This window comes from Acidovorax sp. KKS102, from assembly GCF_000302535.1.
In the GTDB taxonomy this organism is placed as follows: domain Bacteria; phylum Pseudomonadota; class Gammaproteobacteria; order Burkholderiales; family Burkholderiaceae_C; genus Acidovorax.
Genome location: NC_018708.1, coordinates 4,758,459 through 4,872,502, shown reverse-complemented (window position 1 = coordinate 4,872,502; position 114,044 = coordinate 4,758,459). Strand labels below are relative to the sequence as shown.

General features: G+C 65.5%; 98 protein-coding genes, 2 tRNA genes and 3 rRNA genes (1 of these 103 only partly in view). 60 read left to right on the top strand and 43 right to left on the bottom strand.

Annotated features, from left to right (window positions below):
• The 12 genes from C380_RS22380 to rrf all read left to right on the top strand — a co-directional run.
• Positions 1–1,213, top strand: partial view of a glutamate-5-semialdehyde dehydrogenase gene (locus C380_RS22380; RefSeq protein WP_015016117.1) — the 3' portion only. Its footprint begins 68 nt before the window's first position; 1,213 of the gene's 1,281 nt are visible here — the last part of the coding sequence; the start codon falls outside the window, past its left edge; its stop codon occupies positions 1,211–1,213.
• Between the two features lie 60 nt (positions 1,214–1,273).
• Complete coding sequence (gene trkA / locus C380_RS22375; protein ID WP_015016116.1) at positions 1,274–2,737, top strand: Trk system potassium transporter TrkA; 1,464 nt, start codon at positions 1,274–1,276, stop codon at positions 2,735–2,737.
• A 27-nt stretch (positions 2,738–2,764) separates the two neighbouring features.
• Positions 2,765–4,231 (top strand): TrkH family potassium uptake protein, encoded by a 1,467-nt coding sequence (locus tag C380_RS22370; RefSeq protein WP_015016115.1) that lies wholly within the window; start codon positions 2,765–2,767, stop codon positions 4,229–4,231.
• 96 nt (positions 4,232–4,327) lie between these two features.
• Positions 4,328–5,623 carry a glutamate--cysteine ligase gene (gene gshA / locus C380_RS22365; protein ID WP_015016114.1) on the top strand — a complete coding sequence of 432 codons (1,296 nt, stop codon included), beginning with the start codon at positions 4,328–4,330 and terminating at the stop codon, positions 5,621–5,623.
• 257 nt (positions 5,624–5,880) lie between these two features.
• On the top strand, positions 5,881–7,749 hold the full coding sequence (locus C380_RS22360) for a potassium transporter Kup (RefSeq protein ID WP_015016113.1): 1,869 nt from the start codon (positions 5,881–5,883) through the stop codon (positions 7,747–7,749).
• Positions 7,750–7,921: 172 nt separating this feature from the next.
• A complete protein-coding gene (locus C380_RS22355) occupies positions 7,922–9,109 on the top strand; it encodes a benzoate/H(+) symporter BenE family transporter (protein WP_015016112.1) in 1,188 nt (395 codons plus the stop codon).
• Positions 9,110–9,160: 51 nt separating this feature from the next.
• Positions 9,161–10,117 (top strand): glutathione synthase, encoded by a 957-nt coding sequence (gene gshB, locus C380_RS22350; protein WP_015016111.1) that lies wholly within the window; start codon positions 9,161–9,163, stop codon positions 10,115–10,117.
• A 552-nt stretch (positions 10,118–10,669) separates the two neighbouring features.
• A 16S ribosomal RNA gene (locus C380_RS22345) occupies positions 10,670–12,202 on the top strand.
• A gap of 91 nt (positions 12,203–12,293) precedes the next feature.
• A tRNA-Ile gene (locus C380_RS22340) sits at positions 12,294–12,370 on the top strand.
• A 33-nt stretch (positions 12,371–12,403) separates the two neighbouring features.
• Positions 12,404–12,479, top strand: a tRNA-Ala gene (locus C380_RS22335).
• Between the two features lie 379 nt (positions 12,480–12,858).
• Positions 12,859–15,737: ribosomal RNA gene (locus C380_RS22330) — 23S ribosomal RNA — on the top strand.
• Between the two features lie 154 nt (positions 15,738–15,891).
• Positions 15,892–16,004, top strand: a 5S ribosomal RNA gene (gene rrf, locus C380_RS22325).
• Together the 16S, 23S and 5S rRNA genes with 2 tRNA genes alongside form the textbook arrangement of a ribosomal RNA operon.
• 326 nt (positions 16,005–16,330) lie before the next feature.
• Here the strand turns inward: rrf and C380_RS22320 are convergent.
• The 5 genes from C380_RS22320 to C380_RS22305 form a co-directional block, all read right to left on the bottom strand.
• Complete coding sequence (locus C380_RS22320) at positions 16,331–17,098, bottom strand: class II glutamine amidotransferase (RefSeq protein WP_015016110.1); 768 nt, start codon at positions 17,096–17,098, stop codon at positions 16,331–16,333.
• Between the two features lie 91 nt (positions 17,099–17,189).
• The gene (locus C380_RS22315; RefSeq protein ID WP_015016109.1) at positions 17,190–18,647 is read right to left on the bottom strand and encodes a DHA2 family efflux MFS transporter permease subunit; all 1,458 of its coding nucleotides are present in this window, start codon (positions 18,645–18,647) and stop codon (positions 17,190–17,192) included.
• Between the two features lie 56 nt (positions 18,648–18,703).
• On the bottom strand, positions 18,704–18,895 hold the full coding sequence (locus C380_RS22310) for a 4-oxalocrotonate tautomerase (RefSeq protein WP_015016108.1): 192 nt from the start codon (positions 18,893–18,895) through the stop codon (positions 18,704–18,706).
• A gap of 43 nt (positions 18,896–18,938) precedes the next feature.
• Entirely contained in the window at positions 18,939–19,190 is a 252-nt protein-coding gene (locus C380_RS24730; RefSeq protein ID WP_015016107.1) for a cysteine-rich CWC family protein, read from the bottom strand.
• A 203-nt stretch (positions 19,191–19,393) separates the two neighbouring features.
• Positions 19,394–21,604 carry a malate synthase G gene (locus tag C380_RS22305; protein ID WP_015016106.1) on the bottom strand — a complete coding sequence of 737 codons (2,211 nt, stop codon included), beginning with the start codon at positions 21,602–21,604 and terminating at the stop codon, positions 19,394–19,396.
• 230 nt (positions 21,605–21,834) lie between these two features.
• Here C380_RS22305 and C380_RS22300 point away from each other — a divergent pair, with 230 nt between their 5' ends.
• The 3 genes from C380_RS22300 (at position 21,835) to C380_RS22290 (ending at position 25,519) form a co-directional block, all read left to right on the top strand.
• Complete coding sequence (locus C380_RS22300) at positions 21,835–23,760, top strand: acyl CoA:acetate/3-ketoacid CoA transferase (RefSeq protein ID WP_015016105.1); 1,926 nt, start codon at positions 21,835–21,837, stop codon at positions 23,758–23,760.
• Between the two features lie 152 nt (positions 23,761–23,912).
• Entirely contained in the window at positions 23,913–24,848 is a 936-nt protein-coding gene (locus tag C380_RS22295) for a LysR family transcriptional regulator (RefSeq protein ID WP_015016104.1), read from the top strand.
• 29 nt (positions 24,849–24,877) lie between these two features.
• Positions 24,878–25,519 carry a response regulator transcription factor gene (locus C380_RS22290; protein WP_015016103.1) on the top strand — a complete coding sequence of 214 codons (642 nt, stop codon included), beginning with the start codon at positions 24,878–24,880 and terminating at the stop codon, positions 25,517–25,519.
• Positions 25,520–25,573: 54 nt separating this feature from the next.
• Here C380_RS22290 and C380_RS22285 read toward each other — a convergent pair whose 3' ends face one another.
• Entirely contained in the window at positions 25,574–26,305 is a 732-nt protein-coding gene (locus C380_RS22285; RefSeq protein WP_015016102.1) for a hypothetical protein, read from the bottom strand.
• A gap of 168 nt (positions 26,306–26,473) precedes the next feature.
• Positions 26,474–29,143: a PAS-domain containing protein gene (locus tag C380_RS22280; RefSeq protein ID WP_015016101.1), complete on the bottom strand. Its 2,670-nt coding sequence runs from the start codon at positions 29,141–29,143 to the stop codon at positions 26,474–26,476.
• Between the two features lie 240 nt (positions 29,144–29,383).
• Here C380_RS22280 and C380_RS22275 point away from each other — a divergent pair, with 240 nt between their 5' ends.
• Positions 29,384–30,754, top strand: a complete 1,371-nt coding sequence (locus C380_RS22275; RefSeq protein WP_015016100.1) for a dicarboxylate/amino acid:cation symporter — start codon at positions 29,384–29,386, stop codon at positions 30,752–30,754.
• A gap of 172 nt (positions 30,755–30,926) precedes the next feature.
• Positions 30,927–31,373, top strand: a complete 447-nt coding sequence (locus C380_RS22270) for a DUF2214 family protein (protein ID WP_015016099.1) — start codon at positions 30,927–30,929, stop codon at positions 31,371–31,373.
• Between the two features lie 95 nt (positions 31,374–31,468).
• Here the strand turns inward: C380_RS22270 and C380_RS22265 are convergent, their stop codons facing one another.
• Positions 31,469–31,762, bottom strand: a complete 294-nt coding sequence (locus C380_RS22265; RefSeq protein WP_015016098.1) for a PsiF family protein — start codon at positions 31,760–31,762, stop codon at positions 31,469–31,471.
• Positions 31,763–31,843: 81 nt separating this feature from the next.
• Positions 31,844–32,371, bottom strand: a complete 528-nt coding sequence (locus C380_RS22260; RefSeq protein ID WP_015016097.1) for a hypothetical protein — start codon at positions 32,369–32,371, stop codon at positions 31,844–31,846.
• Positions 32,372–32,482: 111 nt separating this feature from the next.
• Between C380_RS22260 and argS the strand changes: the two genes are divergently transcribed.
• The 11 genes from argS (at position 32,483) to C380_RS22205 (ending at position 41,709) form a co-directional block, all read left to right on the top strand.
• Positions 32,483–34,192, top strand: coding sequence for an arginine--tRNA ligase (gene argS / locus C380_RS22255; RefSeq protein ID WP_015016096.1), 1,710 nt, complete (start codon positions 32,483–32,485; stop codon positions 34,190–34,192).
• Between the two features lie 15 nt (positions 34,193–34,207).
• The gene (locus C380_RS22250) at positions 34,208–34,864 is read left to right on the top strand and encodes an SPOR domain-containing protein (protein ID WP_015016095.1); all 657 of its coding nucleotides are present in this window, start codon (positions 34,208–34,210) and stop codon (positions 34,862–34,864) included.
• A gap of 92 nt (positions 34,865–34,956) precedes the next feature.
• On the top strand, positions 34,957–35,613 hold the full coding sequence (locus tag C380_RS22245; protein WP_015016094.1) for a thiol:disulfide interchange protein DsbA/DsbL: 657 nt from the start codon (positions 34,957–34,959) through the stop codon (positions 35,611–35,613).
• A gap of 107 nt (positions 35,614–35,720) precedes the next feature.
• Positions 35,721–36,380, top strand: a complete 660-nt coding sequence (lptA, locus tag C380_RS22240; RefSeq protein WP_015016093.1) for a lipopolysaccharide transport periplasmic protein LptA — start codon at positions 35,721–35,723, stop codon at positions 36,378–36,380.
• Between the two features lie 56 nt (positions 36,381–36,436).
• Entirely contained in the window at positions 36,437–37,198 is a 762-nt protein-coding gene (gene lptB, locus C380_RS22235) for an LPS export ABC transporter ATP-binding protein (RefSeq protein ID WP_085944708.1), read from the top strand.
• On the top strand, positions 37,198–38,796 hold the full coding sequence (locus tag C380_RS22230) for an RNA polymerase factor sigma-54 (RefSeq protein ID WP_015016091.1): 1,599 nt from the start codon (positions 37,198–37,200) through the stop codon (positions 38,794–38,796). Before lptB ends, C380_RS22230 begins: the two co-directional genes overlap by 1 nt.
• A gap of 81 nt (positions 38,797–38,877) precedes the next feature.
• Positions 38,878–39,336 (top strand): thioesterase family protein, encoded by a 459-nt coding sequence (locus C380_RS22225; RefSeq protein WP_015016090.1) that lies wholly within the window; start codon positions 38,878–38,880, stop codon positions 39,334–39,336.
• A 20-nt stretch (positions 39,337–39,356) separates the two neighbouring features.
• Positions 39,357–40,649, top strand: coding sequence for a class I SAM-dependent RNA methyltransferase (locus tag C380_RS22220; RefSeq protein WP_015016089.1), 1,293 nt, complete (start codon positions 39,357–39,359; stop codon positions 40,647–40,649).
• Complete coding sequence (locus C380_RS22215; protein ID WP_015016088.1) at positions 40,639–41,118, top strand: putative toxin-antitoxin system toxin component, PIN family; 480 nt, start codon at positions 40,639–40,641, stop codon at positions 41,116–41,118. The genes C380_RS22220 and C380_RS22215 overlap by 11 nt, the downstream gene beginning before the upstream one ends.
• Before the next feature lie 33 nt (positions 41,119–41,151).
• Positions 41,152–41,391, top strand: a complete 240-nt coding sequence (locus C380_RS22210) for a type II toxin-antitoxin system CcdA family antitoxin (RefSeq protein WP_015016087.1) — start codon at positions 41,152–41,154, stop codon at positions 41,389–41,391.
• Positions 41,392–41,394: 3 nt separating this feature from the next.
• The gene (locus tag C380_RS22205) at positions 41,395–41,709 is read left to right on the top strand and encodes a CcdB family protein (RefSeq protein ID WP_015016086.1); all 315 of its coding nucleotides are present in this window, start codon (positions 41,395–41,397) and stop codon (positions 41,707–41,709) included.
• Between the two features lie 15 nt (positions 41,710–41,724).
• On the opposite strand, the gene C380_RS22200 is transcribed toward C380_RS22205, so the two are convergent.
• Both C380_RS22200 and C380_RS22195 read right to left on the bottom strand, forming a co-directional pair.
• Positions 41,725–42,531, bottom strand: coding sequence for a hypothetical protein (locus C380_RS22200; protein WP_015016085.1), 807 nt, complete (start codon positions 42,529–42,531; stop codon positions 41,725–41,727).
• Positions 42,532–42,539: 8 nt separating this feature from the next.
• Entirely contained in the window at positions 42,540–44,282 is a 1,743-nt protein-coding gene (locus C380_RS22195) for an FMN-binding glutamate synthase family protein (protein WP_015016084.1), read from the bottom strand.
• A 216-nt stretch (positions 44,283–44,498) separates the two neighbouring features.
• Here C380_RS22195 and C380_RS22190 point away from each other — a divergent pair, with 216 nt between their 5' ends.
• Positions 44,499–45,353, top strand: coding sequence for a YecA family protein (locus tag C380_RS22190; protein WP_015016083.1), 855 nt, complete (start codon positions 44,499–44,501; stop codon positions 45,351–45,353).
• 726 nt (positions 45,354–46,079) lie between these two features.
• On the opposite strand, the gene C380_RS22180 is transcribed toward C380_RS22190, so the two are convergent.
• The 7 genes from C380_RS22180 to C380_RS22150 all read right to left on the bottom strand — a co-directional run bounded on the left by C380_RS22180 (position 46,080) and on the right by C380_RS22150 (position 51,910).
• Positions 46,080–46,568 (bottom strand): nuclear transport factor 2 family protein, encoded by a 489-nt coding sequence (locus C380_RS22180; protein ID WP_015016081.1) that lies wholly within the window; start codon positions 46,566–46,568, stop codon positions 46,080–46,082.
• Between the two features lie 48 nt (positions 46,569–46,616).
• A complete protein-coding gene (locus C380_RS22175) occupies positions 46,617–47,522 on the bottom strand; it encodes an alpha/beta fold hydrolase (protein ID WP_015016080.1) in 906 nt (301 codons plus the stop codon).
• Between the two features lie 92 nt (positions 47,523–47,614).
• Entirely contained in the window at positions 47,615–48,142 is a 528-nt protein-coding gene (locus tag C380_RS22170; protein WP_015016079.1) for a CinA family protein, read from the bottom strand.
• Positions 48,142–48,666 (bottom strand): phosphatidylglycerophosphatase A, encoded by a 525-nt coding sequence (locus tag C380_RS22165; RefSeq protein ID WP_015016078.1) that lies wholly within the window; start codon positions 48,664–48,666, stop codon positions 48,142–48,144. Before C380_RS22165 ends, C380_RS22170 begins: the two co-directional genes overlap by 1 nt.
• Before the next feature lie 18 nt (positions 48,667–48,684).
• Positions 48,685–49,164: a universal stress protein gene (locus tag C380_RS22160; protein ID WP_015016077.1), complete on the bottom strand. Its 480-nt coding sequence runs from the start codon at positions 49,162–49,164 to the stop codon at positions 48,685–48,687.
• Between the two features lie 110 nt (positions 49,165–49,274).
• A complete protein-coding gene (locus C380_RS22155) occupies positions 49,275–50,957 on the bottom strand; it encodes a DUF4139 domain-containing protein (protein WP_015016076.1) in 1,683 nt (560 codons plus the stop codon).
• Positions 50,958–51,025: 68 nt separating this feature from the next.
• Entirely contained in the window at positions 51,026–51,910 is an 885-nt protein-coding gene (locus tag C380_RS22150; protein WP_015016075.1) for a LysR family transcriptional regulator, read from the bottom strand.
• Positions 51,911–52,052: 142 nt separating this feature from the next.
• Here C380_RS22150 and C380_RS22145 point away from each other — a divergent pair, with 142 nt between their 5' ends.
• Together C380_RS22145 and C380_RS22140 are read left to right on the top strand one after the other, a co-directional pair.
• Complete coding sequence (locus tag C380_RS22145; protein WP_015016074.1) at positions 52,053–53,108, top strand: NAD-dependent epimerase/dehydratase family protein; 1,056 nt, start codon at positions 52,053–52,055, stop codon at positions 53,106–53,108.
• Positions 53,109–53,125: 17 nt separating this feature from the next.
• Complete coding sequence (locus C380_RS22140; protein ID WP_015016073.1) at positions 53,126–54,313, top strand: hypothetical protein; 1,188 nt, start codon at positions 53,126–53,128, stop codon at positions 54,311–54,313.
• Positions 54,314–54,392: 79 nt separating this feature from the next.
• On the opposite strand, the gene C380_RS25175 is transcribed toward C380_RS22140, so the two are convergent.
• Entirely contained in the window at positions 54,393–54,635 is a 243-nt protein-coding gene (locus tag C380_RS25175; protein ID WP_148280004.1) for a hypothetical protein, read from the bottom strand.
• Here C380_RS25175 and C380_RS22135 point away from each other — a divergent pair.
• The gene (locus C380_RS22135; protein WP_085944707.1) at positions 54,622–55,782 is read left to right on the top strand and encodes a ferric reductase-like transmembrane domain-containing protein; all 1,161 of its coding nucleotides are present in this window, start codon (positions 54,622–54,624) and stop codon (positions 55,780–55,782) included. The two genes, C380_RS25175 and C380_RS22135, sit on opposite strands and share 14 nt — an antisense overlap.
• A 23-nt stretch (positions 55,783–55,805) precedes the next feature.
• Here C380_RS22135 and C380_RS22130 read toward each other — a convergent pair whose 3' ends face one another.
• From C380_RS22130 to apaG, 7 genes are all read right to left on the bottom strand, one after another.
• Positions 55,806–56,357, bottom strand: coding sequence for an RNA polymerase sigma factor (locus tag C380_RS22130; protein ID WP_043565772.1), 552 nt, complete (start codon positions 56,355–56,357; stop codon positions 55,806–55,808).
• A gap of 10 nt (positions 56,358–56,367) precedes the next feature.
• Positions 56,368–56,571, bottom strand: coding sequence for a DUF2892 domain-containing protein (locus tag C380_RS22125; protein ID WP_015016070.1), 204 nt, complete (start codon positions 56,569–56,571; stop codon positions 56,368–56,370).
• A gap of 119 nt (positions 56,572–56,690) precedes the next feature.
• Complete coding sequence (gene thiL / locus C380_RS22120) at positions 56,691–57,665, bottom strand: thiamine-phosphate kinase (RefSeq protein ID WP_015016069.1); 975 nt, start codon at positions 57,663–57,665, stop codon at positions 56,691–56,693.
• Positions 57,666–57,721: 56 nt separating this feature from the next.
• Entirely contained in the window at positions 57,722–58,849 is a 1,128-nt protein-coding gene (locus C380_RS22115; RefSeq protein WP_015016068.1) for a YbdK family carboxylate-amine ligase, read from the bottom strand.
• Positions 58,839–60,101: a cation:proton antiporter gene (locus C380_RS22110; RefSeq protein WP_015016067.1), complete on the bottom strand. Its 1,263-nt coding sequence runs from the start codon at positions 60,099–60,101 to the stop codon at positions 58,839–58,841. Before C380_RS22110 ends, C380_RS22115 begins: the two co-directional genes overlap by 11 nt.
• Before the next feature lie 159 nt (positions 60,102–60,260).
• Positions 60,261–62,279 (bottom strand): site-specific recombinase, encoded by a 2,019-nt coding sequence (locus tag C380_RS22105; RefSeq protein ID WP_015016066.1) that lies wholly within the window; start codon positions 62,277–62,279, stop codon positions 60,261–60,263.
• An 88-nt stretch (positions 62,280–62,367) separates the two neighbouring features.
• Positions 62,368–62,775, bottom strand: coding sequence for a Co2+/Mg2+ efflux protein ApaG (gene apaG / locus C380_RS22100; protein WP_015016065.1), 408 nt, complete (start codon positions 62,773–62,775; stop codon positions 62,368–62,370).
• 89 nt (positions 62,776–62,864) lie between these two features.
• On the opposite strand from apaG, the gene rpe reads away from it, so the two are divergent.
• Entirely contained in the window at positions 62,865–63,545 is a 681-nt protein-coding gene (gene rpe / locus C380_RS22095; RefSeq protein WP_015016064.1) for a ribulose-phosphate 3-epimerase, read from the top strand.
• Between the two features lie 136 nt (positions 63,546–63,681).
• Here rpe and C380_RS22090 read toward each other — a convergent pair whose 3' ends face one another.
• The 3 genes from C380_RS22090 to C380_RS22080 all read right to left on the bottom strand — a co-directional run bounded on the left by C380_RS22090 (position 63,682) and on the right by C380_RS22080 (position 67,287).
• Positions 63,682–64,080: a hypothetical protein gene (locus C380_RS22090; RefSeq protein WP_015016063.1), complete on the bottom strand. Its 399-nt coding sequence runs from the start codon at positions 64,078–64,080 to the stop codon at positions 63,682–63,684.
• 128 nt (positions 64,081–64,208) lie between these two features.
• Positions 64,209–66,422: a HAMP domain-containing sensor histidine kinase gene (locus C380_RS22085; RefSeq protein ID WP_043565770.1), complete on the bottom strand. Its 2,214-nt coding sequence runs from the start codon at positions 66,420–66,422 to the stop codon at positions 64,209–64,211.
• Positions 66,423–66,588: 166 nt separating this feature from the next.
• A complete protein-coding gene (locus C380_RS22080) occupies positions 66,589–67,287 on the bottom strand; it encodes a response regulator transcription factor (RefSeq protein WP_015016061.1) in 699 nt (232 codons plus the stop codon).
• Positions 67,288–67,526: 239 nt separating this feature from the next.
• Between C380_RS22080 and C380_RS22075 the strand changes: the two genes are divergently transcribed.
• The 3 genes from C380_RS22075 to C380_RS22065 all read left to right on the top strand — a co-directional run bounded on the left by C380_RS22075 (position 67,527) and on the right by C380_RS22065 (position 71,185).
• Entirely contained in the window at positions 67,527–68,873 is a 1,347-nt protein-coding gene (locus C380_RS22075) for an SPFH domain-containing protein (protein ID WP_015016060.1), read from the top strand.
• A 2-nt stretch (positions 68,874–68,875) separates the two neighbouring features.
• Positions 68,876–70,396 carry a hypothetical protein gene (locus C380_RS22070; protein WP_015016059.1) on the top strand — a complete coding sequence of 507 codons (1,521 nt, stop codon included), beginning with the start codon at positions 68,876–68,878 and terminating at the stop codon, positions 70,394–70,396.
• 78 nt (positions 70,397–70,474) lie between these two features.
• Positions 70,475–71,185: a phosphoglycolate phosphatase gene (locus C380_RS22065; protein WP_015016058.1), complete on the top strand. Its 711-nt coding sequence runs from the start codon at positions 70,475–70,477 to the stop codon at positions 71,183–71,185.
• 32 nt (positions 71,186–71,217) lie between these two features.
• Here C380_RS22065 and C380_RS22060 read toward each other — a convergent pair whose 3' ends face one another.
• Positions 71,218–72,867 (bottom strand): methyl-accepting chemotaxis protein, encoded by a 1,650-nt coding sequence (locus C380_RS22060; protein WP_015016057.1) that lies wholly within the window; start codon positions 72,865–72,867, stop codon positions 71,218–71,220.
• Positions 72,868–73,146: 279 nt separating this feature from the next.
• Positions 73,147–73,746: a chalcone isomerase family protein gene (locus tag C380_RS22055; RefSeq protein ID WP_015016056.1), complete on the bottom strand. Its 600-nt coding sequence runs from the start codon at positions 73,744–73,746 to the stop codon at positions 73,147–73,149.
• 359 nt (positions 73,747–74,105) lie between these two features.
• Here C380_RS22055 and trpE point away from each other — a divergent pair, with 359 nt between their 5' ends.
• The 9 genes from trpE (at position 74,106) to C380_RS22015 (ending at position 80,310) form a co-directional block, all read left to right on the top strand.
• Positions 74,106–75,605, top strand: a complete 1,500-nt coding sequence (gene trpE, locus C380_RS22050) for an anthranilate synthase component I (RefSeq protein ID WP_015016055.1) — start codon at positions 74,106–74,108, stop codon at positions 75,603–75,605.
• Complete coding sequence (locus C380_RS22045) at positions 75,602–75,949, top strand: chorismate mutase (RefSeq protein WP_015016054.1); 348 nt, start codon at positions 75,602–75,604, stop codon at positions 75,947–75,949. Before trpE ends, C380_RS22045 begins: the two co-directional genes overlap by 4 nt.
• Positions 75,946–76,536 (top strand): aminodeoxychorismate/anthranilate synthase component II, encoded by a 591-nt coding sequence (locus C380_RS22040; protein WP_043565768.1) that lies wholly within the window; start codon positions 75,946–75,948, stop codon positions 76,534–76,536. Before C380_RS22045 ends, C380_RS22040 begins: the two co-directional genes overlap by 4 nt.
• Positions 76,533–77,204, top strand: a complete 672-nt coding sequence (locus tag C380_RS22035; RefSeq protein WP_015016052.1) for a LysE family translocator — start codon at positions 76,533–76,535, stop codon at positions 77,202–77,204. The genes C380_RS22040 and C380_RS22035 overlap by 4 nt, the downstream gene beginning before the upstream one ends.
• A 17-nt stretch (positions 77,205–77,221) precedes the next feature.
• Complete coding sequence (trpD, locus tag C380_RS22030; RefSeq protein WP_015016051.1) at positions 77,222–78,259, top strand: anthranilate phosphoribosyltransferase; 1,038 nt, start codon at positions 77,222–77,224, stop codon at positions 78,257–78,259.
• 20 nt (positions 78,260–78,279) lie between these two features.
• The gene (locus tag C380_RS25375) at positions 78,280–78,432 is read left to right on the top strand and encodes a hypothetical protein (RefSeq protein ID WP_015016050.1); all 153 of its coding nucleotides are present in this window, start codon (positions 78,280–78,282) and stop codon (positions 78,430–78,432) included.
• On the top strand, positions 78,422–79,225 hold the full coding sequence (gene trpC / locus C380_RS22025; RefSeq protein ID WP_015016049.1) for an indole-3-glycerol phosphate synthase TrpC: 804 nt from the start codon (positions 78,422–78,424) through the stop codon (positions 79,223–79,225). Before C380_RS25375 ends, trpC begins: the two co-directional genes overlap by 11 nt.
• 70 nt (positions 79,226–79,295) lie before the next feature.
• Positions 79,296–80,012, top strand: a complete 717-nt coding sequence (locus C380_RS22020; RefSeq protein ID WP_015016048.1) for a uracil-DNA glycosylase — start codon at positions 79,296–79,298, stop codon at positions 80,010–80,012.
• Positions 80,013–80,040: 28 nt separating this feature from the next.
• Positions 80,041–80,310, top strand: a complete 270-nt coding sequence (locus tag C380_RS22015; RefSeq protein WP_015016047.1) for a DUF3253 domain-containing protein — start codon at positions 80,041–80,043, stop codon at positions 80,308–80,310.
• A 13-nt stretch (positions 80,311–80,323) separates the two neighbouring features.
• On the opposite strand, the gene C380_RS22010 is transcribed toward C380_RS22015, so the two are convergent.
• Positions 80,324–81,235, bottom strand: a complete 912-nt coding sequence (locus C380_RS22010) for a LysR substrate-binding domain-containing protein (protein ID WP_015016046.1) — start codon at positions 81,233–81,235, stop codon at positions 80,324–80,326.
• A 152-nt stretch (positions 81,236–81,387) separates the two neighbouring features.
• Here C380_RS22010 and C380_RS22005 point away from each other — a divergent pair, with 152 nt between their 5' ends.
• A complete protein-coding gene (locus tag C380_RS22005; protein ID WP_015016045.1) occupies positions 81,388–82,371 on the top strand; it encodes a tripartite tricarboxylate transporter substrate binding protein in 984 nt (327 codons plus the stop codon).
• A 166-nt stretch (positions 82,372–82,537) separates the two neighbouring features.
• Positions 82,538–84,139 carry a gamma-glutamyltransferase family protein gene (locus C380_RS22000; RefSeq protein ID WP_015016044.1) on the top strand — a complete coding sequence of 534 codons (1,602 nt, stop codon included), beginning with the start codon at positions 82,538–82,540 and terminating at the stop codon, positions 84,137–84,139.
• 85 nt (positions 84,140–84,224) lie between these two features.
• Here C380_RS22000 and C380_RS21995 read toward each other — a convergent pair whose 3' ends face one another.
• From C380_RS21995 to C380_RS21980, 4 genes are all read right to left on the bottom strand, one after another.
• Positions 84,225–85,130, bottom strand: a complete 906-nt coding sequence (locus C380_RS21995; protein ID WP_015016043.1) for a DMT family transporter — start codon at positions 85,128–85,130, stop codon at positions 84,225–84,227.
• Positions 85,127–86,272 (bottom strand): tRNA preQ1(34) S-adenosylmethionine ribosyltransferase-isomerase QueA, encoded by a 1,146-nt coding sequence (gene queA / locus C380_RS21990; protein ID WP_015016042.1) that lies wholly within the window; start codon positions 86,270–86,272, stop codon positions 85,127–85,129. The genes C380_RS21995 and queA overlap by 4 nt, the downstream gene beginning before the upstream one ends.
• Positions 86,273–86,362: 90 nt before the next feature.
• Positions 86,363–87,328: a 1-phosphofructokinase family hexose kinase gene (locus C380_RS21985; RefSeq protein ID WP_015016041.1), complete on the bottom strand. Its 966-nt coding sequence runs from the start codon at positions 87,326–87,328 to the stop codon at positions 86,363–86,365.
• Between the two features lie 3 nt (positions 87,329–87,331).
• The gene (locus C380_RS21980) at positions 87,332–88,612 is read right to left on the bottom strand and encodes an HD-GYP domain-containing protein (RefSeq protein WP_015016040.1); all 1,281 of its coding nucleotides are present in this window, start codon (positions 88,610–88,612) and stop codon (positions 87,332–87,334) included.
• A gap of 111 nt (positions 88,613–88,723) precedes the next feature.
• Here C380_RS21980 and recG point away from each other — a divergent pair, with 111 nt between their 5' ends.
• The 5 genes from recG to C380_RS21955 all read left to right on the top strand — a co-directional run bounded on the left by recG (position 88,724) and on the right by C380_RS21955 (position 94,968).
• Complete coding sequence (recG, locus tag C380_RS21975) at positions 88,724–90,883, top strand: ATP-dependent DNA helicase RecG (protein WP_043565763.1); 2,160 nt, start codon at positions 88,724–88,726, stop codon at positions 90,881–90,883.
• A gap of 4 nt (positions 90,884–90,887) precedes the next feature.
• On the top strand, positions 90,888–91,853 hold the full coding sequence (locus C380_RS21970) for a LysR substrate-binding domain-containing protein (protein WP_015016038.1): 966 nt from the start codon (positions 90,888–90,890) through the stop codon (positions 91,851–91,853).
• Between the two features lie 149 nt (positions 91,854–92,002).
• Positions 92,003–93,739, top strand: a complete 1,737-nt coding sequence (locus C380_RS21965) for a dipeptidase (protein WP_015016037.1) — start codon at positions 92,003–92,005, stop codon at positions 93,737–93,739.
• A 158-nt stretch (positions 93,740–93,897) separates the two neighbouring features.
• Complete coding sequence (locus C380_RS21960) at positions 93,898–94,416, top strand: Dps family protein (protein ID WP_015016036.1); 519 nt, start codon at positions 93,898–93,900, stop codon at positions 94,414–94,416.
• Between the two features lie 183 nt (positions 94,417–94,599).
• Entirely contained in the window at positions 94,600–94,968 is a 369-nt protein-coding gene (locus tag C380_RS21955) for a response regulator (RefSeq protein WP_015016035.1), read from the top strand.
• 224 nt (positions 94,969–95,192) lie between these two features.
• On the opposite strand, the gene C380_RS21950 is transcribed toward C380_RS21955, so the two are convergent.
• From C380_RS21950 to C380_RS21935, 4 genes are read right to left on the bottom strand one after another with little or no spacing between them, the layout of a single operon-like run.
• On the bottom strand, positions 95,193–96,317 hold the full coding sequence (locus C380_RS21950) for a hybrid sensor histidine kinase/response regulator (protein ID WP_015016034.1): 1,125 nt from the start codon (positions 96,315–96,317) through the stop codon (positions 95,193–95,195).
• A 49-nt stretch (positions 96,318–96,366) separates the two neighbouring features.
• Positions 96,367–96,990: a chemotaxis protein CheB gene (locus C380_RS21945; protein ID WP_015016033.1), complete on the bottom strand. Its 624-nt coding sequence runs from the start codon at positions 96,988–96,990 to the stop codon at positions 96,367–96,369.
• Complete coding sequence (locus tag C380_RS21940; RefSeq protein WP_015016032.1) at positions 96,987–97,823, bottom strand: protein-glutamate O-methyltransferase CheR; 837 nt, start codon at positions 97,821–97,823, stop codon at positions 96,987–96,989. Before C380_RS21940 ends, C380_RS21945 begins: the two co-directional genes overlap by 4 nt.
• An 8-nt stretch (positions 97,824–97,831) precedes the next feature.
• Positions 97,832–101,275 carry a response regulator gene (locus C380_RS21935; RefSeq protein WP_043565757.1) on the bottom strand — a complete coding sequence of 1,148 codons (3,444 nt, stop codon included), beginning with the start codon at positions 101,273–101,275 and terminating at the stop codon, positions 97,832–97,834.
• 208 nt (positions 101,276–101,483) lie between these two features.
• Between C380_RS21935 and ubiA the strand changes: the two genes are divergently transcribed.
• Positions 101,484–102,377, top strand: coding sequence for a 4-hydroxybenzoate octaprenyltransferase (gene ubiA, locus C380_RS21930; protein WP_015016030.1), 894 nt, complete (start codon positions 101,484–101,486; stop codon positions 102,375–102,377).
• Positions 102,378–102,420: 43 nt separating this feature from the next.
• Here the strand turns inward: ubiA and proC are convergent, their stop codons facing one another.
• The 3 genes from proC to C380_RS21915 form a co-directional block, all read right to left on the bottom strand.
• Positions 102,421–103,266, bottom strand: coding sequence for a pyrroline-5-carboxylate reductase (gene proC / locus C380_RS21925; RefSeq protein ID WP_015016029.1), 846 nt, complete (start codon positions 103,264–103,266; stop codon positions 102,421–102,423).
• Positions 103,267–103,470: 204 nt separating this feature from the next.
• Entirely contained in the window at positions 103,471–104,964 is a 1,494-nt protein-coding gene (gene glpK, locus C380_RS21920; protein WP_015016028.1) for a glycerol kinase GlpK, read from the bottom strand.
• 20 nt (positions 104,965–104,984) lie between these two features.
• Positions 104,985–105,749: a DeoR/GlpR family DNA-binding transcription regulator gene (locus C380_RS21915; protein ID WP_015016027.1), complete on the bottom strand. Its 765-nt coding sequence runs from the start codon at positions 105,747–105,749 to the stop codon at positions 104,985–104,987.
• Between the two features lie 235 nt (positions 105,750–105,984).
• On the opposite strand from C380_RS21915, the gene C380_RS21910 reads away from it, so the two are divergent.
• The 7 genes from C380_RS21910 to C380_RS21880 all read left to right on the top strand — a co-directional run bounded on the left by C380_RS21910 (position 105,985) and on the right by C380_RS21880 (position 113,958).
• Positions 105,985–107,076, top strand: a complete 1,092-nt coding sequence (locus tag C380_RS21910) for an ABC transporter ATP-binding protein (RefSeq protein ID WP_015016026.1) — start codon at positions 105,985–105,987, stop codon at positions 107,074–107,076.
• Between the two features lies 1 nt (position 107,077).
• Positions 107,078–108,154 (top strand): ABC transporter ATP-binding protein, encoded by a 1,077-nt coding sequence (locus C380_RS21905; protein ID WP_015016025.1) that lies wholly within the window; start codon positions 107,078–107,080, stop codon positions 108,152–108,154.
• The gene (locus tag C380_RS21900; RefSeq protein ID WP_015016024.1) at positions 108,151–109,047 is read left to right on the top strand and encodes a carbohydrate ABC transporter permease; all 897 of its coding nucleotides are present in this window, start codon (positions 108,151–108,153) and stop codon (positions 109,045–109,047) included. The genes C380_RS21905 and C380_RS21900 overlap by 4 nt, the downstream gene beginning before the upstream one ends.
• Positions 109,040–109,852, top strand: a complete 813-nt coding sequence (locus C380_RS21895) for a carbohydrate ABC transporter permease (protein WP_015016023.1) — start codon at positions 109,040–109,042, stop codon at positions 109,850–109,852. Before C380_RS21900 ends, C380_RS21895 begins: the two co-directional genes overlap by 8 nt.
• 149 nt (positions 109,853–110,001) lie before the next feature.
• Positions 110,002–110,310, top strand: coding sequence for a DUF2160 domain-containing protein (locus C380_RS21890; RefSeq protein WP_015016022.1), 309 nt, complete (start codon positions 110,002–110,004; stop codon positions 110,308–110,310).
• Between the two features lie 135 nt (positions 110,311–110,445).
• Positions 110,446–112,179 (top strand): ABC transporter substrate-binding protein, encoded by a 1,734-nt coding sequence (locus C380_RS21885; protein ID WP_015016021.1) that lies wholly within the window; start codon positions 110,446–110,448, stop codon positions 112,177–112,179.
• 186 nt (positions 112,180–112,365) lie between these two features.
• The gene (locus tag C380_RS21880) at positions 112,366–113,958 is read left to right on the top strand and encodes a glycerol-3-phosphate dehydrogenase/oxidase (protein WP_015016020.1); all 1,593 of its coding nucleotides are present in this window, start codon (positions 112,366–112,368) and stop codon (positions 113,956–113,958) included.
• Positions 113,959–114,044: the final 86 nt, after the last annotated feature.

The following is a 114,044-nucleotide window of genomic DNA, read 5'->3' as shown; positions in this document are numbered from 1 at the left end:
GATGGCCAAAGCGCCGGCAGCTATCAAAAACAAAGCGCTCAAAGCGCTCGCCCGGTTGCTGCGCGAGAACGTGGCCCAGCTCCAGATCGACAATGCCAAAGACCTGGAGCGCGCCGTGGCCAATGGGCTGGCGGGCCCGATGGTGGACCGGCTCAAGCTCACCCCCAAGGTGCTGGAGACTTGCGCCGAGGGCTGCGAGCAGCTGGCCGCCATGCCCGACATCATTGGCGAGATCCTGGGCATGAAGCAGCAGCCCAGCGGCATTCGCGTGGGCCAGATGCGGGTGCCGATTGGCGTGTTCGGCATGATTTACGAGAGCCGTCCCAACGTCACCATCGAAGCCGCGTCGTTGTCGATCAAGAGCGGCAACGCCTGCATCTTGCGTGGCGGCTCCGAGGCGATTGATTCGAACAAGGCACTGGCCAAGCTGGTGCAGCAGGCGCTGGCCGAGGCCGGACTGCCGCAAGACGCGGTGCAACTGGTGCAGACCACCGACCGCGAGGCCGTGGGCCAGCTCATCACCATGCCGCAGTTTGTGGACGTGATCATCCCGCGCGGCGGCAAGGGCCTGATCGAACGCATCAGCCGCGATGCCAAGGTGCCGGTGATCAAACACCTGGACGGCAACTGTCACACCTATGTGGACGACCCCTGCGACATCGCCATGGCCGTCAAGGTGGCCGACAACGCCAAGACCAACAAGTACAGCCCCTGCAACGCGAGCGAAGGCCTGCTGGTGGCGCGTGGCGTGGCGGCAGATTTTCTGCCCCAGATCGGCGCGGTGTACGCCTCCAAGGGCGTGGAGATGCGCGGTTGCCCCGAGTCGCTGGCGATTCTGCAATCGGTGGCGGGTGCCCACCTGGTGCCCGCCACCGAGCAGGACTGGAGCGAGGAATACCTGGCCCCGATCATCAGCGTGAAGATTGTGGCGGGGGTGGATGAGGCCATTGCCCACATCAACCGCTACAGCAGCCACCACACCGACGCCATCCTGACGCGCGACCACATGCATGCCCAGCAGTTCCTGCGCGAGGTGGATTCGGCCAGCGTGATGGTGAACGCGAGCACGCGGTTTGCCGACGGCTTCGAGTATGGGCTGGGCGCCGAAATCGGCATCAGTACCGACAAGTTCCACGCGCGCGGCCCGGTGGGCATTGAAGGCCTCACTTCGCTCAAGTACGTGGTGCTGGGCGAGGGCGAGGTGCGGGCTTGATGCGCTCCTAAAACAATAGCTGCTGGCGCATGTTCGACTAGCGCTTGCGGCCAATTTCACATGAAAATCATCATCCTCGGCGCCGGCCGCGTGGGCCAGAGCGTGGCAGACAGCCTGGTGTCCGAGCGCAACGACATCACAGTCATCGACACCGATGCCGCACGCCTGCGTGACCTGGAATCGCGGTTTGACCTGCGCGGGGTGGTGGGCAACGGCATCGAGCCCGCCGTGCTGGCCGAGGCGGGGGCCGAGGACACTGACCTGCTGATCGCCTGCGCCGCGCAGGACGAGACCAACCTGGTGTGCTGCAAGATCGCGCAGCTGCTGTTCAACATCCCCAAGCGCATCGCGCGGGTGCGGTCTACAGGCTTCGAGGCCCATGAACGGCTGGTCGGCCCCGAGGGGTTTGCGGTGGACCGCATCATCTGCCCCGAAGAATCGCTGACCCGCTACATCGGCAAGCTCATCGAGTACCCCGAGGCCATGCAGGTGCGCGAATTTGCCGGGGGCCGCGCTTGCCTGGTGTCGGTGCGGGCGCGGGTGGGGGCTCCCATGGTCGGGCACTCCATCGGCGCGCTGCGCGAGAGTGCGCCGGAGCTGGCGATGCGCATGGTGGCCATCTACCGGCGGTTCCCGGACGAGCCTGACCGTTTCATCGCCTGCGACGGCAGCACGCGCATCGAGCCGGGGGACGAAGTGTTCGTGCTGGCCGCGCACGAGCACATTGCCAACGTGCTGGCCGCCCTGCACCGCCCAGCCTCCCAACAGCCCCAGCCCGTGCGCCGCATCATGATTGCGGGCGGCGGCCGCGTGGGCCTGCGGCTGGCGCGGCAGCTCAGCCAGGCGGGCGGGCGCTTTCACATCAAGATCATCGAGGACCATGCGGACCGCTGCGTGGAGCTGGCGTCGGCCCTGCCGCCCGAGGTGCTGGTGCTGCAGGGTGATACCACCGACGAAGACCTGCTGGGTGACGAAGGCATCGAGGAGGTGGACCTGTTCCTCGCGCTCACCGACGACGACGAGGACAACATCATGTCCTGCCTGCTGGCCAAGCGCATGGGCGCGAGCCGGGTGCTGGCCCTCATCAACCGGCGCAGCTATGCCGACCTGATGCACGGCACGCAGATCGACATTGCCCTGTCGCCCGCGCAGGCCATGCTGGGTGAGCTGCTAGCCTATGTGCGCCAGGGCGACGTGCAGGCTGTGCACAGCCTGCGCCGGGGCGTGGCCGAGGCGCTGGAGATCGTGGCGCGTGGCGACCGCAAAAGCTCGCGCGTGGTCGGCCGCAAGGTCAGCGACCTGCAGCTGCCGCGCGATGTGCACATCGGCCTGATCGTGCGCGGTCTGCCCGACGCGTCGGAAACGGCGGGGGCAGCGGCTGCCGATCTGCGCGAGCCCGAGGTCATCATTCCGCGCAGCGCCACGGTGATCGAGAGCAACGACCATGTGGTGTTTTTCCTGCCCAACAAGCGGCTGGTGCGCGACGTGGAAAAGCTCTTCCGCGTGAGCGCAACTTTTTTCTGACCCGGCACCGAGCTGCGCGAGACCTCCATGACGGACATGTTTCCCGTTCTGCGTGTGCTGGGCATTCTGTTGATGATCTTCTCGCTGTCCATGGGCCTGCCGCTGGCGGTGTCGCTGTGGACGCGTGATGGCGTCTGGTTTGTGTACCCGCTGTCCATCGCAGCCACGATGCTGGCCGGCGCGTGGCTGTGGTGGCGGCTGCGGCTCTTTCGGCAGGAGCTGCAACCGCGCCATGGCGTGATGCTGGTCTCGCTGGTGTGGGCGCTGTTGCCCCTGTCGGCCGCGCTGCCGCTGATGCTGGCCGGGCACCACACCGGGCACCCGCTGTCGTTCACGCATGCCTACTTCGAGGCGGTGTCGGGCCTGACGACCACGGGCTCCACCGTGCTGGCGGGCCTGGATGCGTTGCCGGTGTCGGTGAATGTGTGGCGCACCTTTTTGCAGTGGATGGGCGGCATGGGCATCCTGATCCTGGCCGTGGCTGTGTTGCCGCTGCTGGGCGTGGGCGGCAGCCAGCTGTTCAAGGCCGAGGCGGCGGGGCCGCTGAAGGACACCAAGCTCACGCCGCGCATGACCGGCACGGCCAAGGGGCTGTGGGGGGTGTATGCGCTGTTTTCCACGCTGTGTGGCCTGGCCTACTGGGCCGGGGGCATGGCCCCGCTGGATGCGTTGATGCACATGTTCACCACCGTGAGCCTGGGCGGGCTGTCATCGCACGACCTGAGCTTTGGCTACTTCCAGTCGCCGCTGCTGGAGGCGATTTGTATCTTCTTCATGCTGGTGGCCAGCTGCAATTTTGCGCTGTACTTCGTCGCCATTCGCAAGGGCCAGTGGGGCGGATTCTGGCGCGACCCGGAGCTGCGGGCCACGCTGGTGACGCTGATTGGCGGCGGTCTGCTGGTGGCGCTGCTGTTGTGGGCCAAGGGCGTGTATGGGCCGCTGGACGCGCTGCGCCATGGCATGTTCAACCTGGTGTCGCTGGCCACCACCACCGGCTACGCCACGGTGGACTACCTGGCATGGCCCGTGTTTGCGCCGGTGTTCATGCTGCTGCTGTCGGGCGTGGCCACCAGTGCGGGCTCGACGGGCGGGGGCATCAAGATGGTCCGTATGCTCATTCTGGTCAAGCAGGCGCGCCGCGAGATGAACCGCCTGGTGCACCCGCGCGCCGTGCAGCCGGTGCAACTGGGTGGCGCTGCAGTGGACAACCGGGTGATCTTCTCGGTGCTGGCCTTCATGCTGGTCTATGGCGGCACGGTCTTTGGGCTGAGCATGGTCATGTTGCTGACGGACCTGGACCCCGTGACGGCGTTCTCGGTGGTGCTGGCCAGCGTCAACTGTGCGGGACCAGGGCTGGGCAGCGTAGGGCCGGCGTCCAACTACGCGGTGCTCACCGATTTCCAGATCTGGGTGTGCACCCTGGCCATGCTGCTGGGGCGGCTGGAGATACTGAGCTTCATGGCCTTGCTGACCCCTGCGTTCTGGCGCCGGTAGGCGGCAGGGCCGTGGCATCACCCAGGGGTGGCTTGCGAAAACTCGGCCTGACCCCACATCCTACAATTCACTGCAATCGCTTCCCGAGGGCTTTCCATGGTTCCGCATCTCATCACGGCCCTCACCGGGCCGATCAACGAACTCGAACAGCGCATTCTCGACTCGATGCCCGCCATCGAGCGCTGGTTCCGGCTGGAGTGGATGGAGCACACGCCGCCGTTCTATACGTCGGTAGACATCCGCAATGCAGGCTTCAAGCTGGCGCCGGTTGACACCAACTTGTTCCCGGGCGGCTGGAACAACCTGACCAAGGAGATGCTGCCCCTGGCCGTGCAGGCGGCCATGGCCGCGATCGAGAAGATCTGCCCCGAAGCGCGCAACCTGCTGATCATCCCGGAGAACCACACGCGCAACACGTTCTACCTGTCCAACGTGGTGCAGCTGCAGCGCATCTTCAACATGGCGGGCCTCAACGTGCGGGTGGGCTCCATCAGCCCCGAGATCAAGAAGTCCACGCTGATCGAGCTGCCCAACGGCGACACCGTGACCCTGGAGCCCGTGGTGCGCACCAAGCGCCGGCTGGGGCTCAAGGACTTTGACCCCTGCACCATCTTGCTGAACAACGACCTGACCGCAGGCGCGCCCGGCATTCTGGAAGACATCCACGAGCAGTACCTGCTGCCCCCGCTGCACGCCGGCTGGAGCGTGCGCAAGAAGAGCACCCACTTCAAGAATTACGAAGAGGTGGCCAAGCGCTTCGGCAAGATGCTGGGTATCGACCCCTGGCTGGTCAACCCCATGTACAGCCAATGCGGCGAGGTGGACTTTGCCGAAGGCACGGGCATGGACCAGCTGCAGACCAGTGTGGATGCGCTGCTGACCAAGGTACGCCGCAAGTACAAGGAATACGGCATCAACGAAAAGCCCTTCGTGATCGTCAAGGCCAACAACGGCACCTACGGCATGGGCATCATGACCGTGCGCGACGCCAAGGAGCTGGACGCCGTCAACCGCAAGACGCGCAACAAGATGGCCGTGATCAAGGACGGCCAGCCGGTGAGCGAGGTCATCATCCAGGAAGGCGTGCTGACGCAGGAGCGCGTGAACGACGCCGTGGCCGAGCCCGTGGTCTACATGATGGACCGCTACGTGGTGGGCGGCTTCTACCGCATGCACGCCGAGCGCGGTGTGGACGAAAACCTCAACGCCCCCGGCGCGAGCTTTGTGCCCCTGGCCTTTGAGCACAGCACCCACATGCCCCAGCCTGGCGTGCGCCCGGGCGTGAGCGCACCCAACCGCTTCTATATGTATGGCGTGGTGGCCCGGCTGGCGATGCTGGCGGCCAGCTATGAGCTGGAGGCCACCAACCCGGATGCCGAGGTGTACGACTAAAAGCCAGGGTCTTTGGGGCCCTTTGCGGGCCCGGAGGCATCGGGTTTCAGCGCCTTTGCCGCCTGTGCGGAGGCTGTACAGCAGGCGGGTGGGGGAAGGCGGCCGCCCCGCATGCCATGCCCGCGCCTGGTTGCCAAGGGCGAGTTGCTGCATTGCAACATGGGGTTTCGCCTCCAATCGCTTGATCTGGCTCAGGCGCACAATAGCGTTCCCAAAAGTAACGGAACCCCGTCAGGCCGAGCGCCCGGGGGTGGTCAGTGCAAAGCTCCAAGTCATCGCTCGCAGCGCTCACGCTGGGCGCCATCGGTGTTGTGTATGGCGATATCGGCACCAGCGTGCTGTATGCCGTCAAGGAGGTGTTCGGGTCCGGCCATGTGCCTTTCACGCCCACGAACGTCTACGGCATCCTCTCCATCTTTTTCTGGACCCTCACGGTCATCGTCTCCCTGAAGTACGTGGTGCTGGTGCTGCGCGCCGACAACCACGGTGAGGGCGGCCTCATCGCCATGCTGGCCCTGGCCTCCCAGGCCGTCAAAGACAAGCCCCAGCTACGCAGCGTGCTGCTGGGCGTGGGTATTTTTGGCACCTCGCTGTTTTATGGCGATGGCGTCATCACCCCTGCCATCTCGGTGCTGTCGGCGGTGGAGGGGCTGGAAGTGGTGTCCGAGCACTTCAAGCACTACGTGATCCCGATCACGCTGGTGGTGCTGTTTTGCCTGTTTGCCGTGCAAAAGCGCGGCACGGGCGGCATCGGCAAGTTTTTTGGTCCTATCACGCTGGTGTGGTTTGTCACCATCGCGCTGCTAGGCGTGTCGCACATCGTGGGGCACCCGGAGATCTTGTGGGCGCTGAGCCCGCACCACGCGCTGGGCTTCATGTGGGCCAACCCGGGCACCAGCTTCATCATTCTGGGCGCGGTGGTGCTGTGCGTGACGGGCGCGGAGGCCTTGTATGCCGACCTGGGCCACTTTGGCAAGCGCCCGATCCGCATGGCCTGGTTTGGTGTGGCCATGCCCTCCCTCACCCTCAATTATTTTGGCCAGGGCGCGCTGCTGCTGGCTGAGCCCGAGGCCGTCAAGAACCCGTTCTATCTGATGGCCCCCGACTGGGCGCTGGTGCCTTTGGTGATCCTGGCCACCATGGCCACCGTGATTGCTTCGCAGGCGCTGATCACCGGCGCGTTCAGCGTGACCAAGCAGGTCATCCAGCTCGGCTACCTGCCGCGCCTGAACATCCAGCACACCAGCGTGCGCGATACGGGCCAGATCTACATGCCGCTGGTCAACTGGGGGCTGTTCGTGGCCATCGTGCTGGCGGTGGTGATGTTCCGCTCGTCGAGCAATCTGGCCGCAGCCTACGGCATTGCGGTGACGCTGGACATGCTGATCACCACCACGCTGACCTTCTTCGTCATTCGCTACGGCTGGCGGTATCCGCTGGCGCTGTGCATTGCGGCCACGGGCTGCTTCTTTGTGGTGGACCTGGCGTTCTTCACCTCCAACCTGCTCAAGCTGTTCCAGGGCGGCTGGTTCCCGTTGATGATCGGCGGCATCGTGTTCTCGCTCATGATGACCTGGAAGGAAGGGCGCCGCCTGCTCAACGACAAGCTGCGCGCCGATGCCATCGACCTCAAGGACTTTCTGGAATCGATCTTCATCAGCCCGCCCACCCGGGTGGACGGCACGGCCGTCTTCCTGACGGCCGAAACTGGCGCGGTACCCAATGCCTTGCTGCACAACCTCAAGCACAACAAGGTGCTGCACCAGCAGAACCTGTTTGTCACCGTGCACAACCATGAGACACCCTGGATTGGCCTGGACAAGCGGCTGCAGGTCGAGTCGCTGGGGCACGACTGCTGGCAGGTGGTGGTGCACTATGGCTTCAAGAACGACCCCGACCTGCCCCGTGCGCTGGAACTGCTGCGCGGGCGGGGCTGTGAGCTGGAGCCCATGACCACCAGCTATTTCCTGTCGCGCGACACTGTGATCCCCACCATCGGCAGCGGCATGGCGCCTTGGCGCGAAAAGCTGTTTGCCCAAATGCACCATAACGCCAGTGGCGCGGCCGACTTTCTGCACCTGCCCAATAACGCGGTGGTCGAGCTGGGCTCAAAGATCGAGATCTGACGGGCTGGGGGGGCTCCCCCTGGCCTGGGACGGGTGCCTTGGGCTGGTTTTGCGCTGTTTTTGCCTTGTGGCGCTAGTGCCTATTGTCTGAGATGCTATCAATACTGTAGCTTTTGGAGTGGGCTGACGGCTTGCCTGAGCGCCAGGCGCGCGCGGTGCCAGAATCGCGCCCATGCAATTTTTCAAAGACCTGAGCCTTTCCACGGCGGTGGCGGGTTTCGTGGCGGTGCTGGTGGGCTTTACCAGCTCGGTGGCCATCGTCTTCCAGGCCGCCCTGGCATTTGGGGCCACACCCGCGCAGATCACGTCCTGGATGTGGGCGCTGGGTCTGGGCATGGGCCTGTGTTCGCTGGTGCCCTCGCTGATCTTGCGCCAGCCCGTCATGGTGGCCTGGTCCACACCGGGCGCCGCCGTGCTGGCCACGGCCGGGTTGGCGGGCGGCTTCACCATGGGCGAGGCCATTGGCGCCTTCATGCTCAGCGCCTTGCTCATCACCCTGGCGGGCGTTACCGGCTGGTTTGAGCGCGTGATGAACCGCATCCCCATGGAAATCGCCGCTGCCTTGCTGGCTGGCGTGCTGGCCCGCTTCGGCCTGCAGGCATTTGCGGCAGCCCAGACCGCGTTGCCCTTGGTGCTGCTGATGTTGATGGTCTATCTGGTGAGCCGCCGTCTGGCTGCGCGGTATGCGGTGGTCATCACCCTCGCGGTGGCCGTGGCGTTTGTGGCCACCCAGGGGCAGATGGCCTGGTCGGCGGTGCAGCTGGAGCTGGCCCTGCCGGTTTTCACCGCGCCCCAGTTCAGCGTGGCTGCCGCCATCAGCCTGGCGATTCCTTTGTTTGTGGTCACCATGGCTTCGCAGAACCTGCCTGGTGTTGCGGTCATCCGTGCGTCGGGCTACGACCTGCCCATTTCGCGGCTCATCACGCTCACGGGTCTGGCCACCCTGGTGCTGGCGCCTTTTGGCGCGTTTGCGCTCAACTTCAGTGCCATCACCGCTGCAATGTGCATGGGCCCCGAGGCGCACGCCGATCGCAACCGGCGCTACACGGCCGCAGTGGCATGCGGCGCCATCTATGTGGCGATCGGCCTGTTTGGTGCAGTGATCACGGGGCTCCTCACCGCCTTTCCCAAGGAACTGGTGGTGGCGATCGCCGGGTTGGCCTTGCTGGGCACCATTGGCAACGGTCTGGCGGCGGCGCTGCGGGACGAGTCGCATCGCGAGGCGGCACTCATCACCTTCCTCGTCACCCTCAGCGGTGTGGTCATTGTTGGGGTGGGCTCGGCCTTCTGGGGAGTGGTGGCCGGCAGCATTGCGCTATTTGTGCAACAGTACAGGCGTTCGCAGGCCAACGGCGCGTAAGCCGCCTTGGCTGCCTGGGCCCATAGGCTCCCCCTTTCTTGACCCGACACCATGAAACTGCTCTTCATCGCCGACCCGCTGCAAAGCTTCAAGATCTACAAGGACACCACCTTCGCCATGATGCGCGAGGCACAGCGGCGTGGGCACACCCTCACGGTCTGCGAGCCGCAGCACGTCACCTGGCAACGTGGCAGCAAGGTCACCGCCCGGGTGCACGACATCCGCCTCACAGGAGACGCCACCCACTGGTACGAGGCCCAGCCGCAGCGCAGCGCAGCCTTGGCCGACTTCGACGCGGTGCTCATGCGCAAGGACCCGCCCTTCGACAGCGAGTACTTCTACGCGACGCACTTGCTGGAGCAGGCAGAGCGCGACGGCGCACGCGTGTTCAACAAGCCCAGCGCCCTGCGGGACCATCCTGAAAAGCTGGCCATCATGGAGTTCCCGCAGTTCATCGGACCTACGCTGGTCACCCGGGATGCGGAAGACATTCGCCGTTTCCATGCGGAGCACCAGGACATCATCCTCAAACCCCTCGACGGCATGGGCGGCATGGGAATCTTCCGCGTGGGGCCTGATGGTCTCAACCTGGGCAGCATCACCGAAACCCTGAACCGCCACGGCGCACAGAGCGTGATGGTGCAAAAGTTTCTGCCCGAGATCGTCGATGGCGACAAGCGGGTTCTCATCATTGGCGGCAAGCCGGTGCCGTTCTGCCTAGCGCGCATTCCCCAAGGCAGCGAAGTGCGGGGCAATCTGGCCGCTGGCGGCAAGGGCGTGGCGCGCCCTCTGTCTGCGCGGGATCATGAGATTGGCGAAGCACTGGGCCCGGTGCTGCAGTCGCGTGGCCTGCTGTTGGCTGGCGTGGATGTGATCGGCGATTGCGTCACGGAGATCAATGTCACCAGCCCAACTTGCTTCCAGGAGATCTTTGACCAGACAGGCTGCGATGTGGCCTTCCTGTTCATCGATGCGCTGGAGGCGGCTGTGGCGGGTGCGCGCGGCTGATCAGCGGAGCGGGTTTTTGCAAAGTTCTTCGGGTTTTCCCTGCTGAGTGGCGTGAAGCGTGCTATAGTCGAGGGCTTCGCTACTGAGGCCTGAGTGCAAAAGTGTTCAGGTTCTCTGGGTGGTTTGTGGTGGTGCTTCGGTGCTGCTGCAGGTGGCTTTGAGGGATGGCGAAGAAAGTTTGGTTTTGTGTTCTGGGTGGGTTAAAAACCGGTATAGAATACAAGGCTTCGCTCGGTGGAGGTGGTTGCTGCAGGTTGCAGGAGTTGCCAAGACGGGGTGAAGAAAAACAAAAAGTTTTGACGGTTCTTCAAAAACTGTGCTAGAATTCAAGGCTTCGCTGATCGCAGCGAGGTTTGCAAAATGAAGAAGATTTTGGTCTGATTTGTTTTGCGGGGTCTTTAAAAATATACAGCCGATAAGCGTGGGCGTTTGATGGCGAGTGCCAAGTTCTTTGGAACTAGTGCTTAGCACTACAAACGCTCATGAGAGAGAAGTGAAGTTCACTTCAATTCTTAATTATGAGTTGCTCGAAAGAGCGAAAAAATCAAGATCGAACTGTAGAGTTTGATCCTGGCTCAGATTGAACGCTGGCGGCATGCCTTACACATGCAAGTCGAACGGTAACAGGTCTTCGGATGCTGACGAGTGGCGAACGGGTGAGTAATACATCGGAACGTGCCCGAGAGTGGGGGATAACGAAGCGAAAGCTTTGCTAATACCGCATACGATCTCAGGATGAAAGCAGGGGACCGCAAGGCCTTGCGCTCACGGAGCGGCCGATGGCAGATTAGGTAGTTGGTGGGATAAAAGCTTACCAAGCCGACGATCTGTAGCTGGTCTGAGAGGACGACCAGCCACACTGGGACTGAGACACGGCCCAGACTCCTACGGGAGGCAGCAGTGGGGAATTTTGGACAATGGGCGCAAGCCTGATCCAGCCATGCCGCGTGCAGGATGAAGGCCTTCGGGTTGTAAACTGCTTTTGTACGGAACGAAAAGACTCTGGTTAATACCTGGGGTCCATGACGGTACCGTAAGAATAAGCACCGGCTAACTACGTGCCAGCAGCCGCGGTAATACGTAGGGTGCGAGCGTTAATCGGAATTACTGGGCGTAAAGCGTGCGCAGGCGGTTATGTAAGACAGATGTGAAATCCCCGGGCTCAACCTGGGAACTGCATTTGTGACTGCATAGCTAGAGTACGGCAGAGGGGGATGGAATTCCGCGTGTAGCAGTGAAATGCGTAGATATGCGGAGGAACACCGATGGCGAAGGCAATCCCCTGGGCCTGTACTGACGCTCATGCACGAAAGCGTGGGGAGCAAACAGGATTAGATACCCTGGTAGTCCACGCCCTAAACGATGTCAACTGGTTGTTGGGTCTTCACTGACTCAGTAACGAAGCTAACGCGTGAAGTTGACCGCCTGGGGAGTACGGCCGCAAGGTTGAAACTCAAAGGAATTGACGGGGACCCGCACAAGCGGTGGATGATGTGGTTTAATTCGATGCAACGCGAAAAACCTTACCCACCTTTGACATGTACGGAATCCTTTAGAGATAGAGGAGTGCTCGAAAGAGAGCCGTAACACAGGTGCTGCATGGCTGTCGTCAGCTCGTGTCGTGAGATGTTGGGTTAAGTCCCGCAACGAGCGCAACCCTTGTCATTAGTTGCTACATTCAGTTGGGCACTCTAATGAGACTGCCGGTGACAAACCGGAGGAAGGTGGGGATGACGTCAAGTCCTCATGGCCCTTATAGGTGGGGCTACACACGTCATACAATGGCTGGTACAGAGGGTTGCCAACCCGCGAGGGGGAGCCAATCCCATAAAGCCAGTCGTAGTCCGGATCGCAGTCTGCAACTCGACTGCGTGAAGTCGGAATCGCTAGTAATCGCGGATCAGAATGTCGCGGTGAATACGTTCCCGGGTCTTGTACACACCGCCCGTCACACCATGGGAGCGGGTTCTGCCAGAAGTAGTTAGCCTAACCGTAAGGAGGGCGATTACCACGGCAGGGTTCGTGACTGGGGTGAAGTCGTAACAAGGTAGCCGTATCGGAAGGTGCGGCTGGATCACCTCCTTTCTGGAAAACTGCATTCAATATTGAACGCCCACACTTATCGGTTGTTGGAACAAGCCGCAGACCTGCGAAGGGATTCGCAAGAATGTGGAATGGGTCTGTAGCTCAGCTGGTTAGAGCACCGTCTTGATAAGGCGGGGGTCGTTGGTTCGAGCCCAACTAGACCCACCAAATTCCGATGACTGGATACGGTAAGAGGACACTGGGGGATTAGCTCAGCTGGGAGAGCACCTGCTTTGCAAGCAGGGGGTCGTCGGTTCGATCCCGTCATCCTCCACCAACCACACTTCGGGACTTCAACACCAAAGCTGCTTTGCAAAAGGCTGCTTTGTTGTTGATCAATATCGATTGATCAATCGGCTGTTCTTTAAAAATTCATAGAGTCGAAATCAGAGTTGCTAGGGGAAACTGCACATTCGTAAAGGTTTAGTGCAGACCGTGCCCCTGGTGACAAATTTTTGATTGCGTCAAAACGAATGTTCAATGAGCAAACGTGATTACGAAAGTGATTGCGAAGTAATTTGAACTCAGTAATGACGAATGTTTCTTGATAGTGATATCGAGGAATTATTCACATTACGGCATAACGCGTCAGGTGAAAGACCTGACAAGTCCTTGAAGATGATGGCGATATCTTGAAAGAGATGTCAAAGTTATAGGGTCAAGTGACTAAGAGCATGTGGTGGATGCCTTGGCGATTACAGGCGACGAAAGACGTGATAGCCTGCGATAAGCTTCGGGGAGCTGGCAAATAAGCTTTGATCCGGAGATTTCTGAATGGGGAAACCCACCTCGCAAGAGGTATCGCATACTGAATACATAGGTATGCGAGGCGAACCGGGTGAACTGAAACATCTCAGTAGCTCGAGGAAAAGACATCAACCGAGATTCCGAAAGTAGTGGCGAGCGAAATCGGAAGAGCCTTCTAGTGATAGCACGACTGTTAGCAAAACGGGATGGAAAGCCCGGCCATAGCAGGTGATAGCCCTGTATGCGAAAACAGACGTGTGGTACTAAGTTAGAGAAAAGTAGGGCGGGACACGAGAAATCCTGTCTGAATATGGGGGGACCATCCTCCAAGGCTAAATACTCGTAATCGACCGATAGTGAACCAGTACCGTGAGGGAAAGGCGAAAAGAACCCCGGGAGGGGAGTGAAATAGATCCTGAAACCGCATGCTTACAAAAAGTAGGAGCCCGCAAGGGTGACTGCGTACCTTTTGTATAATGGGTCAGCGACTTACATTCAGTGGCAAGGTTAACCGAATAGGGAAGCCGTAGAGAAATCGAGTCCGAATAGGGCGAATCAGTCGCTGGGTGTAGACCCGAAACCAAGTGATCTATCCATGGCCAGGATGAAGGTGCCGTAACAGGTACTGGAGGTCCGAACCCACTAGTGTTGCAAAACTAGGGGATGAGCTGTGGATAGGGGTGAAAGGCTAAACAAACTTGGAAATAGCTGGTTCTCTCCGAAAACTATTTAGGTAGTGCCTCAAGTATTACCTGCGGGGGTAGAGCACTGTTTAGGCTAGGGGGTCATGGCGACTTACCAAACCTATGCAAACTCCGAATACCGCAGAGTACAGCTTGGGAGACAGAGCACCGGGTGCTAACGTCCGGACTCAAGAGGGAAACAACCCAGACCGCCAGCTAAGGTCCCTAAAATTGGCTAAGTGGGAAACGAAGTGGGAAGGCTAAAACAGTCAGGATGTTGGCTTAGAAGCAGCCATCATTTAAAGAAAGCGTAATAGCTCACTGATCGAGTCGTCCTGCGCGGAAGATGTAACGGGGCTAAGCCAGTTACCGAAGCTGCGGATTTGCAATTTATTGCAAGTGGTAGGAGAGCGTTCTGTAGGCCTGTGAAGGTGTCTGGTAACGGATGCTGGAGGTATCAGAAGTGCGAATGCTGACATGAGTAGCGTTAAAGGGGGTGAAAAGCCCCCTCGCCGTAAGCGCAAGGTTTTCTACGCAACGTTCATCGGCGTAGAGTGAGTCGGCCCCTAAGGCGAGGCAGAGATGCGTAGCTGATGGGAAACAGGTCAATATTCCTGTACCGATCAATAGTGCGATGTGGGGACGGAGAAGGTTAGCTCAGCCAACTGTTGGATATGTTGGTTCAAGCCTGTAGTCGTGCCTGGTAGGCAAATCCGCCGGGCTTAGATGAGGGGTGATAACGAGTCTGCTTGCAGACGAAGTGAGTGATACCCTGCTTCCAGGAAAAGCCACTAAGCTTCAGCTATTGACGACCGTACCGCAAACCGACACTGGTGCGCGAGATGAGTATTCTAAGGCGCTTGAGAGAACTCAGGAGAAGGAACTCGGCAAATTGATACCGTAACTTCGGGAGAAGGTATGCCCCAAGTAGGTGAACTCGTACAGAGGGAGCCCAACGGGGTTGCAAAAAATCGGTGGCTGCGACTGTTTAATAAAAACACAGCACTCTGCAAACACGAAAGTGGACGTATAGGGTGTGACGCCTGCCCGGTGCTGGAAGATTAAATGATGGGGTGCAAGCTCTTGATTGAAGTCCCAGTAAACGGCGGCCGTAACTATAACGGTCCTAAGGTAGCGAAATTCCTTGTCGGGTAAGTTCCGACCTGCACGAATGGCGTAACGATGGCCACACTGTCTCCTCCTGAGACTCAGCGAAGTTGAAATGTTTGTGATGATGCAATCTCCCCGCGGAAAGACGGAAAGACCCCATGAACCTTTACTGTAGCTTTGTATTGGACTTTGAACAGATCTGTGTAGGATAGGTGGGAGGCTTTGAAGTGAGGACGCTAGTTCTCATGGAGCCAACGTTGAAATACCACCCTGGTGTGTTTGAGGTTCTAACCTAGGTCCATTATCTGGATCGGGGACAGTGCATGGTAGGCAGTTTGACTGGGGCGGTCTCCTCCCAAAGCGTAACGGAGGAGTTCGAAGGTACGCTAGTTACGGTCGGACATCGTGACGATAGTGCAATGGCATAAGCGTGCTTAACTGCGAGACTGACAAGTCGAGCAGATGCGAAAGCAGGACATAGTGATCCGGTGGTTCTGTATGGAAGGGCCATCGCTCAACGGATAAAAGGTACTCTGGGGATAACAGGCTGATACCGCCCAAGAGTTCATATCGACGGCGGTGTTTGGCACCTCGATGTCGGCTCATCTCATCCTGGGGCTGTAGCCGGTCCCAAGGGTATGGCTGTTCGCCATTTAAAGAGGTACGTGAGCTGGGTTTAAAACGTCGTGAGACAGTTTGGTCCCTATCTTCCGTGGGCGCTGCAGATTTGAGGAAGCCTGCTCCTAGTACGAGAGGACCGGAGTGGACACACCTCTGGTGTATCGGTTGTCACGCCAGTGGCATTGCCGAGTAGCTAAGTGTGGAAGAGATAACCGCTGAAAGCATCTAAGCGGGAAACTCGTTTCAAGATGAGATCTGCCGGGGCCTTGAGCCCCCTAAAGAGTCGTTCAAGACCAGGACGTTGATAGGCTGGGTGTGGAAGCGCAGTAATGCGTTAAGCTAACCAGTACTAATTGCTCGTGCGGCTTGACCCTATAACTTTGATAGCCAACACGCACACCACAATGGTTGTGTGAAAAGCTCAAAGTCTGTTATGCCAAGTTAGACGCAGTCAAAAGACACAAAATCTGATTCCAGACTCTATGAATTCGTTGTGTTGCCCCAAAGGCAGCACGACAACAAGTTATGCCTGATGACCATAGCAAGTTGGTCCCACTCCTTCCCATCCCGAACAGGACAGTGAAACGACTTTGCGCCGATGATAGTGCGGGTTCCCGTGTGAAAGTAGGTCATCGTCAGGCTCTTACAGCCCAGAAAACCCCAGTCTCATAAAGACTGGGGTTTTTTGCTTTGCAGAACACGAAAATGCGCCAAGGCCAATAGTCGCTAATCCACGATTGTGGATGACATGGGTTCACTTGGTCTGCCTTACTTACCAGACCTGTATCGCTGGCGTGAACCTATAAAGCCGCTCGGGCCCTGAGCTCTGGATCGAAGAGTTGGGACAAATCCGTTTGCACGAACCGAATACGGCGTGAACTAATTGAGCGACCCACGCGCGACGCGACGCTCATTCTTATGGCGCACACAACATGCCGCCTCTCTCAGTGCCGATGCATCGCCTGCATCAGATAGGCAGTCGTCGGCCTTGCTCAAACACCAGCAGTTCGCCTTTTCCGAAGGCGGTCCACGTTTCGTTGGTGGTGAGAGGACTGGTCACGATCACTGCCACCTGATCGTTCTCGCCAGTCTCCTTCGAAAAATCCAGCTGAAGGTCTTCGTCACTCAGCTGCGCAGCGCCGAAGGGATGGCGGCGCTCTATGTAGTGCAGATGGGTAGAGGCGTGTGCCCACAACGCCTGTCCATTGGAAAGCAGGAAATTGAATGTGCCGTGAGGAGCTATGCGGGCAGCGAGTTCCTTGAGCGTTAGCGTCAGTTCTGGAACAGAAGGCACGCTGGCGTGCGATTTAACCAACTCTTGCATGATCCAGCAAAACGCATGCTCGCTGTCGGTATCGCCCACGGGGCGGAAATGCGAATGCAGGCGAGGGCGGAAGTCTTTCAGATCTCCGTTGTGGGCAAAGACCCAGTAGCGGCCCCACAGCTCACGCACGAACGGATGGCAGTTCTGCAGGCTCACCATGCCTTGGGTGGCCTTGCGGATGTGGGCGATGACGTTCCGGCTCTTGATGGGGTAACGGCGAATGAGTTCGGCCACCGGTGAATCCACGGCCGCCAGATGGTCCACGAAGTGCCGAAGCCCCTTGTCCTCAAAAAACGCGATGCCCCAGCCGTCGGTATGGTGGTCTGTCTTCCCGCCGCGTTGCGCAAAGCCCGTAAAGCTGAAGGTCACATCGGTGGGCACATTGCAATTCATGCCGAGGAGTTGGCACATGGCGAAGGTTCCGTTTCTTTGATTTCTTGAAAGGCTTGGGTGCTCAATGCGCGCATCCGCCTTCAAGCATCAGGACAAGGTGTGCCTGCTGTCAATCTGCCCGCGCCTCACGCAGCTGCCAGGCGGCCACCAGCGCCAGCCCACACAGAAAAGTCAGCATCAAAAAGGTTTCACCGAATGCTGCGATGCGCGCCGGGTTGCTGGCTCCGGCAGTCAACGAGGCGCCATGTGCACCGAGTCGCCATTCAAGCACGATACCGCACAGGCTCACCCCGGCGGCACCACCCAGCATGCGCAAGAAACCAATGGCGCTGGAGCCTTGCGAGATCAGTGACTTGTCCAGCGGGCGCATGGAGCCCAGATTCAGCGACGGCAGAATGAAGCCGAGTCCGATGCGCCCCAGGATCGCAAAACCGACCAGCATCCATAGCGACGAGCCAAGGCCCACAAACACCATCAGCCCGAAGGACAAGGCCAGCAGACCGAGCCCAATGCTCACTAGCAGATGGGTGGGCTGCCGGTCCGCCAGACGGCCCACCACGGCGATGGTGGCGGCCAGAACAAACCCTGCCGGCAGCATGAGGGTGCCCACGTGCGACGCCGACAGTTCCAGCCCCAGTTGCATGAACACCGGCAGCAGGTAGGTGGAGCCGAACAAGGCTGTGCCGTAGATGAAGGCCACCACACTGCCCATGGCGAACTGGCGGTATTGAAAAAGGCGCAGGTCCATGAGCGGCTTGCGCCCGGTGCGCAGCAGTCTACGCTGCCAGGCAATGAAACACGCGACGGCCACCACCGCACCGATCAGCAGGCCCGCCGCCTCGACGTGAGAGCCGCCATGCAGCGACACCAGCCCGTTCAGCAGGCACAGCGTTCCGACCGTGCCCAGCAGAAGGCCTCGCCAATCCAGCGCTTGGCCTTGCCGGTTGGCCTCGACTCCTCCGGGGGCGGTGACTGGCACAAACTTGTAGGCCAGCCAGAGTGAGGCCAGGCACAGCGGCACCACCATGAAAAATATGGAGCGCCAGCCAAACCAATCCACCAGCAAACCGCCCATGCTCGGGCCAATGGCCGGTGCCAGCACGACTCCCATGCCGAAGATGCCGCTGGCGCGCCCCTGCTCGTGGGGCTGGAAGGCATACAGGATGATGACGGCCGGGATGGGCTGCACCACGCCCGCTGCCAGCCCCTCGGCGACGCGTGCGGCCAGCACCAGACCAAAGTCGCGCGCCAGCCCGCCCCCGACGCCACCAATGAGCAGCAGCAACATTGCGCCGATGTAAGTCGCGCGGTAACCATACCGCGACAGCAGCCAGGGGGTGGTGAGCATAGACACGGTGGTGGCCACCATGAAGCCTGATGTGACCCACTGGGCGCGCTCCTGGCCTAGCGCGAAGTAATGGCTCATGTCCGGGATCGCCACGTTGACGATGGTGGAGGACATGATGGAAGCCATGGTGCCAACCATGACGGACAGCAGCAGCAGCCACCGGTAGCGCTCGCCATAGCGCTCGCGCAATACAGCCAAAGACCCCGAGGCGGTGCTCATAAAGCGATCAAGTGCTGAAGCAACACCACGGGGTCAATGAGGACGGGGCGCATCACTCAGGACGTGCGCTCCAGCCACAGCTTGCCACCTGTGGCCCAGTTTTCGCGCTTCACATCGGTGATCAGGATGTCCACCGATTCGGGCGAGCCGCCCAGGATCTCGACGGATACGCGGGTGATCTCTTCCACCAGCTTCTTCTTCTGCTCGACCGTGCGGCCTTCCATCATTTCGATGTGGTACGTGGGCATGTCTTGTTCCTTCGCGCGCTGTGAAGACAGCGAAAAGCCCAAATCATATCGGCGAAGGTGGGTTGCCGGCGGCGGAGGGTTGCTGCGCGACTGGGGCCGACGTGCCACATGCCGCGCAGATGCAGACCTTGCTGCGTGCCTCCTGCGGCAAAGCGGCCAAGGCCGCGGGGTCGATGGCCTGCGTCATGCACCAGCAGCTTTCTGCTGGACGACCCGCTGCGATAGCGCATTCGTTGGACTGCCCACACAGCGGGCAGACAGAGGGGGTAAGAGGGGTGGAGAGTGCTGCAGGCATGGGGGGAGGAACGCGTGGGCGCGGGTGCCAGTGTACGGCGCGGCGCTGTCCGCGCGCGGCCGCTGCGTCCCATCCACGTCAATGAGGCGAGCCACAGTGCCGCCCAGACAAAAATAGCCGCTAGCGCATATGTTGATGGAGCTGGCTGCTATCAAAATTGGAGCAACCGACGCCACGAACATGGCGCCGACTGCTATCGGGAATCAGGCTGCTTGCGCTGCCTTCAGCTTCAGGCGCCAGGCGTGCAGCAGTGGTTCGGTGTAGCCGCTGGGCTGCTCCAGGCCCTTGAAGACCAGGTCGCACGCCGCTTGGTAGGCCATGCTGGTATCGAAGTGGCCGGCCATGGGGCGGTACAGGGGGTCCCCCGCGTTTTGCTGGTCCACCACCGCGGCCATGCGCTCGAAGGTCTCGCGCACCTGCGCCTCGGTCACCACGCCGTGGTGCAGCCAGTTGGCCATGTGCTGGCTACTGATGCGCAGCGTGGCGCGGTCTTCCATCAAGCCCACGTTGTGGATGTCGGGCACCTTGGAGCAGCCCACGCCCTGGTCGATCCAGCGCACCACATAGCCCAGGATGCCCTGGGCGTTGTTGTCCAGCTCCTGCTGCTTTTCGGCGTCGCTCCAGTTCGGGCTGGCGGCCACGGGCACGGTGAGCAGACCGGTCAGCAGGTTGTCGCGCTCGGCGTTCACATCGGTTTTTTCCAGCTCGATCTGGATGTCGCTCACCTTCACCTGGTGGTAGTGCAGCGCGTGCAGCGTGGCGCCCGTGGGGCTGGGCACCCAGGCGGTGTTGGCGCCGGCCTTGGGGTGGGCGATCTTCTGCTTGAGCATCTCGGCCATCAGGTCGGGCATGGCCCACATGCCCTTGCCGATCTGGGCCTTGCCGCGCAGGCCGCAGCTCAGACCCACCAGCACGTTGTTCTTCTCGTACGACTGGATCCAGGCGCTGGTCTTCATGTCGCCCTTGCGCACCATGGGGCCGGCGTGCATGGCGGTGTGCATTTCGTCACCCGTGCGGTCCAGGAAGCCGGTGTTGATGAACGCCACGCGGCTCGATGCAGCGGCGATACAGGCCTTGAGGTTGACGGACGTGCGGCGCTCTTCGTCCATGATGCCCAGCTTGACGGTGCTGTCGGGCAGGCCCAGCAGGTTCTCGACGCGGCCAAACAGCTCGGCGGCAAAGCCCACTTCGGCGGGGCCGTGCATCTTGGGCTTGACGATGTAGACGCTGCCCTTGCGGCTGTTGCGGATGCCGTTCGCGCCGTGGCCTTGCAGGTCGTGCAGGGCAATCGCCGTGGTCACCACCGCATCCATGATGCCTTCGGGGATCTCGCGCACCTGGCCCTGGGCGTCCTTCCACAGGATGGCCGGGTTGGTCATCAGGTGGCCCACATTGCGCAGGAACATCAGCGAACGGCCATGCAGGCGCACTTCGCCACCTTGAGGGCCGGTGTAGATACGGTCAGGGTTCAGCCCGCGTGTGAAGGTCTTGCCGCCCTTGGCGACCTGCTCGGTCAGCGTGGCCTGGATGATGCCCAGCCAGTTGCTGTAGCCCAGCACCTTGTCTTCGGCATCCACGGCGGCCACGGAGTCTTCCAGGTCCAGGATGGTGGACAAGGCTGCTTCCAGCACCAGGTCGCTCACGCCAGCAGCGTCAGACTGGCCGATGGGAGTGCTGCGGTCGATCTGGAGGTCCAGGTGCAGGCCGTTGTGCTGCAGCAGCACCGACGACGGTGAGGCGGCATTGCCCTGGTAACCCTTGAATTGCGATGCGTCCTTGAGGCCCGTGGTGCTGCCGTTGGCCAGTGAAACCACCAGCTGGCCGCCTTCTACCTTGTAGCCCGTCGAGTCCTTGTGCGAGCCCGAGGCCAGGGGCGCCGTGTCATCCAGCACCTGGCGTGCAAACGCGATCACCTTGGCGCCGCGCACGGGGTTGTAGCCCTTGCCCTTCTCGGCGCCGCCTTCTTCGCTGATGGCATCCGTGCCATACAGCGCGTCATACAGGCTGCCCCAGCGCGCGTTGGCGGCGTTCAGCGCATAGCGTGCGTTCAGGATAGGCACCACCAGCTGCGGGCCGGCTTGCGTGGCCAGTTCATCGTCCACGTTGGCCGTGGTGGCCTTCACGTCGGCAGGCTGGGGCACCAGGTAGCCGATCTTTTCGAGAAAGCTGCGGTAGGCCACCATGTTCTGGATGGGGCCGGGGTTGGCCTTGTGCCAGGTGTCCAGCTCGGTCTGCAGGCGGTCGCGCTCGGCCAGCAGGGCGATGTTGCGGGGGGCCAGGTCGGCCACGATGGCGTCAAAGCCCTTCCAGAAGGCGGCGGCATCCACCCCCGTGCCGGGCAGCACCTTGTCTTCGACAAAACGGTACAGAGAGGTGGCCACTTGCAGGCCGTGAACTTGGGTGCGATCGGTCATGGGGTGCCTAGAAAAGAGTGGTGGAAACGGGGATCAATGAAAAACGGTGCCCGCAGCAGCAGGCCATGGGCACACTGTATTGCAAATGTTTGCCCACATAAATACGCTGAAAATCTCTAAACCAGTGACTTTTACGCAAAACTGAGGGCGGTCCGTAGTCACCCTGAATGGTGCTTTGGCCCGTTACCCACTACGCTGCGCGCACAACAAACCCACCGGGAGACAAACCCATGCAGGCACCCCTGGACGCCAGCGCGCTCAACGCGGCCCACAAGAACAAGATCGTGAGCGCCGCCGATGCCGTGCAGCTCATCCACGACGGCGACACCGTGGCCACGGGCGGCTTTGTGGGCATCGGCTTTGCCGAGAGCATTGCGGTGGCGCTGGCCCAGCGCTGGGAATCCACGCAAACCCCGCGCGATCTCACGCTGGTCTACGCCGCAGGCCAGGGCGACGGCAAGCAGCGGGGCCTCAACCACCTGGGCCACGCCGGCCTGCTCAAGCGCGTGATCGGCGGGCACTGGAGCCTGGTGCCGCGCATCCAGAAGCTGGCGGTGGACAACCAGATCGAGGCCTGGAACCTGCCGCAGGGCGTGATCACACACCTGTTCCGCGACATCGCTGCAGGCAAGCCCGGCACGCTCACGCGCGTGGGCCTGGACACCTTTGTGGACCCGCGCCACGGCGGCGGCAAGCTCAACGCGCGCACCACCGAAGACCTGGTGCGCATCCTGCCCATCGACGGGCAGGACTACCTGTTCTACAAGGCCTTTCCCATCCACGTGGGCATCATCCGCGCGACTACGGCCGATGCCGACGGCAATCTCACCATGGAGCGCGAGGCGCTCACGCTCGAAGCGCTGGCGATTGCCATGGCGGCGCGCAACTCGGGCGGCGTGGTCATCGCGCAGGTTGAGCGCATTGCCGAGCGCGGCACGCTCAACCCCCGGCAGGTGAAGGTGCCCGGCGTGCTGGTGGACGCCGTGGTGCTTGCCACCGAGCCCGCTCACCACCACCAGACCTTTGCCGAGCCCTACAGCGCTGCGTTTGCGGGCGAGCTGCGCGTGCCCATGGACACGCTGGAGGCGATGCCGCTGACCGAGCGCAAGATCATCGCCCGCCGCGCAGCGCTGGAGCTGCGCCCGCACCAGGTGGTCAACTTAGGGATCGGCATGCCCGAGGGCGTGGCCAACGTGGCGGCTGAGGAGCGCATCATCGACCTGGTCACGCTCACGGCCGAGCCCGGAGTGATCGGCGGCATCCCCGCAGGCGGGCTGAACTTTGGCGCGGCCGTGAATCCGCAGGCCATCATCGACCAGCCCAACCAGTTCGACTTTTATGACGGCGGTGGCCTCGATATCGCCATCCTGGGCCTGGCGCAGGCCGACCGGCACGGCAACCTCAACGTGAGCAAGTTCGGGCCCCGCCTGGCGGGCGCGGGCGGCTTCATCAACATCAGCCAGAACGCCAAGACCGTGGTGTTTGTCGGCACCTTCACCGCCGGCGCGCTGCAGGTCGAGGCGGTGGACGGCCACCTGCACATCCTGCACGAAGGCGGCGCGCGCAAGCTGGTGCGTGAGGTCGAGCACCGCACCTTCAGCGGCGCCGAGGCGCTGCGGCGCGGCCAGCGCGTGCTGTATGTGACGGAGCGCTGCGTGTTCCGCCTGGTGCCCTCGGGTGAGCCAGAGGGCGGCGGCGCGCTGGAGCTGATCGAGCTGGCCCCCGGCATCGACCTGGAGCGCGACGTGCTCGCCCACATGTCCTTCACGCCGCGCATCAGCCCGGGTTTGCAGACCATGGATATGCGCCTGTTCGAGCCCGGCCCGCTGGGCCTGCGTGAGCAGCTGCTCAATCGCCCGCTGGTGCAGCGCTTTGAGCTCGATGCTGCGCGCCAGCTGCTGCACATCGACTTCTCGGGCCTGCAGATCACCACCGCCAGCACCATCGACGCCATCGAGCAGGAGGTGCGCCGCCTGCTTGCCCCGCTGGCCGTACAGCGCGAGCGCGTGGGCGTGATCGTGAACTACGACCACTTCAGCATCGCGCCCGACCTGGCCGACGCCTATGCTGCCATGGTGCAGGGCCTCACGCGCGACCTCTACACCGAGGTCAAGCGCTATGGCACCGTGGGGTTCCTCAAGTCGCGCCTGGTGTGAAGTGGGGTGTGATGCTGGTTTACTATCATTTATGTAGCTGCTCAGGCATGTTGCACTGGCGCATGCGGCCTGTTTGGCTTCAAAGCCGACCACAGGCCGCGCCCGGATCCGCCACCAGGCCCTTCGCCGCTTCATCCCCATAATCAGCGCCCATGGACAAACTCAAGGCCTTCGAATCGTTTGTGTCGGTGGCAACGCGCGGCAGCCTCACCGCTGCGGCCAAGGCCGAGGGCGTGGCTCCGGCCATCATGGGCAGGCGGCTCGACGCGCTGGAAGAACACCTGGGCGTGAAGTTGCTGGTGCGCACCACACGCCGCATCAGCCTCACGCACGAGGGCAGTGCGTTTCTGGAAGATTGCCAGCGCCTGCTGTCCGATGTGGCCAATGCCGAGGCCAGCGTGTCCGAAGGCGGCGTCAAGGCCACGGGCCATTTGCGCATCACCGCGCCCGCCGGTTTTGGCCGCCGCCATGTGGCGCCGCTGGTGCCGCGTTTTCGCACGGCGCACCCGGATGTGACCATCTCGCTCAACCTCAGCGACCGCGTGGTGGACCTGGCGGGCGAGGGCTATGACTGTGCCGTGCGCGTGGGCGACCTGCCCGACTCGTCGCTGGTCAGCGTGCGCATTGCCGACAACCGCCGCCTGTGTGTGGCCACGCCTGCCTACCTGCAGCGCCACGGCACGCCGCGCCACCCCAGCGAGCTGGTGCAGCACGACTGCCTCACGCTGTCGAGCGAGGCCTCGCAAACACGGGGCTGGGCGTTCCGCATGCCGGTCGAGGGCGGTGGCACCGAGGTCATCCACCTCAAGCCTGGCGGCCCGCTCGACTGTTCGGACGGGCAGGTGCTGCACGACTGGTGCCTAGCGGGCTACGGCATCGCCTGGCGCAGCACTTGGGAGGTCGAGGCCGAGATCGCCGCCGGGCGCCTGGTGGAGGTGCTGCACGACTTTGCCGCGCCGCCTAACGGCATCTATGTGGTGTTCCCGCAGCGCAAGCACATGCCGCTGCGGGTGCGGCTGTGGATCGAGCACCTCAAGCACCAGTACGCACAGCCCGCGTTCTGGAAAGGCCCGCAAGCCGGCGGCTGACGGCCCCCGTGGCAGACTGCACACACTCCATGTCCACCGCGCCCACGCTCCTCGTCGCTGACGACCACCCGCTGTTCCGCGCGGCCGTGCTGCACGTGCTGCGCGAGCGGCTGCCCCAGTTCCGCACGCTGGAGGCCGCCAGCGCCGCCACGCTGGGCCAGGCGCTGCAGGACCACCCCGAGGTCGAGCTGGTGCTGCTGGACCTGAGCATGCCCGGCACGCGCGGCTTCTCGGCGCTGCTGCATGTGCGCGGCGAATACCCCGAGCTGCCCGTGGTCATCATCTCGTCCAACGACCACCCCCGCGTCATCCGCCGCGCCCAGCAGTTTGGCGCGGCCGGCTTCATCCCCAAGTCCGCGCCCGCTGACGCCATGGGCGACGCCATCCAGGCCGTGCTGGACGGCGGCAGCTGGTTCCCGCCCATGGCGGCCGAACGCTCTGAGGCCGATGCCGAGCTGGCCGCGCGGCTCGCGCAGCTCACGCCCCAGCAGTTCCGCGTGCTGCTGTGCCTGGCCGATGGGCTGCTCAACAAACAGATCGCGGCCACGCTGGGGCTGGCCGAAAACACGGTGAAGGTGCATGTCACCGCCATTCTGAAAAAGCTCGCGTGCTACAGCCGCACGCAGGCGGCGGTGCTGGTGAAGAGCCTGGAGACAGAGTCCACCGCGTGAGCGGCCGGGCGTGTTTGCGCCAAGTGCGTGGCGCAGATCCGAATCGATGGCGTGCTACAGCGGAAGGAACGTGTACACGGAGTCGAACGGGTAGCTGCCGTTGGTGCGCTCCGAATGGACGTGCAAGCCGTCTGCCTTCAGCACGCCATTCATCTTGAACGCGCCAAACGAGGCTTTGAGCCGTGCGCTGAACGCGTTGTCACCAGGTTTGTAGGTGCCTTTGACGATGAAGGAGTCGCCAGTGCCAAAGCTCTCCATCGCAGCGCGGGCCTGGAAGCGGCCCCCGGTGCTTTGCCAGAAGATCTTTCCGTCGGCCGTGAAGCACAGGTAGGTCCAGCCCTTCTCACGCTTCGTCTCGTAAACGCCGTCAAAGCGCAAGCCAGATGGGCATTGGACGGGGGCGCCGGGTTCCGGGGTGGCCAACGACGGCGCCCGAGCTTCGCTGCCATTGGCGAGGTACAGCACATGGCCTTCCGGGTCGAAGATGTGCACGCCATGGGCCTGGGCCATGGCGCGCAGCTGCTGCAGCCGGTCGGTGTTGAACTCGCGCAACTCGAACGCCATGGCGAGCACCGGCCCTGCGGGCGGGTTGTGGTCAAAGCCTTCGTACCAGATGGCGCTTCCGGTGCCGTCTGTCGGCCAGGCTTGCAATAGGTGCTCAAAGAAGGCCGCGATGCGCGCGGTGGGGGCCTTATTGCTGTCCTGCCATTTCTCCACAAAGTCTGCCGCCGCGTCTGCGCTTTTGGCACGCGGTGCATCCATCGCATACAGAATCGCTTCGCTCATCTTTCCGTCCTCCGCTTCGGTGTGGGTGGTGGCCGTCCTGCAGTGTCTGCGTGGCGCGGGCGGCACCTCGGGTGTTTTGGTGGCAAGGTACTTTACGAGAGCCTGCGCTGCTTTGGGCGCTGTCTTGGTCTTTTGCCAGCCGGCTTGCCTGTCTGCACGCGACAGGGCTTACTTTCTATTGCTTTCCCCCAGCCGCAGCAGTGTCTGGCTCATCAGCGCCCGCAGCGCCGGGGAGCGCACCGGCTTGGCCAGAAAGCCCCAGCCGCGCTCGGCGGCCTGGCGGCGCAGGGTGGCGTCGCGCTCGGCAGTGACCAGGATCACGGCGGGTGTCTGGCCCCAGCGCTGGCACAGCTGCGCGAACACTTCGGGGCCGTGGAGGCCCGTGCCCAGGTGCACGTCCAGCAGCACCAGCTGTGGTGCCATGCCGGGTAGGGCAGCGGCCAGGGCCTCGGGCGCGCCAGCGGCCAGTGGCACCGTGCAGCCCCAGCGCTGCAGCAGGGCCTGCGTGGCGGCGCAGGTGGGGCCGTCGTCATCAATGACCCAGGCGCTGCTGCCTTGCAGGGGGGCGTCGTCGGCGGGTTGCTGCGTGGTGGCGGGGGGCGCAGCCTGCTGCGCGGCGGCGGGGTTGCCTAGCGCCACACACACCCAGAACACGCTGCCGCGCCCCAGTTGCGAGCGCAGGCCGATCTCGTGCCCCAGCAAGCGGCCCAGGCGTTCGACGATGGCCAGGCCCAGGCCTGCGCCCCGGTCGTCGGCGCGGCCTTCGTCCAGGCGGCGGAATTCTTCAAAGATTTCGCGCTGCAATGCCTCGGGGATGCCTGGGCCTTGGTCGTGCACTTCGATGCGCACATGGTCCCCGGTGCGGCGGCAGCCCACCACAATGCGCCCGCGTCGGCTGTAGCGGATGGCGTTGGAGACAAAGTTCTGCAGGATGCGGCGCAGCAGGTTTTCGTCGGTGCGCACCACGGCGCGGGTGGGCACGCAGCGCAGCTTTAGCCCCTGGCTTTCGGCCAGCACGCCGAAGTTGTGGCCCAGCACCTGCAGCAGCGGGCCCAGTGCTACGTCGTGGATGTGCACGTCGAACTGGCCCGACTCCATGCGCGAGATGTCGAGCAGGCTGTTGAGGATGGCGTCCTGCGCGGCCAGGGCGCCGTCGATGCTGTCCACCGCGTGCCGCTCGGCGTCGCCCGGCAGGTGGCTGCGCAAGAGCGAGGTGAACATGCGCGCGGCGTTCAGGGGCTGCAGCAGGTCGTGCACAGCGGCGGCCACAAAGCGGGTTTTGGAGCGGTTGGCCTGCTCGGCCTCGCGCCGCGCAGCGTCCAGGTCGCGGGTGCGGTCGGCCACGCGCTGCTCCAGCGCGTCGGCGAGGGACCGCAGCTCGCGCGCGGCGTTTTTGTAGCTGGTGATGTCGGCGTAGCTGGTCACAAAGCCGCCTTCGGGCAGCGGGTTGCCACGGATCTCAAGCACGGTGCCGTCTTCCTTGGCGCTTTCGTGCAGGTGCGGGGTGCCGCTGCGCAGGTGGGCCAGGCGGCGTTCGATGGCTTCTTCCACCGGGCCCGGGCCCAGCAGGCCCCGGCGCGCGTTGTGGCGCATCAGGTCCTCGATGGGGCGGCCCACCTGCATCAGGTCGGCGGGGTAGCGGAACAGCTGCACATAGCGCGAGTTCCACGCCACCAGCTTCAGGTCGGCGTCGATGATGACCACCCCCTGTGGCAGGTGTTCCAGACTGCGGGAAAGGCCCATGTCAGCCTGCTGCGCCGCCTGCACGATGCCGTCCTGCGCGGTGCGCAGCTCCTGCGCGTGTTGTTGCAGCACGGTCTCCAGCTCCTGGCGGCTGCGTTGGCGCAGGCGGGCCAGGCGCTGGCGCTGCCGTACAAACAGCACCAGCAGCGACAGGGCCAGCCAGCCGCCGCCCCCGGCTGCGGCCGCCCAGCGGCTGTCGGCAATGCTGCTGTGGGTGGTATGCACCAGGTGCAGTTGCCAGGGCGTGCCGGGCAGGGGCTGGGTCAGCCACAGCATGCGGCCGGGTGGGGCGGGCATGTCGGGCAAGGCCTGCACGCGCACCAGCCGCCCGCCGTTGTCCAGGTGGTCGTCCACCCGATAGTCGAGCGGGCGCAAGGGCTGGTCGGAATATTGCCGCGTGGCGTTCAGCTCGCGGCGCTCTTCGTCGTCCAGCGGCTCCAGCAGGCGGTAGCGCCAGGCGTCCTGGCTGGCCAGAAAGACCACACCATGCGCGTCCGACGCCAGCACGATGTCGGGGGTCTGCAGCCATTCGCGCTCCAGCTCCTGCAGCGCAATCTTGATGGCCACCAGCCCCAGGATGTGGCCGCTCTCGTCGCGGATGGCCTGCGACAGGAAGTAGCCCGGCTCGCCCGTGGTCACGCCGATGCCGTAGAAGCTGCCGCGCCCCTGGGCCAGCGCCTGCTGCACATAGGGGCGAAAGCTGTAGTCCACACCCACATTGCTGGTGGCCGTGCGCCAGTTGCTCGCTGCCACGGCCAGGCCGTCGCGGTTGAGCAGGGTGAGGGTGGACGACTGGCTGGCGCCGTTGGCCTGCTCCAGCTTGCGGTTGAGCTGCGCCACCTCGTCCGGGCTCAGGGTGCGGCGCAGCGCGTCCTGCAGTTGCGCGTCCAGGGCCAGCACCTCGGGCAGGGTGCGGTAGCGGTCGATGCGCTGTGCCAGCGTTTGCCCGTACAGGGCCAGCTGGCGCTGCACGCTCTCGCTTTCGTCCAGCAAGGACCGGTGCCAGGCCCACTGGCCGGCGGCAAACATGCTGGCCGCAGTGCCTGCAAGCAGGAGGAGCAGCGTCCAGAACTGGCGAAGGCGGGGCGTGGGCATGAAAAAACGGAGTTCTGAAACCAGTCTGGTGCAGGTGGGGAGTGTGCCGTACCGGTTCCAGGGGGCTTCAGAGGCTAGGTAGTTACCCTTATGGTGCGCCGACGCTCTCCTCTGGGGCGTCGGGCGACTAATACCAATAGGTTATCGGCTGAAACAAAGTGCAGCGGTACAAACGGCACCCTTGAAGCGCGCCGGAGGCACCCCGGTGGTGCAGACCCGTGACCCCAGGAGACCCGTTCCATGCACAACCATTCCGCTCCCGCAGCCTCGACCTTGAAGCTGCCTTTCTATCGGCAACTGTACTTCCAGGTGGTGTTCGCCATCGTGCTGGGCGTGCTGCTGGGCCATTTCGAGCCGTCCTATGGCGAGGCGCTCAAGCCGCTGGGCGACGCGTTCATCAAGCTGGTCAAGATGATCATCGCCCCGGTGATCTTTCTGACCATCGTGACCGGCATCGCGGGCATGTCGCAGCTCTCCACCGTAGGCCGCGTGTTCGGCAAGGCCATGGCGTACTTTCTGTTCTTCTCCACGCTGGCCCTGGTGGTGGGCCTGGTGGTGGCCAACGTGGTGCAGCCCGGCGCGGGCATGAACATCAACGTGGCCGACCTGGACCAGACGGCCGTCAAGGGCTACGTGGCCAAGTCGCACGAGATGACGCTCACGGGCTTTGCGATGGACATCATCCCCAAGACCCTGGTGAGCCCGTTTGTGGGCGACAACATCCTGCAGGTGCTGCTGGTGGCCGTGCTGTTCGGCATTGGCCTGGCCATGGTGGGTGAGGCAGGCCGCCCGGTGCTGAACTTTCTGGACGCGCTGACGACGCCTGTGTTCAAGGTGGTGGGCATCGTGATGAAGGCCGCGCCTCTGGGTGCGTTTGGTGCCATGGCGTTCACCATTGGCAAGTTTGGCCTGGGCTCGCTGGTCAACCTGGCGTGGCTGGTGGGCTCGTTCTATGTCACCTCGCTGCTGTTTGTGGTGGTGATCCTGGGCTTTGTGGCGCGCCTGTGTGGCTTCTCGGTGTTCAAGCTGATCCGCTACCTCAAGGCCGAGCTGATGCTGGTGCTGGGCACGTCTTCGTCGGAATCCGCCCTGCCGTCGCTGATGGAAAAGATGGAAAAGGCGGGTTGCAGCAAGTCGGTGGTGGGTCTTGTGGTGCCCACGGGCTACTCGTTCAACCTGGACGGCACCAACATCTACATGACGCTGGCCGCGCTGTTCATCGCCCAGGCGACTAACACCGAGTTGACGCTGGGCCACCAGGTGGCGCTGCTGCTCGTCGCCATGCTGTCGTCCAAGGGCGCGGCGGGCGTGACGGGCGCGGGCTTCATCACCTTGGCCGCCACCCTGGCCGTGGTGCCCGAAGTGCCCGTGGCTGGCATGGCGCTGATTCTGGGCGTGGACCGCTTCATGAGCGAATGCCGATCGCTGACCAACTTCATCGGCAATGCCGTGGCCACGGTAGTGGTGTCGCGTTGGGAGAACGCGCTGGACCAGGAGCGCCTGGACGCGGCGATGAACGGCCATCCGCTGCCGCTCCCGGCGTCTGCGGCCTCGGCCCCCGTGGTGCCGGCGGATGTGCCTGTGGCGACGGTGGCGCGCACCGTGGCTTGATGGCGGGTACTTGCTGAATCAGCGCTGCCAGCGGCGCGGGCTTTCGGGCCCGCGCCGCTTTTTTTAGCAGCGGTCTGGCCCGCGCCATCGCGCACAATGGTGGCCCTGCCGGATGGCACTGTGAGCGCTTGGAGCTGCGCAGTGGCCTCGGGCGCTACAAGGAATCCGCACCATGACCCTCGAAGCCATCCTGGCCGCCTTTCACCTTCTGGCCATCCTGACCTTTGTGGTTTTTCTGTCCAGCCAGGCGGCGCTGTGCCGTATCGAGTGGCTCAATGCTGCCGTGGTCGAGCGCCTGGCCCGCTTGGATGTGATCTACGGTGTGGCCGGGGCGGTGATGATTGGCAGCGGCCTGGCCCGGTTGATCTGGGGCGTGAAGGGCGCCTCGTGGTACCTGTCGCAGCCCCTGTTTCACATCAAGATCACCCTGGTGCTGGCCATGGTCGTGCTGTCGTTTGTGCCCTCGGCTGCGTTTCGCCGCTGGCGCCAGAACCTGCGCAGCACTGGCGCCCTGCCGCCCGCCGCAGAAGTCGCGCGGGTGCGCCGTCTGGTGATGATCCAGTCGCATGTGCTGCCCGTGGTGGCCGTGATTGCAGTGTTCTGGGCGCGCGGCTGGTAGGCGGACATATCCCTATTAAAAAAGCCCGCCTGGCTGGATGCCGGCGGGCTTCTGCTTATCGACCCCGGTGATGGTGCACCGGGTGTGAACTTACGTCACTTCTTCAGGCACTCGCTCATGAAGGCCTTGCGCTCGTCGCCCTTGAGCGTCTTGGCCTTGGCGTCGGCGTTGCAGGTTTTCATCTTGTCCTGCTGGGTGGCGGGCTTGTTGCTCAGGCAGGTCTTCATGAAGGCCTTGCGCTCGTCGCCCTTCATGTCTCCAGCGTCCTTGTTGCAGGTCGCCATCTTCGATTGCTGTTTGGTGGGGGCCTTGGCGTCTTCGGCGGCGTGAGCACCCGCACCCAGTGTGAGGGCCAGGCCGAGTGCAGTCAGGGAAAGAAGCTTTTTCATGGAATCTCCTGGTGTGAATGCGTTATGGGGGGTCCCGACGGCATTGCACCATAGAACATGGCGTGCGACAACGCGCACAAGTCATGACAACCTTGTACGGGGCTTGGTGGCCGCTGCCGCGTGAAAGGCTTTCAGTGCCGTCTGGATTTGCCGGGGGTCGTGCGCCAGCCCGCCGAGGGCAAACACCACATCACCCCGTTGCTGCCAGCGTTTGAGTGTCTTGATGATCACGCCCAGCGCAGAGTCCTTGTGGCCGGGTCGCAACTTGACCAGGATCACGCCTTCGTAGTCGTCCAGGTGAACACGTTCCATGGCCTCCCAGGGCACGGTGTGCGGGTCGTCCTGGCGCAGGTCGGTGATGCCGGTGGCATCAATGACAATTGCAGGGTCTTGCTCCCGGTAGGCCTCCAGAGCGGACCGGCCCAGGGTTCCGCCCACACAGAAGGAGACGAACGCGGCACACAGACAGAGGATCGTGAGCAGCCGGTCGTTCGATGCCAAAGCCCCATACAGCGAGAACGCCAGGCATATCGCCATCAGCAACACAAAAGGCACCTGAAACACCAGGGTCCAGCGGCGCCGGTAGAGCAGGATGGGTTGGGGTGGCATGTGCAATCTCCGGTTGAAAGGGCACAGCAACTTATTGTGCCTTTGGCTGTGGGACGCCACCCCGGTGGTGCGTCTGGCGCCCCGCTGTTGGCGGGCCCGTAAAATCCGCCGATGCTCACAGCCAAAAATGAATTGCTCGCTGCGCTCGCAGCCGAGCTGGAAAACCTGTCCCCCGGCGCTGGCGCCAAGGCAGCCTTTGAATCTCCCAAGGTGGCGGCCCATGGCGACTTCGCCTGCACTGCGGCCATGCAGCTGGCCAAGCCGCTCAAGCTCAACCCCCGCGCTCTGGGCGAGCAGCTCAAGGCCGCGCTCGAAGCCACGCCTGCTTTTCAACGCTGGGTGTCCGCCATTGAAATTGCGGGTCCGGGTTTTCTGAACATCCGCCTCCAACCTGCCGCCAAGCAACAAGTGGTGCGTGAGGTGCTGACGGCCGGTGAACATTTCGGCTATCAGGCCAGCAACGGCCAGCAGGTGCTGGTCGAGTTCGTGTCGGCCAACCCCACGGGTCCGCTGCACGTGGGCCACGGCCGCCAAGCCGCGCTGGGCGATGCGATTTGCAACCTGTTCAGCACCCAGGGCTGGAAGGTGCACCGCGAGTTCTATTACAACGATGCGGGCGTACAGATCGACACGCTGACCAAGAGCACGCAGCTGCGCGCCAAGGGTTTCAAGCCCGGCGACGACTGCTGGCCCACCGACAGCGACAACCCGCTGGCCAAGAACTTCTACAACGGCGACTACATCGCCGACATTGCCGAGGCCTTCAAGGCCAAGGCCACCGTGAAGGCCGATGACCGCGAGTTCACCGCCAATGGCGACGTGGACGACTATGACAACATCCGCCAATTTGCGGTGGCCTACCTGCGCAACGAGCAGGACAAGGACCTGCAGGCGTTCAACCTCCAGTTCGACGAGTACTACCTGGAGTCCAGCCTGTACACCAGCGGCCGCGTCGAGGCCACGGTGAACAAGCTCATCGCCAACGGCAAGACCTACGAGCAGGACGGCGCGCTGTGGCTCAAGAGCACCGACTACGGCGACGACAAGGACCGCGTCATGCGCAAGCAGGACGGCACCTACACCTACTTTGTGCCCGACGTGGCGTACCACATTGCCAAGTGGGAGCGTGGCTTCACCAAGGTCGTGAACATCCAGGGCACAGACCACCACGGCACCATTGCACGCGTGCGCGCCGGCCTGCAGGCGGCCGATGTGGGCATCCCCAAGGGCTACCCCGACTACGTGCTGCACACGATGGTGCGCGTGGTCAAGGGCGGTGAAGAGGTCAAGATCAGCAAGCGGGCGGGCAGCTATGTCACGCTGCGCGATTTGATCGAGTGGACCAGCAAGGACGCGGTGCGTTTCTTCCTGCTCAGCCGCAAGCCCGATACCGAGTACACCTTCGACGTGGACCTGGCGGTGGCGCAGAACAACGACAACCCGGTCTACTACGTGCAGTACGCCCATGCGCGCATCCAGTCAGTGCTGCGCGCCTGGCAGGAGGCGGGTGGTGGCGACGTGGCGTCGCTCCAGGACGTGGACTTGTCGGCGTTGGAAGGCCCGCAGGCCCAGGCCCTGATGCTGCAGCTGGCCAAGTACCCCGAGATGCTCACGGCCGCTGCCGAGGGCGAGGCGCCGCACGATGTGACCTTTTACCTGCGCGACCTGGCCGCCAGCTACCACAGCTATTACGATGCCGAGCGCATCCTGGTGGACGACGAGGTGGTGAAGAAGGCGCGCCTGGCGCTGGTCGCTGCCACCGCCCAGGTATTGCACAATGGCCTGGCGGTGCTGGGCGTGTCGGCCCCGGCCAGAATGTAAGCAGTTACTACCAATATGAAAAAGCAACAGACGGGCGGGACCATTGTCGGCTTCATCGTCGGGGTCATCGTGGGCCTGGGCGCGGCGCTGGCCGTGGCCGTGTACGTGACCAAGGTGCCGGTGCCGTTCCTGAACAAGGGCAACGGCCGAGGCGCAGACATGGACGCTGCGGAGTCCCAGAAGAACAAGAACTGGGACCCGAACTCGCCGCTGTATGGCAAGAACCCGGCCCGCCCTGCGGCGCCTCCGGTGGCCGCAGCTGCGTCAGCTCCTGCATCGGCACCGGCGCCTGAGGTGCGCGCCGCCGCATCGGCCGCCAAGCCTGCCGCGAGCAAGCCAGACGCGAAAGCCGAGGCCAAGGCAGAGAGCAAGCCGGGCGCAGACCCGCTGGGCGATCTGGCCGTGGCCAAGGCAGCCGCCAAGGGCAGCGTGGACCCGTTTGACTACTTTGTGCAGGCTGGTGCCTTCCGCACCCAGGCCGACGCCGACGCCCAGCGCGCCAAGCTGGCCATGCTGGGCTGGGAGGCCCGCGTGAGCGAGCGTGAGCAAAATGGCCGGGCGGTGTTCCGGGTGCGCATCGGCCCCTTCACCAAGCGGGACGATGCCGAGGTGCTCAAAGAGAAACTCGACGGCGCCGGGCTGGAATCGGCGCTCGTGCGCGTGCAGCGCTGAAGCGCTTGCAAAAGCGGCGCCACCGCCAGGGCTGAACTTTTTGTAAAGGGATGTCTCACATCCCGCATACCTGAACCAGGAGAGTCTTTGTCATGAAACGCCGTGAGTTTTCTTTGTCCGCCGCCTCGGCGGTTGCCGCTTCTGCCCTGACGCTGCCAGTGGCCAACCCCGCCATGGCGCAAGCCCGCCAGTTCAAGGAGGGCAAGGACTTCAAGCGGCTGGACAAGCCCGTCGCCCCGGATGCCCCGGCCGGCAAGGTCGATGTGATCGAGTTCTTCTGGTACAGCTGCCCCCACTGCAACGCCTTCGAGCCCACACTGGACGCTTGGGTCAAGGCCGCGCCCAAGGACCTCTCCATCCGCCGCGTGCCTGTGGCGTTCAACGCCAGCTTCGTGCCCCAGCAAAAGCTGTACTACACGCTCGAAGGCATGGGCAAGCTCGAAGCCCTGCATGCCAAGGTCTTCCGCGCCATCCACGTGGAAAAGGCCAAGCTCGCCAAGGACGACGAAATCCTGGCCTGGGTGACCCAGCAGGGCGTGGACGTGGCCAAGTTCAAGGAGGTCTACGGCTCCTTCAGCGTCGCCAACCAGGTGCGTCGTGCCTCGCAGCTGCAGGATGCGTACGGTGTCGAAGGCGTGCCATCCATGGGTGTGGCGGGCAAGTACTACACCGACGGCACGATGGCCGGCAGCATGCAGACCGTGCTGCAGGTGGTCGAATACCTGGCCGCCACAGCGCGCAAAGCCTGACCAGTGGCCGACCCTGTCGGCAAGCTGTCCCAAAGGCCCGCGGATGCGGGCTTTTTTTCGGGGTAGGTACCATCGGGTGGCTACAATCATTGCAAGATTCGTGCCCTATGACCCACCGCCTACTCCCCCTCCTTGTGCTCGCAGCCCTGTCCGGCCTTGCGGGCATGGCACATGCCGAAAAGGCAGACCGTGCCAAGCCCATGAACATCGAGGCCGACGCCCTGCGCCACGATGAACTCAAGCAGACCAGCGTGTTCTCGGGCCGCGTGGTGATGACCAAAGGCACCATCGTGCTGCGCGGCGCGCGGCTGGATGTGCGCCAGGACGCCGACGGCTACCAGTACGGCGTGGTCACGGCCGAGGCGGGCAAACGGGCGTTCTTCCGCCAGAAGCGCGACACCGTGGCCGGAGCGCCGGACGAGTTCATCGAAGGCGAAAGCGAAGTCATCGAATACGACGGCAAGGCCGACAACGTGCGCTTCATCACCCGCGCCGAACTGCGCCGCTACCGTGGGTCGGTGCTCAACGACGAGATCACCGGCGCCGTGATCGTTTACAACAACCTCACCGACGTGTTCACCGTCGATGGCCAGAAGGCGCCTGCGTCTTCGGCTGCGGCCGGCGACGCCCCCACGTCTGGCGGCCGCGTGCGCGCCGTGCTGGCACCCAAGGACCCGCCGCCCGGTACGGCAGCCCCCGCCAAGGCGCCCGAGTCGCCCGCTCCGGCGCTGCGCCCCAGCAACACTCTTGGCGGCGGCGCCAAGTGAGCGGGCCCGTGGTGAGTACCGGTCCCGAGACCCCAGCGACCCCTGCGAACAGCCGCCTGGGGCCCGATTCGCACTCGGGCAGCCGCCTGGAGGTGCAGCACCTGGCCAAGTCCTATGGCAGCCGCAAGGTCGTCAAGGACGTGTCCCTGGAGGTGCAAAAAGGCGAAGTCGTGGGCCTGCTGGGCCCTAATGGCGCGGGCAAGACCACATCGTTCTACATGATCGTGGGCCTGGTGCGCAGCGATGCGGGTGACATCCGCATCGACGGCCAGTCCGTGGCCCACATGCCCATCCATCGCCGGTCGCGCCTGGGGCTGTCGTACCTGCCGCAAGAAGCCTCCATCTTCCGCAAGCTCACCGTCGAAGAAAACGTGCGCGCCGTGCTGGAACTGCAGCGCGCCGACGACGGCCAGCCGCTGTCGCGTGATGCCATCGAAGAGCGCCTTACGGCCCTGCTGCAAGAGCTGCGCGTGGACCACCTGAGGGCCTCACCCGCACTGGCGCTGTCCGGTGGCGAGCGCCGCCGCGTCGAGATCGCCCGCGCCCTGGCCACCCAGCCGCGTTTCATCCTGCTGGACGAGCCTTTTGCCGGCATCGACCCCATCGCAGTGATCGAGATCCAGCGCATCATCGGCTTCCTGAAGGCGCGCGGCATTGGTGTGCTCATCACCGACCACAACGTGCGCGAGACGCTGGGCATCTGCGACCACGCCTTCATCATCAGCGACGGCCGCGTGCTGGCGCAGGGCACGCCGTCCGAGATCGTGGACAACGCCGAAGTACGCCGCGTGTACCTGGGCGAGCATTTCCGCATGTGATGAAGCCTGGACTGTCGCTGCGCGTCTCGCAGCACCTTGCACTGACCCCCCAGCTCCAGCAGTCCATCCGGCTGCTGCAGTTGTCCACGCTCGAACTGTCGCAGGAAGTCGAGCAGATGCTCGACGAAAACCCGTTCCTCGAACGCAGTGTCGACGAAGCCCCGCGCGAGGAATTTGGCCTGGAAGCCGCCGATACGCCCGCGCAGGCCGACGACTACAGCGCAGATGATGCTATGTTTTCAGGAGCTGCTGGCGCAAGCAGTACTGGCGCTGACAGCCAAAACGACGCTGAAATCTCCGGGGGGGGCTCGGACGAGCCCGACTGGAGCGGCGACGGCACCGTCGAGATGGCGCCCAACGATGCCGAGTGGGGCGGCGACGCCCCAGCGCGCACCCGCAACGACGCGGAAGGCGACGAGGCCGATGCCACCGAGCTGGCCCGATCGCACGAGTCGCTGACGGCCTTTTTGCACCGCCAGGCGCTGTCGCTGCGCCTGTCCGAAGTAGACATGGCCGCGCTGCGTTTTCTCATCGAATCGCTGAACGACGACGGCTACCTCGAAGAGCCGCTGGAAGAACTCGCCATCAGCCTCGCCGGGCCCGACGACCTGGAACAGATCGAAGAACTGGTGCACCGCTTCACCGTGGCCCAGCGCCTGCTGCAAAGCCTGGAGCCCACTGGCGTGGGGGCGCGCAACCTGGCCGAATGCCTGACGCTGCAGCTCACGGCGCTGGCTGCCGATGAGGACAGCAGTGCTGACCCCGACACGGTGCAGACCGCTCTGCGCATCTGCCAGCAGCCGCTGGAGATGCTGGCGCGCCGGGACATCCGCCGCCTGACGCAGCTGTGCAGCGAAGGCGGCGTGGCTGGAGAAGAGCGCACCCGCGCTGCCATGGCACTCATCGCCCGCCTGGAACCACGCCCGGGCCGCAAGTTTGCCGACGTGGAGCGCAACATCATCGTGCCCGACGTCATCGTACGCAAAGCCGGTCGCGCCAATGGCAGCGGCCAGCAGAGCTTCATCGTGCAGCTCAACCCCGACGTGATGCCCCGCCTGCGCGTGCACGACATCTACGCAGGCGCCCTGCGCGGCCACAAGGGCGGCGAAGGCCACCAGGGCATGCAGCAGCGCCTGCAGGAGGCGCGCTGGTTCATCAAGAACATCCAGCAGCGTTTTGACACCATCCTGCGCGTGTCGCGCGCCATCGTCGAGCGGCAAAAGAACTTCTTCACCCACGGTGAACTGGCCATGCGCCCGCTGGTGCTGCGCGACATTGCCGACGAACTGGGCCTGCACGAGTCCACCATCAGCCGCGTCACCACCGCCAAGTACATGGCCACGCCTATCGGCACCTACGAGCTGAAGTATTTCTTTGGCTCGGGCCTGGGCACCGAAACGGGCGGCAATGCGTCGAGCACGGCGGTGCGCGCACTGATCAAGCAGTTCGTGTCGGCGGAGAACCCCGCCAAGCCGCTGTCCGACAGCCAGATCGCCGAGATGCTCAAGGAGCAGGGCATCGAATGCGCCCGCCGCACCGTGGCCAAGTACCGCGAGGCGCTCAAGATCGCGCCAGCGAATCTGCGCAAAGCGTTGTAGCCGCCTCGGCAGGTGGCGCACTGCCCGCCTGCGCCGCCGTAGTCTTTTCTGTTGTTTCCGTATTACCCACCGCAGCCCACCATGGCCCGCATCGTCTTTGACCTCCCCGCGCACTTCGGCTTTGCCACCGAGCTGCAGATCTACATCAGCCATGTGAACCAGGGCGGACACCTGGACAACGCGCAGCTGCTCAGCCTGGTGTCCGAAGCGCGGGTGCGCTTCTTTCAGTCGCTGGGCTACCCAGAGGCCGATGTGGGCGGCCTTTCCATCGTGGTGGGCGACATAGTGGCGCAGTACAAGTCCGAAGGTTTCCACGGCGAAACCATGCGGGTGGAAATGGCCCCGGCGGACTTCAACCGCTACGGCTTCGACCTGGTGTTCTGCATGACCGAAAAGGCCTCAGGCCGCGAAGTGGCGCGCGGCAAGATCGGTATCGTCTTCATCGGCAAGGCCAGCCGCAAGGTCGCACCCATCCCCGACTCCATCCGCCGGCTGCTGCTGGCCCGCGCGGGGGAGCCCGGTTCCCCCGCCGAGCACTAGCGCGTATCCTCCCCATCGACATGAACCAACTCCAACTTTTTCTCCCTTGCGCCGCAGGCGTCGAGGGCTTTCTGGCCGACGAGGTACATGGCATCACCGGTCTCACGGGGCAAGACCTGCTGGTGGGCCGGGGTGGTGTGCTGCTGCGCGCCTCGTGGCGCCAGGCCATGCAGCTCAACCTGCACAGCCGCTTGGCCCAGCGCGTACTGGTGCAATTGGCCCACCGCCCATACCGGTCTGAGAACGACCTCTACAACATGGCCAGCGATGTGGCCTGGGAGATCTGGTTCACCACGCGCCAGACCTTCAAGGTCGAAGTGACGGCCCAGCACAGCCCGCTGCAGAGCCTGAACTTCGCGGGCCTCAAGGTGAAAGACGCCGTGGCCGACCGCTTCCGCCACAAGAGCGGCGTGCGCCCCGATGTGAACACCCAGTGGCCCGACGTGCGCATCCACCTGCACCTGACCACCGACGAAGCCACGCTCTACATCGACACCTCGGGCGAGCCACTGTTCAAGCGCGGCTGGCGCGAGGACAAGGGCGATGCCCCCCTTAAGGAAACCCTCGCCGCCGCCATGATCGCCGCCAGTGGCTGGGACCCGCACGGCGACAACCCCCAGCCCCTGTACGACCCCTGCTGCGGCAGCGGCACCATCGTGGTCGAAGCCGCACAGATCGCCTGCCGCATCCCGGCGGGCATGCTGCGTCGCTTTGCGTTTGAAAAGCTGCTGCCCTTCCAGGCACATGTCTGGTCTGCTATCAAAAACGAAGCTGAAGGCGCAATATGTACTAGCGCTGTACCCATTTTTGGCAGTGATGTGGCCTTCCGGATGGTCGATTTTGCGCAGCGCAACGCTGAGCGCGCAGGTGTGGCCCAGGCCGTGCAGCTGCGCGGTGGCGACGCCCTGCAGCGCATGCCGCCCTGCGACCAGCCCGGCGTGATGCTGCTGAACCCGCCCTACGGCGAGCGCATTGCCGCAGCCGGTACCGCAGGCCGCAATGCCAGCGAACGCGCGGCCGACCGCGCCCAGGGCCTGGCTGTGGGCCGCGAAGAGGCGCAGACCGAAGACGGCGGCGAGTTCTTCAGCCAGCTGGCCACGCACTGGAAGAAGAACTACAGCGGCTGGACGGCCTGGATGCTCACCCCCGACCTGAAACTGCCCGGCAAGATGCGCCTGAAGGAATCGCGCCGCGTGCCCCTATGGAACGGCCCCATCGAATGCCGCATGTTCCGCTTCGACATGATCAAGGGCGCCGTGCGCGACCGGGCCGCCAAGCCTGCCACCGACGGCGGCCCACGCCATGAAGGTTGAACTGCGCCTGCCCGCCGAGGCGCCAGCGAACGAGCCCGCACGCCCCGTGGTGGTGGACACCAACGTGGCGCTCGACCTGCTGATCTTCAGCGACCCGCGCACGGCCCCTCTGCGCACGCTGCTGGCCCAGGGGCGCCTGGCCTGGATTGCCACGCAGGTCATGCGCGACGAGCTGGAGCGCGTGCTGGCCTACCCGCACATCGTTGAGCGCATGGACTACTACCGCGTGGATGCCCCGCAGGTGCTGGCGGCGTTTGACGCGCAGGCGCGCCTGGTGGAGATCGCGCCCAAGGTGGCCTATGTGTGCAAGGACGCAGACGACCAGAAGTTCATCGACCTGGCGGCAGCGCACCGGGCGATCTTGCTGAGCAAGGACAAGGCGGTGATCTGCATGCGAAAGCGGCTGGCGAACCTGGGGGCGGATGTGGCGACGGAAGTCGTACTGGGTGTTGATGTGGTATGCGCATAAAATCTGCGCATATGCTCTGCTGGAGAACCTGCCATGCTTCGCTTTGACAACGCCCCCAAGAAGTCCACCAACCTGTCGCTCAACAGCAAGGTGCTGGAAGCCGCACGCGATATGGGCATGAACATCTCCCAAACCGTGGACGAACTGCTCGCTGCCGAAGTCCAGCGCCGGTACTGGGAGCGCTGGAACGCCGCCAACCAAGAGGCTATTGCAGCCTACAACGCGCGCATCGAGAGCGAAGGCCTGCCGCTGGCCCAGTACAGGACCTTCTGAGCGATGGCGCGGTTTGACGTTTATCGGCACCCCGACGCCAAACAGCGTGTCACCACCCCCTTCTTGCTGGATGTTCAGAACGAGTACATCAGCGGTTTGCAGACACGCGTGGTGCTGCCGTTGCGCAGCGCCGAGCGTGTGGCGATACCGCTTCGTGACCTCAATCCTGCGCTGGAAGTGGAAGGCGTTGCGGTCATCCTGGACGCGGCGGCCATCGGTGCCGTGCCCTTGTCCATGCTGAAGAGCCCCGTCGGTAATCTCCGCGCTCAGGCCGATCTGATCATCAGCGCTCTGGACGCGCTGTTCGGCGCCTATTGACGCTCAGTCGTTCAATCAGGCCAGCAAGTCATACGCGGCTCGCACCCGCTGCAAATCCCGCCCCAGCTTGCGATTCGTGGGCAGATGCCGCATCCACCCCATCCGCCGCACGCTGGTCGCCAGCACTGTCTGCATCTCCGCGCTGCCCTGCGCCACCCATGCCGCCCAACGCGCGCGCCCCTCGGTCAGCGTGCCGCTGGTGTGCAGGTAGATCGCGGTGGAGTGCGCGTAACACAGCGCATCGCGCACGTGGCACACCGCCAGGGGTAGCACGGCGGCGGGGTCGTCTTCAAAGTCGATGCAGGCCACCTCGCCATCAGGGCAGCGCACCAGGTTGCGCGCAAAGGCCTGGCTCAGGCAGGTGCCTTGGTGATGCACTTGGGCCAAGGTATCCAGCCCCTGCTGCCACAAGGCCAGCACGGTGTTCGTGTCGCCCGCCTGCACGGCGTGGTCGATCTCGTTGCCCAGCGAATGGATTTCTTCGCCCGTGTGGCCCAGGTGGCGCATGGCAAAGCCATGGGTGGATGCCGCCAGCACCACGGGCACGCGTATGCCGCGTGCGGCCAGGTCGCGCAGGCGCTGCACTTCGGTGGCAATGGCCGTGGGGCCGCCGGGGTTGGACACGGGGCGCAGGGCGTCCAGCCGCAGCAGGGCTGCCAGCAAGGCCATGGCGCGGTAGCGGCCTGTGCCATGGGGGGCTCCCGCGCGCTTGATCCAGATCTGTTCGTTGCCCAGCACATGGGCCATCACGTTGTGCGGCTGGGTGGCGAGTTGCTGCTGCAAAAAGGCGGCGTAGTCGGGGGCGGCGTTGGTGCTGTCCATCGTCAAAGTCATACGGGGGCATCCCCAGCCACTGCGGCGGCGGTGCCGACGGCGGCGGCCTGCGCCAGCTCGACATGGTGGGGCACAGAGGGCTCCAGCGCAGGCTCGCTGGCCTGGAAGCTGTGGGCATTGGCCAGCGGCCAGTACAGGCGGAATACGTTGTGCTGCGCATCCAGCGGGCCCAGCAGCGCGCCCGGTTGCATGCGGGTGATGAGGTTGGACAGCAGGCGCACCTCGGTGTCGCTGATGCGGCGCACGATGTGGTGGGCCGTGATGTCCTTGGGGTGGCGCAGCCCGGCGGCCTGCACCAGCTCTTGCAGTGCGTGCAGCGTGCTGCGGTGGAACTGCGCCACGCGCGTGGCCTTGTCGGGCACCACCAGCGCCTGCTGGCGCAGCGGGTCTTGGGTGGTCACGCCGGTGGGGCAGTGGCCGGTGTGGCAGCTCTGCGCCTGGATGCAGCCCAGCGCCATCATGAAGCCGCGCCCCGCGTTGCACCAGTCGGCCCCCAGCGCCATCATGCGCGCGATGTCGAAGGCGCTGATCACCTTGCCCGCGCAGCCAATGCGCACGCGGTCGCGCAGGTTCACGCCCACCAGGGTGTTGTGCACCAGCAGCAGGCCCTCTTGCAGCGGCGCGCCCACATGGTCGCTGAACTCCACCGGCGCCGCACCTGTGCCGCCTTCGGCGCCATCGACCACGATGAAATCCGGCGTGATACCCGTGACCAGCATGGCCTTGACGATGGCAAACCACTCCCACGGGTGGCCCAGGCAGAACTTGAAGCCCGTGGGCTTGCCGCCAGAAAGCGTACGCAGCTTGGCGATGAACTGCATCATCTCCACGGGGTTGCTGAACGCGCTATGGCTGGCGGGCGAGATGCAGGCTTCGCCCTCCTTCACCCCGCGTGCGGCGGCGATCTCGGCCGTCACCTTGGCGCCGGGCAGCACGCCACCGTGGCCGGGCTTGGCGCCCTGGCTCAGCTTCAGCTCGATCATCTTGACCTGCGGGTCGGTGGCGTTGGCCGCAAAACGCTCTTCGCTGAACGTGCCATCGGGGTTGCGGCAGCCAAAGTAGCCCGAGCCAATCTCCCAGATCAGGTCACCACCATGCACCCTGTGGTGCTGGCTGATGCTGCCCTCGCCCGTGTCGTGCGCAAAGCCACCTTTTTGGGCGCCCTGGTTGAGCGCCAGGATGGCGTTGGCCGACAGTGCGCCAAAGCTCATGGCCGAGATGTTGAACACGCTCGCATGGTAGGGCTGGGTGCAGGGCGATACGGACTGCGACGGCGCATCGGGGCTGCCACCGATCCACACGCGGAAGTCGTGCGACGGCAGCTGCGTGGGCGCGAGCGAGTGGTTCACCCATTCATACCCATGCGCGCCCACGTCCAGATGGGTGCCGAAGGGGCGGTTGTCCGGGTCGCCCTTGGCGCGCTGGTAGACCAGCGAGCGCTGCGCGCGCGAGAATGGTGCGGCCTCGCTGTCGCTCTCGATGAAATACTGGCGCACCTCGGGCCGCACATATTCGAGCATGAAGCGGATATGGCCGATGACCGGGTAGTTGCGCAGGATGGCGTGGCGCGTCTGCTGCAGGTCGTACACGCCCAGGGCCACCAGCGCCGCAGACACCAGCACCACGGGCAGGCCCACGCCAAACGCCACCAGCGCAAACAGCGACAGCAGCAGCCCGAATACGCACAGCGCAAAGGCCGTGTAGCGCACCGGGTACAGGGAGTTCAGTTGGTGGATCATGGGGGTCCTGGTTCTGGGCGGTGGCGCGGGAGGGCTACACTGACCGCCTTTTTATCGGGTTGCCATGTTGCGCGCGGCTCTTTTTTCACGCCCTGGCCTTGCCTGGGCCGCCTTGCATCTGCCGCTGACGAGCGCCACAGCACAAGGCCAGCGCATCATAAAAGTAAAACATCGCTTTACTGCCCCCGCTTTCTCGCTTGACGACCGGAGCCTCCCATGACCGAACCCACATCGCCCACCCCCGCTCACGACGACCTCGACGCCTCCGCTGCACCCGCTGCCGCACTGGGCCCCGACGAGCTGGAGGAGATGGACAACATCCTCGACGACCTGCGCGCGCGCGGCGAGGAAATCCCGCAGTGGGAGTTCTGCGACGGCTTCATGACCGCGCTGATCTGCAGCCGCCGCCCCATTGGCCCGGCCGAATACCTGCCCATGCTGCTGGGCGACGGCGCCGAGCTGGACGTGGCCGAGGGCGAGCCGCTGCCCTTGCTGCCCGCGTTTGCCGACGCTGCCCAGCAAGCCCGCTTCATGGACCTGTGGATGCGCCGCTGGAACGAGATCGTGGCCCAGCTCGACACCGACGTGAAGACGCTGGACGACGACCGCACCTTCCAGCCCGAAGCCATGGACATGCGCGGCGCCGTGGCCAGCCTGACCGACGAGCAGCGCGCCGAGATGGGCGACGACCAGGAGATCCCGTCCTTTGGCCAGGTGTGGGCGCTGGGCTTCATGTTTGCCGTGGAAAACTGGCCTGAAGACTGGGCCGCCCCGCGCGACAAGGAAGCCGCCAAGTGGCTGGACGATGCGCTGGAGCGCATCGTGGCCCTGACCGAAGACGACACCGGCAAGCCCGAAGTCTGCATGTACGACGAAGACGGCCCACCCAGCACCAGCCAGGCGCGCGTGGAAGCCTTCGGCGAAGCCATCTGGGCTGTGTACGACCTGCGCCAGCTATGGACGAGCATGGGCCCGCGTGTGGAGACGGTGCGCAAGGCGCCCGAGCCCGGGCGCAACGACCCTTGCCACTGCGGCAGCGGCAAGAAGTACAAGAAGTGCCACGGGGCTTGAGGTCGCCGATACTACTTATTTGATAGCTGCTAGCGCTTATTGATTAAGCGCTAGCGGTCAAATAGAGCTTGCAATGCCGAACTCGCGGAGCATGGTCAAGGAGAAGCACGAGTGCTTTCAAGTCGCGCTGCTCATAAGTGAGTTAGATCGTCGGCATCGCTCGCAATACCGAGTCATTGCAGAGCCAGATCCACCTGAGGCAATCATTCGATCGGGAAAAACGACGCGGTGGATTGAGGTCGTCACAGCATATTGGAACGATGCCTATGCGAAGGATTTGAACTCCTATGCGACGCTAGGCGAAACTCATGTACCTATAGGTAATGGTCCGTTCATGAACATGGACGACGAGTTTGCAGCGAGATTCATCCATTCGGTGAAGTCAAAGCTCGAGAAGCAGGGTTACGTTCCTTTTCGAGAAAGGTACGGTCCCGGGTACTTGCTTGTCTCCATTCACTATCCCTTCTTTGGCTCCGACACAATGGAGTTAGTCGAAAAGAAGTGGGCGCAAGTTGATGTCAAAGATCTAGGTTGTTTTAGATCGGTGTACGTTACGTTTCGAACATTCAACGGGTACAAAGTACTGCGATGGAAAGTGATGTGACGCCCCTTGCGCGCCTGGTACGTCATGTTGAATGGAAACTTATCTGGTAGACATCGACTACGCATGGCAGAGAGCCGTAGCTCAACAGCGCCGAGCTGTTAGCGCCGCCGCAAAGCCATCCCTCATCCCTGCGCCAGAAACTTCTTCAGATTCCCCGCCGCCGTACTGCGCACCTTGCGCTTGAGCGAGGGCGACCAGCCCAGCAGCAGCCCGGGTGCACCCAATGCCTGCTGCGCCCAGCGCCAGAAGTTGAACCGGTCGCGGTGCGTGGCAATCAGCCCGTCGGGCGTGAAGGTGAAGGTGCCGTCGATGATGTTGTGCACCTTGCGTCCCGTGGCGCTGAAGAGGTAGTGCGCCTCCCAGTGTGCTTTGCCTTGCCTGTCGTCGGCCTCGATGCCGCTGAAATCCAGCTTCCAGTGCTCTGCGGCGCCGGGTTTTTGGGTGGAGGTGCACAGCATGCGCCACATGCCGCCAATCTGGTCGCGGCCTTTGAGCGAGAAGGCCTCGTCGTCAAAGGTGGCGTCGGGCGCGTAGCAGGCGGCCATGGTGGCGTGGTCGAGCTGTGCGAAGGCGGTGTAAAAGCGCTGCAGGGTCTGGGCGTTGGAGTGCATGAAGACGGTGTCCGGCGAGGTGCAGAGAAAAAGCGGGCGGTGCGCGTGTCAGCGCATGAAGCTGCGAAGTGCCTCGGCGGTTTCGCCGGGCAATTGTTCAGGAATGAAGTGCCCCGCAGGCACGGCCTGCCCGCTGACCACGCCTGCACACTGCGCCTGCCACAGCGCCAGCGGATCAAACAGCCGGTGCACGACACCGTGCGCGCCCCAGATCACCAGGGTGTCGCACGCAATCTTCTCGCCGCGCGCGCGGCTGTCGCGGTCATGGTCCAGGTCGATGCCTGCGCTGGCGCGGTAGTCCTCGCAGGCGGTGTGGATGGCTTCGGGTGTGCAAAAGCAGCGCTCATAGTCGGCCAGGGCCTGGGGCTCGATGTGGGCCAGGCCTGCGCTGCCCCAGCCTCCCAGCTTGGCGTGCAGGTAGGCGCGCGCGTTGCCGCCGATCATGGTTTCGGGCAGCGGTGCGGGTTGGATCAGGTGGAACCAGTGGTAGTAGGCGCGCGCAAACTCCATGTCGGTGCGCGCGTACATGTCGAGCGTTGGGGCGATGTCGATCACGCACAGCCTCTTCACGCGCGCGGCGTGGTCCAGCGCGAGCCGGTGGGCCACCCGGCCGCCCCGGTCATGGCCGCACAGGTAGAACCGGTCGTGGCCCAGGGCAGTCATCACCTCGGCCATGTCTTGCGCCAGGGCGCGTTTGCTGTAGTTGCTGTGGTCGGGCAGGCCGGGCGCGTGGGATGAGTCGCCATAGCCGCGCAGGTCTGGCAGCACCAGGCAGTAGTCGCGCGCCAGCTGCTGCGCCACGCGGTGCCACAGCGCATGCGTTTGTGGAAAGCCGTGCAGCAACAGCAGCGGGGGCGCGCCCACGGTGCCGCCGGTGCGCACAAAGATCTCCGCGCCCGAGGTGGTGATGCGCTGGGTGGCAAAGCCGTCAAACCAGGAGGGTGTCGTTGTCATGGCCGTATGGTGTGGCAAGGGGCGGGGGAAGCCCTGTCTTGTGGACGACAGCAGCGTTGCCCATGCCGGGGCCTGGGACCTTGCCAGCGAGGTCAGGCAGGCAGCAAGCTCAGCAGCCGCTTCAGCGCGTACCGCAGCGTGGCCGTGCGGACGGCGGCGCGGTCCCCGGCAAAGTGCTGCATTTCGCTGTGGGTTTCGCCGCCCACGCACCAGGCAAACCACACGGTGCCCACCGGCTTGGCCTCGGTGCCGCCTGTGGGGCCCGCGACGCCCGTCACGGCCAAGCTGACCTGCGCGCGCGAGTGGGCAAGGGCGCCGTCGGCCATGGCACGCGCTACGGGCTCGCTCACTGCACCGTGCTGCTCGATCAGGCCGGGGGGCACGCCCAGCATCTCGGCCTTGGCCTCGTTGGAATAGGTCACAAAGCCGCGCTCAAACCACTGGCTGGAGCCCGACAGGTCGGTGCAGGCGGCGGCGATCATGCCGCCGGTGCAGCTCTCGGCAGTGGCCAGCATGTGGCGGCGGGCCAGCAAACGCAGCGATATTTGCGTCAAATTGGCATCAAGCGCTTGTACTTCTTGCGCTAGTAGCTCACTTTTTGATAGTGATGTGGGTGCCATCAGAACCTCCACAGTGCGATGACCAGCAAGGTACAGAAGGCTGCCACAAAGTCGTCCCACAAGATACCCCAGCCCCCGCGCCAGCCAAAGCCCTTGAACAGGCTGTCGGCCCAGCCCACCGGGCCAGGTTTGGCGGCATCAAAAAAGCGGAACAGCCCAAACGCCACCACCTGCCCCCACAGCCCCATGGGCATGGCCAGCCACAGCACCAGCCAGAAGGCCACCACCTCGTCCCACACGATGCTGCCGGGGTCGGCCACGCGCATATGGCGGGCTGTGGTGGTGCAGGCCCACCAGCCCACCACGGTGCTGACCACGATCAGCAGGCCCATTTGCCGCGGGTTCAGCCACTGCTGCAGCACCAGGTATGCCAGCCAGGCCCACAGCGTGCCCACGGTGCCTGGCGCCTTGGGGGCCAGGCCGGCACCAAAGCCCAGCGCCATGAAGTGGGCCGGGTGGGACAGCATGAAGCGCACGCTGGGGCGCAGGGGGGCCAGGGGTGGCAGTGGCTCGGAAGCGGTCATGTCGCGACGGAAAATTGATCAGGCGCTGGCGGCACCGCCGTCTGCCCCGGCAGGCAGGCGCACCAGCAGTACAGGCACGGGGGCGGTGCGGGCAATCTGCTCGGCATCACTGCCCATCAGCACGCGTGCCAGGCCACGGCGCCCATGGGTGCCCAGCACGATCAGGTCGGCGCCCCAGGCTTTGGCGTGTTCCACCACCAGGTCAGCCACCCGGGCGTCGAGGTTTTCGATCAGCACGGTGTCCACCGGCACGCCGCTTTGCGCCACGCGCTCCTGGGTGCGGTGCAGCAAGGCCTCGCCGGCCTGGCGCAGGCGGGGCAGCACTTCCTGGCTGTAAACCTCGGGCCGCTCAAAACCGCTGATGTGGGCCAAAGGGTCCATCACGTTCAGCAGGCGAATGCGTCCGCCCGTGGCCTGGGCCAGGCCCGTGGCTTCGTTCACGGCGTGGTCGGCAGTGGGGCTGCCGTCAACGGCAACGAGGAGGTGTTGGTAACTCATGGCGGCGGGCTCCTGGGGGCTCGGTGGCGCCTTGGCGGGCGCTGTGACGGATTGTGACCGACCCGCTGTTGCGCGGGGCGTTCAGAGGGCCTGTCACCGTGTCTCCAAGGTCACTGGCGTTCGATCAGCTCCACGTCCTTGGGGTAACGGATGGTGTGCTCGGCACTGAACTGTGCCGTGGCCCCTGCGGCCACTGGCTGCTGCCAGGCCACGGTGCCGGGCGTGCGGTTCCAGGCCGTGTCTGCCGGCTGGGGCTGGTAGCGCGATTCGACCTCGATCTTTTCATTGCGCGAGACCGGTGCGGCATGCAGCACCTGCAGCGTGACGGCCGTCTTGTGGCGGTTCTCCACGCTGTAGGCCCGGCGCGTCTTGCGCTCCACGCGCGAGCCGGTAAACCCGCTGCTGCCCGTCAGGTCCTGCACAGGCTCGGCCCGCACGGTGACCAGTTCATCGCGGCCAAACGACAGGCTGGTGCTGCCGGCCGGGGCACCCGCACTGGGCGTGCCAAAGTCGATGCGGCCGTTGCCCACAAAGGCGCCGTCGCGGTACAGGCCCGCTGCGCCCGCAGGCCACACACCGGGCGGCTGCGCAATCTGCGCGACCAGGTAGGCCGCTTCTTCCACGGCGGGTGCCGTGCGTGTGATCAGTGTGGCGGGGGCGCTGTGGCTGCCCAGCGCCAGCGTCACGCGCTGGCCGCTGGAGGGCACGGTGATGCGCTGGGGCACGGCGAACTCGGTGGCAAACCCCTTGTCGAGGGCGCTGACGTCGAACGTGGGCATGGCCTCTTCGGCGGCATTGCGGGACCGGGACAGTGACGCAACGGTTGGTGCGGGCGCTGGTGCCATCGCCATGGCGGGTGCAGGCGAGCCTTGGGGCGGGGGCGCCACGTTCAGCCACCAGGGGCGCGGCAGTTGTCCTTGTGTGGCGCGCCCGGGCTGGCCCGTCGACAAAGTCAGCTGCACGTTGCCCCAGTCTTCACCACTGTTCTGCGCCACCAAGGCCTGGCGCTCGATCAGCACCGTGGATTTGTTGGCATCGAGCGTCGCCCGGTAGCTGGGCTGCCAGCCGGGGCCGCGCACCTGGTAGGACAGGCGCAGTTCGGCCTCACGCTCCGTGGCCAGGTGGATGGTGACCGACACCACCCGCGCGCGTTGGCTGGCCACGCGGTCGCGCTCTGCCACGAGCGGCTTGAGGGACAGTTCCAGTGCCTCCTGCTTGCGCTGGAGCTGGTGCGCGCGCGCAAAGCTGTCCTGCCCGGATTTGCGCAGGACCTCGGCGGTGGCGGTGATCTGTGCGGGCGTCGGTGTGGCAGCACGGGGGGCGGAAGTGGCAGGCGCTGCCGACTCCGGGCCCGCGCCAGTTTGCGCCACGCTGCGCAGATAGCCATCCACCAGCTGCAGGGCCGAAGCCTCGGCCTTCACCCCGGCGATCTGATCCTCCAGCTCACGGATGCGGCCGTCCAGCGGGCTGGCACAGCCTGCCGCCACATCGCGGTCTTCGGTGAGCACATTGAACTCGCCCACGCGCACGGCGGGGTCGGCATTGATCTGCAGGCTCTGCACATCCAGCGATGCGGGCAGGCAGGCCAGCGTGAGGCTGCGGGCGCCCGCCGCCACCTTGGCCACACGCTCTACCGTGGCGCTGCCGGGGTAGACGGTGACACGGGCGATGCGGGAGGTGTCTTGGGCGGCTGCGGACAGCGGGGCCAGGATGGTCAGTCCCAGGGCCAGCAGGGCAGGGTGCGTTGCAAGACGCAGGAAGGGGACGGGGAATGGTGGGCTCACGGGGCGCATGGAGCTCCTTGGGCGCGAGAGACAAAGGGACTGGCATGCTAGCAGCCGCGCACTGGATTGACCGGGTTTCACAGCACCAAGGGCACCTCTGCCGCCAGAAAGTCATACACCGCCCTGATCTTGCGGCTGGTGCGTATCTCGCGGTGCACTGTCAGCCAGATGGGCAGATCAGGAAGCGGCAACTGGGGCAGCACCGCCACCACGTTCGGGTCGGTGCGGGCCATGTAGTTACCCACAAAGCCAATGCCCAGCCCTGCGCGCACGGCCTCCCAGTAGGCCATGAGGTCGTCGGTGCGAAACGCAAAGTGCTGGCGTTCCACGGGGTAGCCCATGGCGGCAAAACCTTGCTGGATGTCTTCGTGCCGGTCGTTGCCCACCAGCTCGTGCTGCAGCAGGTCGGGCGGTTGGCGGGGCGTGCCCTTGCGGCGCAGGTAGTCGCGGTGGGCGTAGGCGCCCAGCGTGACGGCGCCGATGCGCTTGGCCACCAGGCTGGCCTGGTCGGGGCGCACCATGCGCAGCGCAATGTCGGCCTCGCGCCGCAGCAGGTTGGTGACCTGGTTGCTGGCCACCAGCTCCACCTGCACCTCAGGCAGGGCCTGGCGCATGCGCGCCAGCACGGGCGGCAGCAGCACGCAGGCCACGGGCTGGCTGGCGGTGATGCGCACGGTACCGGTCACACCTTCCTCGGCGCCCGACACGCTGCGTGCCAGCTGGTGGGCGCCCATCTCCATGGCGCGGGCTGACTCGGCCAGCCGCAGCGCCGTGGCCGTGGGCAGCAGGCCGCGCCCGGTGCGCTCGAACAGCACCACGCCCAGCTGCGATTCCAGTTCGGCAATGTGGCGGCCGATGGTGGGCTGGCTGGCGTTGAGCGCGCGTGCGGCGCCCAGCAGGCTGCCCTGGTCGAGCGCGGCCAGGAAGGACTGCACGAGGCTCCAGTCAAAGGTCTGATTCATGGCGATAGCGTGCCTGCGAAAGGGCCACAGCGGGGTGGTTGGTGGTATTCATATTTGCATTGCTGGTATGAATGCTTAGCCAATTGTGTAACGGTGCCTGCGTTTTCACAATCGCTCTATCCCTTGTGAATGGAGCCCTGGCATGACCCCTCAACCCTTGCTTCCCACCGCTGGCGAACAGCCGCCTACCGTGTTGATCCTGGGCGCCCGGGGCCGCCTGGGCCTGGCTGCCACCCGTGCGTTTGCACAGGCAGGCTGGCAGGTGCTGGCCCAGGTGCGGCCCGGCGCGCAGCGCGCCACCTTGCCTGCCATCGCCGGGGTGTGGTGGATGCCCGTGGCGGTCGACGACACCGCCGCGCTGGTCGCCCAGGCGCAAGGGGCGCAGGTGGTGGTGCATGCGCTCAACCCCGCCTACACCCACAAGGCCTGGCGCGAAGAGGCACCCGCATTGATGGAGGCGGCCATTGCCGTCAGCCGCCAGCTGCGCGCCACGCTGATGCTGCCGGGCAACGTCTACAACTTTGGCGAATCCATGCCGCCCGTGCTGCGCGAAGACACGCCCCAGGCCGCCACCGGTTTCAAGGGCCGCATGCGGGTGCAGCTGGAGCAGCGCCTGCAGGCCGCCACGCAAGGGGGCGAGATGCGCGCCGTGGTGCTGCGCGCCGGGGACTTCTTTGGCAGTGGCACCGGCAGCTGGATCGACCAGGCCATCGCCAAGGACCTGCCCCGGGGCCGCATCACCTGGCCCGGCCCGCTGGACGTGGCCACGCCCTGGGCCTACCTGCCCGACCTGGCCCGCACGCTGGTGCGCGTGGCGCAGGAGCGGCACCGGCTGGCCGCCTTCGAGTGCCTGCACTTCGCGGGCCACCACGTCACCGCGCAGCAGTGGCTGCGCAGCTTCACGGCCATTGCGGCGGAGCAGGGCTGGCTGCCCACAACGGGGGCGCTGCGGGTGGGGAAGTTGCCTTGGCCCTTGCTGCGCTTGGCCGGCTTGGTGGCACCCACGTTCGCCGCGTTGGCGGACATGCGCTACCTGTGGAGCACGCCGCACCGGCTGGACAACACCCGCCTGCGCGCCCTGATCGGCGACGAAGTCCACACCCCGTTTGACCAGGCCGTGCGCCAGGCGCTGGCGGACCTAGGGCTGGTGGCCATTCACACGCCCCGCGCCGCGCTGGCCGGGCCCCACCCACTTTGACCCTTTGGAGCACTCCCATGAACCGTCGCAACTTCATCCGCCTGGCCGGTGGCGGCACCATCGCCGCTGCCACGGCAGGCTCGCTGGCTGCCTGTGGCGCACTGGGCTCGCACTATCCCGCCGAGGCGGTGGAGGCCTGGAACGGCCCGGTGGGCGAGACCGACTTGCGCCGCCGCGCCGTGGCTTACGCCATCACCGCGCCCAACCCGCACAACCTGCAGCCCTGGCTGGTGGACCTGCGCGAGCAGGGCGTGATCACCCTGCGCACCGACCGCGAGCGCGTGCTGCCCCACACCGATCCGCTGGGCCGCCAGATCCTCATCGGCCACGGCGCGTTTCTGGAACTGCTGGTAATGGCGCTGGCCCAGCAGGGCGTGGCCAGCCAGGTGCAGCTGTGGCCGCAGGGCGAGCTGCCCACGGCGCTGAAAGACTGGGACGAGCGCCCGGTGGCGCGCATCACGCTGCAGCCCGGCGGCCAGCCTGACCCGCTGTTTGCCCAGGTGCTGTTGCGCCGCACGCCCAAGACCGATTTCGACACCACCCGCCCGGTGGCGCCCGAACTGCTGGCCCGCCTGCTGGCCAGCGCCCCAGCCTCCGGGCAGACCGCATTGCGCGTGGGCGGCACCGTGGCGGCCGAGCAGTTGCCCGCATTGCGCACGCTGTGCTGGGAGTCTGCCCAGGTCGAGCTGCTCACGCCGCGCACCATGATGGAAAGCATCCACCTCACGCGCGTGGGCCCGGCGGAGATCCTGCAGCACCGCGATGGCATCTCGATCAATTCGCCCTTTGTGCGCGCGGTGTCGGCCCTTGGTCTGTTCGACCGCTCCGCGCCACCCGCGGAAGGCAGCGCGGCGTACAAAAATGCCATGGGCCGCTTTGAAGGCCACAGCCGCACGGCCATGGGTTTTGTATGGATCACCGGCCCCAACACCCGCAGCGACCAGATCCACACCGGGCGGCTGTATGTGCGCCAGCAGTTGCAGGCCACGGCGCTGGGTGTGGGCATGCACCCCATGAGCCAGGCGGTGCAGGAATTTGCCGAGATGGCCCCGCACTTCGAGCGCGTGCACCAGCTGGTGCTGGGGCGGCCCGCGCCGCGCACACCCCAGGAGCCCACCGTGCAGATGTTCTGCCGCATTGGCTACCCGCAGGGCGAGGTGCCTGCCACGCCGCGCAGGCCGCTTGCGCGTTTTGTGCAGGCTTGATTCCGAGGAGGGCAGCACCTGCGCAAAGGGCTGATGCAGATCAACCTCCGGCCACAAGCTGGCGCGCTTTGCCGCTGCTTCACACACTGTTCAGGTGGCGTTCATCGCGGGTTTCTACAGTTGCTGCATTGCAACAATTAGTGGGGCTGGTGATGTGGAAGAAGGTTTTTGGGGGCACTCTGGCGGTGGCCATGGGCGTGTGGATGTTGGCTTTGATCGTGCCCCAGCCTGCACCGCCCGCGTGGGGCGATGTCTGATGGTGGCGTAACCAGCTGATCCTGCTCACCGGGGTGGCAGCCTGGGCGCTGATGTCGCTGATCATGGTGCTGGCCGTGCGGCCCGCGTGGCTGGAAAAGCCGCTCGGTGGCCTGGACAAGAGCTACCGCCTGCACAAGTGGGCGGGTATCGGCGCGATTGTGCTGGCGTTGCTGCACTACGGGCTGCAGCTGTCGCGCAGCCTGCTGGCTGACTGGGTAGGCCGCCCGGTGCGCACGCCGCGCGCGGATTGGTGGTTCAACACCTTCCGCCACCTGGCCGAGGAGATGGGGGAATGGGCCGTGTGGTTCCTCGCGGCCATGTTGGTCATCACGCTGTGGCAGCGGTTTCCGTACCACGTGTGGCGCTACCTGCACAAGCTGCTGGCCGTGGTGTACCTGGTGCTGGCCTTCCATGCCGTGGTGCTCACGCCGCCTGCCTGGTGGCAGCAGCCTGCGGGTGTGCTGGTCGGCCTGTGCACGCTGGTGGGGGTGCTGTGCGCCGTGCGCTCGCTGGCCGGGGCCATCGGGCGCAGCCGCCGCCATGCGGCCCGCGTGGTGAGCGTGGCGCCACGAGGGGCCCGCGTGCTGGAGGTGACTTGTCAGGTCAGCCCTGCCAGTGCCTGGCGGCATACGGCAGGGCAGTTTGCGTTTGTCACGTTTGGCAAGGCAGAAGGCGCGCACCCGTTCACCCTGCTCAATGCCGATCAGGGTGACGGCACGCTGCGCTTTGCGATCAAGGCGCTGGGCGATCACACGGCACAGTTGCCTTTGCAAGTGCAGCCGGGCCAGCGGGTGGACATCGAGGGGCCTTATGGCTGTTTTGACTTTCGCAGCGACAGCGCGCCCGAGCAGGTGTGGGTGGCTGCGGGCATCGGCGCCACGCCGTTCATGGCCTGGCTGGAGTCGCTGCAGACCACGCCCGCGCTGGCGCCACGGGTGCACCTGCACTACTGTGTGCGCCATGCGGACGAGGCGGTGTTTGCCGAGCGCATGGGTGCACTGTGTGCCCGCTTGCCCAGCGTGACGCTGGAGATCCACTACAGCAACGACACCGGGCCCGTGACACCCGCAGCGTTGCTCGCAGGCACCAGCCCGGCGGCGAGTGTGTGGTTCTGTGGACCGCAGGGTTTTGCCGAGGCGGTGCGCCAGGGCATGGAGCAGTTGGGGCGCTCGCCTGCGCGCTTTCACCAGGAGCTGTTCCAGATGCGCTGAGGCGGGTTCTCCGCGCCGCAGCGCTATGTGGTGCCGGTGCGGTCCGTGGGTGCTAGGTACTCCCGCACCAGGGCCCGCGCGCGGTGCAGGCGGCTTTTGGCCGCCTCGCGCGTCACACCCAGCCGCTGCGCCATCTCCTCGATGGTCAGCTCCTCGAAGTCGCGCATCAGCAGGGCCTCGCGGTACAGGGGCGGCAGCGAGTCGATGGCCAGGGCAAGGTCATGGCGCAGTTCGTGGTCGGGGCGGTGCGACCAGGCGAGGTTGTCTTCCACCTGTGCCAGCGGCTCGCCCTTGAGCCAGGCCAGCATGGGCTGCATGCACAGCCGCTGCACGATGCGCACCACCCACCCGCCGAACGCCGCCACCTCGCGCAGCGCGCCCACGCGGCGGTACACGATGATGAGTGCCTCCTGCACGACGTCGTCCGTCGCGGTGGTGGCCGCGCAGTGGCGCAGCGCATAGCGGCGGATGTCAGGACGGGTGAGGCGCAGCAGCTGCTCCATCGCATCGGCGTTACCGCTGCGCGCGGCGGGCAGCAGCTGGGTCACGGTGAGGGGCGGGGACGTTGCTGTCATGGGGCGCCGCTCACTCGACCGGCTTGCGGCCCACCATGGCGCAGGCGGGGCAGTAGCCGAACGCCCCGCTCAGGATGCTGCCCACGCCCGAGGCGGCCAGCACCAGGCCCAGGGGCGATGCGGACATCCACCACAGCCCGGCGGCGATGAGGGCGATCCCACCGACAACGCGCAGCAGGCTTTCGGGGCGGGTAATGTTCTTGCGGTACAGCATGGTGAAAAGCTCCTTGGTGGGGTGACGAAGGTGCCAGCACAGGGCGCCTTCACCACCAAGAGCCACTATTTGCGCAAAAGGATTCATGGGTTGAAAAAATTTTTGCCGTCCACCACCCATCACCCGAAATGGTCGAACGAGGCATAGCGGTTTTCCACCACGTGCCCCAGTGCATCCACCAACTGCAGGCCGGGCTCGGCCAGCACCGTGCCAATGCGGGTGACGGGCGTGCCGCTGGCTTGCGACGCGGCAGCCACGGCATCGCGCCGCGCGGGTGGGGCGGTGAAGGCCAGTTCGTAGTCGTCACCGCCAGCCAACGTGCATTGGTGGAGCAGTTTGGCGTCGAATACGCCAGATGCGCTAGTCGAATATGCCTTTTCTGCTATCAAATCAGTAGTCAATGAGGTGTCGATGCGGGCCCCCACGCCAGAGGCTTTCAGGATGTGCGACAGGTCGCCCAGCAGGCCATCGCTCACATCCATCGCGCTGCTGGCCACACCGCGCAGCGCCAGGCCCAGGGCCACGCGCGGGGTGGGGCGCTCCAGCCGCTGGCGCGCGCGGGCCAGCACCTCGGTGGGCAGGGCAATGTGGCCGAGCAGCGCCTCCAGCGCCAGCCTGGCGTCGCCCAGCGTGCCACTCACATAGATGTCGTCGCCGGGCTGTGCGCGGCTGCGCAGCAGGGCCTGGCCGGTGGGTACCTCGCCAAACACGGTGATGCAGATGTTGAGCGGGCCCTGCGTGGTGTCGCCGCCCACCAGCTCGCAGCCGTGGGCATCGGCCAGCGCCAGCAGCCCGCGCGAGAAGCCTGCGAGCCAGGCCTCATCGACCCGGGGCAGCGACAGGGCCAGCGTGAACGCGAGCGGCTTGGCACCACACGCCGCCAGGTCGGACAGGTTCACGGCCAGCGCCTTGTGGCCCAGGGCTTCGGGGTCCACGTCGGCAAAGAAGTGGCGGCCCTCCACCAGCATGTCGCTGCTGATGGCCAGCTGCATGCCGGTGCGCGGTGCCAGCAAGGCACAGTCGTCGCCCACGCCCAGCACGGCGTGGCGAACGGGGCGCGTGAAGTAGCGCGCAATCAAGTCAAATTCACCCATGCCCCGATTGTGAGTGGGATAAGAGCGGGCAGCTGGTGGAGGGACGTGCCAGATTCTCAGCCGGCTGCCGCGCCGCGAAAGCGCTGCGCTGCCTGGCGGCTTACCTCGGCCAGCAGCTGCTCTTCGCTCTGGCGCTGGCGCAGCCAGCGGGCATCGTTCTGCCCCGCCTCGACCTCGGTGCGCAGCATGTGCATGGCGCTTGATGCGCCCTGTACGGCCGCGTGGCCTGCGATCTTGTCCATGGTGCGCAGGATGTGCTCGCGCAGCGGCATGTGGTCGCCCGTGGCCGGGTCCACATACACCGCGTCCATGCCAAACCTGCAGGCCTGGAAGCGGTTGTAGGTGTACACGAGGTAGTCGTCCTCTTCAGGCATGAAGGGCTGGTCCGCCAGGAACCACGCGCCCAGCGACTGCACGTAGCCTGCGAGGGCCGCCGCGCGCTCGATGGTGAGCGGCGTGTCGAACACGCGGATCTCGATGGTGCCGAACTCGGGCTTGGGGCGGATGTCCCAGTAAAAGTCCTTCATGCTCTTGACCACGCCCGTGCGGGTCATCTTGTTGAAGTAGGTGGTGAAGTCGTCCCAGGTCAGCGCCATCGGGGCGCGGCCCGACAGGGGGAATGCAAACACCGAGTTGAGTCGGGCCGAGTCAAACGCTGTGTCCTGCCCCTGCACGTACGGGCTGGACGCCGACAGCGCAATGAAGTGCGGGATATAGCGCGACATGCGGTGCAGCATCAGCAGCGCGGCATCTGCATCGGGGCATCCAATGTGCACGTGTTGACCAAAGATGGTGAACTGCTTGGACAGGTAGCCGTACAGCTCGGACAGCTCGCGAAAACGTGGCTTGTCGTAGATGCGGCGCTCATGCCACTGTTGGAACGGGTGCGTGCCGCCACCCACCACGGCGATGTTGAGCTTGTCGGCGCTCTTGACCAGCGCATCGCGGATGGGGGTGAGCTGGCCCAGCACCTCGCTGGCCGAGTGGCAGATGCCGGTGGAGATTTCGATCATGCTGTTCGTCATCTCGGGCACCACGCTGCCGGGCAGCGGGGTTTTCTTCATGAGGCGCAGCATGTCCTCGGCATAGGGCGCGAGGTCGTAGTCGTTGGTGTTGACCAGCTGCAGCTCCAGCTCGACGCCCAGCGTCAGCGGCTCGGAATGGTTGAAGGCTTCAAGACTCACGGCTGTTCTCTCCGTTGTTGCTGCTACGCGTCAGGGGCGCCCAGGGTTTGGAGCTTTCGCCCGCACGGTAAATGGCCACGGTGGCAATGACGGCGCCGAACACTTCCATCAGCAAGATGGCAGGCAGTGCCACGCCCGCGATCACATGGCCGGTGGAAGGCGATGCGAGCACGAACTGCGAGGCAATCAGCAGGGCGATGGAGGACATGGGCGTCATCGCGCAGCCCACCCACAGGGCTTGCTTCCAGCTGGCGCCGCTGCCCACATTGCCCAGTGCCACGCCCAGCGCCTTGGCCAACAGGCGCACTGCAATCAGGGCCAGCACCACACCGGCCACGGGGGCGCTCCAGTCGGCCTGGGCCGCCACGGTGGAGACCAGCACAAACATCAGCATGGTGAGCAGCGACGAGGCATTGCCCAGCTGACGCGGCCAGGCCCAGGGGCGGGGGTTGAGCTGCTTGAGCATCATGCCGCCCAGCAAGGCGGCCAGGGGGGCGGAGCCGCCCATGTGCGCCGCCACCGCTGTGCCCGCTGCCACCAGCGCCAGGAACAGCATGGAGGTGTTTTCGCTCGTGGGGCTCATGAAGCGCAGCGCGAGGCGCAGTACCAGAGACAACGCGGCGGCGACCAGAATGGACACGCCCAGCACCACCACCACGGGCGAGATGGTTTCGAGCAGGGTGAGGCTCTGGCGGTTAATAAGTTCTGCCTTGGCACTGCCCAAAGTCAGCGCGTAGAGCGTGGAGAGTGTGGTGAGTACGATGGCGCGCTCCGTCACCGGGCCCGCTGCGCGGGTGTCGGCCACCACGCGGGTTAGCACTGCAGGCGATGCAGCCAGCGCCACCAGCGCCAGCGGGCCTGCCGCCTGGGGCGGCAGCTGCAACCACACCAGCACCCAGTACACGGCAAAGTAGGTCAGTACCGACTCGGCAATGCTCTGCACCAGCACCATGGGGTTGTGGCGGAACCAGCGCAGCGGAATGCGGCCGCCGCATTCAAACAGCACGATGGCCACGCCCAGCTCCAGCAGGAACAGGCCAATGCCTTGCAGCGGCCAGACCGCGCCGCTGAAGCCCGCTAGGCCCGCTGCCGTGCCGACGAGCGAATAACCCACCACCTTGGGCAGGCCCGTGTGGCGCTGGGTGAGATAACCCGCCATGGCCGCCACCGCCAGCAGCAGTGACCATTGCACCGTGGGCAGCCCGGCCGACGGGCGCAGCCACTGCGCCCAAAAGCTCAGGATTTCATTCATGTCATCAGACCTCTGCGTCAGACGGGCGGAGCCCGTCGCTGTGGAGACTCCGGCACAAGTGCCGTCCGCAGGCGGGACGGTGTGGGCCGGAGCGTTGGTGCCCCGAATTTACAGGCGGAAACACTCCGCCCTTGTAGGACAGAGGCGGCGGTTGGCGCGTCAACCCTGTGCCGGTGTGGGCACCGGGCGCTGTCGCTCGGGTACAAAAAAACTCAGGGGCGCGGTGCGCAGGCGGGCGCGGATGGCGGCATAGATGCGTGCGCGGTCCACACCGCTCACGTTCTGCGCGCGCAGTGCTAGGCTGAAGGCCAGGTAGAAGCTCACCGACACGTTCAACGCACCCAGGAAAGGCAGCGAGGCCATGGCCCACCAGAACGCTGGCATCTGCAGCACCTGCAGCCCCAGTGTGGCGCTGGCGGCCGCCATCTGCCCGGTGGACAGGGTGACGTGACGCACATCCAGCCCCAGCCCGAAGAACGCAGCAAACGCGGGTACCAGGCCGAGCATGAAGCCCAGCGAGATGTTGGCCGCAAAGCCCGACAGGTTCTCGCGCAGGAAGCGCGCCCAGCGCGCAGCGCGCTCGGCGCCCAGCAGCCCGGTGATGCGGGGGTTGTAGTGCAGGGCCGAGTCCATGCGGTGCAGCACAAACCAGTTCTCCGTCCAGCCCGCGATGATGCTGGACGCGAACAGCAGTACCCCGGTGAACGCGGCAAAGAACAGCGACGGCCCCAGCAGGTGCAGGGACTCGAACACATGCTCGGCCTGCTTCTCGCTGATGGCCGGGTGGCCGGTGGCCAGTGCAATCAACGCGGCCAGCCCCAGCACTGCCGGGAACACCACCAGTACGTTGCCCAGCACCGCGGCGACCTGCGAGCGCACCAGGTGCGTGATCTCGTCCACGAACGACTCGATGGCGTCGCCGGTGCCCAGCTCCTTGAGCTTGGCCGCCATGGCGGGCGCGGTCATGGCCGGTTGTTTGGTGGCCACCGTGAAGTGCAGCAACTGGATCAGCACAAAGCTCACGGCATAGTTGATGCCCGCCATGAAGCCGCCCCAGAAGGCCGAGAGCGCCAGCGCATACAGGCCAAACTTGATCAGGGTGGTGAAGGCCATCAGCGCCCCGCCCCCCGCCGCCTTGCGCAGCATGGAACGGTATTCGGCGCTGGTGCGGGTGATGTAGTGCTCGCCCGTTTCGGCGCTGCGCTCGGCCACCTTGGCTGCTAGCAGGGAGGAGTTGGAGGCCAGCAGCGCGCGCAGGCTGCGCCGCTCCTGCCCCACCATCACCAGCTGTGCCATGAGCTGCGCCGCAGTGACGGCGGGCTGCGCGGACAGCAGGCAGTCGAGCAGCACGCGCACGCGCAAGATGCGCTCGCGCAACTGGCGCAGGCGAAAGACCAGGCCCACAGAGATGCCGTTGTCCTCGAAGTGCGTGTACACCGTGGCGGCTGCGGCACGGCACGACTCCAGCCGCTCGCGCAGGCGTTGGGCGGTTTCGTTGAGCCGGTCGGGGGTGCGCAGGGCGTGCAGCACTTCCACGCGCAGGCTTTCCACATCGCGGATGAGCGCATGGAAGGGCTGTGCGTCGCGCGCAGATTCGTTCATGCGCAGCCGGAGTTCGGGTGCAAAACCGGTCGAAAGAATCTGCCCTGCACAGTAGGTGATGGCATCGAGCAGCGCCCGGTGCCAGCGCGTGGCGCCGCCAGCGCGCTCGTCGGCGTTGTCCTGGGCCAGCAGCATCACCAGGCGGTTCAGGGTGGCTTCATCCAGTGCGGCCAGCCATTGCGCGTCGAACGCGCTGGGCAACGCCAGCATGAACAGTTCGGACGCATCGATGGTCTCGGGGCTGCCGGGCAACAGCTTGGTGCGCAGGCGCTCGGCGATCTCGCTCACCAGGGCGGTGCGGGGCGCAAAGCCAAAGTCTGCGAGCAATGTGGTGATGTCCACCTGGTCTACCAGCGTCGCCCACCAGGCACGCAGCCGCACCTGAATATCGGGGCGCGCTGCAACCGCCTCCACGAACAGCTGCACCCGCCCCACAGCGGCAGGGACGGAATCCCGCTTGCCGCGCACCCAGTTCAGCAGATAGATCAGCCACAGGTGGCGATGGGCCAGATCGGCGGTTGGCTCCAGTGCGGCCAGCAGGCCGGCGAGGTCTTTGGGCTCGGCGGAATTTTTCATGGTCGGACTGCTCTCAGCAGCAAAGCAGCTCCTCCAATGGGAAGCGGCCCCACGGAAGGGTGAGCGTGGGGGCTGTGGGAATGGTTCTTCAATGCAGCACCCGGCCACTCAGGGGTTCGCCCGACGGGCCGTGGCTAATCGCCTCCAGCACAAACAGGGGCACGGGCGTGTCAAACGGCTCGCCGTCCTCGGCCACACAATGGAAGGTGCCGTGCATCGTGCCGCTGGATGTACGCAGGCGGCAGCCGCTGGTGTACTGGAACGACTCCCCGGGCTTGAGCAGGGGCTGCTGTCCCACCACGCCCAGGCCCTTGACCTCTTCGGTGTGGCCGCGCGCGTCACTGATGATCCAGTGCCGCGAGATCAGCTGGCCGGGTGCATCGCCCGCATTGGTGATGGTGATGGTGTACGCGAAGCTGAACACCCCCGTGTCCGGCGCAGACTGCTCGGGCAGGTATTCGGGCAGCACTTCCACGTCAAACTGGTACTTTGGCATGGGCCGCATGGTAACCGTGCGGCCCTGCATGTGGGTCACTGCCGGGCGCCAAAAACCCCAGGGGTTCTGCGCTTTGCGACAATCGGGGGATGAGCCGCACATTCCGAATCGCCCCCTCCATCCTCTCTGCCGATTTTGCCCGCCTGGGCGAAGAAGTGCGCAATGTCATTGCCGCTGGCGCCGACTGGATCCATTTCGACGTGATGGACAACCATTACGTGCCCAACCTGACGTTTGGCCCCATGGTCTGCCAAGCCCTGAAGCCCCACGCCAAAACGCCTGCGGGCGCGGCCGTGCCGATTGACGTGCACCTGATGATCCAGCCGGTGGACGCTCTGGCCGCTGCGTTTGCCGACGCGGGGGCGGACTACATCAGCTTTCACCCCGATGCCTCGGGCCACGTGCACCGCAGCATCCAGGCCATCCGTTCCAAGGGCGTCAAACCCGGCCTGGTGTTCAACCCGGCTGAGCCTCTGGATGTGCTGGACTGGGTGATCGACGACATCGACCTCATCCTGATCATGAGCGTGAACCCCGGCTTTGGCGGCCAGAGCTTCATTGACTCAGCCCTGCGCAAGATCGAAGCCGTGCGCAAGCGCATCGACGCCTCGGGCAAAGACATCCGCCTGGAAGTGGACGGCGGCATCAAGACCGACAACATCCGCCGTGTGGCCGATGCCGGAGCCGATACGTTTGTGGCGGGCAGCGCCATCTTCGGCAAGCCCGACTACCAGGGCGTGATCAACGCCATGCGCGTGCAACTGGGCTGATCACGCGCCCAGGGAGTCTGTTTAGAGCGGCTAACAAAACTCAGCGAAGCGGTTCTGGCTAGGCGCTGTGTCGCAGGCAGTACGAGCAGTACGACAAGACACAGCAACGACGCCAGAAGAGTTTTGTTAGCCGCTCTTACTGCGGCACCACGGTGGTGGTGACGGACTCTCGCAGCACACCGCCTGCGGATACCGATCCGCTGGCGGGGCCCTGTACACGGCGCACGCACTCGGCCTGCTCGTCGGCATTCTGAAAGGCGGAGCAACGCTGCGTGGCGTTGCCAGCTGCCCGTGGCCCCGGGCTGCTGAGCTGGCCCTTGCGTGCTGCGTCCTGGGCGGCTCCCGCCTCGCGCAGGCAGGTGGCGAGCGAATCCTGGGTATTGTTGGTCATGCATTTCTGACGCTCCTGCTCGTAGCGTGCGTGGGCATCTGCGGCGGGCGATGGCTGTGCCATGGCCAGGGTACTGGCGGTGAACAAAGCGCTGGCCAGTGCCAAAGACAGCGGTGCGGAGGGCAAAAAGCCGGGACGTTTCATGGGAAGGACTCCTTGTTGTGGTCATTGCCCGAAGGCGTGATCGCAGCGTAGCGCTCCACCCTGCAACGCCTTGTCGGACGGCGCGCAGCCTCCCTGTCCGCCTGGGGTGTGTTTTTCTGCGCCCCGCGTCAGCCCAGCCGCTGGAAGGTGAGCACGAATGCCACACCCCCCTCGGTGTTGCGGGCGTTGATAGTGCCGCCCATCTTGGCCATGTAGGTCTTGGCCACGAACAGCCCCTGGCCCCGGTGTTCGCCTTCGCCCAACGGGGTGGGGCTGCTGGGGTCGGACACACCCAGTTCAAAAATCCGCTCCAGCAGGTCTTCGGCAATCGTCGATCCCTGGTTGTGCAGCGTGGCACTGGCGGTGGATTCTGATGCTGTGAGCGTCAGTGTGATCGGGCTGCCTGCGGGGCGGTAGCGGTCGGCATTGCGCAAGATATGGGTCACCACGTCTTCGAGTGCAAACTCGTCGGCGCGCACGATCACCGGGCTTGAGTTGTTCGAACCCGGGGCATACACCACATCCAGAATGCCCGCAAAGTGTGCGTTATTGGCCACGTTGCGCAAGAAGGCGTCCAGGTCCAGCCGCCCCTCGGGCACATCGGCGGCCTGCAGCGCCTCGGCGGGCGATGCCGTGCCGTAGAGCACGTGGATGGCTTGCTGCATGCGCTGCACGTAGCGGTGGCCGGGGTCTTGCGGGCCGTTCAGCGCCATCAGCGACTGCAGGGGCGACATGATCTCGTGCCCCACGGCGTGCCACATGTCGCGCTCTTGCTGGGCGCGCAGTTGTTCGCGTTGCAGGTCGTCCTTCACACGCTGCAGCAGGTCGGCCAGGCCGCCAGCCAGAATGCCCAGCTCGTCAGATCCGCGCAGGTCGGACACGTCCAGGTCACCCAGCCGGGGCCCGGTGTGGCCGGGCTGCACGTTGTACGACACTGCGGCGGCTCGGCGGGTGAGGGCGGTCACGCGTCGGATCAGGCCCACCTCCACCACCAGCCACGCCAGCGCAATCGCGCCTAGCATGGCGCCCAGGTACCACGACAGGCGCGTGGCCACGGCGGCCAGGCCTTGCTCCACCCCGCGCAGATGGCCGGTGAAGTTCACCACGTAGTTGCCGGTCGGCGTGTCCAGAATGTCCAGGCCTGTGGGGGCCTCTGGTGGCGTAGCTGCCGGGCCCACGCCTGCTGCCTCCAGCGGCAGCCAGCGGATCAGCCGCAGCAGCCAGGGCGCTGAGGGCTCTGCCTGCACCTCGACGCCCTTGAGGGTGATGGCACTGGCCTCGTCGCTGCCCATTTTGCGGATCTGCACCCGTTCGCCCGGCAGCAGGCTGCGCGAGAGGTCGCCCAGCGATGCGGCCAACTGCGCACCGGGCGCGTTGCTGTCAAACAGCGGCCTGGCGTCTTCGCCCGGCGCCAGCATCTCGACCCGCACACGCATTTGCCCCAGGTCTTCGGGCGGCCAGACCAGGGGCTCGTCCTTGCGAAACAGCGCTTCGCGGAACAGCTCGACGGGCAGGCGGATCGAGTAGTGGGTGCGGCGCAGGCAGTCCGTCGCTGAAGCCTCGCCAGTGAGGGCGCCGGCAGAGGTGCCCGTGGAGGCTTGGTTGGTGGGCTTAGGCGGCAGATCGCGGCACTGGCCGTTTTGCCACAGCCAGCCACGAAAGTCGCGCACGGGCCGTGCATGGGCATCGAGCTGCGGTGCGCCGGTGTCCACAAACCCCGTGAGCCGACCGCGCACCGCCGCGCTGCCTTGTGGGGGCATGGCTTCGTACGGCGCAATCCAGCGGTAGGTGGCGCCGCGCATGTCCAGGCTGATGCGCGCACGGTGCGCCTCGGCGGGCACCAGTGCGCCGCGCTCGCGGGGCGTCAGCTCGCCCGCATAAAAGCTGCCCACCAGGTAAATGAAGCCACCTGCATAGGGGTTGTTGCCAATCGCCGCGCACACCGAGGCCCCGTCGGGATACTGCACCGAGCAGCCCGCCATCTCCACCGCCTGCTGCGATTTTTGCGGGTCGTCAAAGTCGATGGCTGCGTAGGGCAGCAGCAGCGGCGCCAGCGGCGTTACGCCCTGGCCCAGGTGGCTGGCGTTGAGCAAGGCCAATTGGCCTGAAGGATGGCGCAGCCGCGCCATGACCTCGGCCTGGCTGCGCACAAAGCCGTGCTGGTAGGCCTGCCAGGCGCGCTCCTTTTCGTCCTTGAGCACCACCACGCTCAGCGCCACCGTGGCCAGGGCCAGCAGCACAAACACGCCGCGCACCAAGATGCGCAGGCGGAATGCTGGCAGGCCTAGGCGGGGCATTTCCAGGCGTGATATTTCAAGTGCGGGGTGCAGTAGGCGTTTCACTCAATTCCTCTCGCGTGAAAGTACCGTGCAGGGCGGCCAAAACTGGCGCCGCCCAGGCCAGGGCTGCCGCGCAAGGGCCGCCCCGCCGCGCTGGCTGCGTCCCCCTGCCCGCATTGCGCAGCAATGCGAGAGCGGGGGGAAGGCCCGCAGGGCCTCAGGGGGGTGTTCACCTTCCCGTCCAGCGGAAACCGCGCATGGGCACGTTTTCTATTCCCTCAAACCCAGGATCGACTTCACGCAGCGCCTCGCGGATGGTGCTCACGTGCTTGCGCACGTTGTCGCGGTTGCGGCCGCTTTTCACCACCTCAAACAGTTCGTCGTACGACACCACTTCGCCGCTGCGCTGGTGCAGCGTGGCCAGGATGCGCTGGGCCGTCAGTGGCAGGTTGATGCGCTCGCCGCGCCAGGTGGGGGTGCGTTGCCACAGCGGGTCCAGCACCAGCGCATCGCCCACCGATGAAGCGGCTGTGCTGGCCGGGGCCTGCGCCTGCGTGGTGCGCAGGATGTCGAGAAAAGTCTCGATGAAATCGGCCTCTTCAAACGTGGTTTTCTGCAGGTAGTCCCACGCGTCCAGCGCTTTCATGATGCTGCGGTAAATGGCGGCTGGCATGGCCGACACCACCAGCACCGGCGTGCCCTGGCGCAGCTTGTTGATAGCGTTGATGAGGGCCACGCCCGCATGGCGCTCGCGGCCCAGTTCGATGTCCAGCACCACCGCGTCGTAGTGCTCGCGGGCCAGCGCGGCCTCGGCCTCGTCGCGGGTGAACCACTGGTCGATGACGATGCCGCTCTTGGCGCTGCGTATCCACCCTGCCAACTGGTTGCTGGTGGGCAGGTCGTCTTCGATCACGGCAATGCGGGTCATGGGCAGGGCGGGCAGTGGAGGGGTTCGTGGGATGGGCGGATTATCCCGGCGGCCCGCGCCGGGCGGTGTGAGTTTTTCTTCCGGGGGCGGAAGGTTCGTGCGGGCGGTGTGAGCGCATTGGGGGCTGCGCTGCGTTGTTGCTTCCGGGGTGGATCCGAACAATCGGTTCTCAATGAGTCAGCCATTTTGGTTGCTCAGACACCGACAACAACACCGAACCAACCTGAGAGAGAAACACCATGAAAGCCACCTGGAACCGCATCGTGCAGCCCCTGAAGGGCCGTCGCTCCACCCCCTTGCCCGAAGCGGGCACTGAGCCCGTGCTGGACGCTGACCTGCAGGGCATCCCTCCCACGACTGGCCCCGTGTCGGCCGCCCCGTTGAACTGGGCCTACCTGCTGCCCACCGCCCGCACCGTGCGCTGGCTGGCCGCTGGTGCCGTGGTCGCCGCAGCGGGTCTGATGGTGTACCGCAACCCGCCCGTGCAACACCTGGCGCAAGGCGACCTGGGTGTGCGCCTGAACCAGTTCACCGGCGCGGTGAGCTTGTGGCGCGATGGCAGCGTGTGGGTGGTGCCCGGCCTGCACACAGTGCGCGTGTTCTCTCTGCGCGATCAGAGCTACCGCCCCGAAGCCATGCGCCAGGCCACGGGCAGCGCGCCGCTGCAGTCGGTGGAGGGCCTGTCGTTGGGGCTGGATCTGAGCGTGCGCTATGCGCTGGACCCCAACTCGCCCGCTGTGAAGGCTGGCAACCTGCCCGACAACGTAGGCGCAGACATCGTCGAGCCTGCCGTGCAGGGCCTGGTCTACAAGGTGTTTGCCCGCTACACAGTGCGTGAAATCTTCTCGTCCAAACGTGCCGAGATTGCGCAGATCATCGAAACCGAACTGCGCGCCCGTCTGGCGGCTGATGGCGTCACGCTGCGCAGCCTGCAGATTGGCAAGGTGGATTTACCCGCCGAGTACCGCCGGGGCATGGACAGCCTGCTGGCCGAAGAGCTGGCCTCCGAAAAAATGCGCTACACGCTGGAGCTGAAAGACAAGCGCGTGAAGGAAACCGAGCTGGACGCCAACGCCGACAAGGTGCGCCGCGAAGTGGCCGCCGAAGCCGCCGCCCGCGAGCAGGTCATTGCCGCCAAGGCCCAGGAAGAAGCTATGAAGCATGTGCTGCCCTTCAAGCAGCGCCAGATCGAGCAGCGCCAACTGGAAGCCGAAGCCGAGCGCGTGGCCCGCGTCAAAGCTGCCGAAGGTGCCGCCCAGGCCCGCCGCATCGAAGCCAATGGTGAGGCCGACGCCCGCCAGAAGCTGGCCGAAGCCGAGGCCTACCGCATGGACCGCGTGGGGAAGGTCAACGCCGAGCAAATGGCCCGCGAAGGCGCGCTGGTGACCAAGCACCCGCTGCTCATCCAGAAGACGCTGGCCGACAAGCTCTCGGACAAGATCCAGGTCATCATCGCGCCCCCGCCCACCAATGGCGACTTCATCGGTGCCGCGTTGCTGGGCGGAAACCGCAACGCACAGGCCAGTGCAGCCCAGGCTGCGGCCGTGGCCGACGACGCCTCCACCACCCAAGCTGTGGAGCAGTGAACATGAACGCCACCCTCGCTACCTTGCTGGCAGCCGTCGCCAGCGCCGCAGTGACCGTGGCGGCCGAGGCCGCTCCCCAGCCATCGCCCAGCGCCCAGGGCAGCGCCATCGTGGTGCAAGACCAGGCCAGCCTGCGCGCAGCCCCGCGCGACGGCGCCCAGCAGCAGGCCAGCCTGTGGCAGGGCGAAGTGCTGGAAGTGCGCGGCGAGCGCCTCGACTACCTGCAGGTGTGGGACCACAAGCGCGAGCGCGGTGGCTTCATCCGCGCCAGCGATGTGCGCCGCGTGGCCCTGACCGAGGCCGAAGGCCCCGCGCTGCTGGCCGTCATGCGCTTTGTGCAAGACACGCCGGGCGCCGAGGCGCTGGGCATTGGCCTCACTGCCGCCTACCTGCAAGCCGCGCCCGCCAAGGCCCTGGCCGGTGAGGAGGGCGCGCAGGCCTTTGATGCGCTGGGCACTTTTGCCGACCGGCTGGCCCGCCGTGCCTCGGTGGCCGTGCCGGGCAAGGCGTCAGGCGCCACGCTGTCGGCGCACCTGGATGTGGCCAATGGCTACGGCGTGCGCTTTGCCACCTACGAGGTTGAAGGCCGTATGCAGGTCTGCTACGAGGGCGAGGCCTTTCGCCGCCTGCTGGCCATGCCCGTGGCCGATGCCGAGCAGCGCGCCCGCGCCGCCCTGGCGCTGACCCGCCCCGAGTGCATCAACCCCGACCTGCCTGCGCATGAGCGCGCCAAGGTCACCACCTGGCAGGCTGACGTGCTGGAGCGCGTGGACGTGGCCAATCTGCCCGGCTACCTGCGCAACCGCGTGCAAATGCGCCGCGCCAGCGTGTGGGGCGCTGCGGCTTTTCAGCAGGCGCGCAAGAACGCTGCCGATCCAGCAGTGGCCGCTGCCGCGGCCCGTGCATTGACGGAACTCAGCGGCGTGAGTAAGGCCGAACTGCCCGACGAAGACCAGGCCGCCTACAACGACGCCGCCATGCGCGTGAGTGCTGTGCGCTGGGCCTTGGTGCCTGCTGCGGCCCCGGTGGCGGCTACGGGCAACCGCCCCACACTGCTGACCGAACCCGGTGCCCCTGGCGAAACCTGCGTGCTGCTGGTGGACGCGCAACACAGCGCCAAGGCCCCGCTACTGCGCCGCTGCACCTACGGCGTGGTATGGGCCGCATCGGCCAGCACCAACCGCGAAGGCACGGCCGTGGCCCTGGCGGTACAACCCATGGAAGGCTGGCGCGAGCTGTGGGTGCTGCGCAAAACGCAAGGCGGCTGGCTGGCCGATGTGTTGCCCCCCGCCGCCGCCACCCCCGAGACCGGCGTGGCCGAATGGGCGGGCTGGGTACCCGGCGGCCAGCAAATGCTGGTGGCCCGCGAAGCCCGGGGCCAGGGCCGCTACCGCAAGAGCTTTGAAGTGGTGCGGCTGGAGGGCCTGACCACGGAGCGCGTGACCGGCGATGTTGCCGCGCTGCCCCTGTTCCAGCGCTGGCAAGACCCAGCATGGAAGCGCGAAACGCTGAGCTTGCGTTGAACGAAGCAAGCTAGGTCGGGGGAGGATTTGGCGGGGTCCGTAAACTTGGCCCCGTCTTTTTCACTGAATGCCTGCTTCATGCCCGCTGCCGTTACGCCTTCGCTGTCCATCTTGCTCACCCGTGTGGACGCCGCCATCATCGACCTGGACGGAACCATGGTGGACACCATGGGTGATTTCAACGAGGCCCTGAACCGCATGCTGCGTGAGCTGGAGCTGCCGTCGATTGCAGCCCAGACGATCGAGCACATGGTGGGCAAGGGGTCGGAGCATCTGTTGCGCTCAGTGCTGCATCACGTCCTGGCGCAGGTCAATCAAGCCTCTATTGCTACGGAAATTGAAGCGCTCTATCCGTCGGCATGGGCCAGCTACCAGCGCCACTACCTCGCCATCAATGGCCAGTACGCGGGGGTCTATGACGGTGTGAAGGCGGGGCTGCAGGCTTTGCAAGCCCGTGGCCTGCGGCTGGCGTGCCTGACCAACAAGCCCCAGGACTTTGCGCTGCCCCTGCTGCAGTCCAAGGGCCTGGATGGGTATTTCGAGAAGGTCTTCGGTGGCGACTCGTTCGAGCGCAAGAAGCCCGACCCGTTGCCATTGCTCAAGACCTGCGAAGCCTTGGGTACCGACCCCGCGCGCACGCTCATGGTGGGCGACTCCAGCAACGATGCGCAGGCCGCGCGGGCTGCCGGCTGCCCGGTGGTGCTGGTCACCTACGGCTACAACCACGGCCAGCCCGTGCGGGCCGTGGATGCCGATGGTTTTGTGGATTCGCTGGCCCAGCTGACCTGAGCCTGCCGGTTCGGTCCGCGGGGCGCTGGCGTTCAGGCGGTCAGCTGGCGCGGCGCCACGTTGCGGTAGTCCAGACGCGACGCTGTGGGGGCACTGCTGCGCACTGGGGCGGGCGCGGAGCTGTTGTGGCGCGTGGCGTTGTCCGAAAGGCGGAACACCGCCACGGCATCCACCAGCTGGCCGGCCTGGGTTTTGAGGCTGTCGGCAGCTGCGGCGCTTTGTTCCACCAAGGCGGCGTTTTGCTGCGTGGCCTGGTCCATCTGCGTGATGGCTTCGCCGACTTGCGAGACGCCCTGGCTCTGTTCGCTGCTGGCGGCGCTGATTTCGCCCATGATGTCAGTCACGCGGCGGATGGCGCTGACCACCTCGGTCATGGTGGCGCCAGCCTTGTCCACCAGGGCCGTGCCACGCTCCACGCGTTCCACGCTGGTGCCAATCAGGCCCTTGATCTCCTTGGCGGCTTCGGCGCTGCGCTGGGCCAAGCTGCGTACTTCGCCCGCCACCACCGCAAAGCCCCGGCCCTGCTCGCCGGCACGCGCCGCTTCTACGGCTGCGTTCAGCGCCAGGATGTTGGTCTGGAAGGCGATCCCGTCGATCACGCTGATGATGTCGGCGATCTTGCGGCTGCTGTCGTTGATGCCCTTCATGGTGTCTACTACCTCGGCCACCACGTCGCCGCCCTGCTGGGCGACGGTGGATGCGCTCATGGCCAGCTGGTTGGCGGTGCGGGCGTTATCGGCGTTCTGGCGCACGGTGGAGCCCAGCTCTTCCATGGAGGCGGCGGTTTCTTCCAGTGCGCTGGCCTGCTGTTCGGTGCGGGCACTCAGGTCGTTGTTGCCCGATGCAATCTCGGCACTGGCCGTGGCCACGCCCTCGGCGCTGTAGCGCACGTTGCCCACGATGGTTGCCAGGCGTGATTGCATGGTCGACAACGCCTGTAGCAGCTGGCCGGTTTCATCGTTGCCACTGGCGGTGATGGGGTGGGTCAGGTCGCCATCGGCAATGCTTTCGGCGGCTTGCTGGCCTTGCTGCAAGGGGCGGACGATGGAGCGCGTGACCGTCAGACCCATCAGCGCGCCCAGCGCAACGGCCACCAGCGTGCCCACACCCAGCAGCACCTGGCTGGCCTTGGCCAGGGTGGAGGTGTCGGCCTGGCTTTCGGCCAGCTGGGCGGCCATGGTCTTGCGCAGGTCGTCGAGGGACTGGAGGTACTTGTCGGCCAGCGGGCGCAAGTCCTTGTCCACCAGGGCGGGCACGTTGGGCTCACCGCCGCGGTGCAGTTCCCGGATTTCGTTGAGCTTGTCGTTGTAGGCCTGACGGGCCGTGGCAATGGCAGCCAAAAGGCCCTTGGCCTTGTCGCCTTGCACCAACGCCTCGATGCGCTTGACCTTGGCTTCCATGCCCTTGGCCGTCGCCTGCGTGTCGGCGGTGAGCTTGTCCATGTAGTCGCGGTCAATGGCCTTGAGGAAGGCCTCGGTACGCACCCAGTTCAGGCGGATGTCCGACGCCCAGTCTTCCACCAGGGTTTGCTGCTCGATCTCCTGCGTGGCGACGCGCTCACTGGCACTTTGCAGGCTGGCGATGCGCCACATTCCGGTGGCCGCGATGAGGGCTGTGATGAGCAAGATGGCGCCGAAGGATGCGCTCAGGCGCAAGCCGACGGAAAGGTTGCTGAGTTTCATGGTGGTGTCTGGCGCGTAAGGGGGCTGGGGGCAGAAGGGGCGTTACAGACGGCTCGTTGCGGGGCGCGGATAGCGCACAAAGCTCGGTTCAGGCCGTGGCCTCGGGCGCTGCGGGTGTACGCAGCGGGAGGCCGGTTGTCGCGTTGTCAAAAAGGGCTGGAAAGGTTGGGCAATGGCTGGGGCGGGGACTGAGGCACAGGCTACTCCCGGGTAGGGGGCGCGTCTGTCGGGCGCGCGACAGCCTTTGCCGGGAGGGCGTGGGTGTTTGCCCTAGGACAACTAGGACGATGACTGGGCAGTCTTGCCCAGCAACGCGTCCTTGAGCTTCCAGTCCGCTGGCGCATTGCCCAGCCAGATACCCAGCAACGCGTTGAAGAACTCGGGTTCCTTGAAGGGCTCTCCCTGCGGCTTGCCCTTGACGGTGATGATGGTGCCGGTACCCGGAATCCAGTCGATCTGGAACTGGTCTCCCGCCACCAGCTTCTTGTGGTCCGAGAAGATCTGGCTCATGCGGAGCACGCCAGGAATGAGCTTGGAAAATGCCGCGCGGTCCATGTTGTCCTCCATGCCGCGCGAGAACAGCTTGCCCAGCTCGGTGGAGTCGATGTCGCGCAGCATGGTGATGCTCATGCGCTTGGGGCCCTTCTGGGCCATGACGTCGGCGGGTGTGCCGGCTTTCTTTTCGAGATAAAGCCCTGCCGTGTATACCTTGAACACCGCCTTGTAGCGCACCCCTGCGCCGTTGAGCTGCAGGGTGCTGCCGCTCAGGCTGGCGGTTTCTTCGTATTTCACGTCGGCCACGGTAATGGGCTGGGCAATGGCACTGGCTGCCAACAGGCAAGCTCCCGCCATCACAGCGCATCGCGTCAGGAATTTCATGCGCAGCTCCTAAAAAAGAACGGTCGTTCGTTTCAAATTGTTGCAGCGCTCCCTTCGGGCCGCAACAGGGTTTTCGAGCGGTTGTGCGATCTCGCGGTGGGTCGGTCAAATCGGCCCGCCAAAAAAGCTTTGCTACACTTTGGCCCATGTTCATTCACCACGTGTTCATCACAGGTTGCAGCGACCGGGGAGCCTGGCCCTGGCGTCAGCCTGTCGCTTTGAACGCCTGATGGCACCTGGGCAATCGCCCCAGCGTGCACCCGTGGCCCCACCCCGATGCGGTGAGGCCGATTGAATGGACCGTAGCGCCCCGCTTTCATGCACAGGGACACGCGCTGCGACAGCTGGGAGCCCTCCCCGTGATCACAGAACTTGAATTCAAAAGCCTGGCCAGCGAAGGCTACAACCGCATTCCGCTCATGGCAGAGGCCTTTGCGGACCTGGAAACCCCGCTCTCGCTCTATTTGAAGCTGGCGCATACCAAAGACGGCGGCAAGCATAGCTTTCTGCTCGAATCGGTGGTGGGCGGCGAGCGCTTCGGGCGTTACAGCTTCATCGGCCTGCCCGCCCGCACTCTGTTGCGTGCCTGCGGTTTCGGTGACCAGGCCAAGACCGAGGTGGTGACCGATGGCCAGGTGGTGGAGACCGCTGCGGGCAACCCGCTGGATTTCATTGCGGAGTACCAAAAGCGCTTCAAGGTGGCCCTGCGCCCCGGCCTGCCGCGCTTTTGCGGCGGCCTGGCGGGTTACTTTGGCTACGACGCGGTGCGCTACATCGAGAAAAAGCTCGAAACCACTTGCCCGCCCGACACCCTGGGTTGCCCCGACATCCTGCTGCTGCAGTGTGAGGAGCTGGCGGTCATCGACAACCTCTCGGGCAAGCTCTACCTCATCGTCTACGCCGACCCGGCCCAGCCCGAGGCCTACACCCGCGCCAAAAAACGCCTGCGTGAACTGAAAGAGCAGCTCAAGTATTCGGTGAGCGCCCCGGTGGTCAAGGCCACCGAAAGCCACCCCGCCCAGCGCGACTTTGCCAAGGCCGATTACCTGGCTGCCGTGCACCGCGCCAAGGAGCTGATCGCCGCCGGTGACTTCATGCAGGTGCAGGTGGGCCAGCGCATCCACAAGCGTTACACCGAGTCGCCCCTGTCGCTGTACCGCGCGCTGCGTTCGCTGAACCCATCGCCGTACATGTACTTCTACGACTTTGGTGACTTCCACGTGGTGGGCGCTAGCCCCGAGATCCTGGTGCGCCAGGAAAAGACCGACGAAGGCACCAAGGTCACCATCCGCCCCTTGGCCGGCACCCGCCCACGCGGCGCCACGCCCGAGAAGGACAAGGCCACCGAGGTCGAGCTCATCAACGACCCCAAGGAGCGCGCCGAGCACGTGATGCTCATCGACCTGGCGCGCAACGACATCGGCCGCATCGCCAAGACAGGCACCGTGAAGGTGACCGAGGCCTTTGCGGTGGAGCGCTACAGCCATGTGATGCACATCGTGAGCAACGTGGAAGGCATCCTGCACGACGGCATGACCAGCATGGACGTGCTCAAGGCCACCTTCCCTGCGGGCACGCTGACCGGCGCACCCAAGGTGCACGCCATGGAACTCATCGACCAGCTCGAACCCACCAAGCGCGGCCTGTACGGCGGCGCCTGTGGCTACCTGAGCTACGCAGGCGACATGGACGTGGCCATTGCCATTCGCACCGGCATCATCAAGAACGGCACGCTCTATGTGCAGGCGGCGGCTGGTGTGGTGGCCGATTCGGTGCCCGAGCTGGAGTGGAAAGAAACCGAGCACAAGGCCCGCGCACTGCTGCGCGCTGCAGAGTTGGTCGAGGAGGGGCTGGAATGACGACCCGCACCCCCCAAGCCATCGAGAAGGTCAAACCCTGCACCACCATGCAGGACGTGCGCCGCGAAGTGAACACGCTGGACGACGTGCTGGTGCCCCTGCTGGTGGAGCGCGTGGGCTACATGACCCAGGCTGCCGGCATCAAGCAAGGCGCAGAGCAGGTGCGCGATGAAGCGCGCATCGAAGCCATCGTGGCCCGCGTGCGCGAGCGTGCAACGGCCGAAGGCGGCGACGCCGACGTGATCGAAGCCATCTACCGCAGCCTCATGGAAGCCTGCATTGCCTATGAACACCGCGAGTTCGCCCGTCTGCGCGAGCCCGCCTTGGCCGGGAGCGCCGCATGACAACAAAACTCTTGATGGTCGATAACTACGACAGCTTCACTTACAACATCGTCCAGTACTTTGGTGAACTGGGCGCCGAGGTGGAGGTGTTCCGCAACGACGAGATCACAGTGGCCGAGATCGATGCGCGCCTGAATGCAGGTCAGCTCGATCGCCTGGTGATTTCGCCCGGTCCCTGTTCCCCCGCCGAGGCAGGCATCTCGGTCGCTGCAATCCAGCACTTTGCCGGCAAGCTGCCCATCCTGGGCGTGTGCCTGGGCCACCAGGCCATCGGTGCGGCTTTCGGCGGCACCGTCGTCCGCGCGCAGGAGTTGATGCACGGAAAAACCAGTGTTATCACCACCACGCAAAAGGGCGTGTTTGCGGGCTTGCCCGAAAAGTTCACGGTCAACCGCTACCACTCGCTCGCCATTGAGCGCGCCTCTTGTCCCGATGTGCTGGAGGTGACGGCCTGGACCGACGACGGCGAGATCATGGGTGTGCGCCACAAGACCCTGCCCATCGAAGGCGTGCAGTTCCACCCCGAAAGCATCCTCACCGAACATGGCCACGCCATGCTGAAGAACTTTCTGGAGCAGCGCGCATGAACTTCATCGACGCCCACCAGCTGGTGATGTTCATCGCCGCAGGCTGGTTGCTCAACCTCACGCCCGGGCCTGATGTGCTCTACATCGTGACCAACGCGCTCAAGTCCGGCACGCGCGCGGGCATCGTGGCGGGGCTGGGCATCACGGCCGGGTGCTTTGTACACATCTTTGCCGCCGCCGTGGGCGTGGGCGCATTGCTGGCCGCATCGGCCACCGCGTTTACCGTGCTCAAGTGGATCGGTGCCGCGTACCTGATGTGGATGGGTGTGCGCATGCTGCTGTCCAAGCCTTCCGCAGACGGTAGCAACAGCGCAGCGCTGGCGGCAGCCCAGGCGGCCCCTGCGCAGCACACGCCGCTCCGCAAAGTGTTCCTCGGTGGCTTCTGGACCAATGTGCTCAACCCCAAGGTCGCGATCTTCTTCCTGGCCTTTGTGCCGCAGTTCATCGCGCCGGGTGCGGACAACAAGGCGCTGGCCTTTGTGCTGCTGGGCGTGCTGTTCAACGTCAACGCCATCCCCGTCAACGTGGGCTGGGCGCTGGCCGCGTCGTGGATGGCGCGCCGCGCCGGGGTGATCCAGCGCGGCATGCACTGGCTGGACCGCGTGGCGGGTGCCATGTTCATCGGCTTCGGGCTCAAGCTGGCCTTCACGGACCAGCCCTCTGCATAAATACCAGGAGACATTCCATGCCCATTACCCCCCAGGAAGCGCTGCAGCGCACCATCGAGCACCGCGAAATCTTCCACGACGAGATGCTGCACCTGATGCGGCTCATCATGAATGGCGAACTCTCGCCGGTCATGACGGCGTCCATCATCACCGGCCTGCGTGTGAAGAAGGAAACCATCGGCGAGATCACCGCCGCCGCGCAGGTGATGCGCGAGTTCAGCACCAAGGTGCACGTCAAGGACGCGACCCACATGGTGGACATCGTGGGAACAGGCGGCGACGGTGCCAACACTTTCAACATCTCCACCTGCTCGATGTTCGTGGCCGCCGCCGCAGGCGCCAAGGTCAGCAAACATGGCGGGCGCGGCGTGTCGAGCAAAAGCGGCAGCGCTGATGTGATGGAAGCCCTGGGTATCCACATCAACCTCAAGCCCGAGCAGATCGCCCAGTGCATTGCCGACGTCGGCATCGGCTTCATGTTCGCGCCCAACCACCACCCCGCCATGAAGAATGTGGCGCCCGTGCGCAAGGAGCTGGGCGTGCGCACCATCTTCAACATCCTGGGCCCGCTCACCAACCCGGCCGGCGCACCCAACATCCTGATGGGCGTGTTCCACCCCGACCTCGTCGGTATCCAGGTGCGCGCACTGCAGCGCCTGGGCGCCGAGCATGCGCTGGTGGTGTACGGCCGCGACGGCATGGACGAAGTGAGCCTGGGCGCTGCCACGCTGGTGGGCGAGCTGAAAAACGGCCAGATCACCGAGTACGAAATCCACCCCGAGGACTTTGGCCTGCCGATGGCGAGCAACCGCGCGCTCAAGGTCGAAACGCCCGAGCAATCGCGTGAGATGCTGATCGGCGTACTCAAGGGCGAGCCCGGCGCCGCGCAAGACATCGTCTGCTTGAACGCAGGCGTGGCCCTGTACGCCGCCAATGTGGCCGACTCCATCCAATCCGGCATCGCCAAGGCACGTACCGCGATTGCCTCGGGCGCCGCGCTGGCCAAGCTGGAGCAGGTGGTCACGCGCACGCACGCGCTGGCCACAACGGCCTGATACGGCGGCCTGACCTGGCCATGTGGCATGACCCTGGCACCTGGATTGCACTGGGCGTCTCTGCCCTGTTCATCGTGGCAGGGGTCGTGATGCACCGTGTGTTCACCCGCATTCTGAAACAGGGCTCCGCCGAGCCCACCGAAACCGACAAGGCAGCCCACCATGAGCAGTGACATCCTCAACAAGATCGTGGCCGTCAAGCACGAAGAAGTGGCCGCCGCCAAAAAGCGCCTGCCCTTTGACGCCATGCGCGCCGACGCCGAGAGCCGCGTGCTCACGCGCGACTTTGAAGGCGCACTGCGCGCCAAGATCGCCAAGGGCCAGGCCGCCGTGATTGCCGAGGTCAAGAAAGCCAGCCCCAGCAAGGGCGTGCTGCGCGCCAATTTCGAGCCGGCCGACATCGCCCAGAGCTACATGGAAGGCGATGGCAAGGTCAGCGCGGCCTGCCTGTCGGTGCTGACCGACCGCCAGTTCTTCCAGGGCCAGCCCGACTACCTGAAGCAAGCCCGCGCTAGCACTACGCTGCCCGTGCTGCGCAAGGACTTCATGGTGGACGCGTACCAGATCTATGAATCGCGTGCCATGGGCGCCGACGCTGTGCTGCTGATCGCCGCCTGCCTGGACGATGCCCAGATGGCCGACTTTGAAGCCATCGCCCGCAGCCTGGACATGGCGGTGCTGGTGGAGGTGCACGACCGCGCCGAGCTGGAGCGCGCGCTGAAGCTCAAGACCCCGCTGGTCGGCATCAACAACCGCAACCTGCGCACGTTCGAGGTCACGCTGGACACAACACTGGGCATGCTCAAGGATGTGCCCGCTGACCGCCTGCTGGTCACCGAGTCGGGCATCCTGAAGCCTGCCGACGTGAAGACCATGCGCGACGCGGGCGTGCATGCCTTCCTGGTGGGCGAGGCCTTCATGCGCGCCGACGACCCCGGCCTGGCGCTGGCCAAGCTGTTTGCTTGACAGTGATCAATTGCTATGATTTTGATAGCTGTTGGCGCATATATCACATGCGCTATCAGTCTATTTCGCCATGAATCCCTCTGAAATGCCCACCACGCAACTCCAGACGGCCCAACCCACCGACTGGCCGGTAGCCCCGGGCTGGCAGCCCTTGGTGGACGCTTTTTTTGCCGGCGCGCGCGGGCAGGCACTGCTCGCGTTTTTGCAGGCACGGTTGCAGGCGGGGGCGGCGATTTTTCCGCCCCAGCCGCTGCGCGCGCTGGAGCTGACGCCGCCCGAGGAGGTGCGCGTGGTCATCCTCGGGCAGGACCCGTACCACGGCCGGGGCCAGGCCGAGGGGCTGGCGTTTTCTGTCGCGCCCGGCGTGCGCCTGCCGCCCTCGCTGCAGAACATCTTCAAGGAGATGCAGCGCGACCTGGGAGTGGCCTTCCCCCCCTTCCCGAACCCGGGCGGCAGCCTGGTCAAGTGGGCCAAAAACGGCGTGCTGCTGCTCAACACCTGCCTGACGGTCGAAGAGGGCCAGGCCGCCAGCCATGCAGGCAAAGGCTGGGAGGAGCTGACCGACACCGTCATCCGCCACGTGGCCGAGGGCCCGCGCCCGGTGGTGTTCATGCTCTGGGGCTCGCACGCCCAGTCCAAGCGGGCGTGGATTCCCGCCGACCGGGGGCACCTGGTGCTCACCTCCAACCACCCCTCGCCGCTGTCGGCGCTGCGCCCGCCGGTGCCCTTCATTGGCAACGGGCATTTTGGCAAGGCGCGGGATTTTCGCGCGCAGCACGGGTATTGAGCAGGGTTCGCAACACCACGAGTGCGCCATGACCGACGTAGACGTGGAAGCGCAGATCTTCGCCTTGCTCGCACAGCGCAAGCCGCACACGACGATCTGCCCGTCAGAGGTCGCCCGAGCTTTAGCTTCCGAGGGTGGCGCCTGGCGTCAGCACATGCCCCACGTCAGGCAGGTGGCGCAGGCTTTGGCACAGCAGCACCGCTTGCGCGTCACGCGCGGCGGTGTGCTGGTGGATGCCACGGCGCCCGGCGGCCCGATTCGCCTGGGACTCCCGGGTGATGACCCGCATAGCGAATAACCCACGACCAGGGCTACCATGGCTGCGGTAGCCGCTCCTTGAGTAGCTCCAGAAACGCCTGCGCCGCCACCGGCAGGCTGCGCCCGGCCAGGGTCTGGATCTCGATGTCGCGCAGGTCCATGCCAGGGTCGCTGATGGGCAGGGCAACGATGGCGCCTTCGGCCACCAGGTGGCGCACGGCGATCTCGCTGGCCACGGACAGGCCGCCGCCCAACTGTACAAAGTTGACCACCGTCTTGGCGTGGTTGCTGATGAGCACGGCTTCGAGCTGCAGGCCCTGGCGGCTGCAGACGATGTCGATCATCTGGCGCACCGTGGTTTCGGCCGGGGGCAGGGCCAGCGGGTACCCGGCCATCTGCGCCAGGGTCACGCTGCCTGCGCTGGCCAGTGGGTGGCCCGGGGGCAGCAGGGCCAGCACCGGCGCGCTCTGGCGGTAGGCCACGTCGATGTCTTTGTGCGGTGCGCGGCTGAAGCACAGGCCGATGTCGGCGGCGCCGCTGCGCACGGCGTCGGGCACCTGGGCCGTGGGCAAGGCGATCACGCTGAACTGCACTCCTGCGTACGTGCGCTGGAACTCTACGCACAGGCGCGGCACCAGCTCGTTCGCAAACGCATCCGATGTGGCCAGGCGCACCTGCCCCGCACGCAGGCCCTGCAGCGCGCCGATCTCGCCCAGCGCGCGCTCGGCGTCCAGCAACGTGCGGCGCGCGTGCACCGCCAGGATCTCGCCCGCCGCCGTCAGCACCATGCCGCGCGGGTGGCGCTCAAAGAGGGGCGTGCCCAGCTGGGCCTCCAGCCCCGCGATCTGGCGGCTCAGTGCCGAGGCGGCCACATGCAGCCGGGCCGAAGCCTCGGTGAGCGATCCACTCTGCGCCACGGCCAGAAAGTAGCGCAGGGTGGTGTCTTGCAGCAGGTGGGGACGCATGGAGGAAGGGGCGGAGAGGGAGGTGTTCAGTATGCGCCGGTTTGCCGTGGTGGCAAAGCAGCTTGCTGAAATGCTGGTGGTCAAGCAAGGCGCAGCTTCCTAAGATGGTTCCATCCTTTGTTGTGTCCGATTTCTTTGCGGGAGTGCTCTGTATGCGTCTACTTTCCTGGGGCCGTGGTGTCTGGGGCCTGGCCGGCCTGCTGGTGCTGGCATCTGCCGCGCAGGCACAAGCCAACTGGCCAGACCGCCCCGTGCGGGTGATCGTGCCCTTCCCAGCCAGCGGCGCGACCGACCTGGTGGCCCGCGTGGTCACCCAGCGCGTCGCGGCCGACCTGGGGCAGCAACTGGTGGTGGACAACAAGCCCGGCGCGGGCGGCACCCTGGGCACGGCCGAGGCGGCCAAGGCCGCACCCGACGGCTACACGCTGCTGCTGACCACCAGCAGCACGCATGCCATCTCGCCCCACCTGATGCCCAAGCTGGCCTACGACCCGCGCAAAGACTTCACGCCCGTGGCCCATGTGGCCGACGCACCCAGCGTGCTGCTGGTCACCAACAGCCTGCCGGTCAAGACCGTGGGCGAACTGATTGCCTATGCCAAGGCGCATCCCGGCAAGCTCAACTACGCCACCAGCGGCAACGGCACCATCGTGCACCTGAACACGGCCGCCTTCAGCGCCCAGGCGGGTGTGGAGATGACCCACATCCCCTACAAGGGCACGGCCCTGGCCATCCCTGACCTGATTGCCGGGCAGACGCATGTGCTGTTTGACTCGCTGCCCACCGGCATGCCCCACGCCAAGGCCGGCCGCCTGCGCGCCATCGCGGTGACCAGCGAAAAGCGCAGCACCCTGGCGCCCGAGCTGCCCACGCTGGCTGAGTCCGGCCTGCCCGGTTATTCGTCGGTGACCTGGTTCGGGGTGTACCTGCCTGCAGGCGCATCGCCCGCGCTGGTCGAGAAGGTGCACAAGGCCTTCGCCAAGGCCGTGCAGGCGCCCGAAGTGGCCGAGAGCCTGGCCAAGTTGGGCGTGGAGCCTGCTGCACCGCGCACGCCCGCGCAGTTTGGTGCCATGGTGCAGGCGGACAGCAATCGCTGGGCCACCGTCATTCGCCAACACAAAATAACCCTGGAGTGACATCCCCCTGAGCGGCTTTGCCGCTTCCCCCTTCCCGAATGGCGTTGCCATTCGGGAAGGGGGACGACGCCCTCGGTGCGGGGCGGCCCTTCCTCGGCGTCCCTCGCTTTGCGCCGCGCCGGTTTCATGCAGCCCGCCCTGTGCGGGGCAACAGAGTCAGAACGCTATGAATACCCCATCCCTCGACTGGTCCCTTCCCTACGCCTCCAACCGCAGCGCGGTCATGGGCCGCAATGTGGTTTCCACTTCGCAGCCGCTGGCCGCACAGGCGGGCCTGCGCATGCTGCTGGCAGGTGGCAACGCGGTGGATGCCGCCATTGCCGCCGCCATGGCGCTCACGGTGGTGGAGCCCACGGGCTGCGGGCTGGGCAGCGACGGGTTTGCCATCGTGTGGGATGGCAAGGAGCTGCACGGCCTCAATGCTTCGGGCCGCTCGCCTGCGGCGTGGACGCCTGAATACTTCGAGAAGCTGGGCGGCATTCCAGAGACGGGCTGGAACGCCGTCACCGTGCCGGGCGCCGTGTCGGCCTGGGTGGCGCTGTCCAAGCGCCTGGGCAAGCTGCCGTTTGCGCAGCTGGCGCAGCCCGCCATCGATTACGCGCGCAATGGCTTTCCGGTGTCGCCCACCATCGCCCGCCTGTGGGCGCTGGGCGCGGCCAAGCTGGGCACGCAGCCCGGGTTTGCCGAGTGCTTCATGCCGAATGGTCGGGTGCCAAAGGCGGGTGAAGTCTTTCGCAGTGAAGCCCATGCGCGCACGCTGGAGCTGATTGCCGAAACGGAGGGCGAAGCCTTCTACCGCGGCGTGATTGCCGAACGCATCGCCGCCCATGCGCAAGCCAACGGCGGCGCGATGACGATGGCCGACCTGGCCGCGCACCAAGCCGACTGGGTGGGCACCATCCAGCAGCGGTTTGGTGACTCGGTCATTCACGAGATTCCGCCCAACGGCCAGGGCATTGCCGCGCTGATGGCGCTGGGCATGCTCGACGCACATGGCATTGGCAAGCACCCGCTGGACGACGTGGAAACCGTGCACGCCAGCATCGAGGCCATGAAGCTCGCGTTTGCCGACCTGCACCAGTACAACGCCGACATCGACGCCATGCCGGTGAAGCCGGATGCGCTGCTGCACCCCGACTACCTGCGCAGCCGCGCCGCGCTGATCGACACCACGCGCGCTGGCGACCCTGGCTACGGCGCGCCCCGCCCCGGCGGCACGGTGTACCTGGCGGCGGCCGATGCGTCCGGCATGATGGTCTCGTTCATCCAGTCCAACTACATGGGCTTTGGCTCGGGCGTGGTGGTGCCGGGCACGGGCATCAGCCTGCAGAACCGGGGCCACGGCTTCAACCTGATTCCGGGTCACGCCAACCAGGTGGCGCCGCGCAAGCGCCCCTCGCACACCATCATCCCGGCCTTTGCCATGCATGCCGATGGCACGCCGCAGATGGCCTTTGGTGTGATGGGCGGCCCCATGCAAAGCCAGGGCCACACCCAGATGGCGCTGCGCGTGCTGCGCTACGGCCAGAACCCGCAGGCCGCGGCCGATGCGCCCCGCTGGCGCGTGACGGGGGGCAAGGGCGTGGCGGTGGAGCCAGGCTTTGACCCTGCTGTGGTCGCCGCGTTGCGCGCACGCGGGCACGAGGTGACGGTGGAAGAGGGCAACGGCGTGTTCGCCTTTGGTGGCGCCCAGCTGGTGCTGAAGAACGGCAACAGCTACATCGCAGGTTCGGACCCGCGCAAGGACGGGCACGCGGTGGCGTTCTGATCCATGCCGCAGGTAGCGGGCTTGTTGCTATTGAATGTATAGCTGTTCGGGCATATTACACTAGCGCTACCGGTTGTTTTGGCGCTTAACGTGTCTCGCGCACGGTCAGCCACGCGCTGGCCGCACCGCTGAGCACAATGGCCGCAATACCCGCCATGGACCACGCATCGGGCACATGGCGGTACACCAGCCAGCCCGCCAGCATGGCAAACCCGATCTGCGAATACAGAAACGGCGCAATCGTCACCGGCGTGGTGCGTGCATAGGCGTTGAGCAGCAGCATGTGTCCCACCGCGCTCGACAGGCCCATGGTGAACATGCCGGCCCACAGCCACGGGTCGCTCACCGGCTGCCAGAAGAACGGCACGCCCAGCGACACCAGCGCGGTGGCGATCCAGCTGGTGTAGAGCTGCGTGGTGGCGGGGCTCTCCTGGCCCGCCATCTTGCTGCTCAGCACCTGGTAGCCCGTGCCTGCAGCCAGCATGCACAGCGGCCACAGCAGCGCCCAGGTGAAGGCTTCGCCTCCGGGCCGGATGATGGCGAGCGTGCCCGCCAGCCCAGTTACCACCAGCAGCCAGCGCACCACGCTGACGGGCTGGTGCAGCCACAGCGCCGCCACCACCGTCACACATAAGGGCACCGTCGCCACGATGGCCGTGAACTCCGCCAGCGGCAGGGTCGTGAGGCTGATGAAGCCGAACAGGCTGGTCATGGCGAACAGCGCGCCCCGCAGGGCCTGGAAGCGGGGCTGTGTGGTGCGCAGCGCCGAGCGCCCCGCGCGCTGCAGCACAAAGGCCGTGGTCAGCAGCGACTGGAACACGTAGCGCATCCACAGCGCCATGACGATGGGCACGCCCACGCTGACCAGCTTGCTCGCGGTGTCCAGCAAGGCAAAGAACGCGCAGGCCATCACGGCCAGCGCGATGCCTGCCAGCGCCGCACGCCGGCGGGCCGCAGGGCTGGTCGACAACGCAGGGCCTGGGGGGCTCACGGCGTGCTGCGTGCGCGTTCCAGCAGCATCGCGTCGCCATAGCTGAAGAAGCGGTACTGCTGCGCAATCGCGTGCCGGTACAGGCCCATGATGTGGGCGTAGCCCGCAAACGCGCTCACCAGCATCATCAGCGTGCTCTTGGGCAGGTGGAAGTTGGTGATGAGCACATCCACCACCTGGAACGCAAAGCCCGGCGTGATGAAGATGTTGGTGTCGCCCGAGGCCTGACCGGTCTTCGCCCACGACTCCAGCGTACGCACGGTGGTGGTGCCCACGGCCACCACGCGGCCGCCGCGCTGGCGGCAGCGCTCCAGCGCGGCCAGCGTGGCCAACGGAATCTCGTACCACTCGCTGTGCATCTGGTGTTCGGCCAGGTTCTCGGTCTTGCAGGGCTGGAAGGTGCCTGCGCCCACATGCAGCGTGACGCTGGCGCGCTCGATGCCGCGCGCAGCCAAGTCGGCCAGCACGCCTTCGTCAAAGTGCAGCGCGGCGGTGGGGGCGGCCACGGCACCGGGCTTGCTGGCAAACACGGTCTGGTAGCGCTGGCTGTCTTCGGCCTCGTCGGGGTCGTGGTCGCTGTTCTGGTGGCGCTCGATGTAGGGCGGCAGCGGGATGTGGCCGTGGCGGTCCATCAGCTCCCAGGGCGATTCGCCCGCCGGGCCGTGCAGCGCAAAGCGGAACAGCGGACCGTCTTCAGTGGGCCAGCGGCCCAGCAGCTGGGCGTCAAAGCCACCGGCCTGGCGGCCACCGGCCATGTGCACCACGCTGCCGGGCAGGGGTTTCTTGCTGACCTTCATGTGGGCCACGACTTCGTTACCCGGGTTGCCCGCCTCGGCGGGCAGCACGCGCTCGATCAGCAACTCCAGCTTGCCGCCACTGGCCTTCTCGCCAAAGATGCGCGCCTTGACCACGCGCGTGTCGTTGAAGACCAGCAAATCGCCTTCGCGCAGCAGGCCGGGCAGCTCGCGAAAGATGCGGTCCACCGGCTGCATGGCGCGGCCGTCGAGCAGGCGCGATGCGCTGCGCTCGGGCGCGGGGTGCTGGGCAATGAGTTCGGGGGGCAGCGAAAAGTCGAAGTCGCTGAGGGTGAACACGCGGGGAGCGTGGGGCGCGCTGGCTGCGCCGGAGGAAAGATCAGTCATCGTGCTTGAGGGCCGAACGGGCCCGTGCCAAGGTAAAAATTGCGGAAGGTGCGATTGTCCCACGGGGCTGTTGGCCCTGCAGGCGGGGTGCTATGGCTGGATGTTGAATGCCACTGGTGCGGGCACGCTGCGCACCAGCCGCTGCACATCACCAGCCTGTGCCAGGGTGGTGCCCGGGTGCAGCAGCGCGGCGGCGCCTGCGGCCACGCCCCAGCGCAGCGCCTCGGCAGGCGCATCGCCCCGGTCCAGCGCCCAGACCAGCGCGGCGAGAAAGCAGTCGCCCGCGCCCGTGGTGCCGGTGGTGGCGGGCACGTTGAGGGCGGGGGCTTGCCATACGCCCTCCCGCGTGGCCAGCACCGCGCCTTGTTCGCCCACCGACAGGGCCACGGTGTCGGCCGCGCCGCTGTGCACAAGCGACTGGGCGGCCGTGCACCAGTCGGCGGCGTGCTCCAGCGGCTGCTGCAACAGGTCGCGCAGCTCGCGCAGGCTGGGTTTGACCAGCCCCACCCCGGCTTTCAATGCCGCCGCCAGCGGCGGGCCTGAGGTGTCAACGGCCACCCGCACGCCCTGGCCGGATACAGCGGATACAGCGCGTACCAGCTGGGCATAGAAGTCGTCGGGCGTGCCAGGCGGCAGGCTGCCGCTGGCAATGAGCCAGCGGGGTGGTGGGGCGTGGGTTGCCAGCGCATCCAGGCAGGCCTGCCAGTCGCTGGCCTGCAGCGTGGGGCCGGGCAGCACAAACCGAAACTCCTGGCCCGTGGTGGTCTCGACCACTGAAAAGTTCTCGCGCGTGTCGCCCGCAATGCGCTGCAGCTGCGTGGGCACGCCCTCGCCGGCCAGCAGCTGTTGCACCTGGGCGCCCGCCGCGCCGCCCGCCAGTGCCCAGGCGCACACATCCGCGCCCAGGCGGTGCAGCACCCGCGCCACGTTGATGCCACCGCCGCCCGCAAACCGACGCACCGGGCCGCAGCGCAGCTTGTGCGTGGGGGCCACGTGGTCGGTGGTGGTCGCCAGGTCGAGGGCGGGGTTGAGCGTCAGCGTGATCAGTGCGGGCATGGGCTACCAGACCTTGTCGGAGAAGCCGGACCACAGCTCGTCCAGGTCGGGAAAGCGCCACCTCTCGGGGTCTTCGCGTGCCACGATCTTCTCGTTGCAGTCCGGGGCAGCCAGGTTCACCACCTCGGGCGGAATGCGCAGGTCGGACTTGGTGGAGAAGAACACCTTGACGATGGGAGTGGTGAGCGCGGTGGGCGATTGTTCCGTCACGATCCCGATGCGGCCCGAGGTCAGCCGCACCAGCGAGCCCACGGGGTAGATGCCGATGCTTTTGACAAACGCCTGAAAGATGCGTGCGTCAAAGTGGTCCCTGGTCCACTCGGCCATGCGGCGCAGCGATTCGGCCGGGTCCCAGCCGCGCTTGTAGGGCCGGTCGGAGGTGATGGCGTCGTACACGTCGCAGATGGCGGTCATGCGGGCGATCACGCTGATGCCTTCGCCCGCCAGCTTGTCGGGGTAGCCCGATCCGTCCACCTTTTCGTGGTGGTGCAGGCAGGCGTCCAGCACCGCATCGGGCACGTTGCCACCCTCCTTGAGCATGTGAAAGCCCTCCACCGGGTGGCTGCGCACCACGGTGAACTCCTGGTCGGTGAGCTTGCCGGGCTTGTTGAGCACGGCCAGCGGAATGGCCGCTTTGCCCAGGTCGTGCAGCAGGCCCGCCATGCCGGCGAGCCGCTGCTGGTCTTCCTTGAGCTTGAGCTGCTTGGCCAGCGCCACCATGAGCGCGCACACGGCCACCGAGTGCATGTAGGTGTAGTCGTCGGCCGTCTTCAGCCGCGCCAGGCTGATGAGCGCGCCGGGGTTGCGGGTAACGGAGTCCGAAATCTCCTCCACCAGGCTTTGGGCGCCCGCAGAATCCACCGCCCGGCCCATGCGGGCCTCGTTGAACATGGACACCACGGCTTCTTTGGATTTCACGCAGATGGCGGCGGCCATCTTGAGTTCGCTGTGCATGTCGACCGGTTTGCGGTCGCGCTTGGGGGGCGGGGGGGGCGACGGCAGCTTGACCTTGACCGGGGGCAGCTCTTCCAGGCGGCTGAAGTCGGTTTCGATCTGCGCATCCACCTCTTCGCGGGACATCGATGCGGTGCCTGCTGCCACGTCCAGGCCTTTGTCGGTATCGATCCAGATTTCCTGGATGGCCGTGGCCTGGATGCGGGCGAGGTCCTTGGGGTCCTTGAGCAGGAACTTGGCCCGCCAGAAGGGGTGATCCATCCACGAGCCACAAAACTCGTGCAGGTACATGCCCAGGGTGAGGTGTTGGATGTGGATGCGCTTGAGCATGGCAGAAACCCGGGACTCGAAAACACGCCCTGGTCAGGCGTGAGCAATAGTAACCATGGTAGCCTTTTCGGGCTGCCATCTCCGCTCGTTTTCCCTAGCAAATTGCTCTCCATGCCCGCTGCCGCCCCAGCCCCCGCCAAAGCCCCTGCACGCACCGCCGCCCCGGCAGCGCGGGGCCAGGGCGCGGCCTCGGTCGCGCAGAAGGCGTTGCAAAAGCTGGGCCTGCGCCGCGACATTGACCTGGCCCTGCACCTGCCCCTGCGCTACGAGGACGAAACCCGCATCACCCCGTTGGCCAACGCGCGGGACGGGCAGACGGTGCAGATCGAGGCCACAGTCACGGCCTGCGAGGTGCAACTGCGCCCCCGCCGCCAGTTGCTGGTGCAGGTGGAGGACGACACCGGCAGTTGCGAGCTGCGCTTCTTCAGCTTTTACCCGTCGCACCAGAAGACCCTGGCCGTGGGAAACCGGCTGCGCATCCGGGGCGAGGTCAAGGGTGGCTTCTGGGGGCGGCAGATGCTGCACCCCGCATTTCGCCTGGCCGGGGGGGAACTGCCCGCCGCGCTCACGCCTGTGTACCCCACCACCGCCGGGCTGCCCCAGCCTTACCTGCGCCGCGCCGTGGTCAGTGCCCTGACCCGGGTGGACTTGTCGGACACGCTGCCGCCGGGTGCAGAGCCGCCCTGGGCGCGGTTTTATGGTCAAAATGGCCTGCATCGCGCATTCAGCTTGCGCGAGGCGCTCACATTTTTGCACCACCCCACACCCGACGTGGCGCTGTCCACGCTGGAGGACCACAGCCACCCCGCCTGGCAGCGCCTGAAGGCTGAAGAACTGCTGGCCCAGCAGTTGTCCCAACAGCAATCGCGGCGCGAACGCGACATGCTGCGTGCACCTGTGCTGCGGCCCCGGCCCGGTGCGGAGGGCGCCTTGCCCTTGCACGAACAGCTGATGGCCGTGCTGCCGTTCGACCTGACGGCCGCCCAGCGCCGGGTGGGGGAAGAGATCGCCGCCGATCTGGCCCGCCAGGTGCCCATGCACCGCCTGCTGCAGGGCGATGTGGGATCGGGCAAGACCGTGGTGTCGGCCCTGGCCGCCTGCCTGGCCATGGATGCGGGCTGGCAATGTGCGCTGATGGCACCCACCGAAATCCTGGCCGAGCAGCACTTCGCCAAGATGATCGGCTGGCTGGAGCCGCTGCTGGCGCAGCACGGCCGCAAGGTGGCCTGGCTGGTGGGCGGGCAAAAAAAGAAGGACCGCACCGCCATGCTGGCCCTGGTGGCCAGCGGTGAGGCCGCGCTGGTGGTGGGCACGCACGCCGTGATCCAGGAACAGGTGCAGTTCAAGAACCTGGCGCTGGCCATCATCGACGAGCAGCACCGCTTTGGCGTGGCGCAGCGGCTGGCCTTGCGACAAAAGCTCGCAGCCCATGGCATGGAGCCGCACATGCTGATGATGAGCGCCACGCCCATCCCGCGCACCCTGGCGATGAGCTACTACGCCGACCTCGATGTGTCCGTCATCGACGAGCTGCCCCCCGGCCGCACCCCCATCGTCACCAAGCTGATCGCCGACAGCCGCAAGGACGAGGTGATCGAGCGCATCGGCGCGCAGGTGGAGGCCGGGCGGCAGGTGTACTGGGTCTGCCCGCTGATCGAAGAGAGCGAGGCGCTGGACCTCTCCAACGCCACCGCCACGCACGCCGACCTGAGCGAGGCGCTGCCCGGCGTGATGGTCGGCCTGCTGCACTCGCGCATGCCCACGGCCGAGAAGAAGGCCGTGATGGCGCTGTTCACCAGCGGCCAGATGGGCGTGCTGGTCAGCACCACCGTGATCGAAGTGGGGGTGGATGTGCCCAACGCATCGCTCATGGTCATCGAGCATGCCGAGCGTTTTGGCCTCTCCCAGCTGCACCAGCTGCGCGGCCGGGTGGGGCGCGGCGCGGCGGCATCGGCCTGTGTGCTGCTGTACGCCACCAACGACAGCGGCCGCGTGGGCGAAACGGCTAAAGAGCGCCTGCGCGCCATGGCCGAGACCAACGACGGCTTCGAGATCGCCCGGCGCGACCTGGAAATCCGCGGCCCCGGCGAGTTTCTGGGCGCGCGCCAGTCGGGCGATGCGCTGCTGCGTTTTGCCGACCTGGCCACCGACACCCATCTGCTGGAATGGGCGCGCGAACTGGCGCCGCAGATGCTGGACCGGTATCCTGACCTGGCCGCCAAACACGTGGCGCGCTGGTTGGGTGGAAAATCGGACTATCTCAAGGCATGACACCATGACCCTCACCGAACTCAAGTACATCGTTGCGGTGGCCCGCGAGAAGCACTTCGGCCATGCGGCCGATGCCTGCTATGTATCGCAACCCACGCTCTCGGTGGCCATCAAGAAGCTGGAAGAAGAGCTGGACGTGAAGCTGTTCGAGCGCAGCGCGGGCGAGGTGACGGTGACGCCGCTGGGCGAAGACATCGTGCGCCAGGCGCAGAGCGTGCTGGAGCAGGCAGCGGCCATCAAGGAAATCGCCAAGCGCGGCAAGGACCCGCTGGCCGGGCCGCTCACGCTGGGCGTGATCTACACCATCGGCCCCTATCTGCTGCCCGAACTGGTGCGCCAGTCCATCACGCGCACCCCGCAGATGCCGCTGATGCTGCAGGAGAACTTCACCGTCAAGCTCCTGGAGATGCTGCGCACGGGCGAGATCGACTGCGCCATCCTGGCCGAGCCCTTCCCCGACACTGGCCTGGCCATGGCGCCGCTGTATGACGAGCCTTTCATGGCGGCTGTGCCCAGCACGCACCCGCTGGCATCCAGGAAGTCGGTCACGGCGGCCGAGTTGAAGAACGAAACCATGCTGCTGCTGGGCGCAGGCCATTGCTTTCGCGACCACGTGCTGGAGGTGTGCCCAGAGTTCGCCCGCTTTGCGAGCAACGCCGAGGGCATCCGCAAGTCGTTCGAGGGCTCTTCGCTGGAGACCATCAAGCACATGGTGGCCGCTGGCATGGGCGTGACTCTGGTGCCGCGCCTGTCGGTGCCGCGCGATGCGCTGCTCACCGTGTCGCGCCGCCGCAAAAGCGACGAGACCTATATCCGCTATCTGCCCATCCGCGAGGAAGACGGCAGCCCGCCGCCCATGCGCCGCGTGGTGCTGGCCTGGCGTCGCAGCTTCACCCGTTATGAAGCCATTGCGGCCCTGCGCAATGCCATCTATGCGTGTGAACTGCCGGGCGTGACGCGACTGTCCTGACCGCGTCAGCACTCTGATTCGCGGCGGGGGATCGGCGCTACACTCGCGCCGCCCCTGCGCAGGTCCATCCGGTCTGGGCAGGCGATGCTCCCTCCACGGCACCCTCCGCCCATCGGCGGTCGGTGCCCTTGCCCCCACAAGAGGTTCCTATGAAGACGCTTTGGCTTACCGCCACGCTGGCCGCTGCCCTGACGGCATGCTCCACCCCCGCCACTCCGCCTGCCACCCAGACGCTGAAGAAGCCCGCACTCGACCGCATTGCGGCGGCGCCTGCGGCAGCAACGGCGGCGGACTTCCGCCAGTTCCTGGCGCTGGCCGCGCAGATGCAGCCGCAGCTGCAAACCGCCGTGTCGGCGTATCTGGCCCACAAGCCCCTGGCGGGCGATGACCTGGTCAACATCAGCCGCCTGCTGGGCCTGCACAACCGGCTGCGCAACCAGGCGGCGGTGATCGACGCCACCGCGAAGATGGTGGCCATTCCCACCGTGCGCGCCGACAAGGTGCCGCCGCATGAAGACAAACACACCATTGCGTTTGGCGCCCTGGTAGAGGGCATGGCCAAGGACTTTGGCCTGCAGTACCGCAATGTGGACAACCGCATCTTTGAGGTGAAGCTGCCCGGCAGCGGCCCTGAGGAGTTCGGCATCCTCACACACGCCGACGTGGTGCCCGTGGTGGCCGACGAATGGGTGCTGGACGACGGCACCCGGCTCGACCCCTTCAAGCTGACCCGCGTGGGCGGCAACCTGTATGGCCGGGGCTCCATCGACGACAAGGGCTCCATCGCCACCGTGCTGTTCGCGATGAAGGCCGTGAAGGACAGCGGCCTGCCGCTGGCGCGCACCATCCGCCTGATGATCGAGACCACCGAAGAAACCGGCGGCGACGCGATGAATTACTACCGCGCCAAGACCGCGCTGCCCGAGTACAACATCGTGCTCGACAGCAAGTACCCGGCCGTGGTGGCCGAAAAGGGATCGGGCGCACTGCGCGCCTCCTTCCCGCTGTCACCGGCTGCCAACCCGGGCGCTACGGCCATCACCGCCATGGCGGGTGCTGCATCGGCCAACGCTGTGCCCCAGACGGCCACCGCCCGCCTGCAGGGCGGCAACCTGGCCGACGTGGCTGCGCGGCTGAACGCGGCGAAGGGCGCCTTTGTCGCCAAGTACCAGCCGCAAGGCGGCGCATTCAGCATCGACGTGGCGCAGGACGGCGGCGCGGTGGTGGTGAAGGTCACGGGCGCTTCGGCCCACGGATCGCGCCCCGAAGAAGGCGTGAACCCCCTGCCGCGCCTGGCGCTGTTCCTGAAGGAGTCGGGCCTTGCGCTGGCACCCAACGGCTACGCGCAGGCCGTGCGCTACCTGACCGACCTCTACGGCACCGACTACCTGGGGCGCACGATGGGCCTGGCCTACAGCGACGACTTCATGGGCCCGCTCACGATGTCGCCCAACCTCATCCGTGAAAAGGACGGCAAGGTCGATGTGCTGGTGAACGTGCGCATGCCCCGTGGCAGCACGCCTGAGGCGCTCACGCAGGCTACGTCGGCCAAGATCAAGGCCTGGGGCGGCCAGGCCGGTGTGGCGGTGGAAGTGGATCACCAGCAGGGCAACTGGATGGCGCGCGACCCCAAGGGCGCCTGGCTGGCCACGCTGCTCAACACCTTTGGCGACACCACCGGCCTCGAAGCCAAGCCCGTGCCCACGGCCGGCAGCACCACCGCCAAGCTGATGCCTAACGCCATCAACTTCGGCCCTGCCATGCCTGGCAAGAAGTACACGGCCCACAACGCCAAGGAGTTCAAGGAAGTGGCGGACCTGGATGCCGACATACAGATGTTCACCGAGATGCTGGTGCGCATCGGCAACTTGCCGAAGATGCAATAAACCAGCCGACCGGGGGGGGCGCCCGCGCTGGTTTCTTGACCCTGGTCCAAGGCATCGGCCTTGGCTGACACAGGGGCGCTGCGGCTTGCGCTACAGTGTTCGAGGACCCCGCACGGCGCGGGGTGTTTCATGTTTTCCGCACGGAAGGAACCTCCCCCATGGCCAAAGCTCCTGGCAAAGCCGCATCCGGCAAAACCTCTGCCCCCAGCATCAACATCGGCATCAGCGACAAAGACCGCGCTGCCATCGCCCAGGGCCTGTCGCGCCTGCTGGCTGACACCTACACGCTGTACTTGACGACCCACAACTTCCACTGGAACGTGACGGGTCCGATGTTCAACACCTTGCACACCATGTTCATGGCGCAGTACACCGAACTGTGGAACGCGGTGGACCCGATTGCCGAGCGCATCCGCTCGCTGGGTCATGTGGCACCGGGCTCTTATGCCGAGTTTGGCAAGCTGGCCACCGTGCCTGACGCACCGGCCAAGCCGCCCAAGGCGATGGATATGGTGCGCGTGCTGGTCGAGGGCCATGAGGCCGTGGCCCGCACCGCGCGCAGCCTGTTCCCCCTGGCCGACAAGGCCAGCGACGAGCCCACGGCCGACCTGCTGACGCAGCGCCTCACGGTGCACGAGCAGACGGCGTGGATGCTGCGTTCGCTGCTGGAAGAATAAAAAGGCCCTTGATCCCGCCTGCGTCGCCCGAAGTCTGGCGTGGCCAGCGCGGGCGCAGGGGCACCAGGGTGCAAAAGGGCGCCTTGTCCTACATGGCGCAGCACTCCTGCCTGCACATGATGCGGGTTTGGGCCATGTCCTCTCTTTGCTGGGTGGCACGGCGGATCAACCCCCCTCTGATGTATGCGAATCCTGTACGTTGAAGACCATCCGGAGCTGCGCGAGACCATTGGCATGCTCATGGAAGGTGAAGGCCGGACGGTCACGCCCTGCGCCTCTGCCGAGGAGGCGCTGGCTTTGGATGCTGGCGATCCCTTTGACGTGCTGGTGACTGATGTCAGCCTGCCCGGCCTTTCGGGCACGGACCTGGCCCGCCAGCTCCTGGCGGACGACCCGCAGCGCTGGGTGGTGCTGTGCTCCGGCTACGAACTGGGGAGCCATCCAACCCAATGGGGGCCGAATGTGCGTGTTCTGCTCAAGCCTTTCGAGCTGGAAGAGCTGGAGCAACTCCTGACTTCCATTCATACCGCGCTGGCTGCAGCCGCCGGTTAAGAGCGGCTCACAAAACTCTTCTGGCGTTGTTGCTGGGTCTTGTCGTACTGCTCGTACTGCCTGCAACACAGCGCCTGGCCAGAACCGCTTCGCTGAGTTTTGCTAGCCGCTCTAAGTCTGGCGGGCGGCCACCGCTTGCGTTTCCCGCTTTCCTCTTGTCTTCTTCTCCCATCGCGCCTCCCTAGACCCTGAGGGTTTGGGGCGTGGGATGGGGCTGCGCTGTGTCAGTTGCGGGGGCTGCGTGCGGGCGCGTGGCGTGGCAACGTCACCCGAAAGCTCGTCACATCGTTGTGTGACCGGGCCTCGATGGTTCCATGGTGGGCCCGCACGATTTGGTGCGCAATGAACAACCCCAGCCCCAGCCCCTGGTGGCGGCCGGGCTCGCGCTCACCGCCCCGGAACGGGTCAAACAGATGTGGCAGTAGCCCCGGGGGAATGGTGCCGCCGTTGGACACCGTGATGCTCACCTCCTCCGGGCGGGAACCGTCCACCGCAATGCGCACCGGGTGGTCGGCGCTGCCATGGTGCAGGGCGTTGCCCACCAGGTTGGTGATCACCTGGCACAGGCGCTCGGCGTCCCAGGTGCCGGCCAGATCCCCTGCGAGCGTGGAGTCGATGGGGCGCTCCGGGTGGCTGGTCGCCACCTCGTCCAGCGTGCGCTGCACCAGCGTTTGCATGTGGGCAGGGCCCAGTTGCAGGGCCAAGCCGCCCGCCTGGCGGATGCGGGTCACGTCCAGCAGGTCTTCGATCATGTGGCCCATGCGCTGGCTCGCGCCAAGAACGCGGTCGGCCATCAGGGCGGTCTTGTCGGGTGATGGCTGACGCTTGAGTACGGAGGCCGCAGCGACGATGGACTGCAGCGGTGTGCGCAGGTCGTGGCTCAGCACCGCCATAAACATCTCGTTGATGCGCAAGGCCTCAGTGCGCGCGCGCAGCTCGTGCGCCAGCGCCTGCTTGCGCCGGTGCAGTTCAAAGAACACGCTCGCCTTGTTGGTGAGCATGTGCGGGTCGATGGGTTTGTAGAGAAAGTCCACCGCCCCGCTCTCGTACCCCCGGAACTGCCAGTTCTGCTCGCGTGAGCCCGCTGTCATGAAGATGAGCGGGATGTGCCGGGTGCGCTCGCTGCCCCGGATCAGTTCCGCCAGCTCGAAGCCGTTCATTTCGGGCATCTGCACGTCCAGCAAGGCCAGGGCCACATCGTCGTGGGCCAGCAGCAGTTCCAGGGCCTCGGGGCCCGACTGGGCCTTGAGGATGTCCAGCCCGTCGCGTTGCAGCAGCGCCTCCAGGGCGATGAGGTTTTCCTCGACATCGTCAACGAGCAGGCATTTGGTGCGGTCGGTCTGGGGCATGGCGGTGGGGAGGGTGGGAGGTTCTCAAAAGGGGACGCATGCGCCCGGATCAAAGCTGCTGGCGCTGGTGCAGGTCTGCCAGCAGCCTTGCAATGCCTTCAGGGGGCAGGATGTGGTCCACCGCCAGGGCCGCGAGGGCCGCCTGCGGCATGGTGGGCATGCTGGCGCTGGCAGGGTCTTGCACGATGGTGAGGCCGCCCGCCGCCTGAATGGCTTGCAGGCCGTGCACGCCGTCTTCGTTGGCGCCTGATAGCAGGATGCCCACCAGCCGGGGGCCGTAGTGGTCTGCCGCCGACTCGAACAGCACGTCGATGGAGGGGCGGGAAAAATGCAGGGGAGGGTCCACCGACAGCCCCACATGCGGGCCCTGGGGTCCGGCATCGACCAGCAGGTGGTAGTCCGGTGGCGCAAAACTCACCGATCCTGGCGTGATGGCGTCCTTGTCCTGCGCTTCGCGCATCGGCAGGGCGCAGCGGGGCTGAAAAATCTCCACCAGCAGGCTGCGCCGGTCCCGGGGCAGGTGCAGCACCACCAGCACCGCCGCCTGCAGTGTGGCGGGCAGCGCGGGCAGCAGCTCCAGCAGGGCGTCGATACCGCCCGCAGAGCCGCCCACCACGATGGCGGCGTAGCCCCCGGGGGGCACTGGCCTGGGTGTGTGGGCGGGGCTGCTCACAGCCCGGCCTTCTTGCGGTAGATGCGGTCCTGCAGCACGAAGTCGTCGAACGCATCGGTGTGCGCCGAAAACCGCAGCGACTCCTTGGAGCCCAGGCCCAGAAACCCCCGGTGGCACAGCGACTCGCGGAACAGCCCCAGGGCGCGGTCCTGCAGGTCGCGCTCGAAGTAGATGAGCACATTGCGGCAGGACACCAGATGGACTTCGGCAAACACGCTGTCGGTGGCCAGGCTGTGGTCGGAGAACACCATGTGCTCGCGCAGCCCCTTGTCGAACACCACGCGGCCATAGGCAGCGGCGTAGTAGTCCGACAACGAGCTGCGTCCGCCGGAGCGCGCATGGTTCTCGGTGAACGCCGCCACCCGCGACACGTCGAACACACCCGACTCGGCGGCGCGCAGCGCATGCGGGTTGATGTCGGTGGCGTAGATCAGGGTGCGGTCCAGCAGGCCTTCTTCCTGCAGCAGGATGGCCAGCGAATACACCTCTTCCCCCGCGCTGCACCCGGCCACCCAGACCTTGAGCGACGGGTAGGTGCGCAGCAGCGGCACCACCTCCTGGCGCAGCGCCTGGAAGTAGCTCGGGTCGCGGAACATGTCGCTCACCTGCACGGTGAGGTATTCGAGCAGCGCAGGGAACACGGCGGGCTCGTGCAGCACGCGGTCCTGCAGCTGCGACAGCGTCTTGCAGTCAAACTGCACCAGCGCCGATGCCAGCCGCCGCTTGAGCGACGCCTGCGCGTAGCCCCGGAAGTCGTAGTGGTAGCGGTGGTAGATGGCATCGATCAGCAGGCGCTGCTCGATGTCTGCGGTGCGGGCCTTGCGGTGGGGCATGGCGGGACCTACTTGGGCATCCACACCCGCACGAGGGACAGCAGCTTCTCCACGTCCAGCGGTTTGGCGATGTAGTCATTGGCCCCGGCGGCCAGGCATTTTTCTTGGTCGTCCTTCATGGCCTTGGCGGTCAGCGCGATGATGGGCAGGCGGCGCCATTCGGGGCGGCTGCGGATCTCGCGCATGGCGGTGTAGCCGTCCATCTCCGGCATCATGATGTCCATCAGCACCAGGTCGATGGCGGGCTGGCCGCCGCTGCCGGCGCGCTCCAGCGCCTGCAGGGCCTCCAGGCCGTTGCGCGCGATCTCCACGCGGATGCCGGTGGGCTCCAGGATGCTCGAGAGCGCAAACACGTTGCGCACATCGTCTTCCACCACCAGCACGTTGCGGCCTTCCAGGGCAGTCTCGCGGTTGCGGGCCACCTGCAGCATCTGGCGGTGCTCGGCCGACAGCTCAGACTCCACCTGGTGCAGGAACAGCGTGACTTCGTCGAGCAGCCGCTCGGGCGAGCGCGCGTCCTTGATGATGATGGACTTGGAGAACCGGCGCAGTTGCTGCTCCTCGTCGCGCGACAGGGCACGGCCCGTGTACACGATGACGGGCGGGAAGGAGACGCCGTCCTGCTCCGTCATCTGCTGCAGCAATTCGTAGCCGCTCAGGTCGGGAAGGTTCAGGTCCATCACCATGCAGTCAAACGTCGAGTTGCGCAGCTGCGCGAGCGCCTCGGCCGCTGTGCCTGCGCCCACAATTTCCACGTCGTCGTTGGCCAGCAGGTGGCGCACGCTCTCGCGCTGGCGCTCGTCGTCTTCCACCACCAGCACGCGCCGCAGGTTCTGGGTGAACTTGGCTTCCAGCCGCTGCAGGGCGTGCACCAGTTCGTCGCGCTTGACGGGCTTGAGGGCATAGCCCACGGCTCCCCGGCCTAAAGCCTCTTGCGAGTAGTCGGCGACCGAGACCACATGCACCGGGATGTGGCGCGTGGCCGGGTTGCGCTTGAGCTGGTCGAGCACACCCAGGCCCGAGAAGTCGGGCAGGTTCACGTCCAGCACGATGGCGCTGGGCAGGCTGTGCATTGCATAGGCCAGGCCGTCGGCCGCGTTGTGGGCCAGGTGGCAGTCAAAGTCCATCTCCCGCGCCAGGTCGCTCAGGATTTGCGCAAAGCGCACGTCGTCTTCAATCACCAGAATGCTGCGTGCGCCCGCACGGCGCGGGGCTGCGGGTGCAACTGGTACGGCCACAGGCGGCAAAGCCGGGGCCGAAGGAGCCGGTGCGACTACAGGTGCCGCCGCGTGGGCTGGAGCAGGCGCTGCCAGCGGGGCTGCGGGTTCCGCTTCAGGCGACGGTGGCACCAGCTTCTGGGGCAGCACCAGGGTGAAGACGCTGCCCTCGTCCGGTGTGCTGTGCACGTGGATCGATCCGCCCAGCAGCTGCGCCAGGTCGCGCGAGATCGACAGGCCTAGGCCCGTGCCGCCGTACTTGCGGTGGGTGCTGCCATCAGCCTGGCGGAAGGCCTCGAAGATCAGTTCCTGCTGGTGCGCTGGGATGCCGATGCCCGTGTCCTTGACGGCAAACGACAGGGTGGCGTCCGGGTTGCGCGACACATGCAGTGCCACCGAGCCCTTTTCGGTGAACTTGAGCGCGTTGGACAGCAGGTTCTTCAGCACCTGCCCCAGGCGCTGCGGGTCGGTGTCCAGCGTGGCCGGTACGTCGGGTGCAACAGTGGCAGTGAGCGTCAGGCCCTTCTCTTGTGCCAGCGGGCGCAGCGGGTCGATCAGCGTTTGCAGCGCCTTGGACAGCGTCACCGTTTCCACCGACACCGTGGCCTGGCCAGCCTCGATCTTGGCCAAATCCAGAATGTCGTTGATGAGGGCCAGCAGGTCGTTGCCCGCCGCGTAGATGGTCTGCGCGTACTTCACCTGCTCGGCGCTCAGGTTGCCCGGCTTGTTGTCAGACAGCAGCTTGGCCAGGATCAGGGTGGAGTTGAGCGGCGTGCGCAGCTCGTGGCTCATGTTGGCCAGGAACTCGCTCTTGTACTGGCTGGCCAGCTCCAGCTCGCGGGCCTTGTCCGTCATGGCGCTTTGGGCGCGCAGCAGTTGCTCGCGCTGGTATTCCAGTTGCTGGGTCTGCGCCTCCAGGTGGGCGTTGGTCTGCTCCAGCTCGGTCTGCTGCACCTCCATCTGGGCCTGCGACTCTTGCAGGATGCGGCTTTGCTGCTCCAGCTCCTCGTTGCTCACACGCAGCTCTTCTTGCTGGGTCTGCAGCTCTTCGGACTGGCGCTGGGTTTCTTCCAGCAAGGCTTCCAGGCGGTTGCGGTCAATCCCAGCGCGGATCGCCACCGCCAGAATGCCCGAGGCGCGTTCCATCAGGGTGCGTTCGGGCTCTGTCAGCGGGCGATGAAAGCCCAGTTCGATCACGGCAAACACTTCGCCGTTCTCGATGGCGGGGGCCAGCAGCAGCTCGGTCGGTGCGGACTGGCCGGTGCTAGACGACACCATCAGGTGCCCGGCGGGCACATCGCGCACATGCAGCATCTGGCGCGAGCGCGCGACCTGGCCCACCAGGCCTTCGCCGGGCAGCAGGCGCTGCTCCAGCCGTTCGCGGGGCAGGGCGTAGCCACCAAACAGGGTGAGCGCGCCGTTGCAGTCGGCCACATAGCCGGCCCCCACGGCCGCGCGCAGGTATTGCGCCAGGTATTCGAGCGTGAGCTGGCCCAGGTCCTCCAGCCGGTGGTCGCCCTGGATGCGCTGGCTCAGCCCGTTGAGGCCGGCCGCCACCCAGGACTGCTGCGCCTTGAGACGGTATTCCCGCGCGTTGGCGGCGGCCGACAGGCAGATGAGCACCAGCAGCACGAACGAGCCGCCCCAGGAGTAGTAGGTGGACATGGCCGCAGCCTCCACCCATTGCTTGCGGTCATTCTCCAGCTGTTGGTTCAGCAGCGTGGACAGGTCCGACGCCAGGTCGCGGATGCGGTCCATCAGTACCCGGCCGGTATCACTGCGGGTCACGGCCACGGCGGCTTCCTGGCCCTTGGAGCGGCGCAGTTCAATGGTCTCGCCCAGCTCGCGCAGCTTTTCGTGGCGCAGGTCGTCAATCTGCAGTACCAGGCGGCGCTGCACGGCGTTATCGTCCGTCAGCTCCTTCAGGCGCGCCATGTTGCGCTGCATGGAGCTCAGCGACAGGTTGTAGGGCTGCAGGTAGGTGTCGTCCCCCGTCAGCAGGTAGCCGCGCTGCCCGGTCTCGGCGTCCTTCAGCGACGACACAAACAGGTTGAGGTGGCGCATGGTCACCGTGGTCTCGTCCATGGCTTCCACAGCGTGCGAGCGCACCTGGGCGGTGCGGAAGTTCACCAGCGCGATCAGCACCGTGGCGAGGGCGGCAATCACAAATCCCACCAGCATTCCGCGGGGAACAGCAAAACGCGTGGCGGCCTGGGAGGTCGATGTATGGGGCATGCGTGGGTGCCCCAAAAAGGGCGGGTGCGTTGGGGGAGGATCGGAGACTGTAACGGGTTTTACGCGCCAGTAGGGCGCGGTTACTCGGCCTGCGCGGGCCGCACCTGCAGTTGGCGGCGCTGCTGCTACATTCGGTGCGCCCGTGGGTTGCCACCCGCCGCAGCGCCTTGCTGCCGGGCCTGCTCTTTCTGCATTCGATCGTCCCGCCATGTCGCCGCAATCTGTCCCTGCCCGCAGCCGTTTTTCGCTCTATCTCGACCTGATCCGCTGGGACCGCCCTGCGGGCTGGCTGGTGTGCCTGTGGCCCACGCTGAGTGCGCTGTGGATTGCGGCCGACGGGTTTCCGGGCTGGCATTTGCTGGCGGTGTTTGTGTTGGGCACCATCCTCATGCGCAGCGCGGGCTGCTGTGTGAACGACGTGGCCGACCGCGACTTTGACAAGCACGTCAAGCGCACGGCGCAGCGCCCGGTGACCACCGGTGCAGTGTCGGTGAAGGAGGCGCTGGGCCTGGGCGCGGTGCTGGCGCTGGTGTCTTTTGGCCTGGTGCTCACCACCAACATGGCGGCCGTCCTGTGGTCTGTGCCCGCCGTGCTGGTGGCCATTGCCTACCCGTTTACCAAGCGCATCATTGCCATGCCGCAGGCGGTGCTGGGCATAGCGTTCAACTTCGGCATCGTGATAGCGTTTGCCGCGGTGCAGGGCAGCGTGCCTGCGGTGGCGTGGTGGATGTGGCTGGGCAACCTGTTCTGGGTGCTGGCCTACGACACCGAATACGCCATGGTGGACCGTGACGACGATCTCAAGATCGGCATCAAGACCTCGGCCATCACCCTGGGGCGGCTGGATGTGGCCGCCATCGTGGTGTTCTATCTGCTTTTTTTGGGAATTTGGGCGGTAGCGCTACAACCATATGCCCTGGGTGCTATTTTTTATGTAGCGCTTGCGGTGGCGTTGGCCCAGGCCGTGTGGCACTTCACGCTCATCCGCACCCGCACCCGCGAGGGCTGCTTCAAGGCGTTCCGCATCAACCACTGGCTGGGCGCCACGGTGTTTGCGGGCATTGCGGGCAGTTATCTGGTGCGCGCAATGTTCACCAATTGATAGCGGTCAGCGCTTGATCGACTAGCGCTACCGCCCTAAAACATCAAGATCCGAACTCGTTGCCCAATTCGTTGGCACGTTTTTCGGCCGCGCGCATGGCGGCCTCGAATGCCTGGGACACACCGCTGGCTTCCATCGACTGCAGGGCGGCATAGGTGGTGCCCCCCTTGGAGGTGACGCGTTCGCGCAGCACAGCGGGGGATTCGTCGGAACGGCGGGCCAGCTCGGACGCGCCCACAAAGGTGCCCACGGCCAGCTTGTGCGCCTGCGCGTCGGACAGGCCCATGCCCACTCCCGCACGCGTCATGGCTTCGAGGAAATAGAACACATAGGCCGGGCCCGAGCCCGACAGGGCGGTGACGGCGTCGAGCTGGGTCTCGCTCTCCACCCACAGGAACTCGCCGGTGGAGTCCATGATGGCTTCCACGCTCTGACGCTCGGCCGCGGTCACGGCGGGGCGCGCGTAGATCGCGCTCATGCCCTTGCCCACCAGCGCAGGCGTGTTGGGCATGGTGCGCACGATGCGCTCGGTGGAGAGCCACTGGGCGATGCTGTCAGAGCGAATGCCCGCCGCCACGCTCAGGTGCAGGGCCTGCTGCGTGTGGGCCTTGGCCTGTGCCGCAGCGTCCTTGAAGGTCTGGGGCTTGACCGCCCAGACCACGATGCTGGCGCGCTGCAGTGCGGGGCCAGCCTCGGGTTGCGCGATGAGGCCGAAGTTCTTGAGCAGCGCCTCGCGCGTGGGGGCGTAGGGCTCGACCACCTCGATCTGGCTGGCCGGGTGGCCCTGGCGGATCAGCCCGCCAATGATGGCGCTGGCCATGTTGCCGCCGCCGATGAAGGCGATGGTGGGGAGGGAGGAGTTTGCTGTGGCTGGAGCGGGGGAGGTCATTTTGCGGGCAGGCTGGAAAGGGAGAGCCGATGGTAGCGCCGCTAGACCTACGAGTTGCTCGAAGACCTGTGCAACTGGCGAGGCCAAAGCCAGTGCTCCCGCGCAAGGGCCGCCAGCAATCCCAAGTAGGGGCGCTGGGAGCGTCCCCCTCCGCGAGCAAAGCGAAGCAGAGAAGGGGGAAGGCGCGCAGCGCCTCAGGGGGAGCTACTCAGCTACTGTTTGGCGAACAGCGTGTTCCCAGTTCGCCATCAGCTCCTGCGCGCGCGCACTGCTGAGCGTGGGCACAAAGCGGCGGTCGGCGCGCCACAGTTGCGAGAGTTCATCCGTGCTGCGGTACACGCCGCTCGACAGCCCCGCCAGGTAGGCCGCGCCCAGGGCCGTGGTCTCGATGACCGCAGGCCGCACCACCGGGATGCCGAGCAGGTCGGCCTGGAACTGCATCAGCAGGTCGTTGATGCACGCGCCGCCGTCCACGCGCAATTCGCTCACCGGGGCGCCGCCGGCGGCCACGGCGTCGCGGCTCATGGCCAGCAGCAGGGCGGCGCTTTGGTAGGCGATGCTTTCGAGCGCAGCGCGCGCAATGTGCCCCAGTGTGGTGCCGCGCGTCAGGCCCGTGATGGTGCCGCGTGCGTCGGGCTTCCAGTAGGGGGCGCCCAGGCCGGTGAAGGCGGGCACCATCATCACGCCGCCCGAGTCGGGCACGCTTTGGGCCAGCGACTCGACCTCGCCGCTGGTGGAGATGGCGCGCAGGCCGTCGCGCAGCCACTGCACCACGGCGCCGCCCACAAACACGCTGCCTTCCATGGCGAATTCAGGCTGGGCGGTGGCCTGGGCCGCGCTGGTGGTGAGCAGGCCGTTCTGCGAGGTCTGGAACGTGCTGCCCGTGTGCATGAGCATGAAGCAGCCGGTGCCGTAGGTGTTCTTGGCCATGCCCGCCGTGAAGCAGGCCTGGCCGAACAACGCGCTTTGCTGGTCGCCCGCCACGCCGCCGATGCGGATGGCGTGGCCCAACAGGTCGACAGCGGTATCGCCAAAGTGGGCACTCGATGGCAGCACCTCGGGCATCAGTGCCTTGGGGATGCGCAGCAGCGCCAGCAGTTCGTCGTCCCACTGGTTGGTGTGCACATTGAACAGCATGGTGCGCGAGGCGTTGCTCACGTCCGTCACATGCACCTTGCCGTGGGTGAGCTTCCACATCAGCCAGCTGTCCACCGTGCCAAAGGCCAGTTCGCCGCGCTCGGCCGCGTCGCGCGCGCCGGGCACGTGGTCCAGCATCCACTGCAGCTTGGTGCCCGAGAAATACGCATCCACCAGCAGGCCGGTCTTGGCCTGGATGGTGGCGGCGTGGCCTTGGCTTCGCAGCTGGGCGCACGCGGGCTCGGCGCGCCGGTCCTGCCACACGATGGCGTGGTGCACGGGCTGGCCGGTTTTGCGGTTCCAGAGCACCGTGGTTTCGCGCTGGTTGGTGATGCCGACGGCGCGTATGTCGCGGGCCGCAATGCCCGCCTTGGCCAGCGCGTCGCGCGCGGTGGCGAGCTGGGTGCGCCAGATCTCCAGCGGGTCGTGCTCCACCCAGCCGGGCTGGGGGTAAATCTGCGGCAGCTCCAGCTGCGCCTGCGCCACGATGTGGCCGCCTTCGTCAAAAACGATGCTGCGGGAGCTGGAGGTGCCTTGGTCGAGGGCGAGCAAGTAGGTCATGGGGCAAAGGATAGGGGAAGCTACGCGGCCACCGTGCAGATGACTTCAGCATCTTGCAGCAGGGCCGGGAAGGGTTGTGGCGGCGGTGCGTCGGTGAACAGTCGGTCGATCTGCGCCAGCGTGGCCAGTTGCACCATGGCCGGGCGGTTGAACTTGCTGAAGTCGGCCGCCAGCCAGACTTCGCGCGCGTGTTCGATGATGGTTTGCGCCACCTTCACTTCGCGGTAGTCGAAGTCGCGCAGCGACCCGTCCGGCTCGATGCCCGAAATGCCGATGAGCGCAATGTCCACCTTGAACTGGCGGATGAAATCCACCGCCGCTTCGCCCACGATGCCCCGGTCGCGCGCGCGCACCACGCCGCCCGCCACGATGACCTCGCACTCGGGGTTGCCGCTCAGGATGGCGGCCACATTCAGGTTGTTGGTGATCACGCGCAGGCCCCGGTGGTGCAGCAGCGCCTTGGCAATGGCCTCGGTGGTGGTGCCGATGTTCAGGATCAGCGAGCAGTCGTTGGGCACCTGTTCGGCCACGGCGCGCGCAATGCGTGCCTTGCCTTCGGCATGCAGGTTTTCGCGCTGGGTGTGTGCCAGGTTCTCCACCGTAGAGCTGGGCACGCGCACGCCGCCATGAAAGCGCGTGAGCAGTCCCGACTCCGCCAGGCGCTGCACGTCGCGGCGCACCGTCTGCAGCGTGACCCCCAGGGTGTCGGCAAGTTGTTCCACCGTGGCGGACTTGCGCGCGCGCACTTCTTCGAGGAGTTGGAGTTGGCGGGGATTGGTGTTCACGGTGGGGTGTGGTGCGCAGTGGTTTGTCACCGAATCGTAACGAATCTGAAACATCCGCTTGGGCGCCCGGTGGCACGCTAAAGACTGTAAATCGAACAAAAACGAATTGATTAAGGGTAAACCTTGATTCGATTCGAATAAAAAGGAACAAAAATGAAAAAGATCGAAATTTGAGGGCTGCCGTGCGTGTGTGCAGCCCTTTCACACAGGCCGCAGGGCCGGAAGAGGATGCTTCATGCAGCTGGCGTTGGACAGCATCAGCAAAAAAGTCGGGGCGCAGACCTGGCTGTACGACATGAACCTGTCGCTGCAGCCCAATGCCGTGACGGTGTTGCTGGGGGCGACCCAGGCGGGCAAGACCAGCCTGATGCGCATCATGGCGGGGCTGGATGTGCCCACCCACGGGCGCGTGTTGGTGGATGGCAAGGACGTGACGGGCACCCCTGTGCGCGATCGCAATGTGGCCATGGTGTATCAGCAGTTCATCAACTACCCCTCGATGAAGGTGGCGGCCAACATCGCATCGCCCCTGAAGCTGCGCGGCGAAAAGAACATCGACGCCCGCGTGCGTGAAATCGCCAGCCGCCTGCACATCGACATGTTTCTGGACCGCTACCCGGCCGAGCTGTCGGGCGGGCAGCAGCAGCGCGTGGCCTTGGCCCGCGCCCTGGCCAAGGGCGCGCCGCTGATGCTGCTGGACGAACCCTTGGTGAACCTGGACTACAAGCTGCGCGAAGAGCTGCGCGAGGAGCTGACCCAGCTGTTTGCCGCCGGCCAGTCCACCGTGGTCTACGCCACCACCGAGCCGGGCGAGGCCCTGCTGCTGGGCGGCTACACGGCGGTGCTGGACGAAGGCCAGCTGCTGCAGTACGGCCCCACGGCCGAGGTGTTCCATGCGCCCAATTCGCTGCGCGTGGCGCGCGCTTTCAGCGACCCGCCGATGAACCTGATTGCCGCCTCGGCAACCCCTGCCGGGGTGCGCTTGCAGGGCGGCCTGGAGCTGAGCGTGCCGCTGCCACAAGGCGTGGCGGCAGCCGCCGGCCTCACCGTGGGCGTGCGCGCCAGTGCGCTGCGGGTTGCGGCCCGCCCGGGCGACGTCAGCGTGGCCGGGGTGGTGGAGCTGGCCGAGATTTCGGGCTCCGACACCTTTGTGCACGCGGCCACGCCCTGGGGCGACCTGGTGGCGCAGCTGACCGGCGTGCATTACTTTGAACTGGGCACGCCCATCACGCTGCACCTGGATCCCGCCCAGGCCTACGTGTTTGGTGCCGACGGCCGACTGGCCTGGGCGCCCGCCCGGCCTGCTACCGCACAAGGAGGGCGCTGACATGGCCCGCATCAGCCTGGACCTGGCGCATTCGTACAAGCCCAACCCGCAGCAGGACAGCGACTACGCGCTGCTGCCGCTCAAGATGGAGTTCGAGGACGGCGGTGCCTACGCGCTGCTCGGCCCCTCGGGCTGTGGCAAGACCACCATGCTCAACATCATGTCGGGGCTGCTCGTGCCCTCGCATGGCAAGGTGCTGTTCGACGGCCGCGACGTGACGCGCGCCAGCCCGCAGGAGCGCAACATCGCCCAGGTGTTTCAGTTCCCCGTGATCTACGACACCATGACGGTGGCCGAGAACCTGGCCTTCCCTCTGCGCAACCGCAAGGTGCCCGAGGACCAGATCAAGCAGCGTGTGGGCGTGATCGCCGAGATGCTGGAGATGAGCGGCCAGCTCAACCAGCGCGCAGCAGGCCTGGCGGCCGATGCCAAGCAGAAGATTTCGCTGGGCCGTGGCCTGGTGCGCGCGGATGTGGCTGCCGTGCTGTTCGACGAGCCGCTCACGGTGATTGACCCACACCTCAAGTGGCAGCTGCGGCGCAAGCTCAAGCAGATCCACCACGAACTCAAGCTCACGCTGATCTATGTGACCCACGACCAGGTGGAGGCGCTGACCTTTGCCGACCAGGTGGTGGTGATGACGCGCGGCAAGGCCGTGCAGGTGGGGTCGGCGGACGCCTTGTTCGAGCGGCCTGCGCACACCTTCGTGGGGCACTTCATTGGTTCGCCGGGCATGAACTTCCTGCCGGCGCACAGCGAGGGTGACAGCCTCACCGTGGCCGGGAATCGCCTGGCCAGTCCCGTGGGCCGCACGCTACCCGCTGGCGCCCTGCAGGTCGGCATCCGGCCCGAATACCTGGCGCTGGCCCAGCCGCAACAGGCCGGTGCACTGCCCGGCACGGTGGTGCAGGTGCAGGACATCGGCACCTACCAGATGCTGACCGCCAAGGTGGGCGAGCACACCGTCAAGGCGCGTTTCACGCCCGAGACGCGCCTGCCATCGGCCGGTGACACGGCCTGGCTGCAGGTGCTGGGTGAGCACACCTGCTTTTACAAAAATGAGGAGTTGCTGGCATGAGCGCAACCACCAAACCCGTCAACCAGAAAGCCTGGTTCCTGATCCTGCCCGTGATTCTGTGTGTGGCCTTCTCGGCCATCCTGCCGCTGATGACGGTGGTGAACTACTCGGTGCAGGACATCATCAGCCCCGAGCGCCGCGTGTTTGTGGGCACCGAGTGGTTCGTGCAGGTGATGCGCGACGAGGAGCTGCACGCCGCGCTGCTGCGCCAGCTCACCTTCTCGCTGGCCGTGCTGGCGGTGGAGATTCCGCTGGGCATCCTGCTGGCGCTGTCCATGCCCGCGCAGGGCTGGAAGTCGTCCGCCGTGCTGGTGGTGGTGGCGCTGTCGCTGCTGATTCCCTGGAACGTGGTGGGCACCATCTGGCAGATCTATGGCCGTGCCGACATCGGCCTCATGGGCCGGCTGCTGCAGGAGATGGGCATCGAATACAGCTACACCGGCAACGCCACGCAGGCCTGGCTCACGGTGCTGCTGATGGACGTGTGGCACTGGACGCCGCTGGTCGCGCTGCTGGCGTTTGCCGGTCTGCGCTCCATCCCCGACGCGTACTACCAGGCGGCCCGCATTGACGGCGCGAGCAAGTTCGCAGTGTTCCGCTACATCCAGCTGCCCAAGATGCGTGGTGTGCTGATGATTGCGGTGCTGCTGCGCTTCATGGACAGCTTCATGATCTACACCGAGCCGTTCGTGCTCACCGGAGGCGGGCCGGGCAATGCCACCACCTTCCTGAGTCAGTACCTCACGACCAAGGCCGTGGGGCAGTTCGACCTGGGCCCTGCCGCAGCGTTCTCGCTGATCTATTTCTTCATCATCCTGCTGCTGTGCTTCATCCTCTACAACTGGATGCAGCGCGTGGGCACCGCCAGCAACGAAGGAGCCGGCCATGAATGAAAAGCGCTTCCAGAAGCGGTCGATCTTTCTGGTGGTCTACCTGCTGTTCGCACTGTTGCCCATCTACTGGATGGTCAACATGAGCTTCAAGACGAACGAGGAGATCCTGTCGACCTTCACGTTCTTCCCCCAGCACTTCACCTGGGCCAACTACAAGACCATCTTCACGGACGAGTCCTGGTATTCGGGCTACATCAACAGCCTGATCTATGTGGGCATCAACACGGTGATCTCGCTCACGGTGGCGCTGCCTGCGGCCTATGCGTTCAGCCGCTACCAGTTTCTGGGTGACAAGCATGTGTTCTTCTGGCTGCTGACCAACCGCATGACGCCACCGGCCGTGTTTTTGCTGCCGTTCTTTCAGCTGTACACGACCGTGGGGCTGATGGACACGCACATCGCGGTGGCGCTGGCGCACCTGCTCTTCAACGTGCCGCTGGCGGTGTGGATTCTCGAAGGCTTCATGAGCGGCATCCCGCGCGAGATCGACGAGACGGCGTACATCGACGGCTACAGCTTTCCGCGCTTTTTCGTGACCATCTTCCTGCCGCTGATCAAGGCAGGGGTGGGGGTGGCGGCGTTCTTCTGCTTCATGTTCAGCTGGGTGGAGCTGCTGCTGGCCCGCACGCTGACCAGCGTGAACGCCAAGCCCATCGTGGCCACGATGACACGCACGGTGAGCGCGAGCGGCATGGACTGGGCGACGCTGGCCGCCGCCGGGGTGCTGACCATCGTGCCCGGCGCCATCGTGATCTGGTTTGTGCGGCACTACATCGCAAAAGGCTTTGCGATGGGCCGGGTTTGATATGAGGGGAAGCCGACCTATGAACCACAACAACCCGCAGCAGAGCGCGCTCTGCTTCCCAAGCCAGCGGCAGCCACGGAGCGGGCTTTGCCCGGCCGCGGGCTGCGTCCCCCTGGGGGGAAGCGCCGCAGGCGCTCAGGGGGGTACCCATGTTTGACTGGATGGCCTGGACGTTGCCGGTGGCGGTGTTCTTCACGTGCATCGTGCTGATGCTGATCGGCATGACGGTGTGGGAGATCAAGTCGCCCACGACGATGCGCAAGGGCTTCTTGCCGCTGGAAACCACGCGCGGTGACCGGCTCTTTATCGGCCTGCTGTCAGCGGCCTACGTGAACCTGATTTTTGTGGGCATCAGCGGCAAGCTGGTCCAGTGGTTCAGCCTGTCGGCCGAGCCGTCGGTGTGGATCAGCTTTGTGGCGTCGATGGCGCTCTTGGTGCTGATCCTGCGCAAGGGTTGAAGCAAAAACAGCCGGTAGCGCTAGAGGAATATGCGCTGCTAGCTATTGATTTTGTAGTGTCGAAGGCCTGGCCTGGTTCCCCCCCGGGTTGGTGCCGGTCTACCAATGGGGGTCTCAATCTGAGAGGAGACAGCAATGAAGATGCAGTTCAAGGCGATCGCTTTCGCCGCCGCGGCTCTGGCGATGGGGCAGGCTGCCTGGGCCGGCGAGGCCGAGGCCAAGAAGTGGATCGACAGCGAATTCCAGCCATCCACGCTGAGCAAAGACCAGCAGATGGCCGAGATGAAGTGGTTCATCGACGCAGCCAAAAAACTCCAGGCCAAGGGCGTGAAGGAAATTTCGGTCGTTTCCGAAACCATCACCACGCACGAGTACGAGTCCAAGACGCTCGCCAAGGCGTTTGAAGAAATCACCGGCATCAAGGTCAAGCACGACCTGATCCAGGAAGGTGACGTGGTCGAGAAGCTGCAGACCTCCATGCAGTCGGGCAAGTCCATTTATGACGGCTGGATCTCGGACTCGGACCTGATCGGCACGCACTACCGCTACGGCAAGATCATGAACCTGACCGACTACATGGGCGGCGCAGGCAAGGAGTGGACCAACCCCGGCATCGACATCAAGGACTACATCGGCACCAAGTTCACCACGGCGCCCGATGGCAAGCTGTACCAGTTGCCCGACCAGCAGTTCGCCAACCTGTACTGGTTTCGCGCCGACCTGTTCGACCGCAAGGACCTGAAGGACAAGTTCAAGGCCAAGTACGGCTACGACCTGGGCGTGCCGCTGAACTGGTCGGCCTATGAAGACATCGCCGAGTTCTTCACCAACGATGTGAAGAACATCGACGGCAAGCCGATCTATGGTCACATGGACTACGGCAAGAAGGACCCGTCGCTGGGCTGGCGCTTCACCGATGCCTGGCTGTCCATGGCAGGTTCTGCCGACATTGGCACGCCCAACGGCCTGCCGATCGACGAGTGGGGTATCCGCGTGGCCGACGACAAGTGCACCCCCGTGGGCGCCAGCGTGGCCCGTGGCGGTGCGACCAACTCGCCTGCCGCCGTCTACGCCCTCACCAAGTACGTGGACTGGATGAAGAAGTACGCGCCCAAGGAAGCCACAGGCATGACCTTCGGCGAAGCCGGCCCTGTGCCCGCCCAGGGCCAGATCGCCCAGCAGATCTTCTGGTACACCGCCTTCACGGCCGACATGACCAAGCCCGGCCTGCCCGTGGTGAACGCTGACGGCACGCCCAAGTGGCGCATGGCCCCCGGCCCCAACGGCCCGTACTGGAAGCAGGGCATGCAGAACGGCTACCAGGACGTGGGCAGCTGGACCTTCTTCAAGGACCACGACGCCAACAAGACGGCCGCTGCCTGGCTCTACGCCCAGTTCGTGACCGCCAAGACCACGTCGCTGAAGAAGACCATGGTGGGCCTGACCCCGATCCGCGAGTCGGACATCCAGTCCAAGGCCATGACCGACATGGCACCCAAGCTGGGTGGCCTGGTGGAGTTCTACCGCAGCCCTGCCCGCGTGGCATGGTCGCCCACCGGCACCAACGTGCCTGACTACCCCAAGCTGGCCCAGCTGTGGTGGAAGAACGTGGCCCAGGCGGTGACGGGTGAAAAGACGCCCCAGGGCGCCATGGACACCCTGGCTGACGAAATGGACCAAGTGATGGCCCGCCTGGAGCGTGCCGGCATGGCCCACTGCGCGCCCAAGCTGAACCCCAAGAGCGATCCTTCCAAGTGGCTGAGCGACAAGCAGGCACCTTGGGCCAAGCTCGCCAATGAGAAGCCCAAGGGCCAGACGATTGCCTACAACACGCTGCTGCAGGCGTGGAAGGACGGCAAGACGCGCTGATCCACAGATCAAGGGGTTCTTGTAACCACCATTGATCGGCAGCCAGGGCTCACAAGGTCTCTGGCTGCCTTTTTTGCTCCATACCGCCCCGGCCTGCATAGGGCTTGGGGCGGGTTCTCACCCCGGGAGTGTCAGGAATTCAAGGGTAAACCCTTGGTTTTTACTCCGCCCATGGACAATCACCCCATGACCATTGCCACCGCTCCCCTCCCCACACGGCGCGCCGACCTCCTGGCCCGCCTGGCCCAGCCGCACCAATACGACCTCGCCGTGATCGGCGGGGGCGCGACGGGCCTGGGGGTGGCGCTGGATGCTGCGGCACGCGGCTTCAGCGTGGTGCTGGTGGATTCCCACGATTTCGCCAAAGGGACGTCGTCCCGCGCCACGAAGCTGGTGCATGGCGGAGTCCGTTACCTGGCGCAGGGCAATATCGCCCTGGTGCGCGAGGCGCTGCACGAGCGCACCACGCTGCTGCACAACGCCCCCCATCTGGCGCAGCCGCTGCCTTTCGTGATGCCGTCGTACCGTTTCTGGGAAACCCCCTTTTACGGCGTCGGACTGATGATGTACGACGCGCTGGCGGGCAAGGCGGGCCTGGGCGCCACCCAGTTCCTGGGGCGCGAGAGCACCCTGCGGTGCCTGCCCACTGCCCGGACCGAGGGCCTGAAAGGCGGGGTCAAATATTGGGACGGCCAGTTTGACGATGCGCGCCTGGCTCTGGCGCTGGCGCGCACGGCGGCCAGCCTGGGCGCCTTGCTGGTCAATTACTGCCCAGCCAAGTCGCTGGTCCACGAGGCCGGCAAGGTCGTGGGCTTTGTCTGCGAGGACGCGGACAGCGGCCAGCAGTTCACCGTACGCGCCCGCTCGGTGGTCAACGCCACGGGCGTGTGGGTGGACACCCTGCGCCAGATGGACGGCGAAGCCATCGGGCGGCCCGTCAAGCCCATGGTGGCGCCCAGCCAGGGCGTGCACATTGTGGTGGACCGGGAGTTCTTGCCGTCCGACCACGCCTTGATGGTGCCCAAGACGGCCGATGGCCGCGTGCTGTTTGCCGTACCCTGGCTGGGCAAACTCATTCTGGGCACCACCGACAGTCCGCGCCAGGACGTGGTGCGGGAGCCCGAGCCCTTTCGGGAGGAAGTGCGTTTTATCCTGGAGGAGTCCGCCCGCTACCTGACCCGCGCGCCCCGCGTCGAGGACATCCGGAGCATCTGGGTGGGCTTGCGCCCGCTGGTCAAGCCGCAGGACGACGATGGCGATAACACCAAGAAGATCAGCCGGGAACACACGGTGCTGGCGAGTCGCAGCGGCCTGATCACCGTGACCGGCGGAAAATGGACCACCTACCGGGCCATGGCCGAAGATGTGTTGCAAAAATGCTTCACCACGGGTCTGCTGCCCGAAAAGCCTGCCGGTGTGACGAACCAGCTGCCGCTGGTGGGCACGCCACGGGAGCCGGTCCAGCACCGGATCAGCGACGCCCAGGGGCTGCACTCCTATGGCAGCGAAGCGGCCGAAGTGCGGGCAACGCTTGGCGCGCAAACGGATCTGGGTGGCGGCCTGACCGAGGCCATGGTGCGCTTTGCGGCCCGTTTTGAATACGCCTGCACTGTGGAGGATGTGCTGGCGCGCCGCTCGCGCCTGCTGTTCCTGGACGCCCGCAAGGCCCTGGAGCTGGCGCCCGTCGTCGCCCGTATCCTGCGCGAAGAGCTGGGCTCTGACCCGCAACTGGACGCCTTCCTGGCGCTGGCGCCCCAGTATCTGCATGTGCCTGCATAACACGGGCTTGACTTCCCGAAAGTGTTTTGCAATAATCGAGGGCTTCGCGTTTCCTACGTGAAGTTTCTGCCCAGCGGGAAGTGCTG

Excerpts from the sequence above, each read along its gene's own strand:
- C380_RS22125 (WP_015016070.1), bottom strand. The coding sequence starts at position 56,571 with ATGCTGTACCGCAAGAACATTACCCGCCCCGAAAGCCTGCTGCGCGTT.
- C380_RS22230 (WP_015016091.1), top strand. The coding sequence starts at position 37,198 with ATGAAGCCTGGACTGTCGCTGCGCGTCTCGCAGCACCTTGCACTGACC.
- C380_RS22245 (WP_015016094.1), top strand. The coding sequence starts at position 34,957 with ATGAAACGCCGTGAGTTTTCTTTGTCCGCCGCCTCGGCGGTTGCCGCT.
- ubiA (WP_015016030.1), top strand. The coding sequence starts at position 101,484 with ATGTCGCCGCAATCTGTCCCTGCCCGCAGCCGTTTTTCGCTCTATCTC.
- C380_RS22215 (WP_015016088.1), top strand. The coding sequence starts at position 40,639 with ATGAAGGTTGAACTGCGCCTGCCCGCCGAGGCGCCAGCGAACGAGCCC.
- C380_RS21955 (WP_015016035.1), top strand. The coding sequence starts at position 94,600 with ATGCGAATCCTGTACGTTGAAGACCATCCGGAGCTGCGCGAGACCATT.
- C380_RS22270 (WP_015016099.1), top strand. The coding sequence starts at position 30,927 with ATGACCCTCGAAGCCATCCTGGCCGCCTTTCACCTTCTGGCCATCCTG.
- C380_RS22070 (WP_015016059.1), top strand. The coding sequence starts at position 68,876 with ATGAACGCCACCCTCGCTACCTTGCTGGCAGCCGTCGCCAGCGCCGCA.
- argS (WP_015016096.1), top strand. The coding sequence starts at position 32,483 with ATGCTCACAGCCAAAAATGAATTGCTCGCTGCGCTCGCAGCCGAGCTG.
- trpC (WP_015016049.1), top strand. The coding sequence starts at position 78,422 with ATGAGCAGTGACATCCTCAACAAGATCGTGGCCGTCAAGCACGAAGAA.
- C380_RS21885 (WP_015016021.1), top strand. The coding sequence starts at position 110,446 with ATGAAGATGCAGTTCAAGGCGATCGCTTTCGCCGCCGCGGCTCTGGCG.
- C380_RS22175 (WP_015016080.1), bottom strand. The coding sequence starts at position 47,522 with ATGACAACGACACCCTCCTGGTTTGACGGCTTTGCCACCCAGCGCATC.
- C380_RS21935 (WP_043565757.1), bottom strand. The coding sequence starts at position 101,275 with ATGCCCCATACATCGACCTCCCAGGCCGCCACGCGTTTTGCTGTTCCC.
- C380_RS22160 (WP_015016077.1), bottom strand. The coding sequence starts at position 49,164 with ATGAGTTACCAACACCTCCTCGTTGCCGTTGACGGCAGCCCCACTGCC.
- C380_RS22045 (WP_015016054.1), top strand. The coding sequence starts at position 75,602 with ATGACGACCCGCACCCCCCAAGCCATCGAGAAGGTCAAACCCTGCACC.
- C380_RS22355 (WP_015016112.1), top strand. The coding sequence starts at position 7,922 with ATGCAATTTTTCAAAGACCTGAGCCTTTCCACGGCGGTGGCGGGTTTC.
- C380_RS22250 (WP_015016095.1), top strand. The coding sequence starts at position 34,208 with ATGAAAAAGCAACAGACGGGCGGGACCATTGTCGGCTTCATCGTCGGG.
- C380_RS22290 (WP_015016103.1), top strand. The coding sequence starts at position 24,878 with ATGTCCACCGCGCCCACGCTCCTCGTCGCTGACGACCACCCGCTGTTC.
- C380_RS22150 (WP_015016075.1), bottom strand. The coding sequence starts at position 51,910 with ATGAATCAGACCTTTGACTGGAGCCTCGTGCAGTCCTTCCTGGCCGCG.
- C380_RS22155 (WP_015016076.1), bottom strand. The coding sequence starts at position 50,957 with ATGCGCCCCGTGAGCCCACCATTCCCCGTCCCCTTCCTGCGTCTTGCA.
- C380_RS21980 (WP_015016040.1), bottom strand. The coding sequence starts at position 88,612 with ATGCTCAAGCGCATCCACATCCAACACCTCACCCTGGGCATGTACCTG.
- C380_RS25375 (WP_015016050.1), top strand. The coding sequence starts at position 78,280 with ATGTGGCATGACCCTGGCACCTGGATTGCACTGGGCGTCTCTGCCCTG.
- C380_RS22310 (WP_015016108.1), bottom strand. The coding sequence starts at position 18,895 with ATGCCCACGTACCACATCGAAATGATGGAAGGCCGCACGGTCGAGCAG.
- lptA (WP_015016093.1), top strand. The coding sequence starts at position 35,721 with ATGACCCACCGCCTACTCCCCCTCCTTGTGCTCGCAGCCCTGTCCGGC.
- thiL (WP_015016069.1), bottom strand. The coding sequence starts at position 57,665 with ATGGGTGAATTTGACTTGATTGCGCGCTACTTCACGCGCCCCGTTCGC.
- C380_RS22280 (WP_015016101.1), bottom strand. The coding sequence starts at position 29,143 with ATGCCCACGCCCCGCCTTCGCCAGTTCTGGACGCTGCTCCTCCTGCTT.
- queA (WP_015016042.1), bottom strand. The coding sequence starts at position 86,272 with ATGACTGATCTTTCCTCCGGCGCAGCCAGCGCGCCCCACGCTCCCCGC.
- C380_RS22370 (WP_015016115.1), top strand. The coding sequence starts at position 2,765 with ATGACGGACATGTTTCCCGTTCTGCGTGTGCTGGGCATTCTGTTGATG.
- C380_RS22055 (WP_015016056.1), bottom strand. The coding sequence starts at position 73,746 with ATGAAATTCCTGACGCGATGCGCTGTGATGGCGGGAGCTTGCCTGTTG.
- C380_RS22000 (WP_015016044.1), top strand. The coding sequence starts at position 82,538 with ATGAATACCCCATCCCTCGACTGGTCCCTTCCCTACGCCTCCAACCGC.
- C380_RS22060 (WP_015016057.1), bottom strand. The coding sequence starts at position 72,867 with ATGAAACTCAGCAACCTTTCCGTCGGCTTGCGCCTGAGCGCATCCTTC.
- C380_RS22080 (WP_015016061.1), bottom strand. The coding sequence starts at position 67,287 with ATGACCCGCATTGCCGTGATCGAAGACGACCTGCCCACCAGCAACCAG.
- C380_RS22315 (WP_015016109.1), bottom strand. The coding sequence starts at position 18,647 with ATGAGCACCGCCTCGGGGTCTTTGGCTGTATTGCGCGAGCGCTATGGC.
- C380_RS22195 (WP_015016084.1), bottom strand. The coding sequence starts at position 44,282 with ATGATCCACCAACTGAACTCCCTGTACCCGGTGCGCTACACGGCCTTT.
- C380_RS22105 (WP_015016066.1), bottom strand. The coding sequence starts at position 62,279 with ATGAAAAATTCCGCCGAGCCCAAAGACCTCGCCGGCCTGCTGGCCGCA.
- C380_RS22015 (WP_015016047.1), top strand. The coding sequence starts at position 80,041 with ATGACCGACGTAGACGTGGAAGCGCAGATCTTCGCCTTGCTCGCACAG.
- C380_RS22135 (WP_085944707.1), top strand. The coding sequence starts at position 54,622 with ATGTCGCTGATCATGGTGCTGGCCGTGCGGCCCGCGTGGCTGGAAAAG.
- C380_RS22205 (WP_015016086.1), top strand. The coding sequence starts at position 41,395 with ATGGCGCGGTTTGACGTTTATCGGCACCCCGACGCCAAACAGCGTGTC.
- rpe (WP_015016064.1), top strand. The coding sequence starts at position 62,865 with ATGAGCCGCACATTCCGAATCGCCCCCTCCATCCTCTCTGCCGATTTT.
- C380_RS22010 (WP_015016046.1), bottom strand. The coding sequence starts at position 81,235 with ATGCGTCCCCACCTGCTGCAAGACACCACCCTGCGCTACTTTCTGGCC.
- C380_RS22040 (WP_043565768.1), top strand. The coding sequence starts at position 75,946 with ATGACAACAAAACTCTTGATGGTCGATAACTACGACAGCTTCACTTAC.
- C380_RS22130 (WP_043565772.1), bottom strand. The coding sequence starts at position 56,357 with ATGACAGCAACGTCCCCGCCCCTCACCGTGACCCAGCTGCTGCCCGCC.
- C380_RS22320 (WP_015016110.1), bottom strand. The coding sequence starts at position 17,098 with ATGTGCCAACTCCTCGGCATGAATTGCAATGTGCCCACCGATGTGACC.
- C380_RS22170 (WP_015016079.1), bottom strand. The coding sequence starts at position 48,142 with ATGGCACCCACATCACTATCAAAAAGTGAGCTACTAGCGCAAGAAGTA.
- C380_RS21880 (WP_015016020.1), top strand. The coding sequence starts at position 112,366 with ATGACCATTGCCACCGCTCCCCTCCCCACACGGCGCGCCGACCTCCTG.
- C380_RS22065 (WP_015016058.1), top strand. The coding sequence starts at position 70,475 with ATGCCCGCTGCCGTTACGCCTTCGCTGTCCATCTTGCTCACCCGTGTG.
- recG (WP_043565763.1), top strand. The coding sequence starts at position 88,724 with ATGCCCGCTGCCGCCCCAGCCCCCGCCAAAGCCCCTGCACGCACCGCC.
- C380_RS24730 (WP_015016107.1), bottom strand. The coding sequence starts at position 19,190 with ATGCCTGCAGCACTCTCCACCCCTCTTACCCCCTCTGTCTGCCCGCTG.
- C380_RS22200 (WP_015016085.1), bottom strand. The coding sequence starts at position 42,531 with ATGGACAGCACCAACGCCGCCCCCGACTACGCCGCCTTTTTGCAGCAG.
- trpD (WP_015016051.1), top strand. The coding sequence starts at position 77,222 with ATGCCCATTACCCCCCAGGAAGCGCTGCAGCGCACCATCGAGCACCGC.
- C380_RS22075 (WP_015016060.1), top strand. The coding sequence starts at position 67,527 with ATGAAAGCCACCTGGAACCGCATCGTGCAGCCCCTGAAGGGCCGTCGC.
- C380_RS21900 (WP_015016024.1), top strand. The coding sequence starts at position 108,151 with ATGAGCGCAACCACCAAACCCGTCAACCAGAAAGCCTGGTTCCTGATC.
- C380_RS21985 (WP_015016041.1), bottom strand. The coding sequence starts at position 87,328 with ATGCCCGCACTGATCACGCTGACGCTCAACCCCGCCCTCGACCTGGCG.
- trkA (WP_015016116.1), top strand. The coding sequence starts at position 1,274 with ATGAAAATCATCATCCTCGGCGCCGGCCGCGTGGGCCAGAGCGTGGCA.
- C380_RS21950 (WP_015016034.1), bottom strand. The coding sequence starts at position 96,317 with ATGCCCCAGACCGACCGCACCAAATGCCTGCTCGTTGACGATGTCGAG.
- C380_RS21960 (WP_015016036.1), top strand. The coding sequence starts at position 93,898 with ATGGCCAAAGCTCCTGGCAAAGCCGCATCCGGCAAAACCTCTGCCCCC.
- gshB (WP_015016111.1), top strand. The coding sequence starts at position 9,161 with ATGAAACTGCTCTTCATCGCCGACCCGCTGCAAAGCTTCAAGATCTAC.
- C380_RS22110 (WP_015016067.1), bottom strand. The coding sequence starts at position 60,101 with ATGAATGAAATCCTGAGCTTTTGGGCGCAGTGGCTGCGCCCGTCGGCC.
- C380_RS21940 (WP_015016032.1), bottom strand. The coding sequence starts at position 97,823 with ATGCCCCACCGCAAGGCCCGCACCGCAGACATCGAGCAGCGCCTGCTG.
- glpK (WP_015016028.1), bottom strand. The coding sequence starts at position 104,964 with ATGACCTACTTGCTCGCCCTCGACCAAGGCACCTCCAGCTCCCGCAGC.
- C380_RS22300 (WP_015016105.1), top strand. The coding sequence starts at position 21,835 with ATGCAGGCACCCCTGGACGCCAGCGCGCTCAACGCGGCCCACAAGAAC.
- C380_RS22180 (WP_015016081.1), bottom strand. The coding sequence starts at position 46,568 with ATGCACTCCAACGCCCAGACCCTGCAGCGCTTTTACACCGCCTTCGCA.
- apaG (WP_015016065.1), bottom strand. The coding sequence starts at position 62,775 with ATGCCAAAGTACCAGTTTGACGTGGAAGTGCTGCCCGAATACCTGCCC.
- C380_RS21890 (WP_015016022.1), top strand. The coding sequence starts at position 110,002 with ATGTTTGACTGGATGGCCTGGACGTTGCCGGTGGCGGTGTTCTTCACG.
- C380_RS22305 (WP_015016106.1), bottom strand. The coding sequence starts at position 21,604 with ATGACCGATCGCACCCAAGTTCACGGCCTGCAAGTGGCCACCTCTCTG.
- C380_RS22210 (WP_015016087.1), top strand. The coding sequence starts at position 41,152 with ATGCTTCGCTTTGACAACGCCCCCAAGAAGTCCACCAACCTGTCGCTC.
- C380_RS22165 (WP_015016078.1), bottom strand. The coding sequence starts at position 48,666 with ATGACCGCTTCCGAGCCACTGCCACCCCTGGCCCCCCTGCGCCCCAGC.
- C380_RS22140 (WP_015016073.1), top strand. The coding sequence starts at position 53,126 with ATGAACCGTCGCAACTTCATCCGCCTGGCCGGTGGCGGCACCATCGCC.
- C380_RS21905 (WP_015016025.1), top strand. The coding sequence starts at position 107,078 with ATGGCCCGCATCAGCCTGGACCTGGCGCATTCGTACAAGCCCAACCCG.
- C380_RS22295 (WP_015016104.1), top strand. The coding sequence starts at position 23,913 with ATGGACAAACTCAAGGCCTTCGAATCGTTTGTGTCGGTGGCAACGCGC.
- C380_RS22090 (WP_015016063.1), bottom strand. The coding sequence starts at position 64,080 with ATGAAACGTCCCGGCTTTTTGCCCTCCGCACCGCTGTCTTTGGCACTG.
- C380_RS22225 (WP_015016090.1), top strand. The coding sequence starts at position 38,878 with ATGGCCCGCATCGTCTTTGACCTCCCCGCGCACTTCGGCTTTGCCACC.
- C380_RS22275 (WP_015016100.1), top strand. The coding sequence starts at position 29,384 with ATGCACAACCATTCCGCTCCCGCAGCCTCGACCTTGAAGCTGCCTTTC.
- C380_RS22265 (WP_015016098.1), bottom strand. The coding sequence starts at position 31,762 with ATGAAAAAGCTTCTTTCCCTGACTGCACTCGGCCTGGCCCTCACACTG.
- proC (WP_015016029.1), bottom strand. The coding sequence starts at position 103,266 with ATGACCTCCCCCGCTCCAGCCACAGCAAACTCCTCCCTCCCCACCATC.
- C380_RS21965 (WP_015016037.1), top strand. The coding sequence starts at position 92,003 with ATGAAGACGCTTTGGCTTACCGCCACGCTGGCCGCTGCCCTGACGGCA.
- C380_RS22035 (WP_015016052.1), top strand. The coding sequence starts at position 76,533 with ATGAACTTCATCGACGCCCACCAGCTGGTGATGTTCATCGCCGCAGGC.
- C380_RS21970 (WP_015016038.1), top strand. The coding sequence starts at position 90,888 with ATGACCCTCACCGAACTCAAGTACATCGTTGCGGTGGCCCGCGAGAAG.
- gshA (WP_015016114.1), top strand. The coding sequence starts at position 4,328 with ATGGTTCCGCATCTCATCACGGCCCTCACCGGGCCGATCAACGAACTC.
- C380_RS22020 (WP_015016048.1), top strand. The coding sequence starts at position 79,296 with ATGAATCCCTCTGAAATGCCCACCACGCAACTCCAGACGGCCCAACCC.
- C380_RS22220 (WP_015016089.1), top strand. The coding sequence starts at position 39,357 with ATGAACCAACTCCAACTTTTTCTCCCTTGCGCCGCAGGCGTCGAGGGC.
- C380_RS22005 (WP_015016045.1), top strand. The coding sequence starts at position 81,388 with ATGCGTCTACTTTCCTGGGGCCGTGGTGTCTGGGGCCTGGCCGGCCTG.
- C380_RS22145 (WP_015016074.1), top strand. The coding sequence starts at position 52,053 with ATGACCCCTCAACCCTTGCTTCCCACCGCTGGCGAACAGCCGCCTACC.
- C380_RS22260 (WP_015016097.1), bottom strand. The coding sequence starts at position 32,371 with ATGCCACCCCAACCCATCCTGCTCTACCGGCGCCGCTGGACCCTGGTG.
- C380_RS25175 (WP_148280004.1), bottom strand. The coding sequence starts at position 54,635 with ATGATCAGCGACATCAGCGCCCAGGCTGCCACCCCGGTGAGCAGGATC.
- C380_RS22190 (WP_015016083.1), top strand. The coding sequence starts at position 44,499 with ATGACCGAACCCACATCGCCCACCCCCGCTCACGACGACCTCGACGCC.
- C380_RS21910 (WP_015016026.1), top strand. The coding sequence starts at position 105,985 with ATGCAGCTGGCGTTGGACAGCATCAGCAAAAAAGTCGGGGCGCAGACC.
- C380_RS21895 (WP_015016023.1), top strand. The coding sequence starts at position 109,040 with ATGAATGAAAAGCGCTTCCAGAAGCGGTCGATCTTTCTGGTGGTCTAC.
- C380_RS22285 (WP_015016102.1), bottom strand. The coding sequence starts at position 26,305 with ATGAGCGAAGCGATTCTGTATGCGATGGATGCACCGCGTGCCAAAAGC.